This is a genomic window from Mesorhizobium montanum (assembly GCF_033977145.1).
Lineage (GTDB): Bacteria > Pseudomonadota > Alphaproteobacteria > Rhizobiales > Rhizobiaceae > Mesorhizobium > Mesorhizobium montanum.
In genome coordinates, this window is record NZ_JAVIJF010000003.1 from 223,670 (window position 1) to 338,199 (window position 114,530).

Annotated in this window: 103 protein-coding genes, 1 tRNA gene and 1 riboswitch (2 of these 105 running past the window's edge); of the genes, 44 read left to right on the forward strand and 60 right to left on the reverse strand. The window is 64.0% G+C overall.

The features are described from left to right. Nucleotides 1–79 precede the first annotated feature (79 nt). The gene (locus tag RFM68_RS05495; RefSeq protein WP_320231683.1) at nt 80–322 is read right to left on the reverse strand and encodes a hypothetical protein; all 243 of its coding nucleotides are present in this window, start codon (nt 320–322) and stop codon (nt 80–82) included. An 89-nt stretch (nt 323–411) separates the two neighbouring features. Between RFM68_RS05495 and RFM68_RS05500 the strand changes: the two genes are divergently transcribed. Then, nucleotides 412–2,481: an ASKHA domain-containing protein gene (locus RFM68_RS05500; RefSeq protein ID WP_320231684.1), complete on the forward strand. Its 2,070-nt coding sequence runs from the start codon at nt 412–414 to the stop codon at nt 2,479–2,481. A 119-nt stretch (nt 2,482–2,600) separates the two neighbouring features. Here the strand turns inward: RFM68_RS05500 and RFM68_RS05505 are convergent, their stop codons facing one another. Then, on the reverse strand, nt 2,601–3,638 hold the full coding sequence (locus tag RFM68_RS05505; protein WP_320231685.1) for an acyltransferase family protein: 1,038 nt from the start codon (nt 3,636–3,638) through the stop codon (nt 2,601–2,603). Nucleotides 3,639–3,972: 334 nt separating this feature from the next. Between RFM68_RS05505 and RFM68_RS05510 the strand changes: the two genes are divergently transcribed. Together RFM68_RS05510 and RFM68_RS05515 are read left to right on the forward strand one after the other, a co-directional pair. Next, nucleotides 3,973–4,158 (forward strand): hypothetical protein, encoded by a 186-nt coding sequence (locus RFM68_RS05510; RefSeq protein WP_320231686.1) that lies wholly within the window; start codon nt 3,973–3,975, stop codon nt 4,156–4,158. Nucleotides 4,159–4,390: 232 nt separating this feature from the next. Further along, nucleotides 4,391–5,353: an alpha/beta hydrolase gene (locus RFM68_RS05515; RefSeq protein ID WP_320231687.1), complete on the forward strand. Its 963-nt coding sequence runs from the start codon at nt 4,391–4,393 to the stop codon at nt 5,351–5,353. Between the two features lies 1 nt (nt 5,354). Here RFM68_RS05515 and RFM68_RS05520 read toward each other — a convergent pair whose 3' ends face one another. After that, nucleotides 5,355–6,254, reverse strand: a complete 900-nt coding sequence (locus RFM68_RS05520) for a LysR substrate-binding domain-containing protein (RefSeq protein WP_320231688.1) — start codon at nt 6,252–6,254, stop codon at nt 5,355–5,357. A gap of 219 nt (nt 6,255–6,473) precedes the next feature. Here RFM68_RS05520 and RFM68_RS05525 point away from each other — a divergent pair, with 219 nt between their 5' ends. The 3 genes from RFM68_RS05525 to RFM68_RS05535 all read left to right on the forward strand — a co-directional run bounded on the left by RFM68_RS05525 (nt 6,474) and on the right by RFM68_RS05535 (nt 8,365). After that, nucleotides 6,474–6,659: a hypothetical protein gene (locus RFM68_RS05525; RefSeq protein ID WP_140646602.1), complete on the forward strand. Its 186-nt coding sequence runs from the start codon at nt 6,474–6,476 to the stop codon at nt 6,657–6,659. 329 nt (nt 6,660–6,988) lie between these two features. Continuing rightward, on the forward strand, nt 6,989–7,123 hold the full coding sequence (locus RFM68_RS05530) for a hypothetical protein (RefSeq protein ID WP_320231689.1): 135 nt from the start codon (nt 6,989–6,991) through the stop codon (nt 7,121–7,123). A gap of 303 nt (nt 7,124–7,426) precedes the next feature. Then, nucleotides 7,427–8,365 carry a GlxA family transcriptional regulator gene (locus tag RFM68_RS05535; protein WP_430694820.1) on the forward strand — a complete coding sequence of 313 codons (939 nt, stop codon included), beginning with the start codon at nt 7,427–7,429 and terminating at the stop codon, nt 8,363–8,365. A gap of 20 nt (nt 8,366–8,385) precedes the next feature. Here RFM68_RS05535 and RFM68_RS05540 read toward each other — a convergent pair whose 3' ends face one another. The 16 genes from RFM68_RS05540 to RFM68_RS05615 all read right to left on the reverse strand — a co-directional run bounded on the left by RFM68_RS05540 (nt 8,386) and on the right by RFM68_RS05615 (nt 27,972). Beyond that, nucleotides 8,386–9,177: an ABC transporter ATP-binding protein gene (locus tag RFM68_RS05540; RefSeq protein WP_320231691.1), complete on the reverse strand. Its 792-nt coding sequence runs from the start codon at nt 9,175–9,177 to the stop codon at nt 8,386–8,388. Further along, nucleotides 9,174–9,950, reverse strand: a complete 777-nt coding sequence (locus tag RFM68_RS05545; RefSeq protein ID WP_320231692.1) for an ABC transporter permease — start codon at nt 9,948–9,950, stop codon at nt 9,174–9,176. The genes RFM68_RS05540 and RFM68_RS05545 overlap by 4 nt, the downstream gene beginning before the upstream one ends. Before the next feature lie 167 nt (nt 9,951–10,117). Continuing rightward, nucleotides 10,118–11,068 carry an ABC transporter substrate-binding protein gene (locus RFM68_RS05550; RefSeq protein ID WP_320231693.1) on the reverse strand — a complete coding sequence of 317 codons (951 nt, stop codon included), beginning with the start codon at nt 11,066–11,068 and terminating at the stop codon, nt 10,118–10,120. Between the two features lie 108 nt (nt 11,069–11,176). Then, nucleotides 11,177–12,025, reverse strand: coding sequence for a DUF1194 domain-containing protein (locus RFM68_RS05555; RefSeq protein ID WP_320231694.1), 849 nt, complete (start codon nt 12,023–12,025; stop codon nt 11,177–11,179). Nucleotides 12,026–12,103: 78 nt separating this feature from the next. Beyond that, entirely contained in the window at nt 12,104–13,045 is a 942-nt protein-coding gene (locus RFM68_RS05560; RefSeq protein ID WP_320231695.1) for a phosphoribosylaminoimidazolesuccinocarboxamide synthase, read from the reverse strand. Between the two features lie 59 nt (nt 13,046–13,104). Beyond that, on the reverse strand, nt 13,105–13,863 hold the full coding sequence (locus RFM68_RS05565; protein WP_320231696.1) for a site-2 protease family protein: 759 nt from the start codon (nt 13,861–13,863) through the stop codon (nt 13,105–13,107). A 105-nt stretch (nt 13,864–13,968) separates the two neighbouring features. After that, nucleotides 13,969–16,530: a GcvT family protein gene (locus RFM68_RS05570; protein ID WP_320231697.1), complete on the reverse strand. Its 2,562-nt coding sequence runs from the start codon at nt 16,528–16,530 to the stop codon at nt 13,969–13,971. A 154-nt stretch (nt 16,531–16,684) separates the two neighbouring features. After that, nucleotides 16,685–17,440, reverse strand: a complete 756-nt coding sequence (locus RFM68_RS05575; protein WP_320231698.1) for an FkbM family methyltransferase — start codon at nt 17,438–17,440, stop codon at nt 16,685–16,687. Next, the gene (locus tag RFM68_RS05580) at nt 17,437–18,669 is read right to left on the reverse strand and encodes a hypothetical protein (RefSeq protein ID WP_320231699.1); all 1,233 of its coding nucleotides are present in this window, start codon (nt 18,667–18,669) and stop codon (nt 17,437–17,439) included. The genes RFM68_RS05575 and RFM68_RS05580 overlap by 4 nt, the downstream gene beginning before the upstream one ends. Nucleotides 18,670–18,671: 2 nt before the next feature. Next, the gene (locus RFM68_RS05585; RefSeq protein WP_320231700.1) at nt 18,672–20,144 is read right to left on the reverse strand and encodes an aspartate aminotransferase family protein; all 1,473 of its coding nucleotides are present in this window, start codon (nt 20,142–20,144) and stop codon (nt 18,672–18,674) included. A 24-nt stretch (nt 20,145–20,168) separates the two neighbouring features. Next, nucleotides 20,169–21,176, reverse strand: a complete 1,008-nt coding sequence (locus RFM68_RS05590; RefSeq protein WP_320231701.1) for an NAD-dependent epimerase/dehydratase family protein — start codon at nt 21,174–21,176, stop codon at nt 20,169–20,171. Then, nucleotides 21,173–21,622: an EamA family transporter gene (locus tag RFM68_RS05595; protein WP_320231702.1), complete on the reverse strand. Its 450-nt coding sequence runs from the start codon at nt 21,620–21,622 to the stop codon at nt 21,173–21,175. The genes RFM68_RS05590 and RFM68_RS05595 overlap by 4 nt, the downstream gene beginning before the upstream one ends. A 122-nt stretch (nt 21,623–21,744) precedes the next feature. Then, complete coding sequence (locus RFM68_RS05600; protein WP_320231703.1) at nt 21,745–23,097, reverse strand: FAD-binding oxidoreductase; 1,353 nt, start codon at nt 23,095–23,097, stop codon at nt 21,745–21,747. Continuing rightward, nucleotides 23,097–24,530 (reverse strand): UbiA family prenyltransferase, encoded by a 1,434-nt coding sequence (locus RFM68_RS05605; RefSeq protein ID WP_320231704.1) that lies wholly within the window; start codon nt 24,528–24,530, stop codon nt 23,097–23,099. Before RFM68_RS05605 ends, RFM68_RS05600 begins: the two co-directional genes overlap by 1 nt. Nucleotides 24,531–24,791: 261 nt before the next feature. Then, entirely contained in the window at nt 24,792–25,055 is a 264-nt protein-coding gene (locus RFM68_RS05610) for a hypothetical protein (RefSeq protein ID WP_027167119.1), read from the reverse strand. Between the two features lie 427 nt (nt 25,056–25,482). Continuing rightward, nucleotides 25,483–27,972 (reverse strand): mechanosensitive ion channel family protein, encoded by a 2,490-nt coding sequence (locus RFM68_RS05615; RefSeq protein ID WP_320231705.1) that lies wholly within the window; start codon nt 27,970–27,972, stop codon nt 25,483–25,485. 192 nt (nt 27,973–28,164) lie between these two features. Between RFM68_RS05615 and RFM68_RS05620 the strand changes: the two genes are divergently transcribed. The 5 genes from RFM68_RS05620 (at nt 28,165) to RFM68_RS05640 (ending at nt 34,942) form a co-directional block, all read left to right on the forward strand. Then, nucleotides 28,165–29,424 (forward strand): sarcosine oxidase subunit beta, encoded by a 1,260-nt coding sequence (locus RFM68_RS05620; protein WP_320231706.1) that lies wholly within the window; start codon nt 28,165–28,167, stop codon nt 29,422–29,424. Between the two features lie 14 nt (nt 29,425–29,438). Further along, on the forward strand, nt 29,439–29,717 hold the full coding sequence (locus RFM68_RS05625) for a sarcosine oxidase subunit delta (RefSeq protein ID WP_320231708.1): 279 nt from the start codon (nt 29,439–29,441) through the stop codon (nt 29,715–29,717). Then, nucleotides 29,714–32,707 (forward strand): sarcosine oxidase subunit alpha, encoded by a 2,994-nt coding sequence (locus tag RFM68_RS05630; protein WP_320231709.1) that lies wholly within the window; start codon nt 29,714–29,716, stop codon nt 32,705–32,707. The genes RFM68_RS05625 and RFM68_RS05630 overlap by 4 nt, the downstream gene beginning before the upstream one ends. A gap of 7 nt (nt 32,708–32,714) precedes the next feature. After that, the gene (locus RFM68_RS05635; RefSeq protein ID WP_320231843.1) at nt 32,715–33,302 is read left to right on the forward strand and encodes a sarcosine oxidase subunit gamma; all 588 of its coding nucleotides are present in this window, start codon (nt 32,715–32,717) and stop codon (nt 33,300–33,302) included. Between the two features lie 197 nt (nt 33,303–33,499). After that, nucleotides 33,500–34,942: an MFS transporter gene (locus RFM68_RS05640; protein ID WP_320231710.1), complete on the forward strand. Its 1,443-nt coding sequence runs from the start codon at nt 33,500–33,502 to the stop codon at nt 34,940–34,942. A gap of 27 nt (nt 34,943–34,969) precedes the next feature. Here the strand turns inward: RFM68_RS05640 and RFM68_RS05645 are convergent, their stop codons facing one another. Beyond that, nucleotides 34,970–35,674 carry a nitroreductase gene (locus RFM68_RS05645; RefSeq protein ID WP_320231711.1) on the reverse strand — a complete coding sequence of 235 codons (705 nt, stop codon included), beginning with the start codon at nt 35,672–35,674 and terminating at the stop codon, nt 34,970–34,972. 280 nt (nt 35,675–35,954) lie between these two features. Here RFM68_RS05645 and RFM68_RS05650 point away from each other — a divergent pair, with 280 nt between their 5' ends. The 5 genes from RFM68_RS05650 (at nt 35,955) to RFM68_RS05670 (ending at nt 43,589) form a co-directional block, all read left to right on the forward strand. Continuing rightward, nucleotides 35,955–36,497, forward strand: coding sequence for a helix-turn-helix domain-containing protein (locus tag RFM68_RS05650; RefSeq protein WP_430694821.1), 543 nt, complete (start codon nt 35,955–35,957; stop codon nt 36,495–36,497). Between the two features lie 102 nt (nt 36,498–36,599). Beyond that, nucleotides 36,600–39,053 (forward strand): GcvT family protein, encoded by a 2,454-nt coding sequence (locus RFM68_RS05655; protein ID WP_320231713.1) that lies wholly within the window; start codon nt 36,600–36,602, stop codon nt 39,051–39,053. Beyond that, nucleotides 39,050–39,949 carry a homocysteine S-methyltransferase family protein gene (locus tag RFM68_RS05660; RefSeq protein WP_320231714.1) on the forward strand — a complete coding sequence of 300 codons (900 nt, stop codon included), beginning with the start codon at nt 39,050–39,052 and terminating at the stop codon, nt 39,947–39,949. The genes RFM68_RS05655 and RFM68_RS05660 overlap by 4 nt, the downstream gene beginning before the upstream one ends. Continuing rightward, a complete protein-coding gene (locus RFM68_RS05665; RefSeq protein WP_320231844.1) occupies nt 39,949–41,130 on the forward strand; it encodes a pyridoxal phosphate-dependent aminotransferase in 1,182 nt (393 codons plus the stop codon). Before RFM68_RS05660 ends, RFM68_RS05665 begins: the two co-directional genes overlap by 1 nt. Beyond that, the gene (locus RFM68_RS05670; RefSeq protein ID WP_320231715.1) at nt 41,127–43,589 is read left to right on the forward strand and encodes a GcvT family protein; all 2,463 of its coding nucleotides are present in this window, start codon (nt 41,127–41,129) and stop codon (nt 43,587–43,589) included. Before RFM68_RS05665 ends, RFM68_RS05670 begins: the two co-directional genes overlap by 4 nt. Nucleotides 43,590–43,767: 178 nt before the next feature. Here RFM68_RS05670 and RFM68_RS05675 read toward each other — a convergent pair whose 3' ends face one another. Genes RFM68_RS05675 through RFM68_RS05705 form a run of 7 tightly spaced genes read right to left on the reverse strand, consistent with a single transcriptional unit; the run spans nt 43,768 to nt 50,356 of the window. Next, nucleotides 43,768–44,355 (reverse strand): NAD(P)H-dependent oxidoreductase, encoded by a 588-nt coding sequence (locus RFM68_RS05675; protein WP_320231716.1) that lies wholly within the window; start codon nt 44,353–44,355, stop codon nt 43,768–43,770. Further along, a complete protein-coding gene (locus tag RFM68_RS05680) occupies nt 44,355–44,936 on the reverse strand; it encodes an NAD(P)H-dependent oxidoreductase (protein ID WP_320231717.1) in 582 nt (193 codons plus the stop codon). The genes RFM68_RS05675 and RFM68_RS05680 overlap by 1 nt, the downstream gene beginning before the upstream one ends. Beyond that, nucleotides 44,936–46,333, reverse strand: coding sequence for an FAD-binding oxidoreductase (locus RFM68_RS05685; RefSeq protein ID WP_320231845.1), 1,398 nt, complete (start codon nt 46,331–46,333; stop codon nt 44,936–44,938). Before RFM68_RS05685 ends, RFM68_RS05680 begins: the two co-directional genes overlap by 1 nt. Then, nucleotides 46,333–47,634 carry a cytosine deaminase gene (locus RFM68_RS05690; RefSeq protein WP_320231718.1) on the reverse strand — a complete coding sequence of 434 codons (1,302 nt, stop codon included), beginning with the start codon at nt 47,632–47,634 and terminating at the stop codon, nt 46,333–46,335. The genes RFM68_RS05685 and RFM68_RS05690 overlap by 1 nt, the downstream gene beginning before the upstream one ends. A 42-nt stretch (nt 47,635–47,676) precedes the next feature. Next, the gene (locus RFM68_RS05695; RefSeq protein WP_320231719.1) at nt 47,677–48,528 is read right to left on the reverse strand and encodes an ABC transporter permease; all 852 of its coding nucleotides are present in this window, start codon (nt 48,526–48,528) and stop codon (nt 47,677–47,679) included. Further along, nucleotides 48,515–49,336, reverse strand: a complete 822-nt coding sequence (locus RFM68_RS05700; RefSeq protein ID WP_320231721.1) for an ABC transporter ATP-binding protein — start codon at nt 49,334–49,336, stop codon at nt 48,515–48,517. The genes RFM68_RS05695 and RFM68_RS05700 overlap by 14 nt, the downstream gene beginning before the upstream one ends. Nucleotides 49,337–49,351: 15 nt before the next feature. After that, a complete protein-coding gene (locus RFM68_RS05705) occupies nt 49,352–50,356 on the reverse strand; it encodes an ABC transporter substrate-binding protein (protein WP_320231722.1) in 1,005 nt (334 codons plus the stop codon). Between the two features lie 253 nt (nt 50,357–50,609). Between RFM68_RS05705 and RFM68_RS05710 the strand changes: the two genes are divergently transcribed. Together RFM68_RS05710 and RFM68_RS05715 are read left to right on the forward strand one after the other, a co-directional pair. Beyond that, entirely contained in the window at nt 50,610–50,993 is a 384-nt protein-coding gene (locus RFM68_RS05710) for a RidA family protein (protein WP_320231723.1), read from the forward strand. A 61-nt stretch (nt 50,994–51,054) separates the two neighbouring features. Then, entirely contained in the window at nt 51,055–51,852 is a 798-nt protein-coding gene (locus tag RFM68_RS05715; protein ID WP_320231724.1) for a creatininase family protein, read from the forward strand. A 14-nt stretch (nt 51,853–51,866) separates the two neighbouring features. Here RFM68_RS05715 and RFM68_RS05720 read toward each other — a convergent pair whose 3' ends face one another. Next, complete coding sequence (locus RFM68_RS05720; protein WP_320231725.1) at nt 51,867–52,376, reverse strand: tyrosine phosphatase family protein; 510 nt, start codon at nt 52,374–52,376, stop codon at nt 51,867–51,869. After that, nucleotides 52,373–53,428, reverse strand: a complete 1,056-nt coding sequence (gene cobD / locus RFM68_RS05725; protein ID WP_320231846.1) for a threonine-phosphate decarboxylase CobD — start codon at nt 53,426–53,428, stop codon at nt 52,373–52,375. The genes RFM68_RS05720 and cobD overlap by 4 nt, the downstream gene beginning before the upstream one ends. Here cobD and cbiB point away from each other — a divergent pair. Then, nucleotides 53,427–54,416, forward strand: a complete 990-nt coding sequence (gene cbiB / locus RFM68_RS05730; RefSeq protein ID WP_320231726.1) for an adenosylcobinamide-phosphate synthase CbiB — start codon at nt 53,427–53,429, stop codon at nt 54,414–54,416. The two genes, cobD and cbiB, sit on opposite strands and share 2 nt — an antisense overlap. Here cbiB and cobO read toward each other — a convergent pair. From cobO to RFM68_RS05745, 3 genes are all read right to left on the reverse strand, one after another. Beyond that, entirely contained in the window at nt 54,413–55,036 is a 624-nt protein-coding gene (gene cobO / locus RFM68_RS05735) for a cob(I)yrinic acid a,c-diamide adenosyltransferase (RefSeq protein WP_320231727.1), read from the reverse strand. The genes cbiB and cobO overlap by 4 nt on opposite strands. 1 nt (nt 55,037) lies before the next feature. Further along, a complete protein-coding gene (gene cobU / locus RFM68_RS05740) occupies nt 55,038–55,583 on the reverse strand; it encodes a bifunctional adenosylcobinamide kinase/adenosylcobinamide-phosphate guanylyltransferase (RefSeq protein ID WP_320231728.1) in 546 nt (181 codons plus the stop codon). 125 nt (nt 55,584–55,708) lie between these two features. Next, complete coding sequence (locus tag RFM68_RS05745) at nt 55,709–56,392, reverse strand: gamma-glutamylcyclotransferase (RefSeq protein ID WP_320231729.1); 684 nt, start codon at nt 56,390–56,392, stop codon at nt 55,709–55,711. A gap of 104 nt (nt 56,393–56,496) precedes the next feature. Between RFM68_RS05745 and RFM68_RS05750 the strand changes: the two genes are divergently transcribed. Beyond that, a complete protein-coding gene (locus RFM68_RS05750) occupies nt 56,497–57,672 on the forward strand; it encodes an aromatic ring-hydroxylating oxygenase subunit alpha (protein WP_320231730.1) in 1,176 nt (391 codons plus the stop codon). A 51-nt stretch (nt 57,673–57,723) separates the two neighbouring features. Here the strand turns inward: RFM68_RS05750 and RFM68_RS05755 are convergent, their stop codons facing one another. Beyond that, nucleotides 57,724–58,923, reverse strand: coding sequence for an MFS transporter (locus tag RFM68_RS05755; protein ID WP_320231732.1), 1,200 nt, complete (start codon nt 58,921–58,923; stop codon nt 57,724–57,726). A gap of 218 nt (nt 58,924–59,141) precedes the next feature. Here RFM68_RS05755 and RFM68_RS05760 point away from each other — a divergent pair, with 218 nt between their 5' ends. After that, nucleotides 59,142–60,110 (forward strand): heparan-alpha-glucosaminide N-acetyltransferase, encoded by a 969-nt coding sequence (locus RFM68_RS05760; protein WP_320231733.1) that lies wholly within the window; start codon nt 59,142–59,144, stop codon nt 60,108–60,110. Then, a complete protein-coding gene (locus RFM68_RS05765; RefSeq protein ID WP_320231734.1) occupies nt 60,107–60,586 on the forward strand; it encodes a methyltransferase family protein in 480 nt (159 codons plus the stop codon). Before RFM68_RS05760 ends, RFM68_RS05765 begins: the two co-directional genes overlap by 4 nt. A gap of 254 nt (nt 60,587–60,840) precedes the next feature. Here the strand turns inward: RFM68_RS05765 and RFM68_RS05770 are convergent, their stop codons facing one another. Next, nucleotides 60,841–61,227 carry a MerR family transcriptional regulator gene (locus RFM68_RS05770; protein ID WP_095815511.1) on the reverse strand — a complete coding sequence of 129 codons (387 nt, stop codon included), beginning with the start codon at nt 61,225–61,227 and terminating at the stop codon, nt 60,841–60,843. Nucleotides 61,228–61,375: 148 nt separating this feature from the next. Beyond that, nucleotides 61,376–62,794 (reverse strand): magnesium transporter, encoded by a 1,419-nt coding sequence (gene mgtE, locus RFM68_RS05775; protein WP_320231737.1) that lies wholly within the window; start codon nt 62,792–62,794, stop codon nt 61,376–61,378. Nucleotides 62,795–63,153: 359 nt separating this feature from the next. On the opposite strand from mgtE, the gene RFM68_RS05780 reads away from it, so the two are divergent. The 7 genes from RFM68_RS05780 (at nt 63,154) to RFM68_RS05810 (ending at nt 72,058) form a co-directional block, all read left to right on the forward strand. Continuing rightward, complete coding sequence (locus RFM68_RS05780; protein WP_320231738.1) at nt 63,154–63,825, forward strand: LuxR C-terminal-related transcriptional regulator; 672 nt, start codon at nt 63,154–63,156, stop codon at nt 63,823–63,825. Nucleotides 63,826–63,947: 122 nt separating this feature from the next. Beyond that, entirely contained in the window at nt 63,948–65,138 is a 1,191-nt protein-coding gene (locus RFM68_RS05785) for an aminotransferase class V-fold PLP-dependent enzyme (RefSeq protein ID WP_320231739.1), read from the forward strand. Between the two features lie 11 nt (nt 65,139–65,149). Continuing rightward, on the forward strand, nt 65,150–66,130 hold the full coding sequence (locus tag RFM68_RS05790) for an HpcH/HpaI aldolase/citrate lyase family protein (protein ID WP_320231740.1): 981 nt from the start codon (nt 65,150–65,152) through the stop codon (nt 66,128–66,130). Nucleotides 66,131–66,149: 19 nt separating this feature from the next. Next, nucleotides 66,150–67,337: a malate--CoA ligase subunit beta gene (locus tag RFM68_RS05795; protein ID WP_320231742.1), complete on the forward strand. Its 1,188-nt coding sequence runs from the start codon at nt 66,150–66,152 to the stop codon at nt 67,335–67,337. A 13-nt stretch (nt 67,338–67,350) separates the two neighbouring features. Further along, entirely contained in the window at nt 67,351–68,250 is a 900-nt protein-coding gene (sucD, locus tag RFM68_RS05800) for a succinate--CoA ligase subunit alpha (protein WP_320231744.1), read from the forward strand. 92 nt (nt 68,251–68,342) lie between these two features. After that, a complete protein-coding gene (locus RFM68_RS05805; protein ID WP_320231746.1) occupies nt 68,343–69,311 on the forward strand; it encodes a 2-hydroxyacid dehydrogenase in 969 nt (322 codons plus the stop codon). A gap of 68 nt (nt 69,312–69,379) precedes the next feature. Continuing rightward, a complete protein-coding gene (locus RFM68_RS05810; protein ID WP_320231747.1) occupies nt 69,380–72,058 on the forward strand; it encodes a phosphoenolpyruvate carboxylase in 2,679 nt (892 codons plus the stop codon). A 153-nt stretch (nt 72,059–72,211) separates the two neighbouring features. On the opposite strand, the gene RFM68_RS05815 is transcribed toward RFM68_RS05810, so the two are convergent. After that, nucleotides 72,212–72,296 (reverse strand) — tRNA-Leu (locus RFM68_RS05815). A 239-nt stretch (nt 72,297–72,535) separates the two neighbouring features. On the opposite strand from RFM68_RS05815, the gene lipB reads away from it, so the two are divergent. Further along, nucleotides 72,536–73,279 (forward strand): lipoyl(octanoyl) transferase LipB, encoded by a 744-nt coding sequence (gene lipB, locus RFM68_RS05820; RefSeq protein ID WP_320231749.1) that lies wholly within the window; start codon nt 72,536–72,538, stop codon nt 73,277–73,279. A gap of 10 nt (nt 73,280–73,289) precedes the next feature. Here lipB and RFM68_RS05825 read toward each other — a convergent pair whose 3' ends face one another. The 23 genes from RFM68_RS05825 to RFM68_RS05935 form a co-directional block, all read right to left on the reverse strand. Beyond that, a complete protein-coding gene (locus tag RFM68_RS05825) occupies nt 73,290–74,540 on the reverse strand; it encodes a site-2 protease family protein (protein ID WP_320231751.1) in 1,251 nt (416 codons plus the stop codon). A gap of 638 nt (nt 74,541–75,178) precedes the next feature. Then, on the reverse strand, nt 75,179–75,859 hold the full coding sequence (locus RFM68_RS05830; RefSeq protein ID WP_320231756.1) for an ABC transporter ATP-binding protein: 681 nt from the start codon (nt 75,857–75,859) through the stop codon (nt 75,179–75,181). Beyond that, a complete protein-coding gene (locus RFM68_RS05835) occupies nt 75,859–77,145 on the reverse strand; it encodes a lipoprotein-releasing ABC transporter permease subunit (RefSeq protein WP_320231757.1) in 1,287 nt (428 codons plus the stop codon). The genes RFM68_RS05830 and RFM68_RS05835 overlap by 1 nt, the downstream gene beginning before the upstream one ends. After that, nucleotides 77,142–78,470: a proline--tRNA ligase gene (gene proS, locus RFM68_RS05840; protein WP_320231758.1), complete on the reverse strand. Its 1,329-nt coding sequence runs from the start codon at nt 78,468–78,470 to the stop codon at nt 77,142–77,144. Before proS ends, RFM68_RS05835 begins: the two co-directional genes overlap by 4 nt. A 574-nt stretch (nt 78,471–79,044) precedes the next feature. Further along, the gene (locus RFM68_RS05845) at nt 79,045–79,329 is read right to left on the reverse strand and encodes a DUF1467 family protein (RefSeq protein ID WP_320231759.1); all 285 of its coding nucleotides are present in this window, start codon (nt 79,327–79,329) and stop codon (nt 79,045–79,047) included. Next, the gene (mce, locus tag RFM68_RS05850) at nt 79,326–79,730 is read right to left on the reverse strand and encodes a methylmalonyl-CoA epimerase (protein ID WP_320231760.1); all 405 of its coding nucleotides are present in this window, start codon (nt 79,728–79,730) and stop codon (nt 79,326–79,328) included. The genes RFM68_RS05845 and mce overlap by 4 nt, the downstream gene beginning before the upstream one ends. Nucleotides 79,731–79,887: 157 nt before the next feature. Next, nucleotides 79,888–81,558 carry a ribonuclease J gene (locus RFM68_RS05855; protein WP_320231761.1) on the reverse strand — a complete coding sequence of 557 codons (1,671 nt, stop codon included), beginning with the start codon at nt 81,556–81,558 and terminating at the stop codon, nt 79,888–79,890. A 96-nt stretch (nt 81,559–81,654) separates the two neighbouring features. Further along, on the reverse strand, nt 81,655–82,476 hold the full coding sequence (locus tag RFM68_RS05860) for a biotin--[acetyl-CoA-carboxylase] ligase (protein WP_320231762.1): 822 nt from the start codon (nt 82,474–82,476) through the stop codon (nt 81,655–81,657). A 4-nt stretch (nt 82,477–82,480) separates the two neighbouring features. Then, a complete protein-coding gene (nuoN, locus tag RFM68_RS05865) occupies nt 82,481–83,917 on the reverse strand; it encodes an NADH-quinone oxidoreductase subunit NuoN (RefSeq protein ID WP_320231763.1) in 1,437 nt (478 codons plus the stop codon). A gap of 13 nt (nt 83,918–83,930) precedes the next feature. Then, entirely contained in the window at nt 83,931–85,436 is a 1,506-nt protein-coding gene (locus RFM68_RS05870) for an NADH-quinone oxidoreductase subunit M (RefSeq protein ID WP_320231764.1), read from the reverse strand. Further along, complete coding sequence (gene nuoL / locus RFM68_RS05875; RefSeq protein WP_320231765.1) at nt 85,436–87,409, reverse strand: NADH-quinone oxidoreductase subunit L; 1,974 nt, start codon at nt 87,407–87,409, stop codon at nt 85,436–85,438. The genes RFM68_RS05870 and nuoL overlap by 1 nt, the downstream gene beginning before the upstream one ends. 11 nt (nt 87,410–87,420) lie before the next feature. Then, a complete protein-coding gene (gene nuoK / locus RFM68_RS05880; protein ID WP_027168992.1) occupies nt 87,421–87,729 on the reverse strand; it encodes an NADH-quinone oxidoreductase subunit NuoK in 309 nt (102 codons plus the stop codon). Between the two features lies 1 nt (nt 87,730). Then, nucleotides 87,731–88,351: an NADH-quinone oxidoreductase subunit J gene (locus tag RFM68_RS05885; protein WP_320231766.1), complete on the reverse strand. Its 621-nt coding sequence runs from the start codon at nt 88,349–88,351 to the stop codon at nt 87,731–87,733. A gap of 238 nt (nt 88,352–88,589) precedes the next feature. Next, on the reverse strand, nt 88,590–89,081 hold the full coding sequence (nuoI, locus tag RFM68_RS05890) for an NADH-quinone oxidoreductase subunit NuoI (protein ID WP_320231767.1): 492 nt from the start codon (nt 89,079–89,081) through the stop codon (nt 88,590–88,592). Between the two features lie 256 nt (nt 89,082–89,337). Then, on the reverse strand, nt 89,338–90,381 hold the full coding sequence (nuoH, locus tag RFM68_RS05895; RefSeq protein ID WP_320231768.1) for an NADH-quinone oxidoreductase subunit NuoH: 1,044 nt from the start codon (nt 90,379–90,381) through the stop codon (nt 89,338–89,340). 2 nt (nt 90,382–90,383) lie between these two features. Further along, nucleotides 90,384–92,465 (reverse strand): NADH-quinone oxidoreductase subunit NuoG, encoded by a 2,082-nt coding sequence (gene nuoG, locus RFM68_RS05900; protein ID WP_320231769.1) that lies wholly within the window; start codon nt 92,463–92,465, stop codon nt 90,384–90,386. A 74-nt stretch (nt 92,466–92,539) separates the two neighbouring features. Then, nucleotides 92,540–93,214, reverse strand: coding sequence for a helix-hairpin-helix domain-containing protein (locus RFM68_RS05905; RefSeq protein ID WP_320231770.1), 675 nt, complete (start codon nt 93,212–93,214; stop codon nt 92,540–92,542). 75 nt (nt 93,215–93,289) lie between these two features. Further along, nucleotides 93,290–94,594 (reverse strand): NADH-quinone oxidoreductase subunit NuoF, encoded by a 1,305-nt coding sequence (gene nuoF, locus RFM68_RS05910; protein ID WP_320231771.1) that lies wholly within the window; start codon nt 94,592–94,594, stop codon nt 93,290–93,292. Between the two features lie 10 nt (nt 94,595–94,604). Then, nucleotides 94,605–95,924, reverse strand: a complete 1,320-nt coding sequence (locus tag RFM68_RS05915) for an NADH-quinone oxidoreductase subunit E (protein WP_320231772.1) — start codon at nt 95,922–95,924, stop codon at nt 94,605–94,607. Continuing rightward, complete coding sequence (locus tag RFM68_RS05920; RefSeq protein WP_320231773.1) at nt 95,925–97,115, reverse strand: NADH-quinone oxidoreductase subunit D; 1,191 nt, start codon at nt 97,113–97,115, stop codon at nt 95,925–95,927. 75 nt (nt 97,116–97,190) lie between these two features. Further along, nucleotides 97,191–97,793, reverse strand: coding sequence for an NADH-quinone oxidoreductase subunit C (locus RFM68_RS05925; RefSeq protein WP_320231774.1), 603 nt, complete (start codon nt 97,791–97,793; stop codon nt 97,191–97,193). Between the two features lie 4 nt (nt 97,794–97,797). After that, the gene (locus tag RFM68_RS05930; protein ID WP_015317338.1) at nt 97,798–98,379 is read right to left on the reverse strand and encodes a NuoB/complex I 20 kDa subunit family protein; all 582 of its coding nucleotides are present in this window, start codon (nt 98,377–98,379) and stop codon (nt 97,798–97,800) included. Then, entirely contained in the window at nt 98,370–98,735 is a 366-nt protein-coding gene (locus RFM68_RS05935; protein ID WP_320231775.1) for an NADH-quinone oxidoreductase subunit A, read from the reverse strand. Before RFM68_RS05935 ends, RFM68_RS05930 begins: the two co-directional genes overlap by 10 nt. Nucleotides 98,736–99,070: 335 nt before the next feature. Between RFM68_RS05935 and RFM68_RS05940 the strand changes: the two genes are divergently transcribed. From RFM68_RS05940 to RFM68_RS05975, 8 genes are all read left to right on the forward strand, one after another. Continuing rightward, entirely contained in the window at nt 99,071–100,270 is a 1,200-nt protein-coding gene (locus RFM68_RS05940) for a winged helix-turn-helix domain-containing protein (RefSeq protein ID WP_320231776.1), read from the forward strand. Nucleotides 100,271–100,300: 30 nt separating this feature from the next. After that, a riboswitch (cobalamin riboswitch) is annotated at nt 100,301–100,504 on the forward strand. A 41-nt stretch (nt 100,505–100,545) separates the two neighbouring features. After that, nucleotides 100,546–100,974: a DUF1636 family protein gene (locus RFM68_RS05945; protein ID WP_320231777.1), complete on the forward strand. Its 429-nt coding sequence runs from the start codon at nt 100,546–100,548 to the stop codon at nt 100,972–100,974. Between the two features lie 2 nt (nt 100,975–100,976). Continuing rightward, nucleotides 100,977–102,014 (forward strand): cobalamin biosynthesis protein CobW, encoded by a 1,038-nt coding sequence (gene cobW / locus RFM68_RS05950; RefSeq protein ID WP_320231778.1) that lies wholly within the window; start codon nt 100,977–100,979, stop codon nt 102,012–102,014. Nucleotides 102,015–102,031: 17 nt separating this feature from the next. Next, nucleotides 102,032–105,658 carry a cobaltochelatase subunit CobN gene (locus RFM68_RS05955; protein ID WP_320231779.1) on the forward strand — a complete coding sequence of 1,209 codons (3,627 nt, stop codon included), beginning with the start codon at nt 102,032–102,034 and terminating at the stop codon, nt 105,656–105,658. Then, nucleotides 105,655–107,151 (forward strand): precorrin-3B synthase, encoded by a 1,497-nt coding sequence (gene cobG / locus RFM68_RS05960; protein ID WP_320231780.1) that lies wholly within the window; start codon nt 105,655–105,657, stop codon nt 107,149–107,151. The genes RFM68_RS05955 and cobG overlap by 4 nt, the downstream gene beginning before the upstream one ends. A 3-nt stretch (nt 107,152–107,154) precedes the next feature. Further along, complete coding sequence (locus RFM68_RS05965; protein ID WP_320231781.1) at nt 107,155–107,787, forward strand: precorrin-8X methylmutase; 633 nt, start codon at nt 107,155–107,157, stop codon at nt 107,785–107,787. After that, entirely contained in the window at nt 107,784–108,533 is a 750-nt protein-coding gene (locus tag RFM68_RS05970) for a precorrin-2 C(20)-methyltransferase (protein WP_320231782.1), read from the forward strand. The genes RFM68_RS05965 and RFM68_RS05970 overlap by 4 nt, the downstream gene beginning before the upstream one ends. Continuing rightward, nucleotides 108,530–109,294: a precorrin-3B C(17)-methyltransferase gene (locus tag RFM68_RS05975; protein ID WP_320231783.1), complete on the forward strand. Its 765-nt coding sequence runs from the start codon at nt 108,530–108,532 to the stop codon at nt 109,292–109,294. Before RFM68_RS05970 ends, RFM68_RS05975 begins: the two co-directional genes overlap by 4 nt. On the opposite strand, the gene RFM68_RS05980 is transcribed toward RFM68_RS05975, so the two are convergent. Next, nucleotides 109,258–110,025, reverse strand: coding sequence for a cobalt-precorrin-6A reductase (locus tag RFM68_RS05980; RefSeq protein ID WP_320231847.1), 768 nt, complete (start codon nt 110,023–110,025; stop codon nt 109,258–109,260). The genes RFM68_RS05975 and RFM68_RS05980 overlap by 37 nt on opposite strands. 1 nt (nt 110,026) lies before the next feature. Here RFM68_RS05980 and cbiE point away from each other — a divergent pair, with 1 nt between their 5' ends. Further along, nucleotides 110,027–111,262 (forward strand): precorrin-6y C5,15-methyltransferase (decarboxylating) subunit CbiE, encoded by a 1,236-nt coding sequence (gene cbiE, locus RFM68_RS05985; protein ID WP_320231784.1) that lies wholly within the window; start codon nt 110,027–110,029, stop codon nt 111,260–111,262. Continuing rightward, complete coding sequence (locus tag RFM68_RS05990; protein WP_320231785.1) at nt 111,259–111,645, forward strand: cobalamin biosynthesis protein; 387 nt, start codon at nt 111,259–111,261, stop codon at nt 111,643–111,645. The genes cbiE and RFM68_RS05990 overlap by 4 nt, the downstream gene beginning before the upstream one ends. After that, on the forward strand, nt 111,642–112,406 hold the full coding sequence (gene cobM / locus RFM68_RS05995) for a precorrin-4 C(11)-methyltransferase (protein WP_320231786.1): 765 nt from the start codon (nt 111,642–111,644) through the stop codon (nt 112,404–112,406). Before RFM68_RS05990 ends, cobM begins: the two co-directional genes overlap by 4 nt. Next, entirely contained in the window at nt 112,403–113,218 is an 816-nt protein-coding gene (gene cobA, locus RFM68_RS06000) for a uroporphyrinogen-III C-methyltransferase (protein ID WP_320231787.1), read from the forward strand. Before cobM ends, cobA begins: the two co-directional genes overlap by 4 nt. Beyond that, nucleotides 113,215–114,530, forward strand: the 5' portion of a protein-coding gene (locus RFM68_RS06005) for a cobyrinic acid a,c-diamide synthase CobB (RefSeq protein ID WP_320231788.1). Its footprint extends 1 nt past the window's final position; only the first 1,316 of its 1,317 coding nucleotides appear in the window; the start codon lies at nt 113,215–113,217; only part of the stop codon is in view: it crosses the right edge, with 2 bases visible at nt 114,529–114,530. The genes cobA and RFM68_RS06005 overlap by 4 nt, the downstream gene beginning before the upstream one ends. Beyond that, on the forward strand, nt 114,528–114,530 hold the start of the coding sequence (locus RFM68_RS06010; RefSeq protein ID WP_320231789.1) for an adenosylcobinamide-GDP ribazoletransferase. Its footprint extends 765 nt past the window's final position; the window shows 3 of its 768 coding nt (coding positions 1–3); its start codon is at nt 114,528–114,530; the stop codon falls past the right edge of the window. Before RFM68_RS06005 ends, RFM68_RS06010 begins: the two co-directional genes overlap by 4 nt.

Here is a 114,530-nt window from a genome sequence, read left to right on the forward strand (position 1 = left end):
GCGTGCAATCGTGAGCCGCATCGCAAACAGCGCCGAACCGGTCGCATCGCCGATGCGGTCGGACAGGTCTGCTTTGTGCTCAGGCCATGCCCAATATGGCGTCGAACAACGCCATTCCTGCCCACGATCCAAAGATGCCGGTGACGCCGCCGATGATGAAATCATCGTCATAGGCGGGCCAGTATGCATGCAGCAGCAACGCTCCGACGATTGCGCCGAGAATCCCGGTGGCCAGATATTGCGGATTGCGCAGCCACGAGCCCTTGATCACGCGCACCATGGTGAACGCGGTGAAGACGGCGGAGAGCAGCAGATCCGACATGTTTGGCCCCTGGACCAACGGACACTCCACCCAATAGTAAAACGATCCGTTAAACGGCATCGGCAATTGCCATCGAGACGCGTGCCAGCATGAACCCTCCGCACAACATCACCGATCCGCTCGTGCTGTTCATGCCGTCAGGCAAGCGCGGCCGGTTCCCGGTTGGAACGCCCGTGCTCGATGCCGCCCGCCAGCTTGGCGTCTATGTCGAAAGCGTTTGCGGCGGCCGCGCCACTTGCGGTCGCTGCCAGATCGAAGTGCAGGAAGGCAATTTCGCCAAGCACAAGATCGTCTCATCCAACGGCCACATCTCGCCCAAGGGCGCCAAGGAAGAGCGCTACGAGCGCGTGCGCGGCCTGCCCGAGCGGCGCCGCCTCTCCTGCTCGGCGCAGATCCTCGGCGACCTAGTCGTCGACGTGCCGCAGGATACGGTCATCAACGCCCAGACCATCCGCAAGGATGCCGACACCAGGGTGATTGCCCGCGATACGGCGATCCGCATGTGCTATGTCGAGATCGAAGAGCCCGACATGCACAAGCCGCTCGGCGACGTCGACCGGCTCAAGATCGCCCTGATGAAGGACTGGGGCTTCAAGAATCTCGAATTCGACTTCTACCTTATGCCGCAGGTGCAGGGCATCCTGCGCAAGGGCAACTGGGCAGCCACCGCCGCCATCCACAAGGATGCCGACAGTGACATCGCGCGCGTCATCGCGCTGTGGCCCGGCCTGAAGAACGAAGCATACGGCCTTGCCTGCGACATCGGTTCGACCACCATTGCCATGCATCTGGTGTCGCTGCTGTCCGGCCGCGTCGCCGCGTCCTCCGGCACGTCCAATCCGCAGATCCGCTTCGGCGAGGATCTGATGAGCCGCGTCTCTTATGTGATGATGAACCCGGACGGCCGCGAAGGCATGACGGTTGCCGTGCGCGAAGCCGTGTCCGGCCTCGTCGACAAGGTCTGCGCGGAAGGCAATGTCCAGCGCAACGACATCCTGGATTCCGTCTTCGTTGGCAATCCGATCATGCATCACCTGTTCCTCGGCATCGATCCGACCGAGCTTGGCGGCGCGCCCTTCGCGCTTGCCGTCTCGGGTGCGGTGCGCATCAAGGCCTCAGATATCGGCCTGAAGCTCAACCAGGGCGCGCGGCTCTACATGCTGCCCTGCATTGCCGGCCATGTCGGCGCCGATGCCGCCGCCGTGACGCTGTCGGAAGGCCCGCACCGCCAGGACGAGATGATGCTGATCGTCGACGTCGGCACCAATGCCGAGATCGTGCTCGGCAACTCGACGCGCGTCGTCGCGGCCTCCTCGCCTACCGGCCCCGCCTTCGAGGGCGCCGAAATCTCCGGCGGTCAGCGTGCCGCCCCCGGCGCCATCGAGCGCGTGCGCATCGATCCCGATACGCTCGAGCCGAAATACCGTGTCATCGGCTCGGAAATATGGTCCGACGAAACCGGCTTCATCGACAGCGTGCAGGCGACAGGTGTCACCGGCATTTGCGGCTCCGGCATTATCGAGATCGTCGCCGAAATGTATCTCGCCGGCATCATCTCGGAAGATGGTGTCGTCGACGGATCACTTGCCGCGCGTTCGCCACGCGTCGTCGCCAACGGCCGCACCTTCTCCTACGTGCTGAAGGAGGGCGAGCCGAAGATCACCATCACCCAGAACGACGTGCGCGCCATCCAGCTTGCCAAGGCAGCGCTCTATGCCGGCACCAAGCTGTTGATGGAAAAGCAGCACACCGACCATGTCGACCGTATCCATTTCGCCGGCGCCTTCGGCTCCTTCATCGATCCGAAATACGCCATGGTGCTCGGCCTTATCCCCGACTGCGACCTCGACAAGGTCTCGGCCGTCGGCAACGCCGCCGGTGCCGGCGCCCGTATGGCGCTGCTCAATCGCGGCTACCGTCGCGAGATCGAGGAGACGGTAAGCCGAATCGAGAAGATCGAGACGGCGCTCGAGCCGAAGTTCCAGGAGCACTTCGTCTACGCCATGGCGCTACCGAACAAGGTCGATCCCTTCCCCAAGCTGTCGGCCGCGGTGAAGCTGCCGCCGCGCAAGGCGATGAGCGAGGACGGCACCGCCGGCGACGCCACCCCGCGTCGGCGCTCGCGAGAAGAGCGCGCGGCACGGCGCGGTCGCGACTAGTGCTTTCACTGTTTCACGGAAACGGCGAAACGCCCTATCTCTTTGTTTTTACGCAATTCCGGACGGAAAACCGCTCACACTTTTCCTGGAATTGCTCTACAGCGAGGCTTTGACCGGCCTCATTCCGCGGCCCCGGCGGCCGTGGCGCGTTTTGCTTTCACGACACCCTTGTTGCGTTGCGGGTGCAGCAGCCCGATCAACGGCTTTTCGACAACCAGATAGAGCATCGCCGAGAACACAAGCGTGACGACCAGGATCGTTGCCGGCTGCAACGCCGCCGGGATTCCGATCCTCAAGACGATACCGGTCGTCAGGACGCCTGCCACGACATGCCATAGATAGATCGAATAGGACGCATCGCCGAGAAAGCTGGGCAAAGCAGCGGGCTTGAACGGCCGGGCTCGCTCCGCAAAAACCGCGCCCGCCACAATCAGTGCGGCCGGAAGCCCCCAGCGCAAGGCGCGAGGCACGTCGGCATCGAACAACGGACTGGCCGCAAGGAAAAGAAATCCTACGCCAATCATCGCCAGCGCCATTCCGAGCGGAAGTCTTGCGCCCTGGAGCCACAAGCGCGCCACAATGACGCCGGCCGCGAACTCGAGCACGACAGGATCGGTGAAGGCACGTGCGTATCCTGTGGGGAAAACGAAATGCAGCGCGACGATGGCCACGAGGGCGCCGGTAAGAACGCCGAACCGCCGGCGCTCCCCGAGGAACAGGACCAGCGTGAAAACGAGGTAGAACATCATTTCATAGCAAAGCGTCCAACCTTGTATGACGATGGGATGCAGCGCGTTCTCCTGCAGAACCGGCAGGAAGAACAGCGAGCCCACGAAATTGGCGACACTGAAGAAATGGCCGTAGAAGAACTGCGGCTTGATCAGGATGCCCGCCGCGGTCAGGAACGTGACGATCCAGTACAGAGGCACGATGCGGGTGATGCGGCGTCCCATGAAACGCCAGGGATCGGCCGGCCTGCCGGCCGTCGTCACCCACATGATGAAGCCGCTGATCACAAAAAAGATGTCCACGCCGGCTGCTCCGACGTCGAACGGTCCGCCGAACTGCTCGCTGACATGGAAGCAAACCACCGCGCACGCGGCCAGGCCCCGCAGATACTGAATACTGTGGATGCTCGTCACGATGCTCCGGTCCAAATCGCGCTATGTTGCAGCGCATACAATCCCCCATCGCATTGCACAATAACAATGCAGCCGCTCGCCGCTGTCAACGGCCGATGGCAGTTATCGGATGGAAATCGACATACCGGCCGGCTTAATTCGTTTGTATGCAAATGTTTCCGGATTCGGGCGATCCGGAAACCGAAACGCTGTTTTCGTGAAATCGATCCGATACATGCGTGAGCGATTTAACGGACATCGAACGGCGGCCGGATACCATGCATGTCACCCAAAAGTGCTCCGCGGTTTTGGGAGAACGACATGCACGCAATAGTCCTCGGCCGCCGCTGCACTTCAACGGAGATGAAAAATGTCGATGTTCGGAAATCTCGGCCGCTTCGGTGTCACCATCAGGCAGGCCCATTCACGCAGCAAAGCGATCCGCGCGCTGAACAGCCTGCCGGCGCATGTCCAGAAGGATATCGGCTGGCCGGCTTCGCCGCCGAGCGATCCGCAGGCAGCCCTTCATAAGCTGCTTCTGGGCACGCCGCGCTGATGACCTTCGCCGACAGATGCAAGCTGCTCGGCAAGCGCCGCGGCCGGAACGCGGCCTCGGCGACCGGCGACAACAAATTGCGCGCAACGCTCCTGCCGAAGCGGCGTTGACGTTGCCACCATCGGATCACGCTGATGTGCCAGCGTGAATCCTTGACATTTTTAACTGAGGTACAATCTTCGCATAGCAGGGGAATTCTCTTAGTCGGCTTTGCCGAGATCCGTGTATCCGCATGCCCAGTTTGAAAAGCCATCTCGTTTCGTTCGTTCTCCGGCACAGCCGCAAGAAGGCCTTTTCCAGTCCCGAAAACCTGCAGCGCTGGATCGCTTACGCCCGCAAAACCGAGGACCATCATCCGCCCGCCTTGCTCAAGGCGCGGCTGGACATCGCCGAGACCGAAATCGACGGCTTTCCCGTCTACCAGATCGCCCCGAAAGCGGGCGAACGCCGGCGCATCCTTTACATGCATGGCGGCGCCTTTGTCTTTCAGATCACGTCCTATCATTGGGGGCTGATCGCCGAGATGGCCGAGCGTCTCGGCTTCGGCGTCACCGTGCCGGTCTATCCGATCGCGCCGGAGCACGATTTCCATGACATGTTCGGCATGGTCGGCAACGTCTACCGGCGCATGCTCGAGGAGACCGGCGCTGAGGACATCGCCTTCATGGGCGATTCCGCCGGCGGCAACATGGCCGTCGTGCTGACCATGATGGCGGCCGAGGAGGGCCTGCCCTCGCCATCGCGTCATGTGCTGATCTCGCCCGGTCTCGACGTTTCGCTTGCAAATCCCGAAGTCTTCGAGGCCGAGCGGCAAGATCCGTGGCTGGGTATTCCGGGTGGACTGGAAGCGGTGCGGCTCTACAGCGCCGGCTTCGACCGCAACGACTGGCACATCAGCCCGCTTTATGGCGACCTCTCCGTGCTGCCGAAGACGCTGCTGCTGACCGGTTCACGCGACATGCTGACACCAGATAACCTCATCTTCGCCGAAAGGGCGCGGGCCGCCGGCGTCGAGGTGGACGTGGTCTACGAGGAAGGCATGTTCCACGTCTGGCCGCTGATCGAGATGCCCGAAGCGCGGCGCGCTCGCGACTCTATCGTCGATTTCCTGAGCGTTCCGACGCCAGCCCGAGTTCGCGCTCAACGCGGGACAAAAGCTGCTTTCGCAGCCCGCCCCGCACCCGCCGCCGAATAGCTCAGAACTTGCCGCTTTCCCGGAACAGTTCGAACGTCGCCCGGATGTGGTCGGCGACGGCCTTCACAGGCGCGCTGGCGTCGGGCGCCACTACCATTGCGAGATTGTAGGTGCCGATATCCGGCATGCCGTCCTTGGCGCCCAGCGAAACCATATCGTCGCCGAGGAATGATTTCGGCAGCGGCGCCACCGCAAGGTCGGCCATGATCGCGGCGCGCTGGCCGGCCGTATGGGCACTCATATAGGCGATACGGTAGTTGCGGCCCTCGCGTCCCAGCGCTTCCAGTGCTCCTGCCCGCCAGGCACAGCCTTCCTCCCACAGCGACACCGGCAGCGGCTCGCGCAGATGCGCGCAGCCGCCCTTGGCGCCGGCCCATACGATCGGCTCGGTCAAAAGCACCTCGGCGCCGATCGCGCTGGTCTTGTAGGAATTGGTCAGCAGCGTGATGTCGAGCGCGCGGTCGTCCATGCGGCGGCGCAGATTGATGCTCTGGTCGATGGTCACGTCGACGGCGATCGACGGATGCGACTGGGCAAAACGCTTCAGCACATGCGGCAACACGCGCTCGCCATAGTCGTCCGGCGAACCCAGGCGCACCACGCCGACAATGTCGGGAATGATGAACTTAGACACCACCTCGCGGTTGATCGACAACAGCCGGCGGGCATAGCCGAGCAGCATCTCGCCATCCGTGGTCAGCGTCACCGATCGGGCGTCGCGTGCGAAAACGGAACGGCCGAGGATGTCCTCCAGCTTCTTGATCTGCATGGAGACAGCCGACGGCGTCCGGAACACCGCATTGGCGGCGGTGGTGAAGCTGCCGGTCTCGGCAATCGCCACGAAGGTGCGCAGCACATCGAGGTCAAGCAGCGGCAAGGGATGATTGAGCGGGGCGTTCATGGGAGTCAGCCTTCAATTTTTCTGATGCGATCGATCATTCCATTTCGTTTGATTGAACATCACTCCAGGCGCATAGTCAACTCGATCGATGCGGGATGCCGCCCAAAGCAGCCACCAAACGACCCTGACACAGTCCTGCAATCGATATGAAATGAAGCTGAAACAGACCTGACTTAACACATCGCCGGGCGCCTCCCTGCCCGCGTAGAGGAGAAAGAAATGTCTATCCTGTCATCCATCGGTCGGCTTGCGACCGAATTCAGCGCGGCCCGTGCCCGCTACCAGACCGAACGCGCCATCCATGCGCTGCCGATCGAACTGCAGAAGGATATCGGCTGGCCGGAAGCCGCCGACGCCAAGACCGGCTTGCGCTTCGGCGTGGGAAGCTGGGCCGGAGCAAAGTAATCAAGTGTATAAGGAGTTCTGAGGGCCTGCCGCGTCAGCTCGGCGGGCCTTTTGTTTGCACTCAAATGACTTTTCCAGCCATGCAGCCGCTGCATGACGCATATGAACTACCCGCATAGCGGGTTAATAAGTCAGTTAAGGCATTGTAACCAATCGGAATTTTTGAGCAAATTGCCCAAGAATGTCGCAAATCATGTCGCTTTTCATATCAAGCGCTTCGCTTTTGTGATTTAGTTTTTGCTGAAGCGAGCCTATATCAGCGCCAGCAAACGAGCTGCCCCACTCCTTAAGCGAAGGCGACCCGTCTGAGCAACCAAATGGAGATGATGATGAAGCTCTTTGCCCGCCTGTTCGCCCGTCGCGAAATGAACCTGACGACCGCTCTCGAGCGTCAGCGTCTTGCGAAGACCATGCCCGGCCAGACCGGCGCCATCGCCGCTGCCCGCCTCGGCTTTGTCGCCTGAGACAATCAGCACACTGAATTTCGACGCCGCCCGGCTCCGCCGAGGCGGCGTTTTCGTTTGGGCGCTGGCACTTGTCGTCCCGTAGCGACGCGTTGTGGTTGTGCGAGTTGCCCATTTGCGACCCGTGTCGCAAATTTAATCTTCACTTGGCCACCTACCCGATTGACAGAAATGGTTTTTCCTGTTGTCGCTATGCTGTTCGCGACATCCTGTTCGCGTCATGGCTGCGTGAGGTTTCCCGTGAATGCCGTAAAGCATCCGATCAAAAGATCGTTTGTGTTCTTCCTCATTCCCGATTTCACCATGATCGCCTTTGCGACGGCGCTCGACCCGTTGCGTTCGGCAAACCGGATGCTCGGCTACGAGGCCTATCGCTGGCGCCTGGCCAGCATCGACGGCAAGCCGGTGCGCGCCTCGAATGGCGTCGAATGCGCGGTCAACACATCGCTCGAGGAAGAACGCAAAAAGATGGGCGGCCCGGACAGGCCGAACATGGCAATCGTCTGCAGCGGCATCAATGTCGAGCGCTACCACAACAAGTCGACCTTCGCCTGGCTGCGCGAGGAGTATAATCGCGGCGTCGCGGTCGGCGGCCTGTGCACCGGAGCACATATCCTGGCCGCCGCCGGCCTCTTGTCCAACAAGCGCTGCGCCATCCATTGGGAGAACCTGCCGGGCTTCTCCGAGGCCTTCCCGAAAGCCAATGTCTTTGCCGACCTCTTCGAGGTCGATCAGAACGTCTACACCTGCGCCGGCGGCACCGCCGCGCTCGACATGATGCTGAAGCTGATCGGCGACGATTTCGATGAGAGCCTCGTCAACCGCGTCTGCGAGCAGGTGCTGACCGACCGCGTGCGCAGCCCGACCGACCGCCAGCGCCTGCCGCTGCGCGCCCGCCTCGGCGTGCAGAACTCCAAGGTGCTCACCATCATCGAGCTGATGGAGGCGAACCTTTCCGAGCCGCTGTCGCTGATCGAGATCGCCGACCACGTCGATCTTTCCCGCCGGCAGATCGAACGCCTGTTCCGCACCGAGATGGGCCGCTCCCCTGCCCGCTATTACCTTGAGATCAGGCTCGACCGCGCCAGGCACCTGCTCATCCAGTCGTCGATGCCGGTGGTCGAGGTGGCCGTGGCCTGCGGCTTCGTCTCCGCCTCGCATTTCTCCAAATGCTACCGCGAGCTCTACGCCCGTTCACCGCAGCAGGAGCGCGTCGACCGAAAGCAACTCTTGGCGGCTTAAGCAGGCAGAGACGCAGTCGTCTAAGCAGACTGCGTCTGTGCGGTCCGCATCGCCTCGATGCGGATGTCTTCGGTGAGCTGCGCCTTCAGCGCCGAGAATTCCGGGCTGGTCTTCAGCGTATAGTGGCGCGGATGCGGCAGGTCGACCGGCACCTCCGATTTGATGCGGCCGGGCCGCGCGCTCATCACGATCACCCGCGACGCCATGAAGATCGCTTCCTCGATGTCGTGGGTGACGAACAGCACCGTCTTCTTGCGCCGCTCCCAGATGCCGAGCAGCAATTCCTGCATCAGCCCGCGCGTCTGATTGTCCAGCGCGCCGAACGGCTCGTCGAGCAAAAGGATCGCGGGATCGTTGGCCAGAGCACGAGCGATCGCCGTGCGCTGCTGCATGCCGCCCGAAAGCTGCTTCGGCCAATGATTCTCGAAACCTTTGAGCCCGACCAGATCGACGTAGGAAGCGACGATCTCGTCGCGCTCGCGCACCGGCATGCTGCGTTCACGCAGGCCGAAGCCAATGTTTTCGGCAACCGTCAGCCAGGGAAACAGAGTATAGGACTGGAACACCATGCCGCGGTCCGGTCCCGGCCTTGTGACCGCCTTGCCGTCGAGCAGCACATGGCCCGTGCTCGGCGCCTCCAGTCCGGCGACGATCCTTAGCAATGTCGACTTGCCGCAGCCGGACGGCCCGAGGATGGTGATGAAGTCATTGGCCGCGACGGCGAGGTCGACCGGCTGCAGCGCCCGTACCGGCTGCCCGCCCCGCACCCCTGCAAAGGTCCGCGAAACGCCTTCGATCAGAAGCTTGCTCACGCCAGGCTCCATGGATAGAGCCAGCGGTTGAGCGCCTTGAAGGCGAAATCGGACAAAAGCCCGATCAGCCCGATGACGATGATGCCGAAGATGATCTGCCCGGTCGCCAGCCGCGACTGGCTGTTGATGATCATGTAGCCGATGCCCGACGACGACCCGATCAGCTCGGCGACGATCACATAGGTCCAGGCCCAGCCCAGCACCAGCCGCAGCGTTTCGGCGATCTCCGGCGCATTGGCCGGCATGATCACGCGGCTGACGATGCCGTTGTCGGTCGCCCCCAGCGTATAGGCGGCTTCGACCAGGTCTCGCCTCGTGCCGCCGACCTTGACCGCAATGATCAGAATGACCTGGAAGACCGAACCGACGAAGATTACCAGGAGCTTTTCGAATTCACCGATGCCGGCCCACAGGATGAGCAGCGGGATGAAGGCCGATGCCGGCAGGTAGCGCGCAAAGGACACGAACGGTTCGAGGAAGGCTTCGACCGGCTTCCAGGCGCCCATGGCGATGCCGATCGGCACGGCCACGATCGAAGCCAGCACGAAGCCGCCGAACACGCGCCAGATCGTAATCAGGATATCGAGCCAGAAACGATCCTCGGTGAGCAATCGCCAGCCATCCTTCAGCATCGACAGCGGATCGGCGAGAAAGATCCGGTTCACATGGCCGCCGAGCGTGATCCACGCCCAGAACGCCACGAACAGCACGAAGAAGGCGATGCCGAGCACGGTTCGCGTGCCCGGCGCAACGGGATGCAAGGGACGCAGCATCAGGCCCTGTCCTTAAGGCATGTCTCCCGAAAGCGAGAACCGGCTTCGGGACAAAGGCATGCGTAAAAATCAAAAAATTCAAAGCGCAGGGAACATATCTGAAAGATCGCGACGCGCTTCAAGGAGAAAGATCGGCGGCCTGACACCGCCAATCGGGTGGTGCGCGATCAGTTGGCCACCGCGCTGGTGTCGGCGAGCGTCGTCACATCCGGCACTTCCTTGATCAGCCCCATCTGCAGCAGAAGGTCGGCCGCGGTCTTGGAAAAATCCTGAAAATCCTTGGTGAAGAACTGCTTGTTCTCCGCCTTGTCGGCCCATTTCAGGTATTTGGCCGAGTCCTCGAACTCCTTGGCCGACTGCTTCACGTCGGCGCCCATGATCTCGTAGGATTTCTGCGGATCTTTCTTGATCATGTCGAGCGCATCGAAATAGCTGTCGGCGAGCGCCTTGGCGGCATCGGGATTGGCCTTGAGGAAATCCGGCGTGCAGCCGACGGTGTCCAGCACCATCGGGTAGTCGAGCGTGGTCGCCAGGATATGGCCCTGGTCGGTCTTGTCGCGGACGGCCGAAATGAACGGCTCATAGGTGACGGCGGCATCGTTCTGACCCGCCAGGAAGGCCTGCGCCGCCGCATCCGGCTCGAGATTGACGACCGTCACGTCCTTGGTCGACATGCCGTTCTTGTTCAGCACCCAGGCAAGCAGGAAATAGGGCGACGTGCCGGGCGCCGACGAAGCGACATTCTTGCCCTTGAGATCGGCGACGGTTTTGATGTCGTTGCGCACGACGATGCCGTCGGCGCCATAGGATTTGTCGAGCTGGAAAATCTGCTTGGTGGTGACGCCGCTGGCGTTCCACACCATCCAGGTCTCGACCGTGGTCGCCGCGCATTGCAGGTCGCCGCTGGCGATGGCCAGCGGGCGGCTCGCCTGCGGCACCTTCTTCAGCGTGACGTCGAGCCCGTGCTTTTCGAAAAGCCCGGCCTGCTTGGCTAAGGTCAGCGGCGCAAAACCGGTCCAGCCACTGATGCCGATGGTGAGCGACGTGGCGGCCATTGCCGGCGCGCCGAGCACGGCGGCCGCCGTCAGCGCCGCCGCGAAAATGGTGGTTCTTTTCATTGTGGTTCCCCTTTTTGTTTGGTGAGCGCGAATTGTCTCACAGACGCCAAAAGGCTTGTCAATGAAGCAGAGGCCGCACTGGACGATGGTCCAATCCGGCTTCGCGCTTCAACGGCTTTCCAGCGCCCAGCCGCGGTTGCGCCACATCTTCTCGCCGGCCAGGCAATCGGTGGCCGGCTTGTCGTCGGCAAGCACGACCGGCGGATACTCGGCCTCTTCCGCCGTCCATCGCGGCGAAGCGGGACCTGCAAGCTCGAGCACTAGCTTGCGGCGGATCGCTTCTGGAAACTGCGTCCAGTCGTTGACCGGGATCATGAAGGCGCCCGGTCCGCCGATGACGCAGTCGCTGTAGTAGCGATCGAGATTGGCGACATCGAAGGCGCTGCTGAAACCGCCGCGCGTCATCAGTGGCAGCCCGTTGATGGTGATGCCTTGCTTGACCACCTCGTCGCGCGTGAGGTCAACGGGCGCGCCCTGGTTGTTGGGTCCGTCGCCCGAAACGTCGATGACGCGCTTCGTGCCCTGAAAACCGCTCTCGGCGAACAGGTCGCTGCCGAAGGTCAGCGCCCCGGAGATCGAGGTGCGCCGGGCACTGTCCGGCGGGCTGGCGTTGAGCTGCGCGACGAATCCTTCAGCGTCGGCGCGGTTGGCGATCACCGTCCACGGCACGATCACCCGCTGCCAGGTCGTGCCGGCCCATTCGACATAGGTGACGGCGATCTTGCCGTAAGCGCCGTCGGCGATCGCCTTGAGCACATTGTCGTGCGTCAGTGCCGCCGCGTAGCCGTGGCGCTGGATCTCGAGCTCGGCCGGCGACATGGAGAGCGAAACATCGACCGCCAGCACCAGTTCGACATCCACCGGTTCTGCTGGAGAAGCTGCCGGTGTCAGCCAAAGCGCCAGCACCAGCGCGGCGCTGCCCGGGACGGTATGCCTTGCGCGGGCATAAGCAGACATAGCGGAAAGGTTAAGCGAAAATCGCCGCGTGCAAAAGCCGGGAATTCCCGGGCATCGGATTTCCGCCGGGGCAGGACGTCAGAAATACCGCGCCAGATTCGAGCGGATGCGTTCCAGCACGGTATCGCCGGAAAGGTCGGGCACGAACTTTGCGCCGGTGATCGTTTCGTAGGCCTGGATATAAACTGCCGAGGCCTGATTGACGATCTCGTCCGGGATCGTCGGGATCGGGTCCTTGTAGGGATCGCACCGCGCCGACACCCACGACCTGACAAAATCCTTGTCGAAACTCTGCGGCCGCTCGCCGCTTGCGAACGCCTTGTCGTAACTGGCCGCGATCCAGTAGCGGCTGCTGTCGGGCGTGTGGATTTCGTCCGCAAGGACTATGCTCCCGTCCGGCGCGGTACCGAATTCATATTTGGTATCGGCCAGGATCAAGCCGCGTTCGGCGGCGCGCTGTTGGCCGCGGGCGAACAGTTGCAGCGCATAACGCGATACGGTCTCCCACTGCGCCTGAGTGAGAAGCCCCTGTTCGATGATCTCGGCTTCCGACAGCGGCTCGTCATGGCCGCCGCTGGCAGCCTTGCTGGTCGGGGTGATGATCGCCGAAGGCAGCTTTTCATTGTCGCGCAGCCCGTCCGGAAAACTGTGTCCGTAAAAATTCCGTTCGCCTTTCCTGTATTTGGTCAGTATCGAGGTGCTGGTGGTTCCAGCCAGATAATCACGCACCACGATCTCGACCGGCAGCATGTCGAGCCGCGTGCCGACGACGACATTGGGGTCGGGATATTCCAGCACATGGTTGGGACAGATATCGGCGGTTTCCTCGAACCAGTAGCGTGCCGTCTGGGTCAGGACCTCCCCCTTGAACGGGATCGAGGCCAGGATGGTGTCGAACGCGCTCAAACGATCGGTGGCGATGATGATGCGCCGTCCGTCCGGCAGATCGTAGTTCTCGCGCACCTTGCCGTTGTAGCGATTGGGCAGTTCGGGAATGAAGGCGTCGGACAGGATGCGCATAGGGCGTGTTGCTTTCGCGGGCTGCTGATGGGCCACATAAGCCGTTGGCCTAGCGCACATCAAGCCGGATGAACGGGCCTCTTATTGCCGGTAGCGCGAAACGCCCGCCAGTTCGGCCTGAAGGACGGGGGAATCCACAACATGGTTCCGGCTATTGCGGCAGCCAGAATAACCGCGAAGCGCAGGATCGAAAGCACGACGCCGCAGAAGCCGACGATCCGCGCGGCAGTGTCGGCGCCAAAGCGCGGCGCAAGCAGATGCCTGGCGATCGTCCCGCCATCGAGCGGATAGGCCGGAAGGAGGTTGAGAATGGCCAAAACCGTATTCAGCAACGCGCCAAGCCAAAGCGTCCACTCCAGCAGCGTGTCCGGCCTCGGAGGCGGCAAATTGAAGAAACCATCGGGCTCGACAGGCAATAAGGGCCGGGCAACAAGATAGTAGGAAGCGGTAAAGCCCGCCGCCAGGACGATGTTCGCCAAAGGTCCCGCGAACGCGATCCATGCCCAACCATAGGGCGAAGCCATACCGGGCTTGAACCAGGCAATTCCGCCGAAGAGGTAGAGGTCTATCCTTTCGGTGCCGATGCCTCGCCGCCGCGCTGCCCGCACATGGGCCAGTTCATGCAGAAACACCGACAGGAACAAAAGCACGGCAAATATGACCGTACGCGTCAGAGCGCCCCTGGGATGCCTCGACCATTCATGCAGGAACGGCAGGATTGCGGGAACAGCAAAAGTCCAGCTGACATGAACGGGAATGTTCCCCTTCATCCTGAACACGAACGCGTCGTTCTTCCTGTCCCAGCCGAACCGTTGCACGATGCCCACTCCGCCCGGGCGCAAAGCTATGCGAGAATCTTGCCGCGCAAAAGAAAAAAGCCCGACCGAAGCCGGGCTTTTGTTCGTGCTTCCGCGTCCGCGCCCTCAACTGCGCGGCTTGAGGTTCTCAGGGTCGTAGAGCGGCTTGTAGCCGACGCCCGCGACCTCGACCGGATAGGTCTCGCCAAAATACTCCACATTGAGCTTGCGGCCCTCCTGGGCATAGGTCCAGGGCAGATAGGCGAGCGCGATGTTCTTGCCGATCGTCGGGCCGTAAGCGACCGACGTGGTGAACGAACGGCGGCCGAGCTCATCGACCAGCGTCTCGCCGGTCGCGGGATCCTGCACCGGCATGATGCCGACCGGATAGCGCGCGACGCCCTTGGCATCCTTGTTGTCGGTCATCACCAGCGTGCACAGCATCGCCGGCTGGTGCTCGCGGGCGCGATATTCCAGGTGCTTTGCCTTGCCGCAGAAGTCGTTCTCCTTGACCTTCGGGCGGGCAAGGTCGGCCTCGAGCAGATTGTACTCGGTCAAGAGATCGGCGTTCTGCAGCCGCAAGCTCTTTTCCATACGGCGCGTGTTGGCATAGGTCTCGACGCCGAACGGCATGACGCCGGTCGAGCGCAGCGCGTCCCAGACGGCAAGGCCGTCCTCGTAACGCATATGCAGTTCCCAGCCCTGCTCGCCGACATAGGAGATGCGGAAGGCGGTGACATCCTTGCCGCCGATCTTGACCGGCTTGATTGCCGCGAACGGGAAATTCTCGACTGAAAGGCCGTCCGGATTCTCGACCACCTTCTGCAGGGTCGTGCGGGCGTTGGGACCCCAGATGCCGATGGTCACGTATTTCTCGGTCACGTCGGTGACGGTGGCATCAAAACCCTTGTCCTGCGCGGTGCGCTGCATGTAGCGGAAGTCGCGCGGGCCGGCGTCGGCGCCATCGATCACGCGACAGCGATCGGCCATGCGGATGACAGTGAAGTCGGCGCGCACCATGCCTTCCTCGTCGAGGAAGTGGGTGTAGATGCCTTTGCCGATGTTGTTGTCGCCGCCGATCTTGGCCGCGCAAAGCCATTCCAGCAGCGCGACGTGGTCGGGTCCCTCGACGTCATACATCGAGAAATGCGAGAGATTGACGATGCCGCAATCCTCGCTCATCGTCAGGTGCTCGGCATTGGAGACGCGCCAGAAATGGCGGTTGTCCCATTCATTCTCGCGCACCGGCACGCGGTTGCCGTATTTTTCGAGCAGATGCTCGTTGGCGGCATAGCCATGGGCGCGCTCCCAGCCGCCCAGTTCCATGAAATAGCCGCCCAGTTCCTTCTCGCGCTCCCAGAACGGTGAGCGGCGGATGTTGCGGCCCTTGGAGAACGGCTCGCGCGGATGCACCGCCGGATTGTAGACCTTCATCGCCGTCTCGGTGCAGCGATCCCAGATGAACTGTTCCTGCGTCTGGTGCGGGTAGAAGCGCGAATAGTCGATGGCGTGATGGTCGATCGAGGTGCGGCCGTCGGTCATCCAGTCGGCGATCAGCTTGCCCATGCCGGGGCCGTCCTTGACCCAGATGGCGACGGCGTACCACAGGCCCCTCACCTTCTGGCTCTCACCCATGGACGGGCCGCCATCGGCGGTCACCTGCAGCAGGCCGTTGAAGGAATGGCCTTCATTGTAGCCGAGCTCGCCCAGGATCGGCGTCAGCTCCATGGCGCGCTCCAGCGGCGCCATGATCTGCTCCATGTCGAGGTCGCGCTGCGATGGCGAGAGCCGCGCCTGGTCCTTTTCGAGGAGATCGCGCGGGTGGCAGAGGCGCGGATTGTTCTCTTCGTAATAGCCCCATTCGATCTGCCCGCCCTCGGCGGTCTTCGGGTCGCCGGTGTCGCGCATATAGGCGGAGTTGCCCTGGTCGCGCAGCAGCGGCCAGCCGATCTCCTTGCCGGTGCCGGCAAACTCGTTGTAGGGGCCGAAGAAGGTGAGCGGATGGTCGATCGGCATGACCGGCAGGTCTTCGCCGACCAGCGCCGCGGTCAGCCGGCCCCAGATGCCGGTGCAGACCACCACATAATCGGCCTCGATCGTGCCGCGCTCGGTCACCACGCCCTTGATGCGGCCGTTCTCGACCACAAGCGACTTGGCCGAGGTATTGGCAAAAGCCTGGAGCTTGCCGGCGGCGACACCCTGGTCGACCAACTTGCCGGCCACCGTCTGCGAGCGCGGGATGACGAGGCCGGCATCAGGGTCCCACAGGCCACCCTGCACCAGATGTTCCTCGATCAACGGGAATTTCTGCTTGATCTCGGCGGGCTCGACCAGCCGCGCGCGGGTGCCGAAGGATTTGGCCGAGGCGATCTTGCGCTTGATCTCGTCCATGCGGGCGTCGTCGCCGACGCGCGCCACTTCCAGGCCGCCGACACGGGCGTAGTGGCCCATCTTTTCGTAGAAATCGATGGAGTAGAGCGTCGTCCAGCACGAGAGAAAGTCATGGCTGGTCGTGTAGCAGAAGTCCGAAGCGTGCGCCGTCGAGCCGATATCGGTCGGGATGCCCGACTTGTCGATGCCGACGATGTCGTCCCAGCCGCGCTCGATCAGATGATGGGCGACGGATGCGCCGACGATACCGCCCAGACCGACGATGACGACCTTCGCCTTTTTCGGAAACTCTGCCATGGACCGCGACTCCGGAGTGATCAGCCGGGCGCGTTTGCGCCCCTTCGAATGGCGCACAATATGCAGAGGACGAGGATTGAGCTACCGCCTGTTTGCGACACGCTGCGGATGCGCCGCGACCCGGCGCGTAAGCTCACCGCTGGGTGCAGTTTCGTCAGATGAAAGCCCAGATGTCCTCGGCCTGGAAGCCGACCTGGTAGCCGACAGTCTTCAGCTTGACCACGACTTGGCCGATCTCGGCGGCCGGCAGCGCGCCGACCTCGATCTTGATCATGCCGGGGCGATAACGTTGCAGGTCGAGCTGGTCGAACACCATCCAGTCGGCGCCCTCGCAGTCCACCAGGAAGGCGTCGATATGGCTGATGCCGTTGCGGTCGAGCAGCGTCTGCAAGGTCTCCGAGGGCACCTCGATGTCCTTCAGATGCGGCGCGAACCTGTTGAAATTGGCATCCGCCTCGCCCCATGCGTTCCTGCCCGACATCAGATTGGTGTCGGTGACCGACGAGCAGCCGATGAACTCGATCGGCAGCGTGCCGGCTTCGAGGGCAGCAGCGTCGAACGTATGGACAGTGATCGTGCCTTTGGTTCGGGTCACCGCGACCGGCTCAATGACGAAGCGCTCGCTGTCGGGATAGTTGGCCCGCAGCCGCCTCTGGTTATAGGGGATCGGCTCGACCAGCATTGCGCGCGCGCCCGGAATGCGGTGCAGCCAGGGCGTTACATCGTCGAACAGCGCGCCATCGCAGGCGCCGACATTGACCATCTGGAACGGCCGGCTATTGCCGAAGCGCGCTCTCAGCGCCGCCTTGGCGAGGAATTTCGTGCCGTGCAACGCCGGCCCGCGATCGAGCAGGCCCGCAGGCAAGCCAAGCGACAGGAGGATGCGCGCGAAGCTGGACAGCGAGCTCATGACTTGTCTCCGGGAATGACCTGCGGCGCGATGCGGCGCCCGCCCTGGCTCGCCGCTGCCCACAACGCCGCCAGCGGCGCGGTCAACAGCAGGAAAGGCGGCAAAAGATTGGGGAAATAGATGCGCGTGTCATGGATCGGAAAGACTGTGAACTTTGCCATCACGCCAAGCACGAGCGCCGCAAGCAGGATGCCGGCGCGACGATCGAGCCGGAAGCCGGCACTGTTCAAGCCGTGCCATGCTGCCAGTGCCAGAACCGAGACGCCGACCCAGCTGTTGGCGGTGACGGCGCGCGCCACCGAAGCGGCAAAGGCCTTCAGATAGGCCGCCACCGAAAACGGCGGCTCGAACCCGTCCATATTGTAATGCTGCTCGATGCTCGAAAACCACAAATGCGGCCACCAGCCCGGATGCTGCGCCCAGTGCGAAATGGCGAAATAGGCAATGAAGGACGCGGCAAAGCCCGCCAGCGCGCCCCATGCCTTCTGCCGGAAGGCGACCAACAGCACGGCGAAAATGGCCAGGAAAACAATATTGTCCGGCCGAGCCATGAAGGCGAGGAAGAGCAGGGCTGCCGTCGCCGCCTCGCGCTTGCGCACATAGGCAAACAGCCCGCCGAGGAACAGTGCCGAGCACAGAAGGTCCGGCGTCGAGGCGCGTGCCGCATCTCCGAAATCGGCCATGATCAGGATCGCGCCGACGACCGGCGTCAGCGCCAGCGCGCTTTCCGCGCGCAGCCAGGCAAGCGTGATGGCGCCGAACAGAAGCACGGAAAATACCTGCACCAGCCGCATCGCCTCGACAGGCGACACGACATGGCTCAGGCTGGAGAGAACCTCGGCATAGAGGAACTTGATCCGGTACATGCCGAGCAGTGAATGAAAGTCGGCGGCGTTCTCGCTCATGTGGCTGCGGAAGCCGCCGCCATCGTCGGTCAGTGTCTTGTAGTCGCTGGCCGATACGCCTTCTCTGACCGTGCTGTAAGCATAGTCATGCAGTGCCTGCGGATCGGGATAGGCGCCTTCCTCGGCGATCGCCAGATACGGCAGCATGTCCCAATTGGCGTCGGGCATGAACCAGGCGGTCGCCGCGGTAAGCAGGATATAGAGCGAGAAGGCTATCGCCCCGATCGATGCAGCCCACCGCGCATAAGCCCCCTCGCCCCACGCCAGGCCGGCGCCGGTCAACCGTTCCAGCGGATTGGTCGGGGCGGACGGCCTGGTCAACATCCTCAGCGGACCTGGCTTTTCACGAAATCCTTCACAATCGCCACGATGCCGCGCGACAGAAGGCTGTCGAAGGCATCGACGAAGCGGTCGACATGCTCGCGCTGGCAGATCAGCGGCGGTTCGAGCCGGATGACGTTGCGATTGTATTCTGTGAACGCGACGAGCACGTCGTAATCACGCAGCAGCAGCGACCCGACGAAGCCCGACAGCGAGCCCTTCAGCTTGTCGTCGAGCACGCTCACCACCGGACGCAGCACCATCGGCAAAGTCTGCGAGAAATCGTGGAACTCGAGCCCGATCATAAAACCCTTGCCGCGCACATCCTTGATAATCTTCGGATACTTTTCCTTGAGTGCCTGTAGACGCTGCAGAAGGTACTCGCCGGTCGAAGCGGCATTGTCGATCAGCCCCTCGTCATAGAGGACGTTCAGCCCCTCGATCGCGGTGACGCAGGCCTCGCCCATGCCGCCGAACGTCGCCATGGCATGGATCATCGCCGTCTTCGGCGTGCCATAGGCCTTCATGTAGACGTCGCGCCTGGCGATCATGGCGCCGACCGCCGCCTTGCCGGCGCCCAGCGATTTCGCCAGCGCCGTCACATCCGGCACCACGCCATAGTGTTCGAAGGCATAAAAACGGCCCGAGCGGCCATAGCCGCACTGCACCTCGTCGGCGACCCACAGCACGCCATACCGGTCGCAGAGCGCGCGCAGCTTCTGCCAGTATTCCGCCGGGGCCTGAATGATGCCGCCGCCGCCCTGGATGGTTTCCAGCACGATCACGCCGACCTCGGGGTCGCCCTTGAACAGGCGCTCGATCGCGTCGATATCGCCGAAGGGAACGCGCACGACATTGTCGGCCACCTTGAAGTCGGCGCGGTAGAGCTGGCCGTCGGTGATCGCCAGCACGCCCTTGGTCTTGCCGTGGAAGGAATTCTCGGCATAGACGACCTTCGGCCGCTTCGGACCCGCGGCGCGCTCGGCGAGCTTCACCGCCGCTTCCATAGCTTCGGAGCCGGAGGAGCCGAGGAACACCATGTCGAGGTCACCGGGCGAGCATTTGGCGATGTTGTGCGCCAATGCCGCCGCATATTGCGACATGAAGGCAATGGCGATCTCCTGGCGCTTTTCCTCCTGGAATTTCTTCCGGGCGTCGAGGATGCGCGGATGATTATGGCCGAAGGCCAGCGAACCGAAGCCGCCGAAGAAGTCGAGGATCTCGCGGCCGTTCTGGTCGATGTAGAACATGCCCTCGGCACGCTCGATCTTGACCTTGTGGAAGCCGAGCAGCTTCATGAAATGCAGTTGGCCCGGGTTGAGATGCGCCTTGAACAGGTCGGTGATGCGGGCGACGTCCATCGCCTTTGCCTGCTCGACGCTGATCAGGTCGGGCTTGGCGATAGAAACGGGCGACAGCGCCGGCGCATCGACCAGCGTGCGCGCACCTGTTTGTTCCGGCTTGGCCATGACGGTCATCTCGAAATCTCCCCTTCGTCGCCTTTATTCGGCAGGCACGTGTTTGGTGGCGACGGCGTGGCCGTCCTTCCTGGCGCGGTATTCGCTGTAGGCCGCGATCAGCATGTCCTCGTCGCGATATTGCGGCACCCAGCCGAGCTGGCGCTCGGCCTTGGACACGTCAAGAACGCATTCCTCGTCGGCGATCAGATACTGCTCCGGATCCATGATCGGCATATTCATCAGGTCGAGCAGGTCGAGCGTGCGTTTGACCGCCCAGCCGGGCGTCGGCAGCAGGATCGAGTTCGAGCCGGCATGACGGATGAGGTCGCCAAGCAGCCTCCTCACCGGCGGCGGATTGAGCGAGCCGAGATTGTATGCCTCGTTCGGCACGCCGGCTTTCCAGGCCGCGCGGCCGGCTTCCGCACAGTCGAACACCGAGATGAACTGATAGGGATTCCTGCCCGAACCGATCATCGGCACCGGCAGGTTCCAGTCGATCAGCTTGAACAGCTTTTCCAGAATGCCGAGACGGCCGGGGCCGATGATCAGGCGCGGCCGGAACAGCGAGATCGCCATGCCCCGCTTGCGCCATTCGGCGGCGAGTTCCTCGGTCTTCAGCTTCGACAGCCCGTACTCGCCGAGCGGGGAGACCGGGTGATCCTCGGTCATCGGCAACACCACCGTGTGGCCGTAGATCATGTCGGTGGTGTAGTGGACAAGCTTGCTGGCGCCGGCCTTGTCCATCGCCTGGACGATGTTCTCGGTGCCGTGGAAATTCACCGGGAAGAAGAAATCATGCCGCTTGGCGCGCACCTGGATCGGCGACAGCATCTTGGCCGAGAGGTTGTAGACCATGTCGTCGGCCCTGAGGCCGACCGCGGCGACCGAGGCCGGATCGGTGACGTCGCATGTGATGAAGCGCACCGACCGATAGTGCGGCAGGTCGCTCTTGACGATGTCGGCGACGACGACGTTCTCGCCGTCCGCCACGAGCATGGGGGCAAGGTGACGGCCGACGAAACCGTCGCCGCCGAAAATCACATGTCTCATCGGACGATCTCGCTTGTGCCGATCTTGTCGGGGGTGATGGAGACGGTCTGGTCCTCATGCCCGCGCCCGCCCATTTCTCGGCCACTCTGGGCAATCAGCACCGTGCCGACGCAGATGCAGGCGATACCGGCGATGCGCCAGCCATTGAGGTCCTCGCGGAAGACCAAATAGGCGAATATAGCTACAGCGACGTAAGCGAGGCTGAGGAACGGATAGGCGAAGCTGAGCTCGACCTTGGACAGCACATAAAGATGCGATGCCATCGAGATGACGAAGGTGCACAGGCCCAGGAACACCCAGGGGCTGAACACGATCTGCAGCAGCTTGACGAGCGGATTGACGCCTTCGAAGGAGATCGCCCCCATCGACATCATGCCCTGCTTCAGCATCAACTGTGCCGCCGCATTGGTCATGACCGTGAAGAGAATGAAGACTATGTATTTCATTGTTGCCACCCCGCCCTTGGGCGGTCCTATTACAAACCTGAAAATATTTCGTGAAGCCACGACAATGTTTTGAGTAAATCAAGAGTTAACATTTCGTTCACCATGATTTATTCAAGTTTTATCTATTCCGCGGCTTCAGCACTCCCTTGTCCGATATCCAGTCTCTTGGCCGTCCGCGTCCAGAAGCTCGACAGGAAAGTCGGGTCGCGCAGCGCCTCCAGCAACTGCCATTGCGGGAACGACGCGGCGAAAGTCTCAGGTCCCATCCGGGCGTCCTTGTAGGGGTTGACCGCCCCACCCGCCTCGACGGTGATGCGGTCGATCTCGGCGAGCAGCCGCAGCGTCCTTTCGCCCCGGTTGGGAAAATCGAGCGTCAGCGTGTAGCCCGGCCGCGGGAACGACAGCAGCGCCGGCGAGCGGACATCGCCGAAGCGCTTGAGCACCGTCAGGAATGACCCTTGCCCCGCCCGCCGTGCGGCATCGAGCAGCGCCGGAACAACGCGGCGCGCATTGGTCTCCGGCACCACGCTCTGGTGCTGGAAAAGCCCACGCGGCCCGTACAGCCGGTTCCAGTCGCGCACGCCATCGAGCGGAAAGAAGAAGCCCTGATAGCCTGTTTGGCGCGGAACCGGAGACTTACCCTTTTTCCAACGATAGGCCGCGTTGAAGGCAGTTAGGAAAGGCCGGTTGAGGACATTGAATGGCGGCTGCACCGGCACGGAAAGCCGGCTGCCGGCATGCGCGGCGGCGTGCGAGCCGTGCTCGGCATGATTGCCGGTGAACAAAAGGCCACGCCCGCGGCCGTGGCCGCCGGCAAGCTGGTCGATCCAGGCGACGGCATATTCGTTGGCCTGGTCGGCCGCCTCGGCAAGATCGAAAAATTCACCGAGGTCGCGAAACCGCGTCGCCTTTTCCATGATGTCGAGCGATGGCACGCGCATCAGCTTGATCGATGCCGAAACGATCAGCCCGGTCAGCCCCATGCCGCCGATCGTTGCCCTGAACAGGCGCACATTGTCGGTCTCTGAACAGCGATAGGTCCGGCCATCGGACCTGAGCAGCGTAAAGGCTTCGACATGGCAGCCGAAGCTACCGCGCCGATGATGGTTCTTGCCGTGGACATCGTTGGCGATCGCGCCGCCCAGTGTGACGAACTGCGTGCCTGGAACCACCGCCGGAAAGAAGCTGTGGGGCGCGGCATAAGCGATGATGTCGCAAAGCGGCGTGCCCGCATCCGCTTCGAGCACGCCGGTCTCGGCGTTGAAGGAACGGATGCGGTTGAGCGGCCGCATGTCGACCACCATGCCGGCATCGTTCTGGCAACTGTCGCCATAGGAGCGGCCATTGCCGTAGCCGAGCAGCGATCCCGGCCTGGCCGTGCCGTTTTTCAAAAGCGCGATCGCCTCATCCGCCGAAATCGCCTTGCGCGCCGGCGGCGTCGCCAGTCCGAAGCTGCCGAAGCGCTCGTGACCCATCACCAGCCTCCGGCGACGAGAAAGACCGCGCCGATGGCGACGACGATCTGGCTGCGCCAGTCGCGGATGATGAACACGACCGGATCGTCATGCATCTCGTCGCGCCGGGCGAGTATCCAGACGCGCATCGTGAGATAGAGCACGATCGGCGCCAGCGGCCATATCAGCCACGGATGCGGGTAGAGCTCGCGCACCGCCGGGCTGTCCATATAGAGCGCCAGAACCAGCGCCGAGGAGAAGGCGGACGCCATGCCGGCCTGGGCGACGATTTCCTGGTCCTCGGTGCGATAGCCGCGGCCGGCGATGCGCTCGCCCGGTGGAATCGCCGTGGTGCGCAATTCGACGAAGCGCTTCACCAGCGCCAGCGACAGGAAGAAGAAGATCGAGAAGGCGAGCAGCCAGAAGGAGACGTCGACGCCGGTGGCGGCGGCTCCCGCCAGCACGCGGATGGTGTAGAGGCCCGCAAGCGTCAGCACGTCGACCAGCAGCATGCGCTTGAACGACAGCGAATAGGCAGTGGTGGCGGCCATATAGCCGGCAAGCACGCCAAGGAATTCGATCGGAAGGAAGAGGCTCGCGGCGACGCCGATCGCGAGCAGCGCGGCAATCGCGCCGAGGCCGAATGGAATGGACAATGCGCCGCTGGCGAAAGGCCTGTTGCGCTTTGTCGGATGCTTGCGGTCGAGCGCGAGGTCGAAGAAATCGTTGAGGATATAGATGGCGGACGCCACGGCGCTGAAGGAAACGAACGCCAGCAGGCACTGCCAGATCATGTCCGGGTTGAAATATTCGTGCGACAGCACCATCGGCACCGCGATCAGCGAGTTCTTCAGCCACTGATGCATGCGCAGCATCTTGACGTAGGTCCTCAGCGTCGGCTTCGGCGCCGGCATGGCCTCGGCGTCATGCGCTGCCTGCCAGCGCCGGGCGCTGCGATCGGGCGCCACGACGAGCGCGTTGCGCGCGGCGTCGAACACTTTGAGGTCGTGGCGGCTGTTGCCGGCATAGTCGAAGCCCGCGTCGCCATAGGCGGCGACCAGCGCGGCGCACTTCTTTCCCGAGGTCATGTTGTGCGGGCCGTCGGTTGCCAGCACATGATCGAAAATACCGAGATGCGCCGCGATCGCTTCCGCGAATTTGCGCGGCGTTCCCGTCGCCAGCACGATCTTGCGGCCCTCTCGACGCTCGGTGTGCAATCGCTCAAGCAAGTCCTGACGGTAGGGCAACGAGGCTGGATCTATGTCGACGCGTTTGGCGATCTCCTGCTTCAGTCGCGCCGGGCCGCCGATCAGCCAGAGCGGCAGGAGAAAGAAATACAGCGGGTTTTTCTTGAGCAGGATGAACAAGCCTTCCCACAGAAGGTCGGTTGCAATCAGCGTTCCGTCGAGATCGACCGCAAGCGGAATTGCGTTCCTGTCCGACCTCGCGTCCATTGTCCTGCCCCGATCGAGCGCAGGATCCCGAAACTCCGATCTCGGAAAGGACCACGCGCCAATTCAACCCACGCCGTGTGCCGGCGTCCTCGGGTTGGATATAGCGGGGGATGACGCAGCGAACGTTAAAACGCCCGGTTGCAACGCATAGTCGTACCGGTTTTCCGGCGTCATCGTTAAGCGACGGCTACCGGAAACGATAAAAGGCCGGACATCGGTCCGGCCTTTGCCAATCTTGCAGCGCCAATCTGTGGCGACGGATTACTTGATACGGGCCGCGCCGCCCGAAATTTCGACCGTTTCCGAACCGGTCAGGGCTTCGAGGTCGCCATTGGGCAGGGTAACGAAGCAGCCGTTCGAGCAGAACTCCACCGTCTCGCCGGCAGCAAGCGTCAGCTCGCTCTTGGCACCGCCTTCGGTCACGACGAGGGTCCGCGTCTGAGCGTCCCTGTTGATCGCGCTGGCGGCGAAAGCCGAACCGCCCAGGGCCAGCAAAGCGATTGCGGCAACGACAGACTTCCACATTGCAATTCCGGTGTTTGCACACCGCCTCTGTTCAAATTTGCAAGGCATTTTCGCCCTTTGCATCGAAGCTTATATGAGATGTTACCTGAACCGCAACTGAATGCCGCATTCATGCCACAATCGGTTTCGGCGTCGGATGAACCGTCGCCTAAGGTGTATCGAGATTCAGGTCAGGCCGAGTCGAAAACGGTGGCATCCGAGAACCGGCCTACGCCGACCGTAGCCTTCATAGGGCGGAGACACTTATGAGGGCTTCGGCCGGCGAAGGCCGGAGCGGAGCGTACTAAAAGTACGTGAGCACCGGCCTACGCCGGCCGTAGCCTTAATTTAGCTGACCGCGCTACTCGTGAGTGCTTCGGCCGGCGAAGGCCGGAAGCGCAGGAAGCCGCCATTTGCAGGCCGGCCTCACCTGAATATCGATTGCACCTCAGCCCGGATCGGGCTTCCGGCCCTTCCGCTTCATCTTGGCGAGCCTCTCCCGGTCGGCCGTGGCTTCCGCTTCCAGCCTCTGGCGCTCGGCGAATTCGGCCTCGATCTTGTCGTCGTCGATCGGCCATGCCTCGTGCTTCTTGGTCTCGATCACGGCGCGCGGTGTCGACGGGATCTCGATCCGCTCCTCGTCGAAGATGGCGAAGATGGCGAAGCGGATATCGTTCTGCACGACGCTGCCGTTCATGATGTCGGCCACGAACACGCGGATTTCGAATTCGAGCGCGGCCGCGCCGAAATTAGCGAAGAGAACGAACGGCTCGGGATTCTTCAGCACCATCGGATGGGCGCGCGCGATGTCCGTCAGGACGGCATGGACGCGTTTGACGTCGCTGCCATAGGCGACGCCGATCTTGATATCGACGCGCCCGAGCTTGTTGCGATGCGTCCAGTTGCCGACCGCATTGTTGATGAGGTTCGAGTTGGGCAGGATCACCGATTGCCGCTGGAAGGTCTCGATCTCGGTGGCGCGCACGCTGATCTTCCGCACCGTGCCACTGACGTCGCCCGCGACGATCCAGTCGCCCACCTTGAACGGCCGCTCGGCAAGCAGGATGAGGCCGGAAACGAAATTCGAGACGACGTTCTGCAGGCCGAAGCCGATACCCAGCGAAAGCGCGCCGGCAACCAGCGCCAGATTGGAAAGATCGATGCCCGCCGCCGAGATGCCGACCAGGCCGGCAACCGCCACGCCGGCATAGCCGACACCGAGCCGGATCGAGTTGCGCACGCCGGCATCGACTTTGCCGCGCGCCATCACCGAGCCGTCCAGCCAGCCCTGGAACCAGCGTGTCAGGAAATAGCCGATGACGAAGACGACGATGCCGCTGAGGATGCCGAGGAAAGAGATGGTCACCGAACCGATCGTGACGCCGGTCGCCAGCTTATAGGCCCAGGCCTCGATATCGCCGGGCTGGAAACCCCACATCAAAAGGATCAGCGGCAGGAACACCAGCACGATCATCAGGTTGATGGCGATGCTGACCACCAGGCCGAGTTGATCGAGGGCGGTATCCTCGTAGCTGGAATTTGTCGAAAGCCATCGCCCTACCGAAGTGTCGGCAAAGCCGCCCTCCTCCCCGATCGCCCGTGCCGACAGGAAGCCGATATAGGCCGTTACCAGGACCGTGCCGGTCACCACGACCTGGAATGATACGAAAAGCGCCAGGCCGATATAGCCGAGCAGTGCAGCCGCAATGGTGAACAGGCCGAGTCCGATGGCGATGAAACGAAGCCAGGCCGGCCAGGGACGCCATGAGCCGTCGGCCGCCCTGAACGGCCGCAGCACCCCCATCAGGATCAGGATGACGCCGACGATGATGGTGGCGACAAAGCTCCTGGCGATGGTCAGCGAAAGCGGCGAACCCATCTTCTCGTTGACGACCGACAGGAAGTAATTGAAGCCGAGTACCAGCGCCATGGCGGTCGTCAGTCCGACGAGCCAGCGCGCCGGACCGGTCGCGACCGGGATCAGGCGCCAGTTGGGCAGGCGCGGCTCGAGCGCCGCATTGGTCAGCCGGTTGACGCAGAACACCATGCCGATCACGGTCAGCAAGGCGTTGAGGAACGTGCCTATATCGCCACGCAGCACATTGTAATAATTGAAGAAGAACACAGCCGAGGCCAAGAAGACGCCGAGCGCCAGGGTCGGCAGCAGCGTCGACCAGAAGGCCACCGACAGCCGGCTGAGATAGGACGGATCCTCGACCGTTGGATCGGCCTCGAATATGCGGCCGAACAGGCGCCTGCCGCCGATCAGAAGCAGGGCTGCCAGCCCCAGCGCCATAAGCGTCGCGGCAAGGATCGCCTGGAACTTGAACTTGACGGCGAAGCTCAGCCAGGACGACACCGCCTTGTAGAGGCCCGTGATCTGATCATGCACGTCGGAAAAGGCCTGCGGGCTTAGCGCATCGGTCAGATCATAGTGTTTGGTGATCACGCTGCGGAAAAGTTCGCTGCGCATGACGGCAATCTTGTCGACCAGCCCGTTGACTCGGATCGACAGATTTTGCGCGCTGGCAATGACCGCGTTGATCTCCGCCTTCTCTGAGGAAAGCGCGGCACGCTCGCTGCTGACGATCTCCGGCTCCGGCGGCTGCCCTTGCGTCGGCGGCGGTCCAAGCACTTCAACGCGGGCATTAATATCGGCGAGGCGCTGGCGGAATGCCAGCGCGCTGTTCAGCGCCGCGCGCGAAATATCCTCGAGCTGCAACCGGATGTCGACCAGCCCCGCATCGTCCTGGTCGGGGTCGCTCAGTTTCTTCTCCAGGCCGTCGGTCGTGGCGGTCAGGTCCTGGATGACCTTCGTCTGGTCGGTGATGAGTTGCGAAGAACCATGGCCGATCGCCTGAGCCGACGCGTCAATCGCCGGCTGCCCGAAGACAGCGACGATGACGACCAGAATCAGGCGTAGCAGTCGGAAGAACATGACGTTGTTGGCGACTCGCGGTCGAAAATCCTCGAATTGCCGCCCTTGATAGAGACCGGCATATCGGGCGGCAAGCCATCCCGATCGTGTCGGCGAGAGTCGGCCTGTCGAAAAGCGATGGCGCAATCTTGGCTTTGCGCTTCCAGCCTGCTCTATAGTCTGCCGCCTCGCATCATAAGGACGATAGGAAGAATGGCGGAGTATTCAGCCTTCTCGCTGCTCAAGAACGCGCTGACCGGCAACAAGGATTGGAAGCCCGCCTGGCGCAAGCCGGACCCTAAGGCTTCCTATGACGTGATCGTCATCGGCGGCGGCGGCCACGGCCTTTCGACAGCCTATTATCTTGCCAAGGAACACGGCATCACCAATGTCGCGGTGCTCGAAAAGGGCTGGCTGGGTTCCGGTAATGTCGGCCGCAACACCACGGCGGTGCGCTCCAACTATCTCCTGCCGCAGAACACCCGCTTCTACGAACATTCGATGAAGCTGTGGGAGAACCTTTCGCACGACCTGAACTACAACGTCATGTTCTCACAGCGCGGCTGCCTGAACCTCGCGCACACGCCTGCCCAGCTCGATGATTACGCACGGCGCGGCAACGCCATGCGTCATCTCGGCGTCGATGCCGAGCTGATGAGCGTCGACCAGATCAAGCGGCTCGTGCCGGCGCTGGACATCTCGGGTTCGGCGCGCTTCCCGGTTCTTGGCGGGCTGATGCAGCGGCGCGCCGGCAGCGCCCGCCACGACGCCGTCGCCTGGGGCTATGCGCGCGGCGCCGACCGCCGCGGCGTCGACATCATCGAGAATTGCGAGGTCACCGGCTTCCTGCGCGACGGCGGTCGCATCACCGGCGTTTCGACGACGCGCGGTGAAATCCGCGCCAAGAAGGTCGCGCTTGCGGTTGCCGGCAGCACTGGTCGTGTCATGCAGCTTGCCGGCATTTCGCATATGCCGATCGAAAGCCATGTGCTGCAGGCCTTCGTCTCGGAATCGCTGAAGCCGATCATCGACACGATCCTGACCTTCGGCATGGGCCATTTCTACATCTCGCAGTCCGATAAGGGCGGCCTCGTCTATGGCGGCGACCTCGACGGCTACAACAGCTACGCCCAGCGCGGCAGCCTGCCGATCGTCGATGAGGTGATGAGCGAGATGGTCGCGCTGTTCCCCGGCCTGGCACGGGTGCGCATGCTGCGCTCCTGGGGCGGGCTGTGCGACATGACGATGGACGGCTCGCCGATCATCACCACCGGCCCCCTGCCCGGCATGTATCTCAATTGCGGCTGGTGCTACGGCGGTTTCAAGGCGACGCCTGCTTCGGGCTGGTGCTTTGCGCATACCATTGCCAAGGACGAGCCGCACGCGTTCAACGCACCCTTCACGCTCGACCGTTTCTACCGCGGCCTGGTCATCGACGACAAAGGCCAGGGCGCGACGCCCAGGCTGCATTAAGGTCTGGAATAAAAATGCTGATCACTTGTCCCTATTGCGGCCCGCGCGACGTCATCGAATTCACCTACCAGGGCGACGGCAACCGCGAGCGGCCGCAGCCGGCCTCGCAGAATCTCGACGCCTGGAACGCCTATGTCTACGACCGGCTGAACCCGGCCGGCGATCACAATGAGATCTGGCAGCATTCCGGCGGTTGCCGCGCGCATCTGCGGGTCGTGCGCAACACCATCACGCATGAAGTTCTACGCACTGCCTTCGCTCGCGGCGGACACAGGACGGAGGGCCGGTCTTGAGCCCGCGTCGTACCGAAACCGGCGGCCGGATCGACCGGCTACGCACCATCCGCTTCACCTTCGACGGCGCGCCCTACACCGGCCATGGCGGCGATACGCTGGCCTCGGCGCTGCTCGCCAATGGCGTGACGCTGTTCGGACGCTCCTTCAAATATCACCGCCCGCGCGGCCTTCTCGCCGCCGGCGTCGAGGAGCCGAACGCGCTGGTGACGGTGCTGCGCGGCGAAGTGCGCGAACCGAACATCGCGGCCACGATGGTCGAGATCTATGACGGGCTCGTCGCCGTCAGCCAGAACCGCACCCCCTCGCTTGCCTGGGACATCGGCGCCATCAACCAGCTCGGCGGCAAGATCCTGTCGGCCGGCTTCTACTACAAAACCTTCATGGGTCCGGTGATCGGCCCGCTGAAGGGCACGCGCTTCTGGATGTTCTGCGAGCATTTCATCCGTCGCGCCGCCGGCCTTGGCAGAGCGGGCACCGCGCCCGATCCATCGCGCTACGAGCGCATGAACGCCTTCTGCGACGTGCTGGTCGTCGGTTCCGGCCCGGCCGGCCTGATGGCGGCGAAGGCTGCCGCCGACCAGGGCGCGCGCGTCATCCTCGCCGATCTCGAGGCCCACTTCGGCGGTTCCGCCAACTGGTCGGGCGAGACCATCGATGGCGTGCCAGCGGCCGACTGGGCTCAGCGCTCCGTCGGTCAGCTCGAAGGCAATGACAATGTCCGGCTTTTGCCGCGCACGACGGTTTGGGGCTATTACGACGGCAACACGCTTGCCGCGCTCGAGCGAGTGACGGACCACAAGGAAGCGGCCGCCAAAGGCGAGCCGCGCCAGCGCTACTGGGCGATCCGCGCAGGCACGGTGGTGCTTGCCACCGGCTCCTTCGAGCGGCCGCTGGTGTTCCCGGGCAATGACCGTCCCGGCGTCATGCTGGCGCATGCGGCCGAACGCTACGCAGTTGAATATGGCGTGCTGCCGGGACAGCGCATCGCGCTCTTCACCAACAACGATAGCGCCTACCGCTCGGCCGTTGCCTTGAAGAAGGCCGGCGCCGCGATCGTCGCCATCATCGATGTCCGAAGCGACGTCTCAAACGAGATGCGCAAGCTGGCGAGCGAAGCCGAGGCCGAACTGCTTGCCGGTCATGCGGTGGTAGCGACCGAGGGGGGCAAGGCGCTCACCGGCCTCAAGGTGCAACGCTTCGACGCTATGAACGGTGCCCTCAGCGGCGACGATCGCAGCATCCATGCCGACGGCCTTTTGATGTCGGGCGGCTGGTCGCCGACCATCCACCTCGCCAGCCAGGCCGGCGCGAAGGCTGAATGGGATTCGGCCCGGCAGGCCTTCCTGCCGCCGCAGCCGACCCAGCACTGGATCGGCGCCGGCGCCTTCACCGGCAGCTTTTCAACCGCGGAAGCCATCGCCGAGGGCCGCGCCGCCGGTCTTCAGGCCGCCGGCGCGGCTGCATCCTCCGCCCCACTTCCCGTTGTCGAGGCCGCGCCCGGCGATCCTGATCCGGCGCCGGTCTTCGAGATCAAGGCCAAGGGCAAGAGCTTTGTCGACTTCCAGCACGACGTGACGGCCGAGGACGTGCGGCTTGCGCATCGCGAAGGCTTCGTCTCGGTCGAGCATCTGAAGCGGTACACCACGCTCGGCATGGCGACCGACCAGGGCAAGAACTCCAACGTGCCGGGCCTCGCCATCATGGCCGAGGCGCTTGGCAAGCCGATTCCCGAAGTCGGCACCACGCGCTTCCGCCCGCCTTACACGGCGGTCTCTATCGGCTCCCTTGCGGCCGAGCGTTTCGGCGATCTGAAGCCGGAGCGGCTGACGCCGATGCATGACTGGCACATGGCCAACGGCGCGACCATGTATTCGGCAGGCCTTTGGTATCGCCCGATGATCTACGGCCTTGCCGGCGAGACGGTTGAGCAGGCCTATGTCCGCGAGGCCAGGGCGACGCGCGAAAGCGCCGGCATCGTCGATGTCTCGACGCTGGGCAAGATAGCGGTGCAAGGACCGGACGCGGCCGAGTTCCTCGACCGCGTCTACACCAACATGTTCTCCACTCTGGCCATCGGCAAAGCCCGCTACGGCCTAATGCTGCGCGAGGATGGGCTTGCCTTCGATGACGGCACTACCTGGCGGCTTGGCGAGCAGGAATTCCTGATGACCACCACCACCGCCAATGCCGGTAAGGTGATGCAGCATCTGGAATATTTCCTCGACGTCATCTGGCCGGAGCTGAAGGTCACCGTAACCTCCGTCACCGATGAGTGGGCGGGTGCTGCGATCGGCGGACCGAACGCGCGGGCTATCCTCGCCTCTTGTGTCACCGGCACCGCCGTCGACAACGCCGCCCTCCCCTTCATGGGCATCGTCCATGGCCGGGTCGCCGGCATCCCAGTGATGATCTGCCGGCTGTCTTTCTCGGGCGAAATGGCTTTCGAGGTTTATTCCGGCGCCGGCTACAGCACACGCGTCTGGGAAGCCTTGATCGAGGCCGGCAAGCCTTTCGGCCTGGTCACCTACGGGCTCGAGGCGCTGGGCACGATGCGCATCGAGAAGGGCCATGTCACCGGCGCCGAGATCGACGGCCGTACCACGGCGCGCGATCTCCATCTCGACTGGATGCTGTCGAAGAAGAAGCCTTTCATCGGCTCGGCCATGATGGACCGCGAGGGCCTGATCGCATCCGACCGGCTCGAGTTGGTCGGCCTGATCGCGCTCGACAATCGGCCGCTCAACGGTGGCGGACACATCGTCGAGGAACTGGACGAGGCCAATCCGCACGACTCGCTCGGCCACATCACCGCCTGCTGCTATTCGCCGGCGCTCGGCAAATACATAGCACTTGCATTGGTCGAGGGCGGCAAGGCGCGCCACGGCACGCGTGCCTTCGTCTCGGATCCGCTGCGCAACCGATTCGGGCCGATCGAGATCGTCTCCAACCACTTCTACGATCCGGACGGGAGCCGCATGCATGGCTGAGCACCAGTTGCCCGAACGCCTCTCGCCGCTCGAGCCGGAATATCATCCGGGCTCGCATGGTAATTTCGAACATGGCATCGATGTCATCCTGTCCGAGACCCGGCCAGGCTCGATCCTGCAGCTCGCCGCATGGCCGGGCGAAGAGAAGGGGCTGATCGAGGCCATCCGCAACGTCACCGGTCTTGCCCTGCCCGACGGCGCCGGCGGCGGCGTGAGCAACGGCACTCGTGCCGTCTTCGGCTTCGCGCCGGGAAAATTCACCGTGGTGGATGAGGGCGAGGGCCTGGCCTCGGCCTTTGCCGGCGTGATCACACCGGCCATCGGCACCTTGACCGATCTGTCGCATGGCCGCACCGCGATCCGCATCGCCGGTCCGAAGGCCGAGTGGGTGATGGCGAAATTCTTCGCCATCGACTTCGCCCTGCCTGCCTTCCCGCTCGGCGCCGGCCGCTCAACCAACCACCATGACATCTTCGCCCAGATCCAGCGCAGCGGCGCCGACCAGTTCGACATTTATGTTTTCCGCTCCTTCGCGCGCTCGTTCTGGAAGGCCTTGTGCCACGCCAGCGAAGAAGTCGGCTACGAGGTGCAGTAGAGCAATTCCAGGCGCAGCGGTTTGCGCCCGGGATTGCAGACTGTTCCAGGACCAGAATTGGTCCAGCCGGTATCTGGCACTATGGACGGCTACAACTGCTGCTTGAGGGTTGGGCCAGCACGGACGATAGATAAGGAATCATCGGCGTTTGCCAGGGCAAACGTCCGCTCAGGCAACCAGTTCGACCATACCCTCCCATGACTGTAGAGACTTCGGCGACGGTCACCACCCGCTTTGCTCCGGCGAGCGGCCCGTCGATGCTGCTGCCGGCGACCGTCGCCTGCGGCGTGTTCATGACCAGCCTCGACCAGAACGTCGTGGTCACCGCGCTGCCCGGCATCGGCGAGAGCCTCGATCGTCCGCCAAGCCAGCTTGGCCTGCTGATCACCGTTTATGTCGCCAGCCTCATCGTCACCATGCCGCTCGGCGGCTGGCTGGCCGACCGCTTCGGCCTGCGCAACGTCTATTGCTTCGCGCTGCTCGTCTTCGCCAGCGCCTCGGCATTGTGCGGCCTTTCGGAAAACATCTGGATGCTGGTCGGCTCGCGCGCCCTGCAAGGTTGCGGCGGCGCGCTGATGGGCACGCTTGGCCAGGTCGTGATCCTGTCGAGCTTCCCGCGCGACCGCACGCTCAAGATCAACATGTACATCTCGCTGGCCGGGCAATCGGGACCGCTGGTCGGACCGCTCGTCGGCGGCGCGCTCACCACCTATGTCTCGTGGCGCTGGATCTTCTATATCAACATCCCGATCGCGCTGACCGCGGCGCTGCTGGCCGCCTCGCTGTTTCCAACGACCACTAAGCCGGTGCGCACGCCATTCGATTTTCCCGGCTTCCTGCTCGTTGGCAGCGGCATGGTGCTGCTGGTCTTCGGCATGGACTCGGTCGCCGCGAAAGATGCGACCGCGATCGGCATGGCGCTGGAGCTTGGCCTGGCGATCGTCATCCTGACGGTGGCCGCCTTCTACTGCCTGCGCGCCCGCAATCCGCTGCTCGACCTCAAGCTGCTGCGCATCCGGACCTTCCGGATCAGCTTCCTCACCGGCGGCGGCCTCGACACGATCGGTCTGAGCTCGGTGGTCTTCCTCCTGCCGCTGATGTTCCAGCTCGGCTTCGGCATGAGCGCAGTGCAGGCCGGCTCGCTGACTTTCGTCGCCGCGATAGGGTCATTGATAATGCGCTTCTTCATGCCGCGCCTTTTGAACCGCTTCGGCTTCAAGCGCGTGCTTGTCACCAACACGCCGATCGTCGCCCTGTTGGTCGCGGGCTTTGCCCTGATGCATGAAGGCCTGCCGGCCTGGATCGTGCTCGCCTACATCTTCGTCTTCGGCGTCTTCCGCTCGGTGCAATGGGCTTCGACCGGCAATCTCTCCTATTCGGACATCGCGCCGGAGCATCTCGCGCGCTTCAGCGCGCTCTATTACATCCTGTGGCAGCTTGCGGTGGCGATCAGCGTCGGCCTCGCGGCCGCACTGCTGTCGCTGCTTGCCGGCGGCGGCAAGGCCGGCATCAACGACTATCGCATCCTGTTCGTTATCGAAGGGCTGATCACGCTTTGCGCGCTGTCGGCGTATCTGAGGCTAACGCCGCAGGACGGCGCCCATATCAGCGGCCACGGCGCGCATATGAGCACGGAATAGACTCTCGACGGATCGACTTCGCCCGCATTATTCCGCGAACGTCACCCAGTCCTCGATCGGCGCGCGTTCGGTGCGGAAGTCGTTTTCTGGCTTCGACGTGTCCTCGTAGCCGAGCGCCATGCCGCAGACGACGATCTCTTCGTCCGGAATGTCGAGCACTGGCCGGATCTGCCGGTGATAAGGCGCGAAGGCCGCCTGCGGGCAGGTATGCAGCCCCCTGCCCCGCGCCGCCACCATGATGTTCTGCAGGAACATGCCGTAGTCGATCCACGACCCCTGGTTCAGCCTCCGATCGATGGTGAAGATCATGCCGACAGGCGCATCGAAGAAGACGAAATTGCGGTCGTGCTGCGCCCGCATCTTGTCGACCTCGCGCCGGCCGATGCCCAGCGCACCATAAAGGCCGAAGCCGTTGGCGCGGCGACGCGTGAGGTAAGGTTCGAAGAACTGATCGGGATAATACCGGTACTCGTCCCACTCGGCCTTTTCGGCGCGGATGCCTGAGTTGAGGATCGCGTCGCTGATGCGCTGCTTGACCTCGCTTTTGATGACATAGACGCGCCAGGGCTGCATGTTGGTGCCGGACGGCGCCCGCGCGGCGACCGCCAGGATCGCGCGGATCGTGTCGTCGTCGACCATATCGGGCAGGAAGGCGCGCACCGAGCGGCGCGACATGATCGCCTCATCGACGATCTCCGCATCCGATGCGATCCGGATGTTCTTCTCAAGCATGGGCCGTCCCTTTGGGCATGGTCAGAAACCCACACCCCGGTTTCCTCAACGACCATCCGCAGACTATAAGCTAAAACTTGTCCCGACCGGACGCCCCACTCGCCGCTCGTGCGCGAGCCTTTGCATCAACCGCCGAAATCGCGCAAGTAAATCTTGTGGCCTATGAAAATCCTCTTGATTTTTTCATGAATATGCTCTCTCATGAAATTTATCCAGATTTTTTCACAAGCAGCGTTTGAACCCGACCGCAACCAAATCGGAGCAGGACAATGGCGACCGGCTGCTGGCCGGCGACATCCGTGCGCTGCGCAAGGCACGCGGCCTCACGCTGGCTGAAATCGCCCTCAAACTAGGCCGTTCGGTCGGCTGGGTCAGCCAGGTCGAGCGCGGCCTCTCGATCCCCTCGCTCGGCGATCTCAGAGCTTTTGCCAATCTCTTCGGCGTATCGATCAGCTTGTTCTTCAGCCATGAAGTGCCTGTCGAAGAGGAACGCGGCGTGATCGTGCGCGCCGGCCGTCGCCGAGTGCTTGGTACAAGTGAATCCGGCCTGGTGGAGGAGCTTCTGTCGCCCGATCTCAGCGGTAGCTTCGAGATGGTGCGCTCGGTGTTCGCGCCCGGCGCGGAAATGAAGGCAGCCGCGCTGCGGCCGACCGAGGAAGCTGGATACATAGCCTCCGGACTATTCGACATCGAGATAGCGGGCGTCTGGCATCGGCTTGGCGAAGGCGACTCGTTCCGCTTCGAGGGCAAAACCTACCGCTGGCGCAATCCAGGCGCCGAGCCGGCGGTCGTCATCTGGGTGGTTTCACCGCCGGTATATTGAGCAATGCATGCCGCCCAAAAGTGTTCAGCGGTTTTGGGACACGGCATGCATCAAACAGAATTCAAAGCGCGACAAGACGGGCTTTGAATTGGGAGGAAAAACATGGCTGGTTTGCCGACCACGGCACGCGTGGTGATCATCGGTGGCGGTGTCGTCGGCACCTCCTCGCTCTATCATCTTAGCAAGGCTGGCTGGACCGACTGCGTGCTGCTGGAAAAGAACGAGCTGACCTCCGGCTCGACCTGGCATGCCGCCGGCAATGTGCCGACCTTCTCGTCGTCCTGGTCGTTGATGAACATGCAACGCTACTCGACCGAGCTTTACCGCGGCCTGGCGGAGGCCGTCGACTATCCGATGAACTACCACGTCACCGGCTCGCTCCGGCTTGCCCACAGTAAGGAGCGCATGCAGGAGTTCGAGCGCGCCAAAGGCATGGGTCGTTACCAGGGCATGGATGTCGACATCGTCGGCCCCGACGAGATCAAACGCCGCTACCCCTTCATCGAGACGCATGAGCTGAAGGGCGCACTCTATGACCCGAGCGACGGCGACATCGATCCCGCGCAGTTGACCCAGGCGCTCGCCAAGGGCGCGCGCGACATGGGCGCCAAAATCATCCGCTTCTGTCCGGTCACCGGCATTCGCCGCAAGAATGGCGAATGGGTGATCACGACGCCGCAAGGCGAGATCCGCTGCGAGATCGTCATCAACGCCGCCGGCTACCGCGCCGCCGAGGTCGGAAAAATGTTCGGCCGCCAAGTGCCGATGATGGTGATGAGCCATCAGTACATCCTGTTCGAGGAAATCCCCGAGCTCGCGGCATGGTCGAAGGAGCAGGGAAAGAAACTGCCGCTGCTGCGCGACGTCGACACGTCCTACTATCTGCGCCAGGAAAAGAGCGGCATGAATCTCGGCCCCTATGAGCGCAATTGCCGCGCGCACTGGGTCGGCCACAACGATCCGATGCCGGAGGATTTTTCCTTCCAGCTTTTCCCCGACGATCTCGACCGTCTCGAGCATTACCTCGCCGACGCCGTCGCCCGCGTGCCGATCCTCGGCACGGCTGGCCTCTCCAAGGTGATCAACGGGCCGATCCCTTATGCGCCGGACGGCAACCCGCTGATCGGGCCGATGCCCGGCGTGCCCAACGCCTTCGAGGCTTGCGTCTTCACCTTCGGCATCGCCCAGGGCGGCGGCGCCGGCAAGGTGCTGGCCGAATGGATGACCGAGGGCCAGACCGAATGGGACATGTGGTCCTGCGATCCGCGGCGCTTCACGAGCTTTGCCGCAGCACCCGACTATTGCGTCGCCAAGGGCATGGAGATCTACGGCAACGAATACGCCATCCAGTTCCCGCGTCATGCCTGGCCTGAGGGACGCAATCGCAAGCTGTCGCCGATCCATGACCGCACCAAGGCGCTCGGTGGCCAGTTCGACGCCTATAATGGCTGGGAGCGCGCCACCTGGTATGCCGGGCCGGGCGACGACACGTCCGAGGAAGCGACGCTGACCTTCCGCCGCGACGGACCGTGGCAAAAGCGCGTGCGCGAGGAATGCCTGGCCGTGCGCGACGCCGCCGGCATTCTCGACCTGCCAGGTTTCTCGCGTTTCAACCTCGAAGGTCCAGGCGCGGCCAACTGGCTGGCGTTGCAAGTGACCGGTTTGGTGCCGAAGCCAAGCCGCATCGGCCTCGTCTATTTTTCGGACGACAAGGGTCGCATCGTCACCGAGATGTCGGTCGTGCGCCACACCGAGGACCAGATGACGCTGATCACCGCGGCGGTGGCGCAGTGGCACGATTTCGAATGGTTGAAGTCGCGCATGCCTACCGATGCTGCGTTCACATTGACGGACCGCACTGAGGAGTATTCGACGCAGATCCTCGCCGGCCCGAACTCGCGCGCTATCCTCGCCGAGGTGTGCGCCGCCGATTTGACCCTGCCCTGGCTGACGCATCAGGAAACGACCATCGCCGGACGCTGGGCGAAGCTGGTGCGCGTCTCCTTCGCCGGCGAACTCGGCTGGGAAATCCACACGAAGGTTGCCGATACGCCGGCGGTCTTCGACGCCGTCTGGGTCGCCGGCCAGAAGCATGGGCTGAAGCCGTTCGGCATGTATGCGCTGGATTCGCTGCGGCTGGAAAAAGGCTACCGCGCCTGGAAGGGCGACCTGTCGACCGACTATTCGATCCTGCAGGGCGGGCTGGAGCGCTTCGTCAAATGGGACAAGCCCGACTTCCGCGGCAAGGCGGCCTTGCTCAATGAAAAGCAGCAGGGCGTGAAGAAGCGCTTCGTCACGCTGGTCGTCGACAATCCCGGCGACTGCGACGCGCCCTATATGTCGACGCTCTGGCATGACGGCAGGATTGTCGGCGAGACGACGTCGGGCGGCTGGGGCCACCGCGTCGGCAAGTCGATCGCGCTCGGCATGCTGCGCACCGATCTCACCGAGCCGGGCACGGCGATCGAGGTCGAGATTTTTGGCGATCGCTTCAAGGCTGTCGTGCAAAACGACGAGCCGCTTTGGGATCCGAAGAATGAGAGGTTGCGGGCATGACCTCCGTCATCCTCGCTGACGGCGGCATGGGCCAGGAACTGGTCCGGCGCAGCAAGTCCGAGCCGACGCCGCTGTGGTCGGCCAGGGTGCTGATCGACGAGCCGGAACTGGTGCGCGAGCTGCATGCGGAATTCATCCGTGCCGGCGCGCGTGTCATCACCATCAACACCTATTCGGCAACGCCGGAACGCCTGGCGCGCGAGGGCGCCGAAGATCTGTTCAAGCCTTTGCAGAAGCGCGGCATCGAACTGGCGCGGCAGGCTCGCGACGAGGCGGGCAATACCGCTATCGCCGGTTGCCTGTCGCCTCTGTTCGGCAGCTACGCGCCGGCGCTGACCATATCGTTCGAGGACACGCTCGATATCTATCGCCGCATCGTTGCCGAGCAGGCCGACGGCGTCGATCTGTTCCTGTGCGAGACGATGGCTTCCGCCGAGGAGGCGCGCGCGGCCGTCACCGCGGCGTCGGAGAGCGGCAAGCCCGTATGGGTGTCCTGGACACTCGCCGATCATGGCGCGCCGCGCCTGCGCAGCGGCGAGACCATTGCCGATGCGGTTGGCGCCCTCGACGACCTGCCGGTCGCGGCCCGGCTGCTCAACTGCTGCCGGCCCGAAGCCATCGCCGCCGCCTTGCCCGAGCTTATCGCTCTTGGCGGACCGGTCGGCGCCTATGCCAACGGCTTCACCTCGGTCGAGGCGCTGAAGCATGGCGGCACCGTCGAGGTGCTGCATGCCCGCCACGACCTCGATCCGCAAGCCTATGCCGACCAGGCCATCGGCTGGGTCGATGCCGGCGCCGGCATTGTCGGCGGCTGCTGCGAGGTCGGCCCCGCCCATATCGCCGCCCTGCGTGACCGGCTCGCGCAGGCCGGCCATCAGATTTCGGGAGTTGCATGATGCCAAAACCATCCAAGCGCATTACCGGCATCGTGCCCTCGGGCAAGGACGGCTGGGAAGTCCACTCGGCCGCCTGGGCACGCAAACAGGCCGGCGAGGACATCATCATGCTGTCGGTCGGCGACCACGACTTCGACACGCCTTCGGAGACGATTGAAGCGTGCGTCAACGCCGTGCGCGGCAGCAACCATCACTATACGCCGCTGCCCGGCCTGCCGCGCCTGCGCAAGGCAATGGCGGCGGCGTCCACCGCTTGCACCGGCATCGAGACGGAACCCGACGAGCTCATCGCCACGCAAGGCGGCCAGGCCGCGCTTTACGCCGCCGTGCAGACCGTGCTGGATCCTGGCGACCACGCCATCGTCGTTGCGCCCTACTACGCCACCTACCCCAACACCTTCAGCGCCGCTGGCGCCACGTTCACCGTGGTCGAGACGCCGGCCGAAGATGGATTTCAACCCCGCGCGGACATGATCCGCGCCGCTCTGAAACCCAACACCCGCGCCATCCTGATCAACACGCCGAACAACCCGACGGGTGCTGTCTATTCGCGCGAGCGGCTGGAGGAACTGGCCGACATCTGCAAGGAGCACGATCTCTGGCTGCTGTCCGACGAGGTCTACTGGACGCTCGGCGGCGGCGAGCACATCTCGCCGCGCTCGCTGCCCGGTATGGCCGCGCGCACGCTGGTCATCAACTCCATGTCGAAAAGCCATGGCATGACCGGCTGGCGCATGGGCTGGCTGACTGGCCCGAAAGAGATGATCAGGCTGCTCACCGACCTCAATCTGGTGACGACCTACGGCCTGCCTGCCTTCATCTCGATCGCCTGCGCCGACGCGCTCGAGAACCACTATGGCGTGAAAGAGATCGCCGAGCGCTATGCGGCGCGCCGCGCCCTGATGCTGGAGGCGGTTCGCGGCATGAACGACGTCACGGTGCACGGCTCGGAAGGCGGCATGTATGTCATGCTCGACATCTCGTCCATCGAGCCCGACGACGAGAAATTCGCCTGGGGCCTGCTCGACAAGGAGAAGGTCGGCGTGATGCCGGGATCGAGCTTCGGCGAGGCCGCCGCCGGTCACATCCGCATCAGCCTCTGCCAGCCCGAACCCATCCTCCAGGAAGCAGCGCTTCGCCTGCGCCGTTTCGCGTCCAACTATCGCCGCGAGGCCGCATGACGAAGATCATCCCCAGCAAAGCCATTCCTACTAAAGCGAGGGCCGTCATCATCGGCGGCGGCGTCTCCGGCTGCTCGGTCGCCTATCATCTGGCCAAGCTCGGCTGGACCGACATCGTGCTGCTCGAGCGCAAGCAGCTCACCTGCGGCACGACCTGGCATGCGGCCGGCCTGATCGGCCAGTTGCGCGGCTCGCAGAACATGACGCGGTTGGCGAAATATTCGGCCGACCTCTACGTCAAGCTCGAAGCAGAGACGGAAGTCGGCACCGGCATGCGCCAGGTCGGCTCGATCACGGTGGCGCTGACAGAAGAACGCAAGCACGAGATCTATCGGCAGGCCTCACTCGCCCGCGCTTTCGATGTCGACGTGCGCGAGATTTCGCCGAGCGAAGTCAAAGAGATGTATCCGCATCTCAATGTATCCGATGTGGTCGGCGCCGTGCATCTGCCGCTCGACGGCCAGTGCGATCCGGCCAACATCGCCATGGCCCTGGCCAAGGGCGCGCGCCAGCGTGGCGCGAAAATTCTCGAGAACGTCAAGGTCACCAAGGTCCACACCAGGAACGGTCGCGTCTCCGGCATGTCCTGGGCGCAAGGCGAGGACCAGGGCACGATCGAAACCGATATCGTCGTCAACTGCGCCGGCATGTGGGCGCGCGAGCTTGGACGGCAGAACGGCGTCACCATTCCCCTGCATGCTTGCGAGCATTTCTATCTCGTCACCGAGCCGATCCCCGGCCTCTCGCGCCTGCCGGTCTTGCGTGTCCCGGACGAATGCGCCTACTACAAGGAGGACGCCGGCAAGATGATGCTCGGCGCCTTCGAGCCGGTGGCAAAGCCATGGGGCATGGACGGCATCCGCGAGGATTTCTGCTTCGACCAGTTGCCGCAGGACATGGACCATTTCGAGCCGATCCTCGAAATGGGCGTCAACCGCATGCCGATGCTGGGCACCGCCGGCATCCACACCTTCTTCAACGGCCCCGAGAGTTTCACGCCGGACGACCGCTACTATCTCGGTGAGGCCCCCGAACTCGCCGGTTACTGGATGGCGACCGGCTACAATTCGATCGGCATCGTCTCCTCCGGCGGCGCCGGCATGGCGCTGGCGCAATGGATCAATGACGGCGAGGCGCCCTTCGATCTCTGGGAAGTCGACATCCGCCGGGCCCAGCCCTTCCAGAAGAACCGCCGCTATCTCAAGGAGCGCGTCTCCGAAACGCTCGGCCTGCTCTATGCCGACCATTTCCCCTACCGCCAGATGGCAACCTCTCGCGGCGTTCGCCGCTCGCCGTTGCACGAACACCTGAAGGCGCGCGGTGCCGTCTTCGGCGAAGTCGCCGGTTGGGAGCGCGCCAACTGGTTTGCCCGTGACGGCCAGGAGCGCGAGTATCGCTATTCCTGGAAGCGGCAGAACTGGTTCGACAACCAGCGCGAGGAGCATCTGGCAGTCCGCAACGGCGTCGGCCTGTTCGATATGACCTCCTTCGGCAAGATCCGCGTCGAAGGCCGCGACGCCTGTGCCTTGCTGCAGCGGCTCTGCGCCAACGACATGGACGTGGTGCCTGGCAGAATAGTCTACACGCAGATGCTCAACGCCAAGGGCGGCATCGAAAGCGACCTCACGGTGACGCGGCTTTCGGAGACGGCCTATTTCCTCGTCGTGCCGGGCGCCACACTGCAGCGCGACCTCGCCTGGCTTCGGCGGCATGTCGCCGACGAGTTCGTTGTCGTCACCGACGTGACCGCCGCCGAAGCCGTCATCTGCCTGATGGGACCGGACGCGCGAAAACTGATCCAGAAGGTCAGCCCGAACGACTTCTCCAACGAAGCCAATCCGTTCGGCACTTTTCAGGAGATCGAGATCGGCATGGGTCTCGCCCGCGCCCACCGCGTCACCTATGTCGGCGAGCTTGGCTGGGAACTCTATGTTTCGACCGAGCAGGCCGCTCACGTCTTCGAGGCGATCGCGGATGCCGGCGCCGATGTCGGCCCGAAGTTATGCGGCCTGCACACGCTCGATTCCTGCCGCATCGAAAAAGCCTTCCGCCATTTCGGCCACGACATCACCGACGAGGACCACGTGTTGGAGGCGGGCCTGGGCTTTGCCGTCAAGACGAGCAAAGCTGGATTCATCGGCCGCGACGCCGTGCTCAGGAAGAAGGAAGCGGGCCTGTCACGCCGGCTGGTGCAGTTCCGCCTCAAGGACCCTCAGCCTCTTCTCTTCCACAACGAAGCGATCCTGCGCGACGGCAAGATCGTCGGCCCGATCACCTCCGGCAATTACGGCCACCATCTCGGCGGCGCGATCGGCCTTGGCTATGTGCCCTGCCAGGGCGAAAGCGAGGCGGAAGTGTTGGGCTCATCCTACGAGGTGGAGATCGCCGGCGAGCGTTTTGCCGCGGAAGCATCATTGAAGCCGATGTATGATCCGAAGGCGGAGCGGGTGAAGATGTAGCGCCTCTTCCTTCTCCCCTTGTGGGAGAAGGTGTCGCCGAAGGCGACGGATGAGGGGTGTTCCAGGGAAAGTCAGCGTCTCACTCCGCTGGAACACCCCTCATCCGTCTCGGCGCTACGCGCCGATCCACCTTCTCCCACAAGGGGCCCACAAGGGGAGAAGGGAACTTGCGCTACTCTCAAAACCTCTCCAGCCTCGCCCTTACCTTCCCCAGAAACGCCGCCCGGCTCTTCGGCGTGGAAGAATCCATCAAATAGTGCGCCAGGAAGAACGTCTTGCAGCGCGTGGCACAGAGCGCCCGCATGCCGCGCAGGATCGTCTTGCGCCCAGGCTGGCCGACGACCACGCTCCACCAGGTCGGCGCGCCGCAGGTGGTGATGACGCCGACCTTGGTGACATGCGTCATCAGCGACTTGATGCGGCCTTTCCCGGCCGGCAGCTGGAAGGCGATGTCGGTCGCCCACACCCGGTCGAACCACCCCTTCAGCATCGCAGGCAGGCCGTACCACCAGGTCGGGTAGATGAAGAGGATCGCCTGCGCCCATTTCAGATGCTCGAAATGCGGTTGAAGCGCCGGATCGCCGGGCGCCCGGTCGTTGTAGAAGCGCCGCTCCTCGCGGCTCATCACCGGATCGAAATTCTCGGCATAGAGGTCGAGCAGCCGCACATCCCAGCCTCGCCCCTTCAACACCTCGACGGCCATGTCGCGGATCGCGGCGCAAAAGCTTACCGGCACCGGATGGCAATAGACCACCAGCACGCGCATCAGAATTGATCCATCGTGGCCGCGACCTTCGTCATGAAGGCCTTGCGCGTCTCGTCGGTCGACAGATTCATCGAATAATGCGCGAGATAGGAGACGGGAGCGCCGGGCTTGATGGTGGCCCGCAGCATGCGCTTGACAATCTTGCGCGGCGGATCGCCCATCAGCATGGCGCGAAAACGGCTGCCGCCATAGGTGGTGATGGCCGCCAGCTTGCGAATGTTGTGCAACGTCGGCTGCACCTTGCCGTCGACCAGCTTGAACGACACGCCAGGCAGGAAGACGCGGTCGAAGAAGCCTTTCAGGATCGCCGGATAGCCGTAATTCCAGACCGGAAACGACAGCACCAGCGCCTCGGCTCTCTGAAGCCTTTCCACGTAGCCGGCGACCGCGTCGCTCGGCCCACGCTGGTCGTGGTAGCCGAGCCGCTCGGCGCGCGTCAGGCGCGGATCGAAGTCTTCTGCATAGAGATCGCAATCATCGACCGCGTGGCCCACCTCGGAAAGCTGCTCGACGATCATCCGGTGCAGGCCGGCATTGAAGCTGGTCTCCACCGGATGAGCGTAGAGGACGAGGATTTTCATCAACCCGCCTTTTGCAGGCCCTTGAACAGGAAGGGTTTGCCGGAACGATAGTCATAGCCGGGGTTTTCCCAGGCTATCATCTTGCCTGGGTTGAGCAGGCCTTGCGGATCGGTGTCGCGCTTGAAGGCAAGCTGAACCTCGTCGGTCTGCTTCATGCCGCCCTCTTCCAGCGTGTAGCGGTGCGGGTTGAAGATCCAGCAGCCATCGTCCTCGTGGATGCGGATGATCTCGTCGAGCCGCTCTTCCGTGGTGAAGCGGACGAGCGGCAGCCCGGCGGCACCGATCGCGCCGTCGAAGCGGATGAATTCGAGATGCGCCGGCACCTCGTCGCCAAAGCGGTCCACCATCGCCTTGACGTGCGCGAGATGGTCCGGCGACGGATAGCGCGCCTGCAGATAGGTGATCGTCGGATCGACCCTGATGGCGCGCAGCGTCGTGTGGTTCCAAGTCAGTTCATAGGCCGGCGGCAGTCCCTTCAGGTCGGCTTCCAGGTCGGCCCTGAAGACAATTTCGCCTTTGCTCGCCCGGACAATCGCAACGAACGCATCCATCGCGTGCGGAGCGATCATGCAGACCACGATGCTCTGCTCGCGCCGGAAGAACTTCTGGTGCCGCTTGAAATAGTCGTACGGGATGGGCGCCGCGATCGGCGTGATCAGCTTGGCCAGAATGCCGTCCTGCACGGCAAGGTCGTTGCCAAAACCGGCCGCGTCCATGAAATCGTCGAAGCCGACGATAACGTCGATCCATTCGTAGGAGGCCGTCAGCGGCATCTCGACCTCGGTGATGATGCCGTTGGTGCCATAGGCATGCATGACCTTGAGCACGTCCTCGCCGGTAAGTTCCATGACTCGCGGCTCCGCCTCCATTGTCACGGTCCTGAGCCGGATCACGTTGCCGAGGTCGCGCAAGCCGCCCCAGCGGATCGAGCCGACGCCGCCTGAGCCGCCGGCTACGAAGCCGCCAACGGATGCGGTGTTGTAGGTGGAGGGCGACATGCGCAATTCCTGCCCGGAATGCGCCCGCGTCGCCTTGTCGATATCGGCCAGCACGGCGCCCGGTCCGCTCACCACGCGTCCCGGCGCGATCGTCTTGATCTCGTTCATCTCGGCGAGGTTGAGCACCACGCCGCCCGACAGCGGCATGGCCTGCCCGTAATTGCCGGTGCCGCTGCCGCGCGGCGTCACCGGAACGCCGTGCCGGTGGCAGGCGGCGAGCACGCGGATGACCTCAGCCTCGTTCTTCGGCGTGACGATCAGGTCGCCGGTGACGTGGTCGAGCTGCGCCTTCAGCACCGGGCTGTACCAGTAGAAGTCGCGGCTCTTCTGCTGGACGATGGCAGGATGGTCGTCGATCTTGATCCCGTCGAGATCGCGCTTCAGCGCTACGATATCCATCATCCCACCATCAATTCATCGAGTTCGGCATAGTCGGGCAGTTGGCGTTCGATCGCCCTGCCCTCGCGCACCACGATGCGATCCGATTCGGGCCGCGACAGCAATTCGGTCCAGCTGCGCCCCTTGAAGACGATGAAGTCGGCGCTGCCGCCGGCAGTCAGCGTGCCGACACCTTCGAGCCGCATCACCTCGGCCGGCGTTGCCGCCACCGCCTTCGGCCAATCACCGACCGGATGGTCGAAATGCAGGATGCGCGTCGCCATGCGGTAGACTTCAAGCATGTCGAGATCGCCATAGGCGTAGAACGGGTCGCGCGTGTTGTCGGAAGCGACCGCCACCTTGATGCCGCGCGCCCTCATCTCGTGCAGCAGCGTCACGCCGCGCCAGCGCGGGGTGGTGTGGTTGTTGCGCCTGTCCTGCAGATAGAGATTGCACATCGGCAGCGACACCACGGCGAGCCGCGCCTTCGCCACCTTGTCGAGCGTGTCGAGCACCTCGAGGTCCGGCTGGCGCGCCAGCGAACAGCAATGGCCGACCAGGATGTTGCCGTCAAAACCGTTCCACAGCGAGGCCTCGGCGATCTTCTTCAGCGAAACGGCCGCGACATCGTCGGTTTCGTCGGCATGGAAATCGAGGTCGAGCCCGTGCTTGATCGCTTGCGCGAAAACCTGGTCGAGCAGTTCCTCGAGGTCGGGCACCATATAGGTGACGACGCCGAGCACGCCCTTGGCCGCCGCGACGCGCTTCGCCAGCCGATCGAACCAGGCCTTGTCGCGCACGCCTTCGATGCCGAGCAGGCAGACGGCCTGCAATTCGATGCACCCGCGCCATTTTTCCCGCATCGCCTCGAACACCGGCCAGGAGATTTCCTCCTGCGGCGGCACGCTGTCGAGATGCGTGCGCACGGCCTTGGTGCCATACGCGTAGGCCGAGCGCAGCGAGAAATCCATGCGGCGCGCGACATCCTCCGCGTTCCAGCGCGCGACGCGGTCGGCGCCGGTGGCGCTGAGCGCCCCCATGAAGGTGCCGTCGGGATTGGGCTTGCGCGGCCAGATATGGCCCTTGTCGATATGGGTGTGGCAGTCGACGAAGCACGGCAGAACGATGCGGCCGGCAAGGTCGATCCCCTCGGCCTGCGCCTTCGATTTGGGATGCGCGACGATGGCGGCGATCTTGCCGTCTGCGACGGATATGTCGGCAAGCGCGAAACCGTCGAAGTCGAACGGCGCGGCAAGGCCGGGCGTCAGCGACCGGTGAACGCGGGCATTAGTAAGCTGGTAGGAACCAGAGGTTGGTATCAAGTTCCGGTCCTCTTCGAGATTTGCTCTGCCGCTCGGACCACCCTAGCGCTCCTGCCTCAGCGCGCTCTCGTGCCAGCGGCGCAGGATGAGATGCGACACCAAGGACAGCACCAGGAAGATCAGGATGCCCGTCAGCGAGATCAGGATCAGCGCCGCGAAAAGGCGCGGCGCGTTGAGTCGGTAGCCGGCCTCGATGATACGCGAGGCAAGGCCCGACGACTGCCCCTGCGCGCCGGCGACGAATTCGGCCACCACCGCGCCGATCAGCGACAGGCCGCCGGCGATCTTCAGCCCGCCGAGAAAATAGGGCATCGCCGCCGGCAGGCGCAGATAGCGCAATTGCTGCCAGCGCGTCGCGCCGTTGAGCTTGAACAGGTCGCGCAGGTTGCGGTCGACGGAGTTCAGCCCGAGCGTGGTGTTGGACAGGATCGGGAAGAAGGCGACGATCCAGGCGCAGAGCAGCAGTTTGACCGTCTGGTTGTTCACATAGATGTTGATCAGCGGAAAAATGGCGACGATCGGCGTCACCTGCAGCACGATGGCGAAGGGAAAGAACGACATCTCCACCCATTTCGACTGCGCGAACAGCACCGCCAGTCCGACGCCGCCGATGACGGCGAGCAGCAGGCTGAGGAAAGTGATCCTGAGCGTCACCAGAAGCGAGGAAAACAACAAGCCGGCATCATTGTGCAGCGTCTGCAGCACCACGCCCGGCCGCGGCAGGATGTATTGCGGGATCTCGTTCCAGACGCAGATGCGGTCCCACAGCCAGATCGCCAGCACCATGATTGCCAGCGGCAGCACCCATTTGCCGATCCGCTCCAGCCGCTCTTGACGGACGCGGCGCGCCTCTTCGGGATCGAGCTTCAGCGCAGTGTCTTCAATGGCCGTCATGATGCGGTCCAACGGTTGAGTTGATGGCGTTGACCAGCACGTCCGAGGCCTGCCGGCAAAGTGCGGCGTAGTCGGGCGAGGTCCGGAACGCCTCGTCACGCGGATAAGGCGCATCGACCGCGAGTTCGCCAAAAACGCGGCCCGGCCGCGCGGCCATGACGACGATCCGGCTGGACAGGAACACGCTCTCGAAGACGCTGTGGGTGACGAAGACGACGGTGAAGCGCTCGTCCTGCCAAAGCTCCAGAAGGTCGTTGTTGAGCTTGAAGCGGGTGATCTCGTCGAGCGCGGCGAAGGGCTCGTCCATCAGAAGGATGCGCGGCTTCGTCACCATGGCCCGCGCAATCGAGACGCGCATCTTCATGCCGCCGGAAAGCTCGCGCGGCACAGCATTCTCGAAACCGGTGAGATGGACGCGCGACAGCATCTCCATCACGGCGGGCTCGGCCTTGGCGCGCGACACGCCCTTCAGCCTCAGCGGCAGCCAGACATTGTCGAAGACGCTGGCCCAGGGCAGCAGCGTCGGCTCCTGGAAGACGAAGCCGATGTTCGAGCGGTCGATCGAGCCGCGCCAGTCGAGCTGGCCGGAGGTCGGCGTCGACAGGCCGGCGACCAGCCGCAGCGCCGTCGACTTGCCGCAGCCGGACGGGCCGAGCAGGCTTAGGAAATCGCCCTCGCGGATCGCCAGGTCGACCTTGCTCAGTGCGGTCACGCCGTTGGAAAAGACCTTGCCGACACCGCGCAACGACAGCAGCATCGGGGTTTCGCCCGATGCCGCCGGCGTCTGCGCCACTTTCTCCTGGATCATCTCAGGCAGGCCGCCCTATTTCTTCAGCTCCAGCCCGACACCCTTGTTGATGAAGGCCAGCGTATAGGCCTTCTTGATGTCGATGCCCGGTTGCGCGACCTTGGCCTTGACCATCTTGTCGTAGAAATTCTGGATGCGGGCTTCGTTCATGGTGCCGATGCCAAGCTTTTCCGAGTCGCCGGAATCGACGACACCGAACTTCTTCATCTGCTCGATCGAGAAGGCGATCTGCTCATCCGTCATGTCCGGATTGCCCTTCTTGATCATGTCGTTGGCGGCCTTGCTGTCGCCATAGAGGTATTTGTACCAGCCCTTGGCCGAGCCATCGACGAAGCACTGCACCACCTCCGGCCGTTTGTCGATCGTATCCTGCATCACCTCGATCGTCGTCGCATAGGTGTCCCAGCCATAGTCGGCGAGCAGGAACTGGTTCGGCACGAAGCCGCCCTGCTTCTGCACGGCAAACGGCTCGGACGTCACATAACCCTGCTGGATCGATTTCTTGTTGGCGATGAAGGGCGCCGGGTTGAACGTATAGGGCACGCGCTTGGCGGCATCGAAGCCGAGATCGGTGACCATCCACTGGAAGAAGGTCTGCGCGCCCTCGTCGCCCATGATGTACTGGTCGGCGTTCTTCAGGTCCTCCCACTTGTCCAGCCCCTGCCCCGGCTGGGACATGATCACCTGCGGATCCTTCTGGAAGTCGGATGCGACGACACGCATCGGAATGCCCTGTTGCACGGCATCGAAAGCCGAGAGCAAATTGCCGCCCATATAGAAATCGATCTTGCCGGCCAGCAGCATCGGCCGGCCGCTGACCTGCGGGCCGCCTTGCATGATGGTGACGTCGAGGCCGCAGGCGGCATAGGTGCCGTCGGCAACGGCCTGGTAGTAGCCGCCATGCTCCGGCTCGGCCAGCCAGTTGGTGCCGAACGTCACCTTCTCGTTCGCAGCCGCACCCAGCGTGCCCGCGGCAAGCAGGGCGAGAGCGCCCGCCAGGATCTTTTCTTTTCCGACCATAAACATCACCCTCTCTTGGCTCCGGCGCGCTTTGCGCTGGGCTCGACACCATCTGTTCAAGAAGCAAGACACATGCCACCGCCTGGGCCGCCTGCTTGCGCGGCAGTCAATGCCAAGACCGGAAGGGTCATGCCGTACGGAAGGCATCGTGCCTATTTTTTGGACGCCTGTCCATAATCGCCCGGGCGGCATGCACCGCATCTTGAAGGTTTCATGAATCGAGCCTTAGTCTGACGGCAGACAGGAGAATGCAATGCTCAAATACCTGACGCCCAAGTCGATCAAGCCGCCCTTTGCCCGCTACAGCCATGGCGTCGAAATACCGGCGGGAAAGCGCCTGGTGCTGTGCTCGGGCCAGTTGGGCATCGGGCCGGACGATGCCGTGCCGGAGGATGCCGGCGCGCAGACGGAACTCTGCTTCAAGAACATCGCCGCTATTCTCAGCGAGGCCGGCCTGACGCTGAACGACATCGTGCGCATCAACGCCTTCGTCACCGACCGCGCCCATCTGCAGGCTTATATGGATGTTCGCAACCGGCTGTTTTCCGATCCGGCGCCGGCCTCGACGCTGATGATCGTCGCAGGCTTCGCCCGCCCGCAATTCAAGGTCGAGGTGGAAGTTCTGGCAGCAGGCTAGGTGTTGCCCGGAATAGCCGAGCGCTTTAGATCATCCAAATCGGACCATCGGGAGACGAAAAGTGACGACAAGACGCGTGTGGTGGGGCGACTACCGGACAACCGAATACGCCTCGATCGACGCCGAAGCGACCATCGCCGTGCTGCCGGTGGCGGCGATCGAGCAGCATGGCCCGCATCTGCCGGTCGCGACCGACACCTCGATCATGGTGGGCATGCTGGAGACGGTGATAGCGCGCCTGCCCGACGATCTCGACATCCGCATCTTGCCGGTCCAGGCGGTCGGCAAGTCGAACGAGCACCTGCATGCGCCGGGAACGCTCACCCTGCCCGCCGCCACTTTGGTCGACGCCTGGACCGAGCTTGGCCTGTCGGTCGCCCGTGCCGGGGTTAGAAAGCTGATCGTCGTCAATTCGCACGGCGGCAATGAGGAGATCATGGGCATCATTTCGCGCGAATTGCGCGTGCGCGCAAAAATGCTGTCGGTGAAGACGAGTTGGCAGCGCTTCGGCCGCCCGGCCGGCATGTATACCGAGCTCGAGGACCGTCACGGCATCCATGGCGGCGATGTCGAGACCTCGCTGATGCTGCACTTCCGGCCAGATCTCGTCGACATGAGCAAGGCCGACAATTTCGTCTCCAATGTCGGCCGCGCCGAAAAGGAATTCGCCCTGCTGCGCCACACCGGCACGCACGCCTTCGCCTGGATCGCCAGCGACCTCAATCCGAACGGCGTGGTCGGCGATGCCTCGATCGCCACGGCCGAGAAGGGCCGCCTGACGGCGGAAATGCAGGCCGACGGTTTTATCAGCCTGGTCAGGGATTTGCGTAAGGCAAAGCTTGCCGACTGGCTGTCGTAGCTGAAAGCGATCGCTCAACTTTCAATGGTAAGCTCGAAAGGCGTGCCTTCGAAGGCGTCGGCGCCACGTCCGATCGCCTCGATTGCCGCGATCATGCGGCCGTCCCGCCCGAGCAGACTGTCTGCAACCGCGATCAGCCTTGGATTGGGCGTCGCCGTCGGTGAAAGAAAGCGCAGCGTCTTGGCGAGTTCCATTTCGTCGCGCTTGGGCGCCAATGCCGCGGCGATAATGTAAGCCGAAGCGGTCGAACGGCTGACGCCGGCATAGCAATGCACGACAAGTGGCTTTGCCCTGTCCCAGCGATAGCCGAAATCGAGCAGCGCCCGCACATGCTCCTCGCCGGGCATCGTCATGCCATCCTGCGCGACGGCAATATCGTGCATGACGAGGTGTAGATGATTTTCCGCCCGGATAGACGCGGGACGGATCACTTCCGTGCCGACGGCAAGCAGCGAAAGCAACCGCTGTGCACCGGTCCTTGCTACGGTTTCGTCGACTTTCGACAGCGAACAGACATGGATCATCGTCCGAACTCCTTCGGCGCATCCTCGCGCTGAGCTGCCCAGCCGGCAAGCGCGCCTTCCAAACGCTGCCATTCCGCCTCGCTGCCCGGCAGCCCGATGCGCAAGACCTGCGGCCGATCGGCGAAATGACGGACCAGCACGCCGCTCGAGCCAAGTGTCGAAAACAGGCTTGGGGCCTCTGGAAATGACAAATAGCGGAACAGGCCGGTGCCGCCGGCGACCGGAACATCGAATCGGCCAAGCAGCGCGTCGAGCCGCCCGGTATCTTGCGCCAGGCGTTGCCGCATATCGGCCTGCCATTCAACATCCGACAAAGCGCGGATGCCATATTCGAGCGCCGGGCCGGCCACTGCCCAAGGCCCCAGTTGCGCATCCAGCCGCTCGGCCGTCAGCGCATCCGCCAGCGCAAAGCCGAGCCTCACGCCGGCGAGGCCGAAAAACTTGCCGAACGAGCGCAGCACGACGATGCCGCCCTCCCCGACATCGCCGGCCAGGCTTTGCTCGATCGGATCGACATCCATGAAGGCCTCGTCGACGACGAGCAAGCCGCCCTTGGCGCGAAGCCGCGCGGCGAGGTCGAGCAGGCGAGCCTTTTCGATTATCCGCCCATCCGGGTTGTTGGGATTGACCAGCACCGCAAGGTCGGCCTCGACCAGCGCGTCGAAATCGCTGACTTCGGCAGCCGCATGGCCGGCGATCGCAGCGGCCCGGGCGTGTTCGGCATAGGTCGGGCCGAGCACCAGCGCCTTGCCGGGCGGCACCAGCGAAGCGACGCGCGGCAGCAGAATCTGCGTGCCGGGCGCTGCCGCCACATGCGCCGCCGACGGCGCGCCATAGGCCAAAGCCGCAATTTCGGCCAATTCGCGCAGTTGTCCTGCCTCCGGCAATCGTGACAGGGCGGTGGCGGGCAATTCGAAAAGCGGATAGGAGTGCGGATTGATACCAGTCGAGAGGTCAACGAATGGCTGTGGCGCATGAGGAAAAAGCGCGCTTGCGCGGCCAAGGCTGCCGCCATGATCCACCGCTGCAATCGCACCGCCAAGAAGCTTCATGTCGATCTTGATCGCTTTCCTGTCGCTCATCGTTGAACGTACCCTCGGTTATCCGGACTGGCTGTTTCGCGCTATCGGCCATCCCGTCACCTGGATCGGCAGCCTGATATCCTTTCTCGATCGCCGGCTCAACCGCGCGACCGATTCCGACGAATTGCGTCGCCGCCAGGGGGTGCGGGCGCTGCTGGTCATCATTCTGGTGCCGGCCTTGATCGGACTGGCCCTGCACGTCTTGCTTTGGCTGATCTTTCCCACAGGCCTGGTCGTCGCGGCCATACTCGGCTCCACGTTTTTATCGCAGAAAAGCCTCGCCGAGCATGTCGAGCATGTGGCCGACGCGCTGGAGACCGGCGGCCTGACGCTCGGCCGCATCGCCGTTTCGCGCATTGTCGGTCGCGACCCGGAAAAGCTCGATAAGGCAGGCGTTGCGCGCGCCGCGATCGAAAGCCTGGCCGAGAATTTCTCCGATGGCATCGTCGCGCCCGCCTTCTGGACCGGCATCGGTGGGCTGGCCGGGGGTGCTGCCTACAAGGCCGCCAACACCGCCGATTCGATGATCGGCCACCGCACGCCGCAATATGAGGCCTTCGGCCGGGCGGCCGCCCGCTTCGACGATTTGATCAACCTGCCCGCGTCGCGTCTGACCGGCCTGCTGATCGTGCTGGCGGCCTTTCTTGTCCCGGGCGTCGATCCGCGCGGCGCCTGGCAAGTCATGCGGCGCGATGCCAGGAAACATCGCTCGCCCAATGCCGGCTGGCCGGAAGCCGCGATGGCCGGCGCACTCGGGCTGTCGCTCGCCGGACCGCGCAGCTATGGCGGCGAGGTCGTCGAGGACGCCTTCATGGGCGAAGGCGGCCGCCGCGAGGCCGAAAGCACCGACATCCGCCAGGCGCTGAAACTCTACCGGATGGCAGACTGGCTGCTGCTCGGCCTGTTCGCGGCCCTCTCGGCGGCGGTGATCTATCTGACCATTTTGATCAGCGGCTAAAATTCGATTCCCTGCTGCGCTTTCACCCCGGCCGAGAAATGATGCTTGGTCAGCCCCATTTCGGTGACGAGATCGGCAGCCTCAACGAGCAGCGGCTTGGCGTTGCGGCCGGTGACGATGACATGCAGATCGTCCCGGCGCGCCTTGAGCGCCGCGACTACTTTTTCCAGGTCGAGATAGTCGTAGCGCAGCGCGATGTTGAGCTCGTCGAGCACCACGAGGCTGATCGACGGATCGGCTATCAGCTCGAGCGCCTTGGCCCAGGCTGCTTCGGCGGCGGCGATGTCGCGCTTCAGGTCCTGGGTCTCCCAGGTGAACCCTTCGCCCATCGCATGCCAGACCACGCGATCGCCGAAAGCAGCGAAAGCGTCCTTTTCGCCCGTATGCCATTTGCCCTTGATGAACTGGACGACGCCGACGCGCTTGCCATAGCCCAGCATCCTCAGCGCCAGGCCGAAGGCGGCCGTGGTCTTGCCTTTGCCGGGCCCGGTGTTGACGATCAGCAGCCCCTTCTCGATCGTCTTGCCGGCCACCTCGGCATCCTGCACCGCCTTGCGCTTCGCCATCTTGGCGCGATGGCGTTCGGCGTCCTTGTCGTCGCTGGTCTTGTCTTCATTCATGTCATTTCACCTTGAGCGGCAGTCCCGCCACCATCATCAGCACATTATCGGCAGCGGCCGCGACCTGCTGGTTGAGCCGGCCGGCGGCGTCGCGGAACCGGCGCGCCAGCGCATTGTCCGGTACGATGCCAAGGCCGACTTCGTTCGAGACCACGAACCACGGCCCGCGCGGTCGCGACAGCACGTCCGACAGCCGCCGACATTCGGCCTCGACATCATGCTCCGCCAGCATCTGATTGGTGAGCCACAGCGTCAGGCAATCGATCAGCACAGGCTGGTGATCCGGCAAGGCCTCGATCGCGCCGACCAGGTCGAGCGGCGCATCGACGGTGACCCAGCCTTGGCCACGCCGCGACCGATGCAGCGCGATGCGTTCGAGCATCTCGTCGTCATAGGCCTGCGCCGTGGCGATGTAGGCCCAGGGCGATGGATGGGCAATGGTCAGCTTCTCGGCATGCGTGCTCTTGCCCGATCGCGCGCCGCCCAGGACGAAGGTCAGTTTCCCATCGGAAGCTCTATTGCCGCTCGCGGCTGTCGCGCCGGTCATCCTTTGCTTTCCTCAGTTGGAATCTTGTCGTGGCTCAGAGGCCGACGGCGCGCGACTTTAGGCAGAAGCACAATCACCGGCAAACCAAATTCCGCCACTGCACGGCGCGATTGCGGCAGGGTGTGCTACGAAGCGGCGATCCGGGCGGCGACGAGTTGCTGCAACCGCCACAGATGCGCGTCATGAATGCCGCGCTGCTCGAGATTCTTCACCGTGTTGTGGAGATAATCGGCGCCCGAACCCCAATGGCCGCAGGATGTCGCAAGCCTAGCGACCACTTCGTCCTCGCTGAGCGGGCCGGCATAGGTGGTGCCCCGGCGGTTGATGACGAAGGCCAGCGCCCGCAGTGGTCCTTTGTCGGTCGAAAGCCGCAACAGACGCGGCCAATAACTCGTCGGCTTCAATGTCATCTCGCGCCGGAAAAGCTTGTCCAGCGCCTGCCTTCGGTCGCCGACCAACCGGAAGGCGACGCCTTTGCATTGGCCGCCGCGATCCAGCGCCATCATCAGACCGGGGCTCTCCTTGGTGCCGCGCCAGCGCGTCATCTTCATGCAGAAGGAACGGTGCCAGCCGCGTGCCACGGCGACGCGTTCCTCGACATGCTCGATCTCCGGCTTCCAGATCAGCGAGCCGTAGCCGAACAGCCAGAGCGGCTCCGTCGCCGGAAGCTGCGCCTCGAAAGCGTCGAGCATCGCCTCATAGTCGCTGTCATCCAGATGTGACGCATCGGGATCGGGTCCCGTGTCCTCGACCGCGCGAAAGCAGCGGGCGACTAGTTCCTCCGTAAGCGACATGGTTCTTGGCAGCATGCGAGCGACCTTAAGGTTCCCGCGCAGCCGCCACAATGCGGGAGACGCAGCAATTGACAACTCCTTTGCCCGGGTGTCGGCTGTCGTCAGCCAGGGAGAAGCCGATGCCGCCCAATCCAAGCGAGTGCGACCCTTATAACGGTCTGACCAGTCTCCAGCAGACCTTGCCGTCGGCGGCGTATTGGGACGCCGATGCGTACCGCCGCGATCTAGACGCCATCTGGTACCGAAGCTGGCTGATGGTCTGCCGCGAGGCCGATCTTGCCGAACCCCTCGCCTTCCGCATGCTGCGCATCGGCAGCCAAGAGATCGTCGTGCTGCGCGACGAGACCGGGAGCTTACGCGCCTTCCACAACACCTGCCGGCATCGAGGCTCGCAGCTTTGCCAGGAAAGCGCCGGGCGGCTGAAGGCCAGGCTGCTGACGTGCCCTTACCACGCATGGTCCTATTCGCTGCGCGGCGATCTCGTGCGCGTGCCGTCGAAATCGCTGCCCGAAGGCTTCGACAAGGCCGATTATCCGCTCTACCACGTGGCGCTTTCGGTCTGGCGCGGCCTGGTCTTCATCAACCTCTCCGAGGACCCCGACGGCTCGGCGGAAAGCTCTTTCGACAGGGCCTCCGGCCATCTTTCCAACTGGCCGCTGGAGACGCTTGTCACCGGCCACCGGCTCACCAAGGTCATGAACTGCAACTGGAAGATTTTCTGGGAGAACTTCAACGAATGCCTGCATTGCCCGGGCGTCCACAAGGACCTGTCGCGGCTGGTGCCGATCTATGGCCGCGGCCTGATGGCAAGGCATGACGATCCGGAATGGGCGCGCCACGCCGACAACGACGATCCGGAGTTCTCCGGCCGCCTGCGCGCCGGCGCCGAGACCTGGTCGCAGGACGGGCATGTCCACGGCCCGGTCTTTTCCGGACTGACTCCGGCCGAACGAGCCGCCGGTCAGATCTACGCCACGTCGCTGCCCTCGATGTTCATCGTCGGCCATGTCGATTACATGCGCACCATGCGGCTGGTCCCGCTCGGCCCCGAGCAGACCGAGTTGACGGCCGAGTGGCTGTTCGCGCCGGATGCGCTGGCTGAAACCGATATCGACAACATCGTCGCCTTCGGCACGCAGGTGCTCGAGGAAGACGCCGCGATCTGCGAGATCAACCAGAAGGGTTTGCGCTCGATGCGCCATGAGGCCGGCGTGCTGATGCCGGAAGAATACGACCTGCACCGCTTCCACGACTGGGTGCGCGGGCGCCACGCTTCGTACCAACCTCGAGCATGATCCCCAAAAGTGGACACCGGTTTTCGGAAAAGATCATGCTCGCTCTAACTGTCAAAACGCCTTCGGTAGATAGCGCCAGGTGACGAAGCCGCAGAAGGCGGCCAGGATGCCGAGCGTGACGAACACCGAGCCAAGGCCGAAGAAGGACAACACCACCGAATAGACCAGCGGCGGCGTCAGCTCGGAGAAATCGAGATAGGTACGGTAGACCGCCGCCATCTGCGCCCGCTCATAGGAGCGCACCGAGCGCATGAAGGCGGTCGAGCCGAGCGCGTCGAGCGCGATGGTGAACAAGGCGCCGTAGAGCAGCAGCGCGCCGGTGAGCAATGGCGCGGCCTCACCGACGCCGCCCGCCGCAAACAGCACCGCCGACATGGCGAAATAGGCGAAGGTCATGACCCGCCGCCCGCCGAAGCGCTGGCCCGCCCTGCCCCAGAAGATCGCCACGAACAGCAGCGCATTGCCGGCCGAGACCAGCAAGCCGCCGGCGAGTTCGCCCTGGCCGGTGATCACCATGAACAGCGGGCCATAGACGAAGAACGTCGTCCAGAAACAGGAGCGGCCGAAGGCGATCAGCCAGGCAAGCCTGAGCCTCGGCTGGGCGACGAAGCGGCCGATATTGGCAAGCGGATTGGCGGGGCGCGACCTGCCGGGCCGGATCGACTGGTTGTCGGTCAACCGGTAGAACCAGAACAGGCAAAGCAGCGCGAGCGCAAATACCACGACCGCGCCATGCGCGGCATAGATGCCGAAATGGGTGTAGAGGAAGATGCCGAGCGTCGGCCCGCCCGTCCAGGCAAACATCGACCAGGCCATGCGCAGCGATTCCGCCTGCATGAAGTCGGTCTTGCGGATGTGGTCCATGATGTAGAGGTTGAGCGTGATCGACAGCGCGCTCGCTCCCATGACGCGGCAAAGCATGCCGCCGATCTGCCCGGGCAGCGTATGGGTGACGAAGAAGGCGGAGCCGATGGCCAGCATCAGGCAGCCAGCCGTGTAGACCCAGCGCCGCGCGAAGCGGCGGATGAGCATCGGCATGAACAGCGTGACCGATAGGCCCATCAAGGACACGATCGTGTAAAGGATCGAGACGATCCGCTCGTTGTGCAGGATTTCGTAGGCCTGGATCGGAATGACGCTGGAGATCGTGGCGCGAGCAAAGGACTCCACCGCATAGAGCGAGGCGAAGGTGCGCGCATCCGCCGGCCGCAAGGCCGGAAGCCAGATCGGATGGCGCACATGGGTGGACATCGGCCCTCCGGGACGTGAATCGGATGTCAAATCTGGCCGGACCAGCTGCTGGCCAGTAGCAGGAAACCGACCCCGACAGGCCGAAAAGCGAAGCCTGTCAAAGGCTTTCCGCCACTGGCCTAAAGCGGCGCACCATGCCGGCCTGGCGCGCCCTGCCTTCTGTTGGCCCGCAGAACCGTGATAGTCGTTCGGCAGGACTGAATCGGATTGCGAGATCAATGAGCTTTCAAACGACTGGCGAACCCGTTCAGGACGCACCGAAGCAAGGCCGTATTGTCGCCTTCGACGTCTTGCGCGGCATCGCGCTGATTGCCATGGCAAGCTACCATTTCACCTGGGATCTGGACCATTTTCAATACATCGAACCCGGCACGACCGCGGTTGGCGGCTGGAAGATTTATGCCCGCTGCATCGCTTCGACCTTCCTCTTTCTGGTCGGGATTAGCCTGTTCCTTGCCCATGGGAGGCAGATTCGCTGGCCAAGTTTCTTGACGCGCTTCGTCATGGTCGCACTCGCGGCATTGGCGGTTAGCGCAGTCACGTTCTTCACCGATCGAAACAACGTGATCTTCTTTGGCATTCTGCACGAGATTGCGCTGGCCAGCCTGCTAGGCCTCCCATTTCTACGCCTGCCGGCGCTGCTGACGGCAATCGTCGCTGCGGCCGTCATCGCGGCGCCTTATTATTTGCGCTCGGAATTCTTCGATCATCCGGCGCTATGGTGGATTGGTCTCTCCGCCACCAATCCGCGCTCGGACGACTATGTGCCTCTGTTCCCTTGGTTCGGTGCAGTGCTTGCAGGCATCGCGGTGACGAAGTTTGCCGCAGCGGCCGGCCTGTTGGCCCGGCTGGGAACCTGGACACCCGGCAACTGGTCGAAGCCGCTGACATTCCTCGGTCGGCACAGTCTTGCCTTCTACCTGATCCACCAGCCGCTATTATACGGTGGTGTGTCGCTGTACTCTCAGGTCTGGCCGGGCCAGGCTGAAATTAAACAGTGCCAAGCCATATGCGAGCAGACGCGCGACGTTAAATTCTGCTCGATTTTTTGTGGATGTTACATTGGCGCTCTGACCAGTGATAAAGCTCAATACTCGACACGCGAAGCAGAGAATGCACATGCCGTCGAGCTGAGCAACGCCTGCGCCGCCGCGACGGAGGACCAGATGGAGGGAGAGCAGCAATGACAGGCATCGCAAAGCCCAGGCACGGGATCATCCCATGGCCGCCGGTGATCTATGTCGTGGCGATCGCGCTCAGCGTTGTCCTCGGCATGCTCTACCCGTTGCCGTGGATCGGCGACATCTTCGGCGATCTCTTGTTCGGCGTCGGCTGGGTGGCGCTGTTCGGCGTTGCCATGCTGTGGATCACGGCCATCCGCGTCATGATGCGGGCCAAGACGACATTCGATCCGAATGCCGAGCCCGACCATCTGGTGACGTCCGGCCCGTTCGGCATCACCCGCAACCCGATGTATCTCGCCAACACGTTGCTGTTGATCGGCGTCGCCTTCATCACCGGCATCGCCTGGTTCCTGCTGTTCGCCTTCATCGCCGCCTTCGCAACGCAGAAGCTTGCGATCGAGAAGGAGGAAAAGATCCTGGCGGCGAAGTTCGGCAAGAAATACCGCGACTACGCCAAGCGAGTGCGGCGCTGGATTTGAGGCTGCTCTCTGAGCGGCCTGGCGATTAGCCTGAGCGTTCGGGACGTCGTCATCCTCGGGCTTGACCCGAGGATCCATGCCGTGACCTCCGTCATAGAGCGCAACGGCGCAGAATTCTGCAATCGTTGCAATGCCTTAGCGTCACGGCATGGATCCTAGGGTCTGCGCGCGTCACATTGCTCCTTGCTCCGCCCTAGGATGACGAAATTCAGGAGGCTCCAGCCAACCGCTACCGTTCGCAGTGCTAGTCCTGCCTACGTATTCACGCCCAGCTCGGCGAGCCGCTCCACGCAGGACTCCTCGGCCTGGTCGAGCTCAGCCAGCGTCTCCTCCAGGTCGCGCCGCTTCTGGCGCAGGTCCTCGCGCTTCTCCTCGATACGCCGGATCATCAGCTTGAGCTGGCCGACCTCGCCGGGCGGCTCCTTGTACATCTGGATGATCTCGCGGATTTCGTTGATCGAGAAACCGAGCCTTTTCCCCCGCATGATCTGGCGAATGAGATGCCGGTCGGACGGGCGAAACAGCCGCGTGCGGCCGCGCCTCACGGGCTGCACCAGTCCTTCGTCCTCGTAAAAACGCAGCGTCCGCGTCGACACGTCGAATTCGCGTGTCAGCTCGGTGATCGTATAATATTCCCGCATTCCCGCTCCCAAGCCCTAGTCCGGGTCTCGCCGCCTGGAGCGTCGCCCTTCCCTCCGATTAGACCCATCCCGCGCCGGAATCGGCACGTGACCCCGGCGCAGCCTCGCACGGCATTTACGTAAAAGTCAATTAACTGTGGGTTGCTGCTTAAGGGATATGGAACCACCAGGTGGCCAGTCCAAGGAAAGCAAAGAAACCGACAACATCGGTGACGGTGGTGACGAAGACGGCTGAAGCCACTGCCGGATCGATCTTGAGACGGTCGAGCACCAGCGGAATGAGGATGCCGGCAAGTGCGGCCGCGAACATGTTGATGATCATCGCCGCCGCGATGATGCCGCCCAGATTGGGATCGCGGAACCAGAAGCCGGCAACCATGCCGATGAGCACCGCAAAGACGATGCCGTTGATGAAGCCGACACCCAGCTCGCGGCGGATGATGCGGGCGGCGTTATAGATGTCGAGGTCCTTGGTCGCCAGCGCGCGCACGGTGACAGTCATGGTTTGCGAGCCGGCGTTGCCGCCCATGCCGGCGACGATCGGCATCAGCACCGCAAGTGCCACGATATGCTCGATCGTGCGGTCGAACAGGCTTATGACCGAAGCGGCGAGGAAGGCGGTCAAAAGGTTGACCAGCAGCCAGGGCACGCGCGAGCGCGAGGTGGCGAGCACCGTGTCGGACAGTTCTTCGTCGCCGACGCCGCCCATGCGCAGAAGGTCCTCCTCCGCCTCCTCCTGGATGACGTCGACCACGTCGTCGATGGTGAGCACGCCTACCAGCCGTTCGTTCTCGTCGACCACGGCGGCGGACAAAAGGTTGTATTGTTCGAACTCCCGGGCCGCCTCTTCCTGGTCCATCGTGGCCGGGATGGCATGCCTTGTCTCATGCATGACGTCCTCGACCTTGACCGAGCGCTTGGTGCGCAGGATCTGGTCGAGGTCGATGGCGCCGACCAGCTTGAAGCTCGGATCGATGACGAAGATCTGGCTGAAGCGCTCGGGAAGGTCCTTGTCCTCGCGCATGTAGTCGATGGTCTGGCCGATCGTCCAGAACGGCGGCACAGCGACGAATTCGGTCTGCATGCGCCGCCCGGCTGTCTCTTCCGGATAATCGAGCGCGCGCCGCAGCCTGATACGCTCGGTGAACGGCAGCTGCGACAGGATCTCGTCCTGGTCCTCCCGGTCGAGATCTTCCAGAATGTAGACGGCATCGTCGGAATCGAGTTCCTGCACCGCCTGCGCGATCTGCGCGTTCGGCAGATTGTCGACGATGTCCATGCGGATCGCTTCGTCGACTTCGGTCAGCGCGGAGAAGTCGAAATCCGAGCCGAGCAACTCGACCAGCGCCCGGCGCTGTTCGGGATGCAGCGCCTCGAGCACGTCGCCAAGTTCCGACTGGTGGAGATCGTCGACTTCGCGCTTGAGGGTGATCGTGTCGCGGTCGGCGATCGCCGCGCCGATCCGGGCAAGGAAGGAGGCGCGGACTGCGCCGTCCTCGCCATAGATGTCGGCGTGGTGCTCTTCGGCGGGCGCAGCGCCGGTCGTCTGTCTGTCCTGGCCTTCCACCAGCGCCTCCCGCCATCAGAATCCCGAAGGGTGTCAAATGAGGTCTAGCGCATGCCCCCGAAAACCGGAAACCGCTTTCGAAGAAATCCAGGACCTTTGCGGCAGATAGCGCGGCGACAGGATTTGTCTTGCGAAGATTTCGCTCTAGCACGCGGAATAGCCAAGGAAATGTGGCGGCGATCCTATCGCTCAGGAACCGCCGACGACCCAGCGTCGCAGGTGTGACAATGGCTTCGGCCGACGCGACAGCGCATGTCGCTGGGGAAAGAGCACCCCTTCCCCATTGAGGCAGAATTGTCATGATGCATGATCCAGCAGGATCAGCGCATCGCTAAACGGTCCGAGGACAAACACTGCCCTTGAACATCAAGTCCGCAAAGACGAACGAGGCAAATGCCGAGCGGCGCGTTCGCGTTGTCGTTGCCGAGCGCAATCCGCTCGTTGTTTCGGCGCTGCGCGAAATGCTGGAATGCGACGGCCGTTTCGAGTTGCTTAGTGCGGTGCAAAGCGGCGCGCAATTCCTGGAACTGGCCGCCACTTCGAAATTCGACGTTGCGGTCATCGGCTGGAAGCTCGCCGACATGGATGGCGCCGACGTCCTCACGGAAGTCCAGAACCGCAAGCTCGACGTGCGCGTCACGGTCTTTTCCAACGACCATGACATCGGCATCCTGAAGCAATGCGTGCGCCTGGGCGCCCAGGGCTACTGCTTCCAGTTCGACGATCCGCCGGTGATCTTCGAGACGATCCTGGCTGTCGCGCATGGCCGCATCTGCATCCCCTATATCGACATCAACAAGGTCAACGACACGCCGCTGTCCCGCCTCACCGTGCGCGAGCGCGAATTGCTGGCGGTGCTTTCCGACGGCTGGACCAACCTGCAGATCGCAACGCGGACCGGAATTTCCGAGAACACGGTGAAGTACCATCTGAAGAATCTCTACGACAAGTTGGATGTCCGCAACCGCGCCATGGCCGTCGCGCTCTATTCGAGCGAGAAACGCCGCCCGTCCAAATCGCCTATCGGGTAGTCCGACCGGGTAGGACCATCCCACCCGCAAGGGCCAACAACTTACCCGGCAAGGTGTTGTTGCGAAGCTTGGTCGAAACGAAACTCTCTCCACAATCCAAAACGATCGGAGGAGTTTCGCGCATGGCTGGGTTCACGCATCTTTTCATCCCGGGACCCACCAATATTCCGGAAGAGGTCCGGCAGGCGATGAACCTGCCGATGGAAGACATGCGCGCCGCCTCCTTCCCCAACCTGACGCTGCCGCTGTTCGAGGATATCAAGCGGGTCTTCAAGAACGAGACCGGCCGCGTCTTCATCTACCCCTCCTCCGGCACCGGCGCCTGGGAAGCAGGGATGACCAATGTGCTCAGCCCCGGCGACAAGGTGCTGATGTCGCGCTTCGGCCAATTCTCCCATCTGTGGGTCGACATGGCCGAGCGCCTCGGCTTCGAAGTCGAAGTCATCGATTGCGAATGGGGCACCGGCGTCCCGCTCGAGCTCTATGCCGAGAAGCTTCGCGCCGACAAGGAGCACCGCATCAAGGCCGTCTTCTGCACCCAGAACGAGACCGCGACTGGCGTTACCAGCGACGTCGCCGGCTGCCGCGCCGCGCTCGACGCCGCGAACCACCCTGCCCTGCTTTTCGTCGACGGCGTCTCGTCCATCGGCTCGATCGACTTCCGCCAGGAGGAATGGGGCGTCGACTGCGCCGTCAGCGGCTCGCAGAAGGGCTTCATGCTGCCGGCCGGCCTCGGCTTCCTGTCGGTCAGCAAGAAGGCGCTTGCCGCTTCGCGGGTCGCGACCCACCGGCACTGCTACTTTTCCTTCGAGGACATGATCCGCACCAACGATGCCGGCTATTTCCCCTACACGCCGGCGACACAGCTGCTGCGTGGCCTGCGCGCCTCGCTCGACCTTATTGCCGAGGAAGGGCTGGAGAACATCTTCGCCCGTCATCATCGGCTGGCCGAAGGCGTGCGCAAGGCCGTCGACGCCTGGGGCCTGAAGCTGTGCGCCAAGACACCGCAATGGCACTCCGACACGGTGAGCGCCATCCTGGTGCCGGAAGGCATCGACAGCGCAAACGTCGTCAAGCGCGCCTACGGGACCTACCAGACATCGCTTGGCGGCGGCCTAAACAAGGTGGCCGGCAAGGTCTTCCGCATCGGCCATCTCGGCTGGCTGAACGAGGTGATGGTGCTGGCCTCGTTGTCGGCCGCCGAAATGACGTTGCTCGATTGCGGCGTCAGGCTGGCGCCGGGCTCCGGCGTCGGCGCCGCCATCCAGCATTTCCGCGCCTCGGCCACCGTGCCGGTCGCCGAAGCCGCCTGAGGGAGCCGACCATGAGCCACACCATCAATCATTTGAAGAAATTGCGGCTGCAGCGCAGCGAGCTGGCTGTGCCCGGCTCCAGCCCGGAGATGATCGACAAGGCGGCCAACAGCGCCGCCGACTTCGTCTTCCTCGACATCGAGGACGCGGTCGCGCCGCCCGACAAGGAACGCGCCCGCAAGAACATCATCCAGGCCCTGAACGACATCGACTGGCGCGCCAAGGGCAAGACCGTCTCGGTGCGCATCAATGGCCTCGACACCCATTACATGTACCGCGACGTCGTCGACGTCATGGAACAGGCCGGCGACCGGCTGGACACCATCCTGGTGCCGAAGGTCGGCGTGCCGGCCGATCTTTATATGGTCGAGGCCATGGTCAACCAGATCGAGATGGCCAAGGGTTTCAAGACCCGCGTCGGCCTCGAAGCGCTGATCGAGACCGCGCTCGGCATGGCCAATGTCGAGGCGATCGCCGCCACGCCGGGCCGGCTGGAAGCGATGCATTTCGGCGTCGCCGATTATGCCGCAAGCAACAAGGCGCGCACCGTCAACATCGGCGGTCTCAATCCCGATTATCCCGGCGACCAGTGGCACTTCGCCCTGTCGCGCATGACGGTCGCCTGCCGCGCCTACGGCCTGCGCGCCATCGACGGGCCGTTCGGCGATTTCTCCGATCCCGAAGGCTATAACGCGGCCGCCAGGCGTGCCGCGGCACTTGGCATCGAGGGCAAATGGGCGATCCACCCTTCGCAGATCGCCTTGGCCAACGACGTGTTCTCGCCGCCGGAGAAAGAAGTCACGCGCGCCAGACGCATTCTCGAAGTGCTGAAGGAGGCGGAGGCGCTCGGCAAGGGCGCTGCCGCACTCGACGGCAAGATGATCGACGCGGCGTCGGAGCGCATGGCGCGTAACGTGCTGGTGGTGAACGAGGCGATCGAACGCGCCGGCCAAACTTTGTTGGCTAATGGGCCGCACGCCGCCACGCACTGAGATTTACCGGGAGGACAAGATGGACATCCACGAATACCAGGCAAAGGAACTGCTTGCCCGCCACGGCGTGCATGTGCCGCGCGGCGGCCTCGCCTACAGCCCCGAGCAGGCGACCTACCGTGCGCGCGAGATCGGCGGCTCGAAATGGGTGCTGAAGGCGCAGGTTCACTCCGGCGCGCGTGGCAAGGCTGGCGGCATCAAGCTCTGCTCGAACGACGAGGAGATCTCCAACGCCGCCGAAGCCATGCTCGGCCGCAAGCTGGTGACAAACCAGACCGGCCCGCGCGGCAAGCTGATCTCGCGCCTTTATCTCGAGGAAGCCGTCGACATCGCGCAGGAGCTCTATCTCGGCTTTGCGCTCGACCGGAAGGAAGAGCGCGTCATGATCGTGGCGTCGGCCGCCGGCGGCATGGAGATCGAGGATATCTCCGAGAAAAAACCTGATTCGATCATCCGCGCCGTGGTCGATCCCGGTGTCGGCATGCAGGGCTTCCAGGCCCGCGAGATCGCCTTCGGCCTCGGGCTTGAAAGCAACCTGATCGGCAAGGCGACGGAAACCATCCTCGGCTGCTACCAAGTGTTCCGCGACTACGACGCCTCGATGCTGGAGATCAATCCGCTGGTGGTGACGCGAGACGGCAGCCTCGTCGCGCTCGACGCAAAAATGTCGTTCGACGAGAACGCGCTGTTTCGCCGGCCGGAAATCTCCGAGCTGCGCGACAAGAGCCAGGAAGACCCCCGCGAGACTTTCGCCAGCGACCGCGGTCTCTCCTATGTCGGGCTTGACGGCAATATCGGCTGCATCATCAACGGCGCTGGCCTCGCCATGGCGACGATGGACATGATCAAGATCGCCGGCGGCGAGCCGGCCAACTTCCTCGACATCGGCGGCGGCGCCTCGCCCGAGCGGGTGGCGAAATCCTTCCGTGCCGTGCTTGGCGACAAGAATGTCGAGACCATCCTGGTCAACATCTTCGCCGGCATCAACCGCTGCGACTGGGTCGCCGAAGGCGTCATCAAGGCAATCCGCGAGGTCGGCGTCGAGGTGCCGCTGGTGGTGCGCCTTTCCGGCACCAAGGTGGAGGAAGGACGCAAGATCCTGGCCGATTCCGGCGAGGCGGTGATCGTCGCCGACACGCTGGCTGAAGCGGCCGAAAAGGCCGTCGCCGCCTGGCGCGAAGCCACCAAGAACAAAAAAGCAGCCTGAGGGAGGTCGAGAAATGGCAATCCTGCTCAACCGCAGCACGCGCGTCATCGTCCAGGGTTTCACCGGCAAGATCGGCAGCTTCCATGCCGACGACATGAAACGCTACGGCACCAAGCTGGTCGGCGGCGTCACCCCCGGTAAGGGCGGCCAGACGCATCTCGGCCTGCCTATATTCAACACCGTCAAGGGCGCCGTGCGCGAGACCCGCGCCGAAGCCAGCATCGTCTTCGTGCCGCCGCCCTTCGCCGCCGATTCGATCATGGAGGCGGCGGATGCGGGCATAAAACTCTGCGTCTGTATCACCGACGGCATTCCCTCGCAGGACATGATGCAGGTCAAGCGCTACATGCGCCGCTACCGCTTCGAGGACCGCATGCGGCTCGTCGGCCCGAACTGCGCCGGCGTGATCACGCCGGGACAGGCGCTGATGGGCATCATGCCCGGCGGCATCTATCTGCCCGGACGCGTCGGCATCGTCGGCCGCTCGGGCACGCTGGGCTACGAGGCCGCCTCGCAGATGAAGGCGCTCGGCATCGGTGTCTCGACCAGCGTCGGCATCGGCGGCGATCCGATCAACGGCTCATCCTTCAAGGACATCCTGCAGCTCTTCGAGCGCGACGAGGACACCGACGCCGTGGTGATGATCGGCGAGATCGGCGGCCCGCAGGAAGCCGAAGCCGCGATCTGGGCGCGCGACAATATGCGTAAGCCGCTAATCGCCTATATCGCCGGCCTTTCCGCCCCGAAGGGAAGACGCATGGGTCACGCCGGCGCGATCATCTCCGCCTTCGGCGAGTCGGCGCAGGAAAAGGTCGAGATCCTGAAGGAAGCGGGCGTCGTCATCGTGCCGACCCCTGCGTCGTTCGGCGAGGTGGTGGCCGATACGCTGGCGCGGACCAAGAAGGCAGCGTGACAGCCGGCCGAACGAAGGCCGCGTAGATGTGAAGTCTGTTTCGGGGTCGGCGCAAGCATCGCGGCGGCGACCCTTCGATTGGCAGGAATTCGATGAAACCGCGTTTGATTGTCACCCGCAGATGGCCGGCAGCCGTCGAAGCGATCCTCGCCGAGCGCTTCGACACGACGCTCAACGCCAGTGATGAGCCGCTGAGCCCTGCCGCAATGGCATCGGCCTTCGCGGATTTCGACGCGATCCTCGCAACGGTCAGCGACCGCTTGCCGGTTGCAGCGTTTCCCGAAGGCGCCGCCCGTACTCGCATCATCGCCAATTTCGGCGTCGGCTTCAGCCATATCGATGTCGCGGCGGCGCGCGACCGCGACATCGTGGTGACCAACACGCCGGGCGTGCTGACCGATTGCACCGCCGACCTCGCGCTCAGTCTGATGTTGGCTGTCGCGCGGCGGACCGGCGAAGGCGAGCGGCAGCTGCGCGCCGGAGAGTGGCGCGGCTGGTCGCCGACCCACATGGCCGGCGCAAAAGTGTCGGGCAAGACCTTGGGCATTGTCGGCATGGGGCGCATCGGCAAGGCGACAGCCAGGCGCGCGCATTTCGGCTTCGGCATGAAGATCGTGTTCTTCAATCGCTCGCCGGTCGATGATGACGAGACGCGCGCCATGGGCGCGGTGCAGATGCCGACCTTGGACGATGTGCTGGCGGCCTCCGATTTCGTGTCGCTGCATTGTCCGGGCGGCGCGGAAAACCGTCATCTCATCGATGCTCGAAGCCTGCGGTCGATGAAACGCTGCGCGTTCCTGATCAACACGGCGCGCGGCGACGTCGTCGACCAGGATGCCCTGACCGGCGCGCTGGAAAGGCGCGAGATCGCAGGCGCGGGTCTCGACGTCTTTGCCGACGAGCCGGCAGTTCCGGAGGCGCTGAAGCGGTTGGAGAACGTCGTGCTGTTGCCGCATCTCGGCAGCGCGACCGAGGAAACGCGGGTGGCGATGGGCATGAAGGTGGTGGAGAACCTGACCGCCTTCTTCGAGGGTCGCCCGGTCCCCGATCGGGTCGCCTGACAGCCGACGCCGTCCCTCGATTCGGGGCGCGGGCTGCGGTTGCAATCGATGCGAACGAGGAAGCGGCTTTGGAACAGAGCAGACGCATCAAGTTTCGTGAAGACGAGCGCAGCCTTTTGTTGCGCCTGCTGCTTCAGATCGCAAGCGCGCGCGAGCCCGAGATCGCCGCCGTTCTGAGCGGGCGCAGGTCGCTTGTCTCGCTTGCCGCCGAGCAGCGCATCCCGGCCCTTCAGGCGACCGGCGTGTGGTTCCAGTTGCTGACGATCGCCGATGAGCTGCTTGCCATGCGGGCGCGCCGCGAACTCGAACAGGGCGCGGGTGTCGACGAAGTGCCCGGGTCCTTCGCCAGCGCGGTCGCGCAGATGGCGGCGAGCGGCCACTCGGCGGCGGAAGCCCAGGCGGCGCTCGACGAGCTTTGCGTCGGCCCGACGATGACCGCGCACCCGACGGAGGCCAAACGCGTCACGGTGCTGGAGATCCACCGCCGCATCTATCGCAAGCTGACCGAGCTCGACCAGCCGCGCTGGGCGCCGCGCGAACGCGACCTTTTGGTCGCCGATCTGGAAAGCGAGATCGAGCTTCTATGGATGACGGGCGAGCTGCGGCTGGAGCGCCCGACGGTCGAACGCGAAATCGCCTGGGGTCTGTATTTCTTTCGCGAAGTCATTTTCGAGGCGACGCCGCAGCTCTATGGCAAGCTTCAAGGCGCCTTCGAGCGTCACTATCCGGGCGAGCCGATCAGGATTCCCTCCTTCATGCGCTATGCCTCGTGGATCGGCGGCGACCGCGACGGCAATCCGAATGTGACGGCCGAAGTCACCGCCCATGCCCTGGCCGAATACCGCAACACCGCCATAGGCTGGTATCTGACGCAGGTGCAGCGGCTGGTGACGGTGCTCAGCGCCAGCTCGAACGTCATCGACCTGCCGGCCGGCTTCAAGCCGGCGCTGCAGACGGCGCTCGACAAAAGCGGAGAGGCTGACGAGATCGCCGCCCGCAACCCTGATGAGCCGCTTCGCCAGTTCGCTTCGGCCCTGTGTGCCCGACTGGTCGCCACGCGCGACAGCGGTCAGGCGGCCTACCTCTCGGCGGAAGCGTTTCGCGCCGATCTGAACGCGCTAGCTTCAGTTCTCGAAGCGATCGGAGGGCGCGCGGTCGCCAGGCGTTTCGTCCAACCTCTGCTGTGGCAGGTCGGAAGCTTCGGCTTCCGCACGGTCTCGCTCGACATCCGGCAGAACTCCACGGTCGTCAACCGGGTGCTGGCCGAGCTCTTTGCGCTGACAGATCCCGCCGATCCGGTCGCCCCCGGCACGCCGCAATGGTCGGCGCGCATCCGCTCGGCCCTCAGCCAGGGCGAGCCGCTGGAGATCGACGCAGGGCGGCTCTCGCCCGAAGCAGGCGAACTGCTTTCGACATTCTCCGTCATCGCCAGGCACGTCTCCGGCGCGGATGCCGATGCTGTCGGCTCTTTCGTTCTCAGTATGACCCGCTCGGCCGACGATCTGCTCGCGGTCTATCTGCTGGCGCAATATTGCAGGCTTTCAACCGCGCCCGGTGGCGGCGGCACGATCAGGCTGCGGATCGTGCCCTTATTCGAGACCATTGCCGATCTGCAAGCCGCGCCTGGGATCCTGAATGGATTGCTCGGCGTTTCGGTGGTGAGGCGGACGGTGCGGGATTTCGGCACGCGCCAGGAAATCATGCTTGGCTATTCGGACTCCAACAAGGACGGCGGATTCCTTGCTTCCAACTGGGAACTGGCAAAAGCGCAAAAGCGCCTCGCTGCCGTCGGGCGCAAGCACAAGGTCAGGATCAGTTTCTTTCACGGTCGCGGCGGCTCCGTCAGCCGCGGCGGCGCGCCGACCGGCCGGGCGATCGCGGCACAGCCGCAGGGCACTGTGGCCGGCAGCATGCGGGTGACCGAACAGGGCGAGGTCGTATCGTCGAAATTCGCCAATCGCGGCACCGGCCTCAACCAGCTCGAGGTTCTCGCCGCTGCCGTGCTGGCCCATGGTGTGGGATCGACCCGCGATGCCGGGCCGAAGGAAACGCCGGAATTCGACGAAGCGCTGGAAGCGCTGGCGGGCATGTCGCAGGCGTCCTATGCCGGGCTGATGGGCGAACCCGGCTTCCTCGACTATTTCAACCAGGCGAGCCCGGTCGCGGAACTGGCGCTCTTGAAAATGGGCTCACGGCCGGATCGTCGCTTCGGCGCCAGCGGCATCGCCGACCTGCGCGCCATTCCATGGGTGTTCGCCTGGAGCCAGAACCGTCACCTGCTGACCGGCTGGTACGGCATCGGCAGCGCGCTGAGCGCCTTCGTCACGGTGCGCGGCGAGGCCGGACGCGACCTTCTAGCCCGCATGTTCGAGCACTCGCGCTTCTTCCGCCTGATCGTCGACGAGGCCGAGAAGACGCTTTATCAGTCCGACATGGAGATCGCGCGGCTCTACGCCGGCCTGGTGTCCGACAGCGATGCTGCGCGGCGAATCCACGCCCGCATCGCTGCCGAATACGAGTTGACGCGACGCCTGATCGGCAGCCTGACGGGAGGCGACCTTTCCGCGCGCTTTCCAATGTTCAAGCGGCGTTTCGACAATCTGCGCCAGCAGATGGACGACATTCACCGGCTGCAAGTCGATCTGCTGCGTGAAGTCCGGGCAAATATGGCGGATCAGAAGCGGGCGACCGACGCCCTGCTCGTATCGATCAATTGCATCTCGGCTGGCCTTGGGTGGACGGGATAGGCCGGGTTTGCCGAGTGCCTGCTGGAAACTCAAAGCGGCGGCGCGGTCCTCAAGACCTGGCGCCGCTTCTGCTTTGGCCCGCAGAAAGACAGCCGACGAGCTAACAACCGCTTCGACTCGCGGGCTCATCCAAGAAACATCTTTTGGGGAGAATGGTGCGGTCGAGAAGACTCGAACTTCCACGGGTTGCCCCACAGCGACCTCAACGCTGCGCGTCTACCAATTCCGCCACGACCGCACGTGGTAGGAGCCGGAACCGTCCGGCTCGGGGCCTGTAGCAAATCGTTTCCGGCGAAACAAGTGCGCTGAGCGGAATATTCGCTCATGCATGTCGCCCAAAAGTGCGTAGCGGTTTTGGGAGAACGACATGCATCAGACAAAGCTGCCGGCACAATGCTCCACAGACCCGCGACGGACCGACTGAACTGGACGTTTCGGTCGTTTGCCGCCATATGAATGGGACATCGAGAAAGTTCCATGACAGAACGCAGCCAGATCGCCACGTCGTTCCTGCCTCTCCCCGGTTCGGCGCCGGTGGAATGGGTGATCGAACCTGGCCTTACCTCCTACCCGGATGCGCTGGCAGTCATGGAGGCGCGCGCCGAGGCAATTCGCAGCGGCGGCGCAGGCGAGATGGTCTGGCTCGTCGAGCATCCCCCGCTCTACACCGCCGGCACCAGCGCCCGCAGCGAGGACCTGATCGAGCCCGACCGGTTCCCGGTCTTTGCTGCCGGGCGTGGCGGCGAATACACCTATCACGGTCCGGGCCAGCGTGTGGCCTATGTCATGCTCGACCTGAAGCGCCGGCGCGAGGATGTCCGCGCCTTCGTTGCCGCGCTGGAACAGTGGATCATCGGCACGCTGGCCGCCTTCAACGTGCGCGGAGAGCGCCGCGAAGACCGCGTCGGCGTCTGGGTGGTGCGGCCGGATCGCCCTGCAATGCCGGACGGCACGCCAGCCGAGGACAAGATCGCGGCAATAGGCATCCGGCTGCGGCGCTGGGTGAGCTTTCACGGTATCGCCATCAATGTCGAGCCGGAGCTTTCTCATTTCAGCGGCATCGTGCCCTGCGGCGTCTCTGACCACGGCGTGACGAGCCTGGTCGACCTCGGCCTGCCCGTCACCATGGCCGACCTCGACCTCGCGCTGAAATCCGCCTTCGAGGATGTGTTTGGAACCGCAGCGGCCCCAACCGCCGAGCCGGCTCGCAAGGCAGGCTGACCCGCCGCCCCTACATCAACTGCGCTGAAGCCCACAGCATGCCGTAGCCATGGATGGCAAAGACGGCGAGCAGCGCGCCGGCCATGGCCAGCCTGTCGAAGGGCTGGATCGGCTTCAGCTCGTGACGCGGCTTCACGCCGCTGCCCACGGTGATCAGGCTGAGGATCGAGAACACCGCGCCCGCGATCAGCAGGAAGCTCGGCGAGAAACCGGCCCGCCAGCCGAGCGCAAGAAGCGCGGACAGCAGCAAAAAGGACGCCAGCGCGAGTGCCGCCGGACCCGGGCAGATCTGGCGCAGCACCTGGCCGCCGTCGAATTTCCACACCGGCACCAGATTGGCGATGTTGAACAGCGACGCGCAGCCGGCAAGCGTGGCCAAAAGCATGGCGGCAAGGCGATGGCCTTCGCTGCCGGCAAGGCCGCTGGCGGCGATCAGCACCGGCACCAGGAAGGCGGAAAAGCCCGCGCCCATCAACGCCACGAACGCCACTTCGAAGCGGCTGTCATAGGGCCTGCCTCCGATGGCGATGCCGCCAAGCAGCGGGATGAAGATCATCCGCGCCCGGCGATGGCCCGTCAGCCGGAACGCCGCTATATGACCGAGCTCGTGCAGGGCGACCACCGAGGTCAGGATCGCGGCCAGCGCGAAGCCGCCGAGGTTGAGGCCGAAGAATGGCCACAGGATGCAGGCGGAGAGCACGGCGAAGCCGACCTGGCTCACCGGATGCTCGAACCAGCCGCCCTTGCGATACGTGCCGGTTGCCGCCCAGACGTCCAGCTTGCGCAGCTCGCGACGCATGGCGAAGAAGCGGAAGATCAGGAAGGCGAGGCCGCGATAGCGATCCGTCTGGGTAAGCGTGACCCGCGTAGCGCCGCCCTCGGATGCGAGCTCGGCGGTCTCGCGATAATTCGCCCAGAATGACGGATCGAGCGCCGTGTCCTCGATGACCTTCATCGAAAAGCGGCTGCCTTCCATCACATCCTCGAACCGCGCCTTGCGTTCGATCGGCCGACCGTCCCGCCCTTCCCAGGACAGTTTGATGCGCGCCGTCCCGTCGCCGTCCAGGGGCTCGGCGGAGAGGATTTCGCCGGACCAGCCGGCATCGCTGCCGAACGGCCACAGCGCCTGCCAGAGGCGTGGGCGGTCGGCCTTGATCACGCGGCTCGCCGTCACCGTGCGCAATCCGAGCGGCACGGTCATCAAAAGAAAGATCAGTCCGAGATTACCGGCCACGAGGGTAACCGTGACGATGACTGACACTGCCTTGGCTCCCAGTCTTGGGCTCCCTGTCTTGAAGGAGCAGCCTAGCGGCGGCGCGGCCAAGAAAGACTTAACAACGGGCGGGCTCTTGCCCGTCCCGGGTCACAGGCGGGCCTTTTGCCCGCCCACACACCAGCGGCCAAGCCGCCTGATCACATGGCGCCGATCCAGATCGCCATGGAAACAAGGAAGGTGCTCATGCAAACCAGCGAGACGACATCCTGAACCAGATCAGACATAACTCTCTCCGTTGTTAATATGTTCGTATTTTGTTCTAATTTTGTTCGAATGTCAACGACCGCTCGACGGCATGACCCGGAAATCGCGGCGATCAATTCGGCAGGGTTAAGGAAAGGTTGACGGGGTGTCGCGAAGCGGGCAGGCCGCAACCTTTGCGATTGGCCAACACGCCCATCGCTTCGTCATTCTAGGGCGGAGCAAGGAGCGAAGCGACGCAGCGGAGACCCTAGAATCCATGCCGCGACATTCATGCTTCGCTACGATATAGAACAAGGCTCTCTGCCCCCATTCTGCGGCGTTGCGTTCTTCGGCAGATGTAACGGCATGGATTCCTAGGGTCTTCGCGACGGAGCTTCGCTCCTGCTTCGCCCTAGGATGACGACATTAGGAGGCGCACGTTACAGCGGCACCACCTTGCCCTCGGCCAGCGTCACCCGCCGGTCCATGCGTCCGGCGAGCTCGTGGTTGTGGGTGGCGATCAGCGCCGCGAGCCCCGACTGCCTGACCAATGCTTCCAGCGCATCGAACACATAGGAAGCGGTGACCGGATCGAGATTGCCGGTCGGCTCGTCGGCCAGAAGCACCAGCGGCGCGTTGGCAACCGCGCGCGCGATCGCCACGCGCTGCTGCTCGCCGCCCGAAAGCTCGGCCGGCCGGTGCTGCGCGCGCTTGCCGATCTGCATGTAGTCGAGAAGCTGCGCCGCCCGTTCCGAAGCATCCTTGGAGGAAAGCCCCTTGATCAGCTGCGGCATCATGATGTTCTCGAGCGCCGAGAACTCCGGCAGCAGGTGATGGAACTGGTAGACGAAGCCGACATCGTTGCGGCGGATCGCGGTGCGTTCCTGGTCCGAGAGCCGGCCACAGGCTCGTCCGCTGAGGATCACGTCGCCGGCATCGGGCCGCTCCAGCAGCCCCGCCGTATGCAGTAGCGTGGACTTGCCGGTGCCCGAGGGCGCGACCAGCGCCACCATCTCGCCGCGCCGCAGCGAAAAGTCGGCGCCGTTCAAAATGGTGAGCTTGCGCGGCCCCTGGACATAGTGCCGCTCGACGCCCTTCAACTCGATAATGGCCTCGGCCATCACTCGTACCTCAAGGCTTCGACCGGATCGAGCCGTGCCGCCCGCCAGGCCGGGAACACCGTCGCGAGGAACGACAGGGCCAGCGCCATGATCACGACATAGGTCGTCTCGCGCGGGTCCATTTTCGCCGGCAGCTGGCTGAGGAAATAGAGCTCGGGATTGAACAGTATCCTGCCCGTCATCCAAGAGAAGAACTGGCGGATCGATTCGATGTTGAGGCAGATGACGACGCCGAGCAGCACGCCGGCGATCGTCCCGGTGACGCCGATCGCCGCCCCCGTCATCAGGAAGATACGCAGGATCGCGCCGCGCGAGGCGCCCATCGTGCGCAGGATGGCGATGTCGTGGCCCTTGTCCTTGACCAGCATGATGAGGCCCGAAATGATGTTGAGCGCCGCCACCAGCACGATCAGCGTCAGGATCATGAACATGACGTTGCGCTCGACCTGCAGGGCCGAGAAGAAAGTCTCGTTGCGCTGGCGCCAGTCGACGAGATCGACCGGCCGTTGCGCCGCCTGCTCGACCAGCGGCTTCAGCGCGTCGACATTGTCGGGATTGTCGACATAGATCTCGATGGTCTGCGCCCGCCCGTCCATGTTGAAATAGAGCTGCGCTTCCGAAAACGGCATGTAGACGATCGAGCTGTCATATTCAGACATGCCGACCTCGAAGATCGCCGCCACCTTGTAACCCTTCATGCGCGGCGTGGTGCCGAGCGGCGTGACGTCCCCTTCGGGCGAGATCAGCGTGATGGTGTCGCCGAGCACGAGGCCGAGATTCTCGGCCATGCGCTTGCCGATCGCCACGCTTTCGCCGGTGTCGAAGCCGTCCAGCGTGCCTTCCTTGATGTTACTGGACACGATCGAGATCTTGCCGAGATCCTCGCCGCGGATGCCACGCACCAAAGCTCCGCTGCCGCCGCCGACATTGCCTTGCGCCAGCACCTGGCCGTCGATCAGCGGGATCGCGTATTTGACGCCCGAAACGCCGTTGATGCGGCTCGCCACCTGGGCGTAATCCTCCAGCGGCGAATCGAGCGGCTGTACGATGAGGTGGCCGTTGACGCCGAGGATGCGGGTCAGCAGCTCGGCGCGGAACCCGTTCATCACCGCCATGACGACGATCAGCGTCGCGACGCCGAGCATGATGCCGAGGAACGAGATCGAGGCGATGACCGAGATCACCGTTTCCTTGCGACGCGAGCGCAGATAGCGCCACGCCACCATGCGCTCGAAGCCCGAGAAGGCGCCGGCCGGCGATCGGGCTGCTGCCGCCGCTTCGCTCATGCGGCGATACCCAGGCGCTTCTTGGCCTCGGCCATCGGCAGCGTCTCGCGCTCGCCCGACTTGCGGTTCTTGATCTCGACCTCGCCGGCGGCCACGCCGCGCGGGCCGACGATCACCTGCCACGGCAGGCCGATCAGGTCGGCGGTGGCGAACTTGCCGCCCGGCCGCTGGTCGGTATCGTCATAGAGCACGTCCTTGCCGGCCGAAGTCAGCGCCGCATAGAGTTCATCGCAGACCCGGTCGCATTCGGCGTCGCCGACCTTCATGTTGATCAGGCCAATGTCGAACGGCGCCACTGCTTCCGGCCAGATGATGCCGTTCTCGTCGTGGCTCGCCTCGATGATCGCCGCGACCAGCCGCGACGGACCGATGCCGTAGGAGCCGCCCGAAGCGTAGTGATCCTTGCCGTCGGGGCCGGTCACTTTGGCGTTCATCGGCTTCGAATACTTCTCGCCGAAATGGAAGATATGGCCGACCTCGATGCCGCGCGCCGAGAGCCGGTCGCCTTCGGTAACTTTCTCCCAGGCCGCCTCGTCATGCATTTCGTCGGTGGCGGCGTAAGGCGTCGTCCATTTCTTCACGATGCCGCCGATCTCGGCGTCGTTGGAGAAGTCGGTGCCGGCGCCCGGCACGTCGAGCGCGAGGTAAGCGCGGTCACAGAACACCTGGCTCTCGCCGGTCTCCGCCAGGATGATGAACTCGTGGCTGAGGTCGCCGCCGATCGGACCAGTGTCGGCGCGCATCGGAATGGCCTGCAGTCCCATGCGCGTGAATGTCCTCAGATAGGAGACGAACATGCGGTTGTAGGCGGCCCTGGCGCCTTCGAAATCGAGGTCGAAGGAATAGGCATCCTTCATCAGGAACTCGCGCGAACGCATGACACCGAACCGCGGACGCACCTCGTCGCGGAACTTCCACTGGATGTGGTAGAGGTTGAGCGGCAAGTCCTTGTAGGACTTCACGTAGGCACGGAAAATCTCGGTGACCATTTCCTCATTGGTCGGACCGTAGAGCATGTCGCGGTCCTGGCGATCCTTGATGCGCAGCATTTCCTTGCCGTAGTCGTTGTAACGGCCGCTTTCGCGCCACAGATCCGCCGACTGGATAGTCGGCATCAGGATTTCCAGCGCGCCCGCGCGGTCCTGTTCTTCGCGGATGATCCGGCAGACCTTGTCCAGCACGCGCTTGCCCAACGGCAGCCACGAAAAGCTGCCCTGCCCCTGCTGGCGGATCATTCCGGCGCGCAGCATCAGCCGGTGCGAGACGATTTCGGCCTCGCGGGGATTTTCTTTGAGAATGGGCAGGAAATAGCGCGACAAACGCATGGACTGGTCCGTGAATGAAAAACCACGCGCGGGAATCGGCGCGAAAGGGCTGCTTGCCCGGGCTTCATAGCCATTTCATGGCGGAATGGGAACCCGAGTGCCCCAAAGTATCGGGGCCTTCTGCACCTTACCAAAAAGGCTATTTTGGCTGCAAACTGACGCAAATGGCTTTTTGATCGATTCACAAGCAAGCCCTGCCGCACTATTGTGCAGTGCAGCACGATATTGCCTGTTTCGAGGCAAAATTCTTCGTGACATTTTCACCTGCCTTGGTCTAGTGTGCCCCGATAACCGAGAGGGCGGAGAAAAATCTGCTCTCCTACGCGGTCAAAGTCTTGGGAGGATGCGATCTAGGCGCGGTAACTCGCTGCCGCCGGACACCGGAAACGGATCGGACGCGTTTAAATTGCAAGGCCTTGTGCCTTGCATTTTTTTTGTGCAATCATCTGCTTAGCACGACCATCTGCCAAACAGCATCAGCCATGATTAACCGCCGAAATCGGAAGCCGGCTTCCGATTTCAACCTTGGCGCGCGCTTACTGCTCAATACTTGCGAAAAACTGTGCTCGCGGTATCAGTGACTGGCGTCCGGCGTGAAGTCCGGCATGATCCGCATGATGTCGTCGAAACTGAACCCCAGCCCCATCGTAAGACCATAGAGAACGCCCATGACGATGACGGTCACGATCGTCGCCCGGACGAAAGCGCGCAGCATATGCGGCCCGCGCGGCGCACTGGAAATGGTGCCAAGCGTGACATCCTGGTCGTCGTCCTGGGTGCGCAGGCTGAAGGGAAGAACAACGAACAGCACCAGCCACCAGGTGACGAAGAACAGCGCGGCGAACAGAATCCAGTTCATACCTGCTCCAGTTCGACGAGCGTTCCGAAGAAATCCTTGGGGTGCAGGAACAGCACCGGCTTGCCATGCGCGCCGGTCTTGGGATTGCCGTCGCCCAGCACGCGCGCGCCGCTTGCCTTCAAATGGTCGCGGGCCGCCAGGATATCGTCGACCTCGTAGCAGACATGATGCATGCCGCCCGAAGGATTCTTCTCGAGGAACGCCGCGATGGGCGAAGCATCGCCAAGCGGCTCCAGCAACTCGATCTTGGTGTTGCCGACATCGACGAACACCACGGTCACTCCATGCTCGGGCAGCGCCTGCGGCTCGCTCAATCGCGCGCCCAGCTTATCGCGATAGGCGGCCATTGCCGCGGCCAGATCCGGCACGGCAAGCGCGACATGGTTCAGGCGTCCAAGCATTGGCGGTTTTCCTTAGGCAGTAGGCGGTAGGCGGTAGGCGGTAGGCGGTAGGCGGTAGGCGGTAGGCGGTAGGCGGTAGAGAAGAAGCAAATTTGGCGAGCTAAAAAAGCAATCGCCGTTCCTATTGCCTACTGCCTAATCCCTGCTGCCCACTCCTTCATCTCGTCACGAATACAGTCACCAGCGGCTTCTTGCCCCAGGCTTCGTTGGCGGCGCCGCGCACGGCTCGGCGCACGGCCTCCTGCACCAGGTCGAGGTCCTTTCGCCGCTGGCGCGGGATGGAGTCCACAGCGCCGACCGCCGCATCGAGCATCAGGTCTTCCAGCGTCTCGCCCTTTGCATCGGCCTCGGCAACGCCGATCGCCACAAGGTCGGGGTCGCCGGCAAGCTCATATTTATCGTCGAGCACGACATTGACGGCGACATGGCCGGCGAAAGAGAGCTTGCGACGGTCGCGAATTCCCATCGCCTGGTCGGTGCCGATCAGCGAGCCATCCTTGTAGAGCCGGCCGAACGGCACCTGGTCGATGATCGTGGCGGGGCCCGGCCAGAGCCTGAGCATGTCGCCGTCGCGCACCTGCGCCACCTGGCCGATGCCCGACATCGACATCAGCGAGCCCTGTGCCACCAGATGCGCCGCCTCGCCATGCACCGGCACGCCGATCTGCGGCCGCACCCATTCGTACATCTTGCGCAATTCGCTGCGACGCGGATGGCCCGAGACATGCACCAGCACGTCGCCGTCCTCGATGATCTTAATGCCGAGATCGATCAGCCGGTTCTTGATTTCGAGGATGCCCTTCTCGTTACCGGGAATGGTGCGCGAGGAAAACACCACCGTATCGCCGGCCGTCAGCGCCACCGACTTCATCTCGTCGCGCGACAGCTTTGCCAACGCGGCCAGCGTCTCGCCCTGGCTGCCGGTGCAGATGATCACCAAATTCTCGCGCGGAATGAAACCGTAATCCTCTTCCGAGATGAATTCCGGCAACCCATCCATATAGCCGAGCTCGCCAGCCACATCGATGACGCGCTTCAGCGAACGGCCGAGCACCAGGCATTGCCGGCCGGCATCGCGCGCCGCCCTTGCGATCGAAACGATGCGCCCGACATTGGAGGAGAAGGTGGTGACCGCCACGCGCCCCTTCGCGCTCTCGATGACGCCCTTGAGGCCCTCGCCGACCGCCACTTCCGACGGCGACTCCCCTTCCCTCAGTGCATTGGTGGAATCGCAGATCAGCGCCAGCACGCCCTTGTCGCCATAGGCGCGGAAGCGCGCCTCGTCGGTCTTCGGGCCGATCGTCGGCGCCGGATCGATCTTCCAGTCGCCGGTGTGGATGACGGTGCCGGCGGGTGTGGTAATCGCCAGCGACATCGGTTCGGGGATCGAATGCGCGACCGGAATCGCCTCGATCTCGAAAGGCCCTATCGTGAACGTCTCGCCGGCCCGGTAGATCGACGCTGGAATCTTCGGCGCCCCCTGCTCGCCTTGCCGCTTGGCTTCGAGCAGGCCTGCGGTGAACGGCGTCATCCAGACCGGTGCCTTGAGCTTCGGCCAAATGTCGAGCAGCGCGCCGTAATGGTCCTCATGCGCATGGGTGATCACGATGCCGCGCAGGCCGTCGAGGTTCTCCTCGATGAAGCGCGTATCGGGCAGGATGAGATCGACGCCAGGATGGGCAGCGTCCGGAAAAGTGACGCCGACATCGACGATGATCCATTCACGCGCGTCCGCCGGTCCGTAACCGTAAAGGGCGAAATTCATGCCGATCTCGCCGACGCCGCCCAGTGGCGCGAAAACGAGTTCGGCGTTTTCCTTGTTCGCCATGAATTCTTTCCTTCCTGGCCTCTCAGGCCAAGTCAATCGAGCAATTCCAGGAAAAGTGTCTAACGACTTTCCGTCCGGAATTGCGCAAAAACAAAACTATATGCGCGCCGAGGCGACCGCACCGAAATGCACGTCGCCGGCCGCGATCGTCAAAACCGATCCCTCATCGTCGCGGATCACGAAACGGCAGTCCTCGTCAATGGTTTCGAAGACGCCGCGCACCACATTGCCGTCAATTCTGACAGCAACCTCGCCGCCAAGGCCTGCCGCGCGGGCAAGCCACCGCTTTCTGATGGCATTGAGCCCGCGCCCGTCATCCCAGAGCCTGGCATTCTCGCTCCAGGCATCCGAAAGCGCCAGGAACAGCGTTTCGGCGTCGCATTCGGCGCCCAGTGCCTGCAGAGATGACGCCGGATAAGGCAAGTCCCGCGGATAAGCCACGACATTGACGCCTATGCCGATGGCAACCGCGAACCGGCCGCCTTCCAGTATCGTCGATTCCAGCAGGATGCCGGCAAGCTTGGCGCCCGAAGCCAACACGTCGTTTGGCCATTTCAGCTCGAAGCGGTTGCGGCCCTGGCTCGCGCCGTCGACGGCAACAGTGATCCGGCCCTTCGGCACGACGGCGTCGAGCGCATCGGCCAACGCCAGTCCCGCGACGAAACCGAGCGTCGCGGCGACTCGCAACTCGCCGCCGGGGACAAGCAGCAGCGTTGCCGCCAGATTGCCTTCGGGCGTCGCCCAGACGCGCCCGCGGCGTCCGCGGCCGCTTTCCTGCTTCTTCGAGACCACCCAGAGTTTTCCAGGGTCGCCGGCCCGAGCATGGTCCAGCGCCAGCGCGTTGGTCGAGCCGACGCTGTCATGCGCCTCGAGCCGGAACCCCTCCGACGTCGCGGTTGGAGCCAGTCGAAACGCCATCCCGTCAGAAGAAGGTCTTCGCGGCGGCTTCGGCATAGCTGCCGATCGGCCCGCCGATCAGCACATAGAACAGCACGAAGGCGCCGCTGACGCCGAGCACGAGGCGCAGTTCGCTGGCCATCGGCACGAAGCCGCCGACCGGCTCGTCGAACCACATGATCTTGATGATGCGCAGGTAATAGTAAGCGCCCACCACCGAGGCCAGCACACCGATAATCGCCAGCGCATAGAGATGCGCGTTGATGGCGGCGAGGAACACGTACCACTTCCCCCAGAAGCCCGCGAGCGGCGGGATGCCGGCCAGCGAGAACATCAGGATGGTGAGGATGGTGGCCATGATGGGATTGGTCGAGGAAAGGCCGGCGAGATCGCTGATCTGCTCGACATTGCCTTCCTTGCGTCGCATGGCGAGGATGAAGGCGAAGGTGCCGAGCGTCATCACCAGATAAATCAGCATGTAGATGGCAACGCCGCGCACGCCGGCCTGGCTGTTGGCGGCAAGGCCGACCAGCGCGTAGCCCATATGGCCGATCGAGGAATAGGCCATCAGGCGCTTGATGTTGGTCTGGCCGATGGCCGCGAAAGCGCCGAGCGCCATCGAGGCGATCGAGATGAAGACGATGATCTGCTGCCAGTCGGCGGCGATCGGCTTGAACGCGCCCATGGTGACGCGCACGATCAGCGCCATGGCCGCCATCTTCGGCGCCGCCGCCAGGAAAGCGGTGATCGGCGTCGGCGCGCCTTCATAGACGTCCGGCGTCCACATGTGGAACGGCACCGCCGAAATCTTGAAGGCAAGGCCGGCCAGCACGAACACCAGGCCGAAGACGAGGCCGAGCTGGCGCTCGCCGCCGCCGAGCGCCGTCGCGATTTCCTGGAAGCCGGTATTGCCGGTGTAGCCGTAGACGAGACTGATGCCGTAGAGCAGCATGCCCGACGACAGCGCGCCGAGGACGAAGTATTTCAGGCCCGCCTCGGTCGAGCGCAGATTGTCGCGATTGATCGCCGCCAGCACGTAGATGGCCAGCGACTGCAGCTCGAGGCCGAGATAGAGGCCGATCATGCCGTTGGCTGAGATCATCAGCAACATGCCGAGTGTGCAGAGCAGGATCAGCACGGGATATTCGAACTTGTCGAAATGCTCCTGCCTGGCAAAGCGCATCGACATGACCAGCGTCACCGCCGAGCCGATCAGCGCCAGCATCTTCATAAAGCCGCCGAAGGCATCCTGGACGAAGGCGCCGCCATAGGCCGCACCCCGCCCGCCGGAAAAGGCAAGCCACAGGCCTGCTACCACCAGCACGATGACGGCGAGGCCAGTCACGGTCATGGTGTTGTTGCTGCGCGAATAGGCTCCGATCATCAGGAGCACCAGCGCGCCGACGGCCAGGATCAGTTCCGGCGTCGAGAGCGAAAGGCTGGAGAGAAGGTCCGGCGTCATGGTTTATCCCCAGTCAGTTCGCCGCCGCGGTCTGCGCGGAATTGATGGATGCGGTGACGTTGGTGACGAGCGTCTTGACCGATTGGGCCGTCGCGTCGAACACCGGCGCCGGGTAGACGCCGAAGAAGATGACCAGCACCACCAGCGGATAGATGATCGCCTTCTCGCGCGGCGAAAGATCCAGCAGGTTCTTCAGGCTGTCCTTGGTCAGCGCGCCGAAGATCACCCGGCGATAGAGCCACAGCGCGTAAGCCGCCGACAGGATGACGCCGGTGGCGGCGAAGAACGCCACCCAGGTATTGACCTTGAACACGCCGAGCATGGTCAGGAACTCGCCGACGAAGCCGCTGGTGCCCGGAAGGCCGACATTGGCCATGGTGAAGATCATGAACACGGTCGCGTATTTCGGCATGTTGTTGACCAGCCCGCCATAGGCGTCGATCTCGCGCGTATGCATGCGGTCGTAGATGACGCCGACGCACAGGAACAGGGCGCCCGAGACGAGGCCGTGGCTGAGCATCTGGTAGATCGCCCCCTGCACGCCCTCCTGGTTCATCGCGAAGATGCCCATGGTGACGAAGCCCATATGGGCAACCGACGAATAGGCGATCAGCTTCTTCATGTCCTCCTGCATCAGCGCCACCAGCGAGGTGTAGATGATGGCGACGACGGAGAGCGTGAACACGAACGGCGCGAACATCGCCGACGCTTCGGGGAACATCGGCAGCGAGAAGCGCAGGAAACCGTACCCGCCCATTTTCAAGAGGATGGCGGCCAGGATGACCGAACCGGCGGTCGGCGCCTCGACGTGGGCGTCCGGCAGCCAGGTGTGCACCGGCCACATCGGCATCTTCACCGCGAAGGAGGCGAAGAAGGCGAGCCACAGCCAGGTCTGCATGCTGGCCGGGAAGTTATGCGTCAGAAGCGTCGGGATATCGGTGGTGCCCGACTGGAAGAACATCGCCATGATGGCGAGCAGCATCAGCACCGAGCCGGCCAGCGTATAGAGGAAGAACTTGAACGAGGCATAGACGCGCCGCTTGCCGCCCCAGACGCCGATGATGATGAACATCGGGATCAGGCCCGCCTCGAAGAAGACGTAGAACAAGACGATGTCGAGCGCGCAGAACACGCCGATCATCAGCGTCTCGAGGATCAGGAAGGCGATCATATAAGCCTTGACCCGCTTCTCGATCGCTTCCCAGGAGGCCAGGATGCAGAGCGGCATCAGGAAGGTGGTCAGGATGACGAACAGCATCGAGATGCCGTCGATGCCCATGTGATAGGAAATGCCCGAATCCAGCCAGGCGTGCTTCTCGACGAACTGGAAGCCGGCCTGCGAATTGTCGAAGCCCTTCCAGATGAACAGCGAGACGACGAAGGTGAACGCCGTCGTGATGAAGGCGATGGCGCGGATGTTGCGGCGCGCATTTTCGCTGTCATCGTTGATGAACAGGATGAGCAGAACACCAACCAGCGGCAGGAAGGTGACCAGCGAAAGGATTGGCCAGTCGGTCATCAGAGCATCATCCAGGTGACGAGAGCGGCCACGCCGATCAGCATGGCGAAGGCATAGTGGTAGAGATAGCCGGTCTGCAGCTTGACGACCCGGTTGGTCACGTCGACGACGCGCGCCGAGATGCCGTCGGGGCCGAGCCCGTCGATGATCGTGCCGTCGCCGGTCTTCCACAGGAACCTGCCGAGGCGCTTGGCCGGCTGCACGAGCAGGAAGTCGTAGAGCTCGTCGAAGTACCATTTGTTGAGCAGGAAGGCGTAGAGGCCGCGATGATGCGCCGCCAGTTCCCTCGGCATCTCCGGCTTGCGGATATAGAACTGCCAGGCGACCAGCAGGCCGATGACCATGGCGACGAACGGCGCCAGTTCCACCCAGAGCGGCAATTCGTGGATCTCGTGCAGGATGTGGTTGTCCGGCAGCGTGAACAGCGACGCCTTCCAGAAGTCGGCATAGCCTTCGCCGATGAAGGCGCCGTGGAAGATGATGCCGGCAAACAGCGCGCCGGCGGCCAGCACATAGAGCGGCACCAGCATCACCGGAGGCGATTCATGAACGTGATGCATGACTTCGTGGCTGGCGCGCGGCTCGCCGTGGAAGGTCATGAAGATCAGCCGCCAGGAATAGAAGCTGGTGAAGCAGGCGGCGATCACCAGCAGCACGAAGGCTAAGGCCGCGACCGCGTTGTGGCTGGCAAAGGATGTCGCAATGATGGCGTCCTTGGAGAAGAAGCCGGCGGTGCCGATCACCGTTGCCGGGATGCCGACGCCGGTCAGCGCCAGCGTGCCGATGATCATCATCCAGTAGGTCGCCGGGATCAGCTTGCGAAGGCCGCCCATCTTGCGCATGTCCTGCTCGTCGGACACGGCATGGATGACCGAGCCGGAGCCGAGGAACAGCAGCGCCTTGAAGAAGGCGTGCGTGAACAAATGGAAGATCGCCGCGCCATAGGCGCCGACGCCGAGCGCCACGAACATGTAGCCGAGCTGCGAGCAGGTCGAATAGGCGATGACACGCTTGATGTCGTTCTGGACCAGGCCGACGGTCGCCGCGAAGAAGGCGGTGAAGGCACCGATGAAGGTGACGACCGTCAGCGCCGAATGCGACAGCTCGAACAGCGGCGACAGTCTCGCCAGCATGAACACGCCGGCCGTCACCATGGTCGCGGCGTGGATGAGCGCGGAGACCGGGGTCGGGCCTTCCATGGCGTCCGGCAGCCAGGTGTGCAGCGGCACCTGCGCCGACTTGCCCATGGCGCCCATGAAGAGCAGCAGGCACACGATGGTCATCGCCGACTGCTTGTCGAGCGCGTGGCCGAGAAAGGTCAGCACGGCTGCGCCCGGCGCGGCACCCTCGGCCGGAATGAACGTCGCGGCATTGGCGAAGATGGTGCCGAGATTGACCGAGCCGAACAGCACGAACACGCCGAAGATGCCGAGCGCGAAGCCGAAGTCGCCGACGCGGTTGACGACGAAGGCCTTGATGGCCGCGGCATTGGCCGACGGCTTCTTGTACCAGAAACCGATCAGCAGATAGGAGGCGAGACCGACGCCTTCCCAACCGAAAAACATCTGGATGAGATTGTCGGCCGTCACCAGCATCAGCATGGCGAAGGTGAACAGCGACAGATAGGCGAAGAAGCGCGGCCGGTTCGGATCGTGGTGCATGTAGCCGATCGAATAGATGTGAACCAGCGCCGACACCGTGTTGACGACAACCAGCATCACCACCGTCAGCGTGTCGATCCTGAGCGCCCAAGAGGCGTCGATGCCGCCCGACTGGATCCAGCGCAGCACCGGCACGGTGAACACTTCGCCGTGGCCGAAGCCGACGGTGAAGAAGGCGATCCACGACAGCACCGCCGCGACCACCAGGAAGCCGGAGGTGATGTATTCGGAAGCCTTGGCGCCGAGCGAATTGCCGAACAGCCCGACAATCAGGAAGCCAAGCAGCGGAAGGAAGACGATAGCCTGATACATGGTGGTTCCCGTCAACCCTTCATCGCGCTCACGTCTTCGACCGCGATCGAGCCGCGGTTGCGGAAGAAGACGACAAGAATGGCAAGACCGATCGCGGCCTCGGCGGCTGCGACCGTCAGCACGAACAGGGCGAAGACCTGTCCGACGAGGTCGTGCAGCGCCGCCGAGAAGGCGACGAAGTTGATGTTGACCGCAAGCAGGATGAGCTCGATCGACATCAGGATGACGATGATGTTGCGGCGGTTCAGGAAGATGCCGAACACGCCGAGCGTGAACAGGATCGCCGATACGGTCAGATAATGCGCGATGCCGACGACCATCTCAGATACCCTCGCCTGATTTGACCTTGCGGATTTCCATGCCTGTCGCCGCAGTGCGGCCGACCTGGGCGGCGATCGACTGCCGCTTCACGCCTTCCTTGTGGCGCAGCGTCAGCACGATGGCGCCGATCATGGCGACCAGCAGCACCAGCCCGGAAATCTGGAAATAATAGAGGTAGTCCGTATAGAGGATGTCGCCGAGCGCGGCCGTGTTGGAGCGCGTGGCGAGATCCGGCGTCGCCTTGGCGACCGTGGAAGCCAGCTGCGGCGCGAACGTGTAGCCGCCGAGCACGACGATCAGCTCCGCCGCCAGGATCAGCCCGACCATCGCGCCGATCGGCGCATATTGCAGCGCGCCCTGCTTCATCTCGGCGAAGTCGACGTCGAGCATCATGACGACGAACAGGAACAGCACCATCACCGCGCCGACATAGACGACGAGCAGGATCATCGCCAGGAACTCGGCGCCGGTGAGCATGAACAGGCCCGCGGCGTTGAAGAAGGTGAGGATCAGGAACAGCACCGAATGCACGGGGTTGCGCGACGAAATGACCATGAAGGCCGACGCCACGGCGATAAAGGCGAAGAGATAGAAAAAGGCCGCCTCTAGTCCACTCAGCATGGGTTCCCCCGGGTTCATGTCCGGACATTGGGCTCGTTGCCCTTGTCCGATGTTCGCCGCCGCCTCCGGCTGGCAAAAGTTGCGTGTTCCTAGCGCATGTTCCGATCGGGTTGAAAGACCCGATCGAAAGAAACATGCGCCACTCTTTCGTTCCGGAGGATGATCTGGTCCGAAAAGTCTGCAACTTTTCGGGATCATCCTCTGGACGAGGGCCCGCGCCCCGTCCATGCGTCAAATGTCAGCGGTAAGGCGAGTCCAGCGCGATGTTGCGCGCCAGCTCCCGCTCCCAGCGATCGCCGTTCGCGAGCAGCTTTTCCTTGTTGTAGTAGAGCTCCTCGCGCGTCTCCGTCGCGAATTCGAAATTCGGCCCCTCGACGATGGCGTCGACCGGGCAGGCTTCCTGGCAGAAGCCGCAATAGATGCACTTCACCATGTCGATGTCGTAGCGCACGGTGCGGCGCGTGCCGTCGTTGCGGCGTGGGCCGGCCTCGATGGTGATCGCCTGCGCCGGGCAGATCGCCTCGCAGAGCTTGCAGGCTATGCAGCGTTCCTCGCCGTTCGGATAACGGCGCAGCGCGTGCTCGCCACGGAAGCGCGGACTGATCGGTCCCTTCTCGTGCGGATAGTTGATTGTTTCCTTCGGCGCGAAGAACTGGCGCATCGACAGGAAGAAAGCGCTGACGAAATCCTTCAGCAGCAGCGACTTTGCGGCTTGAGTTAGTGCACCCATTCGCCACTCCCGAAGAAAAAGTGCGCAAGAAAAGCGCCTATGAGCCCATACAAAACATATAGAAGCGGAGAACCCGCCAAGCTGAGGCTGCGCATCAGACGTTCGAGCGCGTGCCTTTCCTGGGTGGAGAGAGGCATGCCAGACGGCTTGGTTTTCCCATGCACGAACAGTGAGGCGGGTAACGCTGTGCGCGACCCAAGCCACGCTACTAAGACGCCTAGAGCGCCCCCAAGCAGCAAGATCAAGAAATCGGACATCACGCAAACCCCGTGATCTTGAGGAAGGCCGCGGTGGCCACGACCATGAACAGCGAGATCGGCAGGAAGACTTTCCAGCCCAGCCGCATCAGCTGGTCGTAGCGGTAGCGCGGCACAAAAGCCTTCACCATCGAGAACATGAAGAACATCAGGCAGATCTTCAGAACGAACCAGATGACCCCTGGCACCCAGGTGAAGGGCGCGAAGTTGAACGGTGGCAGCCAGCCGCCGAGGAACAGGATGGTGGCCAGCGCGCACATCAGGACGACGGCGACATACTCGCCGAGGAAGAAGAGCAGGAACGGCGTCGACGAATATTCAACCATGTGGCCGGCGACGAGTTCCGATTCCGCCTCCACCAGGTCGAAAGGCGGGCGGTTCGTCTCGGCCAGCGCCGAGATGAAGAACACCACGAACATCGGCAGCAGCGACAGCCAATGCCAGTCGAGGAAGGTGTTGGGCAGCCCAAGCCGGGTGCCCAGGCCATCCTGCTGCGACATGACGATGTCCGAGAGATTGAGCGAACCGACGGTGAGCAGCACGGTGACGATGACGAAGCCGATCGAGACTTCGTAGGACACCATCTGCGCGGCCGAGCGCAGCGCGCCGAGGAACGGATATTTGGAGTTCGACGCCCAGCCGCCCATGATCACGCCGTAGACCTCGAGCGAGGAGATGGCGAAAACATAAAGGATGCCGACGTTGATGTTGGCGATCGCCCACCCCTCGTTGACCGGAATGACGGCCCAGGCCGAAATCGCCAGCACCGCGGATACCAGCGGCGCCAGAAGGAACACGCCCTTGTTGGCGCCCGACGGGATCACCGGCTCCTTGAAGACGAATTTCAGAAGGTCGGCAAAGGCCTGCAGCGTTCCCCACGGGCCGACGACGTTCGGGCCGCGGCGCAGTTGCACCGCCGCCCAGATCTTGCGGTCGGCATAGAGCAGGTAAGCGACGCCGATCAGAAGCACGACGATCAGCACGACCGACTTCAAGAGGATCAGCAGCGCCGGCAGCACGTAGAAGGAGAAGAAGGTGTCCATGCTTATTCCGCCGCCTGCTTGAAGCCGCTCTTGGCCAGCGCCGAGCACTCGGCCATCACGGCCGACGCCCGCGCGATCGGGTTGGTCAGATAAAAATCCTTCACCGGCGAGGTAAAGGTGCCCTTGTTCAGCCGGCCGCCGAGCTTCGCCGCCTTGGCGACATCGTCGCCGCTGCCTGCCAGCACCTGGTCGATGCGGGCGAGATGCGGGTAGTCGCCGTAGAGCTTGGCGCGCAGTTGCGCCAGCGAATCGAAGGGCAGCTTCTTGCCGAGCACATCCGAAAGCGCCCGCAGGATCGCCCAGTCCTCACGCGCTTCGCCCGGGGCGAAACCAGCACGATTGGTCTGCTGCACGCGGCCTTCCGTGTTGACGTAGGTGCCGGACTTCTCGGTGTAAGCAGCCGCAGGCAGGATGACATTGGCGCGATGCGCACCGGCATCGCCATGCGTGCCGATATAGACGACGAAGGCGCCGCCGGTCTTGGCCATGTCGATTTCGTCGGCGCCGAGCAGGAAGAGCACGTCGGTGTCGCCCAGCATGCCGGCGACGTTCTTGCCGCCCTCGCCCGGCACGAAGCCGACATCGAGGCCGCCGACTCTGGCCGCGGCGTTGTGCAGCACTGCAAAGCCGTTCCAGTCGGCGGTGACCGCGTTGACGGCGATCGCGAGCTTTGCCGCCTGGCCGAGCACCGCAGCGCCGTCCGCGCGCGCCAGCGCGCCCTGGCCGACGATGATCAGCGGATGCGTGGCCTTGCTCAGCACCTCGAAGAACTTGCCGTTGCCCTCGGCAAGGTCCTTCAGCGATTCGGGACCGGCACCGAGGAGGTCATAGTCGTAGCGTGTGTCGCCGATCTCGCCGATGACGCCGACCGGCAGATTGCCGACGCGCCAGCGCTTGCGGATGCGCGCGTTGAGCACCGAAGCCTCGAAGCGCGGATTGGCGCCGATGATCAGCACCGCGTCGGCCTGCTCGATGCCCTCGATGGTCGGGTTGAAGATGTAGCTGGCGCGGCCGAGCGACGGATCGAGCGCGGCACCATCCTGGCGGCAGTCGATGTTCTTGGAGCCGAGCGCCGCCATCAGAAGCTTGAGCGCATAGATTTCCTCGACGGCCGCGAGGTCGCCGGCGATCGCGCCGATCCGCTCGGGCGCCGCTTTGCCCACCTCGTCCTTGATGGCCGCAAAGGCTTCCGCCCAGCTTGCCGGCGCGAGCTTACCGTTCTTGCGCACATACGGGCGATCGAGGCGCTGCGTGCGCAGGCCGTCCCAGATGAAGCGGGTCTTGTCGGAAATCCATTCCTCGTTCACCGCCTCGTTGACGCGCGGCAGGATGCGCATCACTTCGCGGCCTCTGCTGTCGACGCGGATCGCCGAGCCGACGGCGTCCATGACGTCGATCGATTCCGTCTTGGTCAGCTCCCACGGCCGCGCCTGGAAGGCGAACGGCTTGGAAGTCAGCGCGCCGACCGGGCACAGGTCGATCACATTGCCCTGCAGCTCGGACGTCATTGCCTGTTCGAGATAGGTGGTAATCTCGGCATCCTCGCCGCGGCCGATCAGGCCGAGCTCGGAAATGCCGGCGACCTCGGTGGTGAAACGGACGCAGCGCGTGCAATGGATGCAGCGGTTCATCACTGTCTTGACCAGCGGGCCGATATACTTGTCTTCGACCGCGCGCTTGTTCTCGTGATAGCGCGACGAGTCGACGCCGAAGGCCATCGCCTGGTCCTGCAGGTCGCACTCGCCGCCCTGGTCGCAGATCGGGCAATCCAGCGGATGGTTGATCAGCAGGAATTCCATCACGCCTTCGCGGGCCTTCTTGACCATCGGCGTGTTGGTGAAGATTTCCGGCGGCTCGCCATTCGGGCCGGGGCGCAGGTCGCGCACGCCCATGGCGCAGGACGCCTGCGGCTTGGGCGGGCCACCCTTCACCTCGATCAGGCACATGCGGCAATTGCCGGCGATGGACAGCCGCTCGTGGAAGCAGAAGCGCGGCACTTCCGCGCCGGCGTCCTCGGCCGCCTGCAGCAGCGTGTAGTGGTCGGGTACCGTGATCTCTTTCCCGTCGACCTTTAGCTTTGCCATTCGCCTCAAACCCTCGCGGATATCCCGCAATCTCTATTGCCGGGCGCGGCTCGAGCCGCGCCCGGCATTTCAATTCACTTAGCCACGGCGAGCGCCGCTGCCTGGGCAGTCCAGTCGTCACGGCCGATGCGGCCGGCGAGCGACAGATAGTCTTCCACCCAGGCGATCTCTTGCGACGTCCAGGCGGCGATCTGGCCATAGGTCCAGATGCCGAGGCCGTTGAGCACCTTCTCCAGCTTCGGTCCGATACCCGAAATCGCTTTCAGATCCGACGGCTTCGCCGGCTTGTCGACCGCCTTCGGCTGCCGGAAATCTTCCGGCATCAGCGCGGCCGCGGCCGGCTCGCCGACAGCGTCGGCGCCGAGCGCCTTTTCGGTCGCAGTCGCCGCGATGTCGGTAACGTCCCTGGCGAAGGTCTGCGCCGTGGCGATCAGCGTCTCGGCCGCCTTGCGCGCCTTGGATGCGTTGGCTGCCGCTTCGCTCTGCGCCTCGAGATCGTCGAGGAAAGGCTGGAACATGCGCTGCGAAGCTTCCATCGCGCCGGTGAACGCACCCATCCACATGCCGACGGCATGGTTGGCAAGACCGATGCTGAGCGCCGACATCGCGGCAGCACCCGCGACCGGATGCGCCAGAAGGTTGACGGCGCTGGCCATCTCCTTCGGCATCATCTTGGTCAGGTCCTGGTTCATCTTCTCGAGTTGGTCCAAATCAGGCATGAACGGATAGGGTATCGAATACGGCGCCATAGAGATCTCCTGGTCGTTTCTTCGTATGCCCCGCCCCTGCTTTCAGTCTTCGGGCCAAGCCCGTATTTCAAAGTCTTATTCCGCCGCCACCATCACCGGCTCGACCCGGTGCGCGTTGCGCGAGAATTCATCGATGCGGCGTTCCACCTCGCCGCGGAAATGCCGCATCAGGCCCTGGATCGGCCAGGCCGCCGCGTCGCCCAGCGCGCAGATCGTGTGACCCTCGACCTGCTTGGTGACGTCGAGCAGCATGTCGATCTCGCGCTTCTGCGCCTCGCCGCGCACCAGCCGCTCCATCACCCGCCACATCCAGCCGGTGCCTTCGCGGCACGGCGTGCACTGGCCACAGCTCTCGTGCTTGTAGAAGTAGGAAAGCCTGGCGATCGCCTTCACGATATCCGTCGACTTGTCCATGACGATGACAGCCGCGGTGCCGAGGCCGGATTTCAGGTCGCGCAACGCGTCGAAATCCATCGGCGCGTCCATGATCTGCTCGGCCGGCACCAGCGGCACCGAGGCGCCGCCCGGGATGACCGCCAGAAGATTGTCCCAACCGCCGCGGATACCGCCGCAATGCGTCTCGATCAGCTCTCGGAACGGGATCGACATCGCTTCTTCGAAGGTGCACGGGTTGTTGACGTGGCCTGACACGCAAAACAGCTTGGTGCCGGCATTGTTCGGACGGCCGAAGGACGAGAACCAGGCCGCACCCCGGCGCAGGATGGTCGGCGCCACCGCGATCGATTCGACGTTGTTGACCGTGGTCGGGCAGCCATAGAGGCCGACATTGGCCGGGAACGGCGGCTTCAGCCGCGGCTGGCCCTTCTTGCCCTCGAGGCTTTCGAGCAGCGCAGTCTCCTCGCCGCAGATATAGGCGCCGGCGCCGTGATGCATATAGACTTCGAAATCGTAGCCGGATGTGTTGTTCTTGCCGATCAGCTTGGCCGTATAGGCCTCGTCGATGGCGCGCTGCAGCGCCTCGCGCTCGCGGATGAACTCGCCGCGCACATAGATATAGGCGGCAATCGCGCCCATGGCGAAGCCGGCGACCAGCGCGCCCTCGACCAGCGTGTGCGGATCGTTGCGAAGGATATCGCGGTCCTTGCAGGTGCCGGGCTCGGATTCGTCGGCGTTGATGACCAGATAGCTCGGACGGCCATCGCTCTGCTTGGGCATGAACGACCATTTCAAACCGGTCGGGAAACCGGCGCCGCCACGGCCGCGCAGGCCGCTCGCCTTCATCTCGTTGACGATCCAGTCGCGCCCCTTGGCGACCAGGCCCGGCGTGTCGTCCCAGATGCCGCGCGACTGCGCCCCGGCCAGAGACTTGTCGAAGAGGCCGTAGATGTTGGTGAAGATGCGGTCTTTGTCCTGAAGCATTTCTCGTCCCTCAGACCGGGTTCTTGCCGAAGACGCGGATGTATTCGGCGACGCCGCCCTTAGCGAGCGCCTTGGCCTGCTTCACCCAGTCGTCGCGCTCGATGCGGCCGCGGAAGTTGAGATAGCCGTCGACCCATTCGCGCTCGGCCTTCTTCCAGGAAGCGACCTGCGCGAAAGTGTAGATGCCCAGCGAATGCAGGGTACCTTCGATCTTCGGGCCGACGCCGGAGATCAGCTTGAGGTCGTCGACCGTTGCCGGGAGTTCGATGCCGGCGGGTCGGTTCTTGTCCGAGAGCGAAGGTTTCGCCGTTTTGGCGACGGGCTGCTTGGTTTCCGGCGCCTTGAAGGCCGTGGCAGGTTCGGCTTTCGTCATTGGCCCGCTACGCGGCTTGGAAACAGCCTCGACTTCCGGAGAAGCCTGATTGGCGTTGGCGGCCGAATGGCGCGGGGCTCTCACGCTGGCCGCCTTCTCGGTGGCCGGGGCGACCTTGACCGGCGACGGCGTCGTCAACGCCGGGCTGGTTTCCGGCGCATCGGTCTTCGGCTTGCTGGATTTGGACGGCGCGACCGGCCCCGATGCCGGCGGCGCAACGGACGCCGGTGTGGCACTGGGCGCCTGCGAGACGACGGCGGCGGAGGCGGCGGCCGGAGCTGCCGCGTCCTTGGCCGCTTTCGCAGCGGCCTTGGCTTCCTTGTCGCGGGTCGACTTCAGGATCGCCTTCTCGCTCTTCAGCGTCGTCAGCCCCGTGGCCGGCTCGGAGCCGCTGCGGCCGTTCTGCGGACCAGGCTGAATCTCGGCGCCCTTGCCGGCTTCATAGAGATCGATGATTTCGGCCAGCCGCTCAGGCGTCAGGTCCTCGAACGTGTCCTTGAAGATCATGACCATCGGCGCGTTGACGCAGGCGCCGAGGCATTCGACCTCCTCCCACGACAGCGTGCCCTTGTCGTTGGTGTGGAACTGGTCGTGGTGGATCTTTGACCGGCACACATCCATCAGCGCTTCCGAGCCGCGCAGCATGCAAGGCGTGGTGCCGCAGACCTGGATATGCGCGCGGGTGCCGACCGGATTGAGCTGGTATTGCGTGTAGAAGGTCGCGACTTCGAGGCCGCGGATGCGCGGCATGCCCAGCATGTCGGAGATCGTCTCGATCGCCGCCTTGGTGACCCAGCCTTCCTGCTCCTGCGCGATCATCAGCAACGGGATGATGGCCGACTGCTCGCGCCCCTTCGGATATTTGGCGATCCATTGCTGGACCGCCGCTTCGTTCGCCTTGTTGAAGGCGAAGGAGGTTGGCTGGACGCTGGCTTCTGCAAGACGACGGACTGACATTTAGCGATCGACCTCACCAAACACGATGTCGAGGGAGCCAAGCACGGCGGTGACGTCGGCCAGCATGTGGCCGCGGCACAGGAAGTCCATGGCCTGCAGATGCGCGAAACCGGGCGCGCGCAGCTTGCAGCGATAGGGCTTGTTGGTGCCGTCGGAGACGAGATAGACGCCGAACTCGCCTTTGGGCGCCTCGACGGCTGCATAGACCTCGCCGGCTGGCACGCGATAGCCCTCGGTGTAGAGCTTGAAGTGGTGGATCAGCGCTTCCATCGAGCGTTTCATGGCCTGGCGATTCGGCGGCACCACCTTGCCGTCGAGGTTCGACACCGGGCCGGCGCTTTCCTTGCCGAGCAACAGATCGACGCACTGGCGCATGATCTTGGCCGACTGGCGCATCTCTTCCATGCGCACAAGGTAACGGTCGTAGCAGTCGCCGTTCTTGCCGATCGGGATATCGAAATCCATCTCGGAATAGCATTCATAGGGCTGCGATTTGCGCAGGTCCCACGCAGCTCCCGAGCCGCGCACCATCACACCCGAAAACCCCCAGGCCCAGGCGTCCGCCAGCGACACGATGCCGATATCGACATTGCGCTGCTTGAAAATGCGGTTGCCGGTGAGCAACGCGTCGAGATCGTCGATCGACTTCAAGAACGGATCGATCCATTTGCCGATGTCCTCGACCAGCTTCTGCGGCAGGTCCTGGTGCACGCCGCCCGGCCGGAAATAGGCCGCATGCATGCGCGAGCCGGAGGCGCGCTCATAGAACACCATCAGCTTTTCGCGTTCGACAAAACCCCACAAGGGCGGCGTCAGCGCGCCGATGTCCAGCGCCTGCGTCGTCACGTTGAGGATATGCGACATGATGCGGCCGAGTTCGGCATAGAGCACGCGGATCAGCTGGCCGCGCTTCGGCACCTCGATGCCGAGCAGACGCTCGGCCGCCAAAGCAAAGGCGTGCTCCTGGTTCATCGGCGCGCAATAGTCGAGCCGGTCGAGATAAGGCACGGCCTGCAGATAGGTCTTGTGCTCGATCAGCTTTTCGGTGCCGCGATGCAAGAGCCCAATATGCGGATCGACGCGGTCGACCACCTCGCCGTCGAGCTCCAGAACCAGGCGCAAAACACCGTGTGCTGCAGGGTGTTGAGGCCCAAAGTTGATGTTAAAATTACGGACGGAGGTTTCAGCCATGAACGTGTTGCTCGTGCACCAAGTGAATGGTGAATAGTGAATGGTGAATAGTCATTGGGCCGCACCAGCCTCCATTCACTGCTTCGCTTTTTCGTCCCCGGGAAGAACGTAATCCGTTCCCTCCCACGGGCTCAAAAAGTCAAAGTTTCTAAATTCCTGCTTGAGCTCGACCGGCTCGTAGATGACCCGCTTGGCCTCGTCGTCGTAACGAACCTCGACAAAGCCGGTCAGCGGGAAATCCTTGCGCAGCGGGTGACCCTCGAAACCGTAGTCGGTAAGGATGCGGCGCAGATCCGGGTGACCGGTGAACAGCACACCATAGAGGTCGTAGGTTTCGCGCTCGAACCAGTCGGCGCCCGGATAGACGCCGGTCAGCGACGGCACCAGCGTTTCCTCGTCGGCCTGGACCTTGAGGCGGATGCGGACATTCTGCTTTGGCGACAGAAGGTGGTAGACGACGTCGAAGCGCCTGGCCCGCGACGGATAATCGGCGCCACAAACGTCAATGATCGAGATGAACTGGCAGCGTGGATCGTCGTGCAGGAAAGTCGCCACTTCGATCAGATTGCCGGGATCGACGGGAACGGTCAGCTCGCCATAGGCAAGCACCGCTTCGCCGATGCGGCCGGAGAGCTTCTCGCCGAGATAGGTGGAGAGTTCGTTCAGCGGCTGGGTCATCGGCTCACCGTTCGATCGTGCCGGTGCGGCGGATCTTCTTCTGCAGAAGGAGAATGCCGTAGAGCAGCGCTTCCGCGCTCGGCGGGCAGCCGGGCACATAGATGTCGACCGGCACGACGCGATCGCAGCCGCGCACCACCGAATAGGAATAGTGATAGTAGCCGCCGCCATTGGCGCAGGAGCCCATCGAGATGACGTAGCGCGGCTCCGGCATCTGGTCGTAGACCTTGCGCAGCGCCGGCGCCATCTTGTTGGTCAGCGTGCCGGCGACGATCATGATGTCGGACTGGCGCGGGGACGCGCGCGGCGCGACACCGAAACGCTCCGAGTCATAGCGCGGCATCGAGGTGTGGATCATCTCGACCGCGCAGCAGGCGAGGCCGAAGGTCATGAACATCAGCGAGCCGCTGCGCGCCCAGGTGATCAGCGCTTCGGTCGAGGTGACAAGGAAGCCCTTGTCGGCCAGCTCATTGTTGATTTCGAGGAAGAAGGGATCGTCCTCCCCCACCGGTCTGCCGGTGTTGGGGTCGATGATGCCCTTGGGTTTCGGCGCGACGAGGGTGCCTGAACTGTCGTTCAATCCCATTCCAGCGCTCCTTTTTTCCATTCATAGGCAAAGCCGATGGTCAGCACCGCCAGAAACACCATCATCGACCAGAAGCCGAGCATACCGAGCTTCGAGAAGGACACCGCCCACGGGAACAGGAAGGCGACCTCGAGATCGAAGATGATGAACAGGATCGACACCAGATAGAAGCGGATGTCGAATTTCATGCGGGCGTCGTCGAACGAGTTGAACCCGCATTCATAGGCGGAAAGCTTTTCCGGATCGGGATTGCGATAGGCCACCAGGAAGGGGGCGACGAGGAGCGCCAAACCAACGACCATCGCCACGGCGATGAACAGGACGATGGGCAGATATGAACTTAGGAGTGCGCTCATGCGGCGACTTTCCTTCGGCGGGGCAGTTCACTTTGATTACAGCAACGAACTCTAATGCGGAAGCGTGACAGATTAACCGCTGAACCGTTTTAAGGGAGCCCATGCTGCAACGCGGCGAGGGTTAGCGCAGCGGTTTCGGTGACGCAAGTCAAACCTTGTTCAATTCGCGGCCCTGGACGCCATATCGGAAGAAACTGGTCCGATCCGCTCCTGTTTGATTTCCTTCACATTTAACTCCACTTTTCTCTCCTGACACGTCTCCCGCCATTTGCCTGCTAGCATGGCCGGAATCACAGGCTAAAAGTCCGACAAATGATCGGGGCAAGGGCACCTTGATGAAGGAGAAAATCTCGCTTGCCATGGCCAGGCGCATTGCGCTGGGCGCCCAGGGTTTTAACGACCCTCGGCCCGGAGGAGTTCCGGATCGCCGGCACCTCGCGCGTGTGCTTTCGCGAACCGGCCTGCTGCAGATCGATTCCGTCAGCGCCGTGGTGCGCGCCCATTACATGCCGCTCTATTCGCGCCTTGGCCCCTACCCGCTTGCGCTGCTCGACAACGCCGCGGTCACCCGCAAGCGGGCAGTTTTCGAATACTGGGCGCATGAGGCGTCCTTCCTGCCCGTCGAGACCTATCCCCTGATGCGCTGGCGCATGCAGCGCGCCGAGCAAGGCGGCGAGATGTATCTCGGCCTGGCGAAATGGGGCCGTGAACGCAAAGCGATGATCGACGAGATTTACGGGCAAGTCGCCGAGCGCGGACCGATCGCCGCCTCCGACATCGAGGGCCATAAGGGCAATGGCGGCTGGTGGGGCTGGAGCGAGGCCAAGCACGCTTTCGAATGGCTGTTCTGGGCCGGACGCATCACCACCGCCTATCGGCGCGGCTTCGAGCGCTATTACGACCTGCCCGGGCGCGTTTTGCCGCAGGCAGTGCTCGATCTGCCTGTACCCTCGGTAGAGGACGCGCATCGCGAACTGCTGCGCACCTCGGCTCGCGCCCATGGCATCGCCACCTATGGCGACCTGCGCGACTATTTCCGCCTGGCGCCGGGCGACACAAAGGACCGCATCGAGGAACTGGTCGAAGCGGGCGAATTGCTGCCGGTGCGGGTCGAAGGCTGGGACAAGACCGCCTATCTGCACAAAGACGCCCGTTTTCCGCGCCGGATAGAGGCCCGCGCCCTGCTTGCGCCCTTCGATCCGGTCGTCTTCGAGCGCACTCGGACAGAAAAGCTCTTCGATTTCCGCTATCGTATCGAGATCTACACGCCAGCCGAAAAACGCCAATACGGCTACTACGTGCTGCCATTCCTGCTCGGCGACCGGATCGTCGCCCGCGTCGATCTGAGAGCCGACCGCCCGGCCAGCGTGCTGCGCGTCCACGCAGCCTATGCCGAGACCGGCGCTCCGCCGGAAACGACCGCCCAGCTCTTCGACGAGCTGAAGCAGATGCAAGGTTGGCTCGGCCTGGAGGCGATCGACGTGACGCCGGCCGGCGACCTCGGGCCGGCGCTGGCCGACATCAAGGTGTCGTAGCCGCGCGTTGACAGGCGCATAGCCGTAAGCCTAAATCCTGACCCAGACGGTCTTCTCCCGGCAAAGGGAGGAGCCAAGAGGGAATGCGGTGCGGGCCAAAACCCAAATCCGCGGCTGTCCCCGCAACTGTAAGCGACGAGCCTTGGCCGAAAACCACTGGGATATTCCCCGGGAAGGCGGCATTCAAGGCGACGACCCGCGAGCCAGGAGACCTGCCGTCTGAGACTTTAAGTATCCGTTCGCCCGGCGGGTTTTCCGGGCAAGGAGCCTGGTTTTTGGATCGCAACGGCAGTTTCCCGACTAATATCGCGGACATTTCGTCCGAGCGCGATGACGCGCTGGCGGACGTCACGATCATCGTTTGCTCGTCCTGCCGTAACGAAATCGGTTCAGACGCGCATCCGCGCGCCGGTGCATTGCTTGCCGAGGACACGCGCCAGGCTGCTTCCGGCGAAGGTCTCCGGGTCCGGACGGTCGAATGCCTCGGCAATTGCAAGCGCCGCCTGAGCGCGGCACTTCTGCGCGATGGTTGCTGGAGCTACGTTTTCGGTGACCTGAATACCGCCAGCGGCGCCGATCTCGTCGCCGGCGCGAAACTCTTCGCCACCTCGGCCGACGGCCTGATCCCATGGCGCGGCCGGCCCGATTCCCTCAAGCGCGGCCTTGTTGCCCGCATCCCTCCCCTCGACATGCTGAAGGACTGACCATGAGCGCTTCCGTTTCCCGTGTTCCCTGCACCGTCGTCACCGGCTTCCTCGGCGCCGGCAAGACGACGCTGATCCGCAACCTCATCGAAAACGCCAAGGGCAAGCGGCTGGCGATCATCGTCAACGAGTTCGGCGATGTCGGCATCGACGGCGATATCCTCAAGGGCTGCGGCGTCGATTCTTGCCCGGAAGAAAACATCGTCGAGCTTGCCAATGGCTGCATCTGCTGCACCGTCGCCGACGACTTCGTGCCTGCGCTCGACCAGATTCTGTCGCGCACGCCGAAGGTCGACCACATCCTGATCGAGACGTCCGGCCTCGCTCTGCCGAAGCCGCTCGTCCAGGCCTTCCAGTGGCCGACGGTGAAGAGCCGCGTCACCGTCGACGGCGTGATCGCAGTGGTCGACGGGCCGGCGCTGGCCGACGGTCGCGTCGCCTCCGACATGGATGCCCTGCAGGCGCAGCGCGCGGCGGACGGCTCGCTCGACCATGACGATCCGGTCGAAGAGGTGTTCGAGGACCAGATCGCCTGCGCCGACCTGATCATCCTGTCGAAGAGCGACCTGATGGATGCGGCCGGCTCGGCCCGCGCCAATGCCGTCATCGGCGAGCATGTCGCGCGTGCCGTCAAGGTCGTGCCGACCACCCATGGCAAGGTCGACCCCTCGGTGCTGCTCGGCCTCGGCCTTGCCGTCGAGGACGACATCGAGAACCGCAAGACCCACCACGACGACGAGCTCGACCATGAGCATGACGATTTCGACTCCTTCGTCATCGACATCCCGTCGGTCGCCAATCCGGACGACCTGGCAAAGCGCGTCGCCCTCGCCGCCGAGCAGGAAAACGTGCTGCGCGTCAAAGGTTTCGTCGAGGTCGGCGGCAAGCCGATGCGGCTTCTGCTGCAAGCCGTCGGCCCCCGCGTCAACCACTACTATGACCGCGCCTGGACGGCGGAGGACGACCGCCGCTCGCGGCTCGTCGTCATCGGTCTCAAGGGGCTGAACCGCCCGGCGGTCGAGCGTATCCTTGCCGGCTGAGGCCAACACGAAACGCGATGCATATCCTCACCACCACATCCGCCTCGCTCGACGATCTCGCCGAGCCGATCGACCTCAGGCAGACGCCTGCGGATGTCGTGGCCCTGTCCTTCACCGACAGCGATCTGGCCGGCCTTGCCGCGGCCTGGAAGGCGGACGCGGAGCGGCTGCCGTCGATGCGGCTGGCCGCCTTGCGCGACCTTCGCCACCCGATGTCGGTGGACCTGTGGATCGACAGCGTCGCCCGCCACGCCAGGGTCGTCCTCGTCCGCATCCTGGGCGGCTATGACTGGTGGCGCTACGGCTGCGACCAGCTCGCGGCGGTGGCGCGCAAGCGCGGCATAAAACTGGCGCTGCTGCCCGGCGAAAGCCATGACGAGGATCAGCGCCTGATCGAAGGCTCGACCCTGCCACGCGGCGAACTCAACGCCTTGCTCGGCTATTTCCGCGAAGGCGGCCCGGCAAACATGAGCGCGCTGGTGCAAAGACTGGCGGTGCTTGCGGGGGCTGAGGCGGGCGTAACCGACCCGGTCAGCGTGCCGAAGGCGGGGTACTATCAGCCGGGAGTTAGAGTTGTCGCAAAACCGGCACTATCCAAGGCTGGCGATCCTTCGCCCCCCTCTCTGCCCGGCAAGACAGAGAGGGGGGCGACGGAACTCGACGCCAACAAGTTCGACGTCATCCCCATCCTCTTCTACCGCTCGATGCTGCTCGCCGCCGACGTAGCCCCTATCGACGCACTGGTCGAAGCCTTGCGGCTACAGGGTTTGGCGCCCGTGCCGATCTTCGTGTCCAGCCTGAAAGATCCGGCGTCGCTGGCCTTCGTCGAAGCCGCCCTCGCCTCACTGAACCCTTCAGCCATCGTCACCGCGACCGCCTTTGCCTCCGGTGCCGAGCCCGGCGCCGAAACCCTGTTCGACCGCGCCGGCGTGCCGGTTTTCCAGGTTATCGTCGCCACGACGAGGCGCGAGGTCTGGGAAAAGAACCAGCGCGGGCTGGCCCCGGCCGATCTCGCCATGCATGTCGTGCTGCCCGAGCTCGACGGCCGTATCCTTGCTGGCGCAATCTCGTTCAAGGGCGAGGTCGAAACCGACCCGGCGCTGGCTTTCCGCGCCTTTGCCAACCGGCCCGAGGCCGACCGGGTTGCGCAAGTTGCCAAGCGCATCGCGGCGTTTATTCGACTGCAGCGGACGGAGCGAGCCGAGCGCAGGCTGGCGATTCTGATCCCGGACTATCCAAGCGCACCGGGGCGGACTGGCTACGCCGTTGGGCTTGATGTGCCGTCGAGTGTGCTTGCCATGCTGCACGACCTCAAGGAACAGGGCTATGCCATTGAGGGGATTCCGCAATCGGCACGCGCGATGCTGGATGCGCTGGAAGTGGCTAGGCATGGCCTTGCCTTGACGGATTACGTGGCCTCCTCAGCCGAACTGCCGGAGGTAGCGCGAGCTTCTGTTGAGATGGCGTGGGGCAAGGCAGAAGGGATAGGTTCGCGCGAGGCGCCCCCCTCTGTCCTGCCGGACATCTCCCCCTCTAGGGGGGAGATTGGCAGTTCAGCCGATGGCGCTCCTTCTGCAGCCTTATTGCTTAGCGCGACGTTGGCCATTGGCGAAACCGATGGCGGGAACGTAATCTCCCCCCTGGAGGGGGAGATGTCCGGCAGGACAGAGGGGGGCGCGACGGAACGCCTACCTTCGAGGACAAGCCCCGACCACCGCTTCCCCTTCCGCGCCGCGACCTTCGGCAATGTCACCGTGGCGCTTGCCCCCGACCGCGGCCGCTCCGCCGACCGGCGCGCCGACTATCACGACCCAACCCTCCCCCCGCGCCATGAGCTGATCGCCTTCGGCCTCTGGCTGCGAAAATCGCTCGGCGTGCACGCCATCGTCCATGTCGGGGCGCATGGCACGCTCGAATGGCTGCCCGGCAAGACGGTCGCCCTCTCCGGCACCTGCTTTCCCGAGATCGTCACCGGCTCGCTGCCGGTCATCTATCCCTTCATCGTCTCCAACCCGGGCGAAGCGGCGCAGGCCAAGCGTCGCATCTCGGCCGTCACGCTCGGCCATCTGCCGCCGCCACTGACCGGCGCCGGTCTCGACGAGGCTCAGCAGAAGCTTGAGCGGCTGGTCGACGAATACGCCCAGGCCGACGGGCTCGACCGCCGCCGCCGCGACCAGTTGGCCAAGCTCATCGTCGAGACGGCACAGAAGTCCGGCTTGGCCTCTGAAGCTGGCGTTGCCGGCACGGATGCGCCGGACGAAGCGCTGCGCCGCATCGATGCCTGGCTCTGCGACCTCAAGGATTTCGCCATCAAGGATGGGCTGCATGTCTACGGCCGCGCGCCGGAGGACGAGGTCGATCCGTTGCGCCGGCAAAGTGCCGAGGCGGAACGGGCAGCGCTGCTCGCCGCGCTCGACGGCCGCCACATGAAGGCCGGGCCAGCCGGCGCGCCGGCTCGCGGCCGCTCCGACGTGCTGCCCACCGGCCGCAACCTCTTCACCTCCGATCCGCGCACCATGCCGACGCCGACCGCTTATGATCTTGGCCAGGCGGCGGCGGAGGAAGTCGTGCGCAGCTATATGCAGAGCCATGGCGACTGGCCGCGCTCGCTGGTCATCGACCTCTGGGGCTCTGCCTCCTTGCGCACCGGCGGCGAGGAGATCGCGCAAGGCCTTGCATTGATGGGCTGCCGGCCGCAATGGGATGGCGCTACCGGCCGCGTCACCGGTATCGAGGTGCTGCCGCCGGCAGCGCTCGGCCGCCCTCGCGTCGACGTCACCTGGCGCATCTCCGGCTTGTTCCGCGACATGTTCCCGACCCAGATCGCGCTTATCGACGCCGCCGCCGGCGCGGTCGCCACACGCGACGAGGATGATTCCGAAAACCCGCTCGCCGCCGCTACACGCGCTGTGGGAAAGGTCGCCCCGCGCATCTTCGGCACCTCGCCCGGCACCTATGGCGCCGGCGTCGAGGACTTGCTGTCGCGCGGCGACTGGGGTGCGCGCGAGGAGATCGGCCGCGCCTATCTCGACGCCACCTCTCACGCCTATGGCGGCGCCGAGGGCGAAGCGATTGCCGCGCCCGGCGCCTTCGAGGGCCGCATCGCCGAAGCCGATCTTCTCGTCCATACGGGCGACGACCCGGGCCGCGACATCCTCGAAGGTTCGGCCGATGTCGCCTTCATCGGCGGATTTTCGGCCGCACTTGCCGCGCTTGGCCGCAATGCAGACGTCATCGTGCTCGACACGACCGATCCCAACAAGCCGAAGCCGCGTTCGGTGAGCGAAGCTGTATCGCGCGTGGTGCGGGCCCGCGCCGTCAATCCGCGCTTCATCGCCGGCCAGATGCGCCACGGCCCCCGCGGCGCCTCGGAATTCGCCGAGACGGTCGACCGTCTCGTCGGCTTCGCCGAGACCACCCATGCCATTTCGGGCGCGCTGATCGAGGCGGTGCACCACGCCTATGTCGGCGACCCGGACGTCCGCGCCTTCCTTCTGCGCGAGAACCCGGCGGCGGCGAAGGCCATCGCCGAGCGCTTCCTCGCTGCGCGGCGGCGCGGCCTCTGGCATCCGCTCCGCAACTCCATCGATGACGATCTCGCCGCCTTGATCGCCGAGGCCCAGGCAAGCGGGGTGGCGGCATGAACGCGTTATCGCGTCGCAGCGCCTGTCCTGCCTTGAGCGCGCCGATGCAAACGGGCGACGGGCTCTTGGTGCGGCTCAATCCGGTCGCTGGAGGACTTGCGCCGAAGTCGCTGATCGGACTCGGCGAATCCGCCCTGCGCCATGGCAACGGCATCATGGAAGTGACCGCGCGCGGCAGCCTGCAGATCCGCGGCCTGACGGCGGAAAGCGCGCGGCTGCTGGCGGCGGAGGTGGATGCGCTGGGCATCGCAGTGCGCACCGGCGTGCCGGTCGAGAGCGGGCCGCTGGCGGGCATTGATCCACGAGAGATTGCTGATCCGCGCCCGTTGGCGGAGCGGATCCAGATTGCGATTGAAGAGGGTGAGCTGACGGCGCGGCTGGGGCCGAAAGTATCGGTGGTTGTCGATGGCGGCGGACAGTTGACGATGGATGCGGTGGCGGCCGACGTGAGGCTGAAGGCGGTGCGAGCTGGTGCAAATGTCCAATGGGGTGTTTCGGTTGCCGGCGACGCGGGCAGTGCAAGGCCGCTCGCGACCGTCGATGCGGATGCCGCCCGCGACATGGCTGTGGCGGGTCTCAGGATGGTCGCGGAAAAAGGCCGCGAGGCACATACACGAGATTTGTCGGAGCGGCAGTTGGCCTCGCTCGCAGGCTGGCATTCCTTCGCGCCCCCCTCTGTCCTGCCGGAGATCTCCCCCTCTAGGGGGGAGATTGATCAGTCGCCGGTTTCGCCAATCACTGACGCCGAAAAGGTACGGCACACCTACACCTTTGTGAGAGAGGCGCCGCCGGCCGAACTGCCAATCTCCCCCCTAGAGGGGGAGATGTCCGGCAGGACAGAGGGGGGCGCCGTAGAGCGCCATCATTCACCCGTCGGCCTCTTCCACCTGCACACGAGCCACGCCCTCGGCATCGGCCTGCCCTTCGGCAGCATGCCTGCCCAAAATCTGATCGGCCTCGCCACACAAGCCTTGCACCTCGGCTCCGCCGAAATCCGCCTCGCCCCCGGCCGCGCCGTGCTTTTCGTCGTCCTCTCCCCCGCAGCCAGCGCCTTGCTACAAGCCACCGCCGCAACTCTCGGCTTCGTCACCGACGCATCCGACCCGCGCACCCGCATCGCCGCTTGTCCCGGCATGCCGGCTTGCGCCTCCGGCCGCATCGCCACCCGCGCCATCGCCGAGACGATCGCGACCGAATGCGCCGACCTCTTCGATACCTCACTAACTCTGCACATCTCCGGCTGCGCCAAAGGCTGCGCGCATCCGGGCGCAGCGGCGCTAACATTGGTCGGCGACGAAAACGGAGCCGGACTTGTCGTGGACGGGACGGCAAAGGCCCTTCCTGCCGGATACAGGCCGGGCTATGACGCCGCGCGCGGGGTCGCCGGCATCCTTGCCGCGGTGCGGGCGCAAAGACATCAAGGCGAGACCGCCGCTGCCTGCCTGGCAAGGCTTCGCGCGGCCGGAATCGCTGAACTCTATCGACGGAACTAGAGCATGGACGCCTACGACTATATTCATGACGGGATGGCGATCTACGAGCGCTCTTTCGCCATCATCCGCTCCGAGGCGGAGCTGTCGCGCTTCTCCGAGGCTGAAGCCGATGTCGCGATCCGCATGATCCATGCCTGCGGCCAGGTCGAAGCCGCGAGCCATTTTGTTTTCTCTAACAGTTTTATCGATGCGGCCCGCGCGGCACTCGCCGCCGGCGCACCGATCTTCTGCGATGCGGAAATGGTGGCGCATGGCGTCACCCGTGCCCGCCTGCCTGCCGGTAACGAGGTGATTTGCACGCTGCGCGACCCGCGCACGCATGAAATCGCCAAGGCAATCGGCAACACCCGCTCGGCCGCGGCCATCGACCTCTGGGGCGAGCGCATGGCCGGCTCGGTCGTCGCCATCGGCAATGCGCCGACCGCGCTCTTCTATCTGCTCGAAAAGCTGCGCGACGGCGCGCCGAAGCCGGCCGCGATCATCGGCATGCCGGTCGGTTTCGTCGGTGCCGCCGAATCCAAGGACGCGCTGGCTGAGAATTCCTACGGCGTGCGCTACGCCATCGTGCGCGGCAGGCTGGGCGGCAGCGCCATGACGGCGGCCGCGCTCAACGCATTGGCGAGGCCTGGCCTGTGAACGCGCATCTCAAAGGGCGCCTGGTCGGCGTCGGCACCGGCCCCGGCGACCCCGAACTTCTGACACTGAAGGCGGCGCGTGTGCTGGCCGAGGCCGACGTCGTCGCCTATTTCGCCAAGCGCGGCAACAACAGCAACGCGCGTGCCATCGTCGAGACACGCTTCCGGCCGGACATGGTCGAGCTGCCGCTGCTCTATCCGGTGACGACGGAGATCGACAAGGATCACGACGACTACCGCTCGCAGATCACCGATTTCTACGAGCAGTCGGCCGAACAGGTCGCCGAACATCTCGGCGCCGGCAGAATGGTTGCCGTGCTTTCGGAAGGCGATCCGCTCTTCTACGGCTCCTACATGCATCTGCATGTGCGCCTCGCGCACCGCTTCCCGACCGAAGTCATCCCCGGCATCACGGCTATGTCCGGCTGCTGGTCGGCGACAGGCCTGCCGATCGTCCAAGGCGACGACGTGCTGACCGTGCTGCCCGGCACGATGAGCGAGTTCGAGCTGACGCGTCGGCTGGCCGACACCGATGCCGCCGTCATCATGAAGGTCGGCCGCAACCTGCCGAAAATCCGTCGCGCGCTGGAAGCAACGGGCAAGCTGGCGAAGGCCGTTTATGTCGAACGCGGCACCATGCCGGGTAGCGTCTCGATGCGGCTTGCCGAGAAGCCGGACGACAAGGCGCCCTATTTCGCCATCGTGCTGATCGCCGGCTGGTCGGCTCGCCCCGGAGCCAAAGCATGAGCGGCCGTCTCACCGTCATCGGTCTCGGCCCCGGCAATGCCGACCAGGTCACCCCGCAGGCCACTCAGGCTGTGGCCGAGGCTTCGTTCTTCTATGGCTACAAACCCTATCTCGACCGGCTTGAGCTGCGGCCGGACCAGGTGCGCATCGCCTCCGACAATCGCGAGGAGCTCGCCCGTTCCAACGAGGCGTTGGCCAAGGCGGCCGAGGGCCATAGCGTCGCCGTTGTCTCCGGCGGCGATCCCGGCGTCTTCGCCATGGCGGCGGCCGTCTGCGAGGCGATCGAAGCCGGTCCGGCCGAATGGAGGACGATCGATCTCGCCGTCGTTCCCGGCGTCACCGCCATGCTCGCGGTCGCTGCCCGCATCGGCGCGCCACTCGGCCATGATTTCTGCGCTATCTCGCTCTCCGACAATCTGAAGCCGTGGGACCTGATCGAGCTGCGCCTTCTGGCGGCCGCGGGAGCCGGATTCGTCATCGCGCTTTACAACCCGATCAGCAAGGCCCGCCCCTGGCAGCTCGGCCGCGCCTTCGAATGCCTGAAGGCGATCCTGCCCGGTACCACGCCGGTGATCTTCGGCCGCGCCGCCGGTCGGCCCAACGAGCGCATCGAGGTTTTTCTGCTTGCGGACGCCGACGCGGAAAAGGCAGACATGTCGACCTGCATCATCATCGGATCGCCGGAGACCCGCATCATCAGGCGCGGCGAAAAGCCGGCGCTGGTCTACACGCCGCGTTCGGCAACAGGGTCGAAAAGATGATCGACTTTTCCGGCCAGCGCATCGACGGTTTGGGCCGAAGCGACGTCCGGCAAGGTCGGACGACGGATCATGACCACCTCGATACCGAGCGCCCGCGCCGCGGCGATCTTGCCATAAGTTGCCTCGCCGCCGCTGTTCTTCGACACGACAACATCGATGGCGTATTTTTGAAGCAACGCGCGCTCATCGGTTTCCGGAAACGGACCGCGCGCCAGCAGATACACCGCATCGGGCACCGCGAGCTTCGGCTCGATCGGATCGACGCTGCGGATCAGGTAACGGTGCTGCGGGGCAGCCTCGAAGGCGCCGGCCTCCTGCCGGCCGATCGCGAGGAAAGCGCGGCGCGGCGGCGTGCCAAGCGCACTTGCCGCCTCAGTGACATTGTCGACCAGCGTCCAGTGATCGCCCGCGACAGGGGCCCAGCCGGGACGCCGCAGCGCAAGGATCGCCACGCCGGATCGCCTTGCCGCTTCGGCGGCGTTGGCCGAGATGCGCGCCGCATAGGGATGCGTGGCGTCGATCAGCAGATCGACGTACTCCTCGCGAAGATAGGCGGCCAGCCCGCCCGCACCGCCGAAGCCGCCGACACGCACCGGCACGCCTTGCGCGACCGGGCTTTCGGTGCGGCCGGCGAGCGACAGCGTGACCGAGAAATCCTTGCGATGGGCGAGCTTTCCGGCCAGTTGCCGGGCTTCCGTGGTGCCGCCGAGGATCAGGATACGGTGGGTCATCATGCCTGCTAAGGGTCCGCGCGCCGCCGGCTCAAGGTGGCTCACCATCGTCGGCATCGGCGAGGACGGTGTAGCGGGTCTCGGCGACGAGGCCAAGCGGCGCATCGCGCAGGCTGAAGTCGTGTTCGGCGGCAAACGGCATCTTGCTCTCGTCGCAAACTTGGCCAAGGGTGATGCGCGCCCATGGCCGACGCCCTTCGACGCCGAATTGCGCGACGTGCTGGCGCTCAAAGGCAAAAACGTCTGCGTGCTCGCTTCCGGCGACCCGTTCTTCCACGGCGTCGGCGTGACGCTGGCGCGCAAGGTGCAGCCGGATGCGATGCTCGTCCTCCCGGCGCCGTCGTCGCTGTCGCTGGCCGCCTCGCGTCTCGGCTGGGCCTTGCAGGACGTCGAGACCATCTCGCTGCACGGCCATTCGATCGATCTGATCCGGCCCCTGCTCCACCCCGGTGCGCGTATCCTTGCCCTGACATCGGATGGCAACGCACCGGCGGCCATCGCCGGACTGCTCGACGAGCTCGGTTTCGGCCCTTCGCGGCTGACGGTCCTGGAAGCGCTTGGCGGTGCGGATGAAGCGCATCGAACCTCCCGCGCCGATGCCTTCGATCTCAAAAACATCAATCCGCTCAACGTGCTGGCGATCGAAATTGAACCGACGCCGGACGCACGCACCCTGCCTTTGACCGTTGGCCTTGCCGATCATCTGTTCGAGCATGACGGCCAGATCACCAAGCGCGAGATCCGCGCCATCACGCTGTCGGCATTGGCGCCAAGGCGCGGCGAACTGTTGTGGGACATCGGCGCCGGCTCCGGCTCGATCGGCATCGAATGGATGCTGGCGCATCCCTCGCTGCGCGCCATTGCCATCGAGGCCGATAGCGAACGCGCCGCCCGCATCCACCGCAATGCCGCGCATTGCGGCGTGCCCGGCCTTTTGGTGGTGGAAGGCGCCGCGCCCAAGGCCTTCGCCAAACTGGAGGCGCCGGATGCTGTCTTCATCGGCGGCGGCGGCAGCGATGCCGGCGTGCTGGAGAAGGCGATCAAGGCGCTGCGTCCCGGCGGCCGGCTGGTCGCCAATGCGGTGACGCTGGAGATGGAGGCGCTGCTGCTCGACCAGCACACTAGGCGCGGCGGCGACCTGACCCGCGTCGCGCTGTCCCGAGCAGCACCGGTCGGGTCCATGCAGGCCTGGCGTGCGGCCATGCCGGTCACGCAATGGAGCTGGGTGAAGCCATGATGGTCGCGGGCATCGGCAGCCGCAAAGGCGTAACCGCGGGCGACGTGCGCGCCGCGGTCGAAACCGCGCTCGAAGCGCATGGCTTGGCGATGACCGCGCTTTCGGCGCTGGCGACCGGCGAAATCAAGCGCGACGAGCAGGCAATCTTCCTTGCCGGTCGCGACCTCGACCTTCCCGTCCTCGTCATCTCCGACGCCGCGCTGCAAGCCGTCTCGTCCGGCACGATCAGCCGATCCGAAATGTCGCAGGCGCATGCCGGCACGCCTTCGGTCTCGGAAGCCTCGGCACTGGCCGCGGCCGGAAAAGGTGCAAAACTGCTTGCGGCCCGCACCGTGCTCGGCCCGGTGACCTGTGCCATCGCTCTTGGCGGAGGAGCCGCATGACCGTCCATTTCATCGGCGCCGGCCCGGGTGCGGCCGACCTCATCACCTTGCGCGGCAGCCGCCTGCTGGCGTCCTGCCCGGTCTGCCTCCATGCCGGCTCTATCGTCGCGCCGGAGCTGCTCGAGCACTGCGCGCCCGGAACGAAATTGATCGATACCGCGCCGATGTCGCTCGACGAGATCGAGGCCGAATATGTCGCGGCGCACAAGGCCGGCCAGGATGTCGCGCGCCTGCACTCCGGCGACCTTTCGGTGTGGAGCGCCGTCGCCGAACAGATCCGGCGCCTGGAAAAGCACGGCATCCCCTACACGCTCACGCCCGGCGTGCCCTCCTTCGCCGCGGCGGCGGCAGCACTTCGCCGCGAGCTCACCATCCCTGAGCTCGCGCAAAGCCTGGTGCTGACCCGCGTTTCCGGCCGCGCCTCGAAGATGCCGCCGGGCGAAACGCTCGCCGGCTTCGGCCGCACCGGCGCCACGCTTGCCATCCACCTTGCCATCCACGCCATCGACCGCGTCGTCGCCGATTTGACGCCGCTCTACGGCGCCGAATGCCCAGTCGCGGTCGTCTTCCGCGCCTCCTGGCCGGACGAGCGCATCGCGACCGGCACGCTCGGCACCATCGAAGCGCAGCTGGCGGAAAATCCGATGGAGCGCACGGCGATCATCTTCGTCGGCAGCGCGCTCGCGGCGCAGGATTTCGGCGAAAGCTCACTTTACGACGCCCACTACCAGCGGCGTTTTCGCGGACGGGACGGATTGTGAACGGCAGCGCCAATACAAACGGACGGGCAACGGTGGAGCAGGCGCTGGCGCGGCTGAACTTCAAGCCGCGCGAGCTTGAGCCCGGCCATGTCTGGCTGGCCGGCGCCGGCCCCGGCGATCCCGGCTGCCTGACGCTGGAAGTGCTGGCGGCACTCGGGCAATGCGACGCGCTGGTCTATGACGCGCTGGTCTCGCCCGATGTCGTTGCGGTCGCTCAAGGCGCCGAGCTGTTCTACGCCGGAAAACGCGGCGGCCAGCCCTCGATGAAGCAGGACGACATCAACGCGCTCCTGGTGCGGCTGGCGCGCGAGGGCCGCCGTGTCGTGCGGCTGAAGGGCGGCGACCCCTATATTTTCGGCCGCGGCGGCGAAGAGGCTTTGGCGCTCGCAGGCGAGAAAATTCCGTTCCGAGTGCTTTCCGGCCTGACCTCCGGTCTCAGCGCGCTCGCCGCCACCGGCATTCCCGCCACCATGCGCGGCATCAACAAGGCCGTCATCCTCGCCACCGGCCATGCCGCCGGCACGGACGACGACATCGACTGGGCGGCGATCGCCCGCACCGGCCAGCCCGTCGTCGTCTATATGGGCATGGCCAATCTGCCGGTGATCGCAGCAAAACTGCTCGGCGGCGGTCTCGCGCCCGCAACCCCTGCCGCCGTGATCGTCGCCGCGACCACGCCACGGGAGCGCATCGTCGTCGCCACGCTTGCGACAATCGCCGAGGAGGCCGCGGCCGCCGGGCTCGCCTCGCCGGCGTTGATCGTCGTTGGCGGCATCGTCGCCATGCGCGCGGCACTGGCGGGCGGCGCATGACGGCGCGCGCGATTATCATTGGCGCACCGCGTTCCGGGTCGGGCAAGACCAGCGTCACCATCGGCCTGCTGCGAGCGCTTGCCCGGCGCGGCCTGAAAGTACGCGGGGCGAAGTCCGGTCCGGACTATATCGACCCGGGCTTCCACACCGCGGCCACCGGCCTCTCCGGGGTCAACCTCGACAGCTGGGCGATGTCGCCATCCCTGCTCAACGCGCTGGCAACGCAGGCAACGGACGACGCCGAATACGTCATCCTGGAAAGCGCGATGGGCCTATTCGACGGCATCCCCGCGCCGGAAGGCCGGTCGGGTTCGGCCGCCGATCTCGCCCGGCTTTACGGCTTGCCTGTCCTTCTGGTGCTCGACGTTTCCGGACAGTCGACCACGGCCGCCGCCGTCGCCAAGGGTTTTGCCACTTACGATGCGAACGTGCGCATGGCCGGCGTCGTGCTCAACCGCCTCGGCAGCGAACGGCACCGGCGGCTGTCGGGCGACGCGATCGAAGCGATCGGCCTGCCTGTCGTCGGCACCATCATGCGCGATCCGACGCTCAACCTGCCGGAGCGGCATCTCGGCCTTGTCCAGGCCGGCGAATATGAAAACCTGATGGCGCATCTCGATCGGCTGGCCGACATGGTCGAGAAGTCGCTCGACATCGACGCCATCCTGGCGCTGGCGACCCCGCTGGAACCGGCGGCCGGCGACTTCGGCGATGCATTGCAGCCGCCCGGACAGCGCATCGCACTGGCGGAAGATGCCGCCTTCACCTTCCTCTATCCGCATGTTGCCACGCATTGGCGCAAGGTTGGCGCGGAGATCGTACCTTTCTCGCCGCTTGCCGACGAAGCGCCAGACGAAGATTGTGATGTCTGCTGGCTGCCCGGCGGCTATCCCGAACTGCATGCCGGCAAGCTTGCAGCCGCCGACAATTTCCAGAAGGGAATGGCGCGCTTTGCGGCGACGAAGCCGGTTCATGGCGAGTGCGGCGGTTTCATGGTGCTGGGAGATGTTCTGGAAGACGCCGACGGCCACAGCCACAAGATGCTCGGCCTGCTTGGACATTCGACCAGTTTCGCCAAGCGCAAGATGAACCTCGGCTACCGCGAGGCGCGGCTGCGCGCCGCCTGTCCGCTCGGCAGCGAAGGCACGCTGATCCGCGGCCATGAATTCCACTATGCGCAGATATTTGCTGCCGGCAATGACGAGCCGCTGGCCGACCTTGCCGATGGTCAGGGCAATCCGCTCGGCGCCTCGGGCTACCGGCGCGGCCATGTCAGCGGCACCTTCTTCCATGCCATTGCGAGGGGCGCATG

What these genes read in the sequence shown, in the direction of transcription:
- RFM68_RS05495 (WP_320231683.1), bottom strand. Translation starts at nt 322, where the DNA reads ATGTCGGATCTGCTGCTCTCCGCCGTCTTCACCGCGTTCACCATGGTG.
- RFM68_RS05500 (WP_320231684.1), top strand. Translation starts at nt 412, where the DNA reads ATGAACCCTCCGCACAACATCACCGATCCGCTCGTGCTGTTCATGCCG.
- RFM68_RS05510 (WP_320231686.1), top strand. Translation starts at nt 3,973, where the DNA reads ATGTCGATGTTCGGAAATCTCGGCCGCTTCGGTGTCACCATCAGGCAG.
- RFM68_RS05515 (WP_320231687.1), top strand. Translation starts at nt 4,391, where the DNA reads ATGCCCAGTTTGAAAAGCCATCTCGTTTCGTTCGTTCTCCGGCACAGC.
- RFM68_RS05520 (WP_320231688.1), bottom strand. Translation starts at nt 6,254, where the DNA reads ATGAACGCCCCGCTCAATCATCCCTTGCCGCTGCTTGACCTCGATGTG.
- RFM68_RS05525 (WP_140646602.1), top strand. Translation starts at nt 6,474, where the DNA reads ATGTCTATCCTGTCATCCATCGGTCGGCTTGCGACCGAATTCAGCGCG.
- RFM68_RS05530 (WP_320231689.1), top strand. Translation starts at nt 6,989, where the DNA reads ATGAAGCTCTTTGCCCGCCTGTTCGCCCGTCGCGAAATGAACCTGACG.
- RFM68_RS05535 (WP_430694820.1), top strand. Translation starts at nt 7,427, where the DNA reads ATGATCGCCTTTGCGACGGCGCTCGACCCGTTGCGTTCGGCAAACCGG.
- RFM68_RS05545 (WP_320231692.1), bottom strand. Translation starts at nt 9,950, where the DNA reads ATGCTGCGTCCCTTGCATCCCGTTGCGCCGGGCACGCGAACCGTGCTC.
- RFM68_RS05550 (WP_320231693.1), bottom strand. Translation starts at nt 11,068, where the DNA reads ATGAAAAGAACCACCATTTTCGCGGCGGCGCTGACGGCGGCCGCCGTG.
- RFM68_RS05555 (WP_320231694.1), bottom strand. Translation starts at nt 12,025, where the DNA reads ATGTCTGCTTATGCCCGCGCAAGGCATACCGTCCCGGGCAGCGCCGCG.
- RFM68_RS05560 (WP_320231695.1), bottom strand. Translation starts at nt 13,045, where the DNA reads ATGCGCATCCTGTCCGACGCCTTCATTCCCGAACTGCCCAATCGCTAC.
- RFM68_RS05570 (WP_320231697.1), bottom strand. Translation starts at nt 16,530, where the DNA reads ATGGCAGAGTTTCCGAAAAAGGCGAAGGTCGTCATCGTCGGTCTGGGC.
- RFM68_RS05575 (WP_320231698.1), bottom strand. Translation starts at nt 17,440, where the DNA reads ATGAGCTCGCTGTCCAGCTTCGCGCGCATCCTCCTGTCGCTTGGCTTG.
- RFM68_RS05580 (WP_320231699.1), bottom strand. Translation starts at nt 18,669, where the DNA reads ATGTTGACCAGGCCGTCCGCCCCGACCAATCCGCTGGAACGGTTGACC.
- RFM68_RS05585 (WP_320231700.1), bottom strand. Translation starts at nt 20,144, where the DNA reads ATGACCGTCATGGCCAAGCCGGAACAAACAGGTGCGCGCACGCTGGTC.
- RFM68_RS05590 (WP_320231701.1), bottom strand. Translation starts at nt 21,176, where the DNA reads ATGAGACATGTGATTTTCGGCGGCGACGGTTTCGTCGGCCGTCACCTT.
- RFM68_RS05595 (WP_320231702.1), bottom strand. Translation starts at nt 21,622, where the DNA reads ATGAAATACATAGTCTTCATTCTCTTCACGGTCATGACCAATGCGGCG.
- RFM68_RS05600 (WP_320231703.1), bottom strand. Translation starts at nt 23,097, where the DNA reads ATGGGTCACGAGCGCTTCGGCAGCTTCGGACTGGCGACGCCGCCGGCG.
- RFM68_RS05605 (WP_320231704.1), bottom strand. Translation starts at nt 24,530, where the DNA reads ATGGACGCGAGGTCGGACAGGAACGCAATTCCGCTTGCGGTCGATCTC.
- RFM68_RS05610 (WP_027167119.1), bottom strand. Translation starts at nt 25,055, where the DNA reads ATGTGGAAGTCTGTCGTTGCCGCAATCGCTTTGCTGGCCCTGGGCGGT.
- RFM68_RS05615 (WP_320231705.1), bottom strand. Translation starts at nt 27,972, where the DNA reads ATGTTCTTCCGACTGCTACGCCTGATTCTGGTCGTCATCGTCGCTGTC.
- RFM68_RS05620 (WP_320231706.1), top strand. Translation starts at nt 28,165, where the DNA reads ATGGCGGAGTATTCAGCCTTCTCGCTGCTCAAGAACGCGCTGACCGGC.
- RFM68_RS05625 (WP_320231708.1), top strand. Translation starts at nt 29,439, where the DNA reads ATGCTGATCACTTGTCCCTATTGCGGCCCGCGCGACGTCATCGAATTC.
- RFM68_RS05640 (WP_320231710.1), top strand. Translation starts at nt 33,500, where the DNA reads ATGACTGTAGAGACTTCGGCGACGGTCACCACCCGCTTTGCTCCGGCG.
- RFM68_RS05645 (WP_320231711.1), bottom strand. Translation starts at nt 35,674, where the DNA reads ATGCTTGAGAAGAACATCCGGATCGCATCGGATGCGGAGATCGTCGAT.
- RFM68_RS05655 (WP_320231713.1), top strand. Translation starts at nt 36,600, where the DNA reads ATGGCTGGTTTGCCGACCACGGCACGCGTGGTGATCATCGGTGGCGGT.
- RFM68_RS05660 (WP_320231714.1), top strand. Translation starts at nt 39,050, where the DNA reads ATGACCTCCGTCATCCTCGCTGACGGCGGCATGGGCCAGGAACTGGTC.
- RFM68_RS05665 (WP_320231844.1), top strand. Translation starts at nt 39,949, where the DNA reads ATGCCAAAACCATCCAAGCGCATTACCGGCATCGTGCCCTCGGGCAAG.
- RFM68_RS05670 (WP_320231715.1), top strand. Translation starts at nt 41,127, where the DNA reads ATGACGAAGATCATCCCCAGCAAAGCCATTCCTACTAAAGCGAGGGCC.
- RFM68_RS05675 (WP_320231716.1), bottom strand. Translation starts at nt 44,355, where the DNA reads ATGCGCGTGCTGGTGGTCTATTGCCATCCGGTGCCGGTAAGCTTTTGC.
- RFM68_RS05680 (WP_320231717.1), bottom strand. Translation starts at nt 44,936, where the DNA reads ATGAAAATCCTCGTCCTCTACGCTCATCCGGTGGAGACCAGCTTCAAT.
- RFM68_RS05685 (WP_320231845.1), bottom strand. Translation starts at nt 46,333, where the DNA reads ATGGATATCGTAGCGCTGAAGCGCGATCTCGACGGGATCAAGATCGAC.
- RFM68_RS05695 (WP_320231719.1), bottom strand. Translation starts at nt 48,528, where the DNA reads ATGACGGCCATTGAAGACACTGCGCTGAAGCTCGATCCCGAAGAGGCG.
- RFM68_RS05700 (WP_320231721.1), bottom strand. Translation starts at nt 49,336, where the DNA reads ATGATCCAGGAGAAAGTGGCGCAGACGCCGGCGGCATCGGGCGAAACC.
- RFM68_RS05705 (WP_320231722.1), bottom strand. Translation starts at nt 50,356, where the DNA reads ATGGTCGGAAAAGAAAAGATCCTGGCGGGCGCTCTCGCCCTGCTTGCC.
- RFM68_RS05710 (WP_320231723.1), top strand. Translation starts at nt 50,610, where the DNA reads ATGCTCAAATACCTGACGCCCAAGTCGATCAAGCCGCCCTTTGCCCGC.
- RFM68_RS05720 (WP_320231725.1), bottom strand. Translation starts at nt 52,376, where the DNA reads ATGATCCATGTCTGTTCGCTGTCGAAAGTCGACGAAACCGTAGCAAGG.
- cbiB (WP_320231726.1), top strand. Translation starts at nt 53,427, where the DNA reads ATGTCGATCTTGATCGCTTTCCTGTCGCTCATCGTTGAACGTACCCTC.
- cobD (WP_320231846.1), bottom strand. Translation starts at nt 53,428, where the DNA reads ATGAAGCTTCTTGGCGGTGCGATTGCAGCGGTGGATCATGGCGGCAGC.
- cobO (WP_320231727.1), bottom strand. Translation starts at nt 55,036, where the DNA reads ATGAATGAAGACAAGACCAGCGACGACAAGGACGCCGAACGCCATCGC.
- cobU (WP_320231728.1), bottom strand. Translation starts at nt 55,583, where the DNA reads ATGACCGGCGCGACAGCCGCGAGCGGCAATAGAGCTTCCGATGGGAAA.
- RFM68_RS05745 (WP_320231729.1), bottom strand. Translation starts at nt 56,392, where the DNA reads ATGCTGCCAAGAACCATGTCGCTTACGGAGGAACTAGTCGCCCGCTGC.
- RFM68_RS05750 (WP_320231730.1), top strand. Translation starts at nt 56,497, where the DNA reads ATGCCGCCCAATCCAAGCGAGTGCGACCCTTATAACGGTCTGACCAGT.
- RFM68_RS05755 (WP_320231732.1), bottom strand. Translation starts at nt 58,923, where the DNA reads ATGTCCACCCATGTGCGCCATCCGATCTGGCTTCCGGCCTTGCGGCCG.
- RFM68_RS05760 (WP_320231733.1), top strand. Translation starts at nt 59,142, where the DNA reads ATGAGCTTTCAAACGACTGGCGAACCCGTTCAGGACGCACCGAAGCAA.
- RFM68_RS05765 (WP_320231734.1), top strand. Translation starts at nt 60,107, where the DNA reads ATGACAGGCATCGCAAAGCCCAGGCACGGGATCATCCCATGGCCGCCG.
- RFM68_RS05770 (WP_095815511.1), bottom strand. Translation starts at nt 61,227, where the DNA reads ATGCGGGAATATTATACGATCACCGAGCTGACACGCGAATTCGACGTG.
- RFM68_RS05785 (WP_320231739.1), top strand. Translation starts at nt 63,948, where the DNA reads ATGGCTGGGTTCACGCATCTTTTCATCCCGGGACCCACCAATATTCCG.
- RFM68_RS05790 (WP_320231740.1), top strand. Translation starts at nt 65,150, where the DNA reads ATGAGCCACACCATCAATCATTTGAAGAAATTGCGGCTGCAGCGCAGC.
- RFM68_RS05795 (WP_320231742.1), top strand. Translation starts at nt 66,150, where the DNA reads ATGGACATCCACGAATACCAGGCAAAGGAACTGCTTGCCCGCCACGGC.
- sucD (WP_320231744.1), top strand. Translation starts at nt 67,351, where the DNA reads ATGGCAATCCTGCTCAACCGCAGCACGCGCGTCATCGTCCAGGGTTTC.
- RFM68_RS05805 (WP_320231746.1), top strand. Translation starts at nt 68,343, where the DNA reads ATGAAACCGCGTTTGATTGTCACCCGCAGATGGCCGGCAGCCGTCGAA.
- lipB (WP_320231749.1), top strand. Translation starts at nt 72,536, where the DNA reads ATGACAGAACGCAGCCAGATCGCCACGTCGTTCCTGCCTCTCCCCGGT.
- RFM68_RS05830 (WP_320231756.1), bottom strand. Translation starts at nt 75,859, where the DNA reads ATGGCCGAGGCCATTATCGAGTTGAAGGGCGTCGAGCGGCACTATGTC.
- RFM68_RS05835 (WP_320231757.1), bottom strand. Translation starts at nt 77,145, where the DNA reads ATGAGCGAAGCGGCGGCAGCAGCCCGATCGCCGGCCGGCGCCTTCTCG.
- proS (WP_320231758.1), bottom strand. Translation starts at nt 78,470, where the DNA reads ATGCGTTTGTCGCGCTATTTCCTGCCCATTCTCAAAGAAAATCCCCGC.
- RFM68_RS05845 (WP_320231759.1), bottom strand. Translation starts at nt 79,329, where the DNA reads ATGAACTGGATTCTGTTCGCCGCGCTGTTCTTCGTCACCTGGTGGCTG.
- mce (WP_320231760.1), bottom strand. Translation starts at nt 79,730, where the DNA reads ATGCTTGGACGCCTGAACCATGTCGCGCTTGCCGTGCCGGATCTGGCC.
- RFM68_RS05855 (WP_320231761.1), bottom strand. Translation starts at nt 81,558, where the DNA reads ATGGCGAACAAGGAAAACGCCGAACTCGTTTTCGCGCCACTGGGCGGC.
- RFM68_RS05860 (WP_320231762.1), bottom strand. Translation starts at nt 82,476, where the DNA reads ATGGCGTTTCGACTGGCTCCAACCGCGACGTCGGAGGGGTTCCGGCTC.
- nuoN (WP_320231763.1), bottom strand. Translation starts at nt 83,917, where the DNA reads ATGACGCCGGACCTTCTCTCCAGCCTTTCGCTCTCGACGCCGGAACTG.
- RFM68_RS05870 (WP_320231764.1), bottom strand. Translation starts at nt 85,436, where the DNA reads ATGACCGACTGGCCAATCCTTTCGCTGGTCACCTTCCTGCCGCTGGTT.
- nuoL (WP_320231765.1), bottom strand. Translation starts at nt 87,409, where the DNA reads ATGTATCAGGCTATCGTCTTCCTTCCGCTGCTTGGCTTCCTGATTGTC.
- nuoK (WP_027168992.1), bottom strand. Translation starts at nt 87,729, where the DNA reads ATGGTCGTCGGCATCGCGCATTATCTGACCGTATCGGCGATCCTGTTC.
- RFM68_RS05885 (WP_320231766.1), bottom strand. Translation starts at nt 88,351, where the DNA reads ATGCTGAGTGGACTAGAGGCGGCCTTTTTCTATCTCTTCGCCTTTATC.
- nuoI (WP_320231767.1), bottom strand. Translation starts at nt 89,081, where the DNA reads ATGGGTGCACTAACTCAAGCCGCAAAGTCGCTGCTGCTGAAGGATTTC.
- nuoH (WP_320231768.1), bottom strand. Translation starts at nt 90,381, where the DNA reads ATGGACACCTTCTTCTCCTTCTACGTGCTGCCGGCGCTGCTGATCCTC.
- nuoG (WP_320231769.1), bottom strand. Translation starts at nt 92,465, where the DNA reads ATGGCAAAGCTAAAGGTCGACGGGAAAGAGATCACGGTACCCGACCAC.
- RFM68_RS05905 (WP_320231770.1), bottom strand. Translation starts at nt 93,214, where the DNA reads ATGGCGCCGTATTCGATACCCTATCCGTTCATGCCTGATTTGGACCAA.
- nuoF (WP_320231771.1), bottom strand. Translation starts at nt 94,594, where the DNA reads ATGCTTCAGGACAAAGACCGCATCTTCACCAACATCTACGGCCTCTTC.
- RFM68_RS05915 (WP_320231772.1), bottom strand. Translation starts at nt 95,924, where the DNA reads ATGTCAGTCCGTCGTCTTGCAGAAGCCAGCGTCCAGCCAACCTCCTTC.
- RFM68_RS05920 (WP_320231773.1), bottom strand. Translation starts at nt 97,115, where the DNA reads ATGGCTGAAACCTCCGTCCGTAATTTTAACATCAACTTTGGGCCTCAA.
- RFM68_RS05925 (WP_320231774.1), bottom strand. Translation starts at nt 97,793, where the DNA reads ATGACCCAGCCGCTGAACGAACTCTCCACCTATCTCGGCGAGAAGCTC.
- RFM68_RS05930 (WP_015317338.1), bottom strand. Translation starts at nt 98,379, where the DNA reads ATGGGATTGAACGACAGTTCAGGCACCCTCGTCGCGCCGAAACCCAAG.
- RFM68_RS05935 (WP_320231775.1), bottom strand. Translation starts at nt 98,735, where the DNA reads ATGAGCGCACTCCTAAGTTCATATCTGCCCATCGTCCTGTTCATCGCC.
- RFM68_RS05940 (WP_320231776.1), top strand. Translation starts at nt 99,071, where the DNA reads ATGAAGGAGAAAATCTCGCTTGCCATGGCCAGGCGCATTGCGCTGGGC.
- cobW (WP_320231778.1), top strand. Translation starts at nt 100,977, where the DNA reads ATGAGCGCTTCCGTTTCCCGTGTTCCCTGCACCGTCGTCACCGGCTTC.
- RFM68_RS05955 (WP_320231779.1), top strand. Translation starts at nt 102,032, where the DNA reads ATGCATATCCTCACCACCACATCCGCCTCGCTCGACGATCTCGCCGAG.
- cobG (WP_320231780.1), top strand. Translation starts at nt 105,655, where the DNA reads ATGAACGCGTTATCGCGTCGCAGCGCCTGTCCTGCCTTGAGCGCGCCG.
- RFM68_RS05965 (WP_320231781.1), top strand. Translation starts at nt 107,155, where the DNA reads ATGGACGCCTACGACTATATTCATGACGGGATGGCGATCTACGAGCGC.
- RFM68_RS05975 (WP_320231783.1), top strand. Translation starts at nt 108,530, where the DNA reads ATGAGCGGCCGTCTCACCGTCATCGGTCTCGGCCCCGGCAATGCCGAC.
- RFM68_RS05980 (WP_320231847.1), bottom strand. Translation starts at nt 110,025, where the DNA reads ATGACCCACCGTATCCTGATCCTCGGCGGCACCACGGAAGCCCGGCAA.
- cbiE (WP_320231784.1), top strand. Translation starts at nt 110,027, where the DNA reads ATGCCTGCTAAGGGTCCGCGCGCCGCCGGCTCAAGGTGGCTCACCATC.
- RFM68_RS05990 (WP_320231785.1), top strand. Translation starts at nt 111,259, where the DNA reads ATGATGGTCGCGGGCATCGGCAGCCGCAAAGGCGTAACCGCGGGCGAC.
- cobM (WP_320231786.1), top strand. Translation starts at nt 111,642, where the DNA reads ATGACCGTCCATTTCATCGGCGCCGGCCCGGGTGCGGCCGACCTCATC.